The sequence below is a fragment of the Streptomyces sp. NPDC043996 genome, from assembly GCF_056435225.1.
The window spans coordinates 345,372-460,714 of record NZ_JBWKEY010000002.1 but is presented as its reverse complement, the minus strand read 5'-3'; the positions used below and the strand labels follow the sequence as shown (position 1 = coordinate 460,714).

At 74.1% G+C, this 115,343-nt stretch carries 42 protein-coding genes (2 of these 42 cut by a window edge); 26 read left to right on the top strand and 16 right to left on the bottom strand.

Translation table 11 applies throughout. The features are described from left to right. The 6 genes from AC07A4_RS06140 to AC07A4_RS06115 all read left to right on the top strand — a co-directional run. Window positions 1-5,231: the end of a type I polyketide synthase gene (locus AC07A4_RS06140; RefSeq protein WP_478593645.1), read on the top strand. The gene continues 7,915 nt to the left of window position 1, outside the view; only the last 5,231 of its 13,146 coding nucleotides appear in the window; its start codon lies beyond the left edge, outside the window; it ends in the stop codon at window positions 5,229-5,231. 137 nt (window positions 5,232-5,368) lie between these two features. Continuing rightward, window positions 5,369-24,454 carry a type I polyketide synthase gene (locus AC07A4_RS06135; protein ID WP_478593642.1) on the top strand — a complete coding sequence of 6,362 codons (19,086 nt, stop codon included), beginning with the start codon at window positions 5,369-5,371 and terminating at the stop codon, window positions 24,452-24,454. A 269-nt stretch (window positions 24,455-24,723) separates the two neighbouring features. Then, window positions 24,724-49,497, top strand: coding sequence for a type I polyketide synthase (locus AC07A4_RS06130; protein ID WP_478593639.1), 24,774 nt, complete (start codon window positions 24,724-24,726; stop codon window positions 49,495-49,497). 164 nt (window positions 49,498-49,661) lie between these two features. Next, window positions 49,662-69,797, top strand: a complete 20,136-nt coding sequence (locus AC07A4_RS06125; protein WP_478593636.1) for a type I polyketide synthase — start codon at window positions 49,662-49,664, stop codon at window positions 69,795-69,797. Between the two features lie 49 nt (window positions 69,798-69,846). Next, complete coding sequence (locus tag AC07A4_RS06120; RefSeq protein ID WP_478593633.1) at window positions 69,847-81,339, top strand: type I polyketide synthase; 11,493 nt, start codon at window positions 69,847-69,849, stop codon at window positions 81,337-81,339. An 80-nt stretch (window positions 81,340-81,419) separates the two neighbouring features. Next, the gene (locus AC07A4_RS06115; protein ID WP_478593630.1) at window positions 81,420-82,178 is read left to right on the top strand and encodes a thioesterase II family protein; all 759 of its coding nucleotides are present in this window, start codon (window positions 81,420-81,422) and stop codon (window positions 82,176-82,178) included. A gap of 56 nt (window positions 82,179-82,234) precedes the next feature. Here AC07A4_RS06115 and AC07A4_RS06110 read toward each other — a convergent pair whose 3' ends face one another. Beyond that, window positions 82,235-83,482, bottom strand: a complete 1,248-nt coding sequence (locus tag AC07A4_RS06110; protein WP_478593627.1) for a globin domain-containing protein — start codon at window positions 83,480-83,482, stop codon at window positions 82,235-82,237. A 318-nt stretch (window positions 83,483-83,800) separates the two neighbouring features. Between AC07A4_RS06110 and AC07A4_RS06105 the strand changes: the two genes are divergently transcribed. Beyond that, window positions 83,801-85,483, top strand: a complete 1,683-nt coding sequence (locus AC07A4_RS06105; RefSeq protein WP_478593625.1) for a sensor histidine kinase — start codon at window positions 83,801-83,803, stop codon at window positions 85,481-85,483. Window positions 85,484-85,490: 7 nt separating this feature from the next. On the opposite strand, the gene AC07A4_RS06100 is transcribed toward AC07A4_RS06105, so the two are convergent. The 4 genes from AC07A4_RS06100 to AC07A4_RS06085 all read right to left on the bottom strand — a co-directional run bounded on the left by AC07A4_RS06100 (window position 85,491) and on the right by AC07A4_RS06085 (window position 89,214). Continuing rightward, entirely contained in the window at window positions 85,491-86,213 is a 723-nt protein-coding gene (locus tag AC07A4_RS06100; protein ID WP_478593623.1) for a response regulator, read from the bottom strand. Window positions 86,214-86,273: 60 nt separating this feature from the next. Beyond that, window positions 86,274-87,470 carry a serine hydrolase domain-containing protein gene (locus AC07A4_RS06095; protein ID WP_478593621.1) on the bottom strand — a complete coding sequence of 399 codons (1,197 nt, stop codon included), beginning with the start codon at window positions 87,468-87,470 and terminating at the stop codon, window positions 86,274-86,276. Window positions 87,471-87,663: 193 nt separating this feature from the next. Continuing rightward, window positions 87,664-88,317, bottom strand: coding sequence for a helix-turn-helix transcriptional regulator (locus AC07A4_RS06090; protein ID WP_478593618.1), 654 nt, complete (start codon window positions 88,315-88,317; stop codon window positions 87,664-87,666). A gap of 267 nt (window positions 88,318-88,584) precedes the next feature. Further along, the gene (locus tag AC07A4_RS06085) at window positions 88,585-89,214 is read right to left on the bottom strand and encodes an NAD(P)-dependent oxidoreductase (protein ID WP_478593617.1); all 630 of its coding nucleotides are present in this window, start codon (window positions 89,212-89,214) and stop codon (window positions 88,585-88,587) included. Between the two features lie 102 nt (window positions 89,215-89,316). Here AC07A4_RS06085 and AC07A4_RS06080 point away from each other — a divergent pair, with 102 nt between their 5' ends. After that, a complete protein-coding gene (locus tag AC07A4_RS06080; RefSeq protein ID WP_478593614.1) occupies window positions 89,317-89,703 on the top strand; it encodes a winged helix-turn-helix transcriptional regulator in 387 nt (128 codons plus the stop codon). 10 nt (window positions 89,704-89,713) lie between these two features. On the opposite strand, the gene AC07A4_RS06075 is transcribed toward AC07A4_RS06080, so the two are convergent. Continuing rightward, on the bottom strand, window positions 89,714-90,958 hold the full coding sequence (locus tag AC07A4_RS06075; RefSeq protein ID WP_478593611.1) for a styrene monooxygenase/indole monooxygenase family protein: 1,245 nt from the start codon (window positions 90,956-90,958) through the stop codon (window positions 89,714-89,716). A 273-nt stretch (window positions 90,959-91,231) separates the two neighbouring features. Between AC07A4_RS06075 and AC07A4_RS06070 the strand changes: the two genes are divergently transcribed. After that, the gene (locus tag AC07A4_RS06070) at window positions 91,232-92,368 is read left to right on the top strand and encodes a hypothetical protein (protein WP_478593609.1); all 1,137 of its coding nucleotides are present in this window, start codon (window positions 91,232-91,234) and stop codon (window positions 92,366-92,368) included. A 60-nt stretch (window positions 92,369-92,428) separates the two neighbouring features. Here AC07A4_RS06070 and AC07A4_RS06065 read toward each other — a convergent pair whose 3' ends face one another. Then, complete coding sequence (locus tag AC07A4_RS06065; RefSeq protein ID WP_478593606.1) at window positions 92,429-92,800, bottom strand: MerR family transcriptional regulator; 372 nt, start codon at window positions 92,798-92,800, stop codon at window positions 92,429-92,431. Between the two features lie 144 nt (window positions 92,801-92,944). Between AC07A4_RS06065 and AC07A4_RS06060 the strand changes: the two genes are divergently transcribed. Continuing rightward, complete coding sequence (locus AC07A4_RS06060; protein WP_478593603.1) at window positions 92,945-94,021, top strand: oxidoreductase; 1,077 nt, start codon at window positions 92,945-92,947, stop codon at window positions 94,019-94,021. Between the two features lie 26 nt (window positions 94,022-94,047). On the opposite strand, the gene AC07A4_RS06055 is transcribed toward AC07A4_RS06060, so the two are convergent. Beyond that, window positions 94,048-94,842: an NAD(P)H-dependent oxidoreductase gene (locus AC07A4_RS06055; protein WP_478593601.1), complete on the bottom strand. Its 795-nt coding sequence runs from the start codon at window positions 94,840-94,842 to the stop codon at window positions 94,048-94,050. A gap of 98 nt (window positions 94,843-94,940) precedes the next feature. Between AC07A4_RS06055 and AC07A4_RS06050 the strand changes: the two genes are divergently transcribed. The 3 genes from AC07A4_RS06050 to AC07A4_RS06040 all read left to right on the top strand — a co-directional run bounded on the left by AC07A4_RS06050 (window position 94,941) and on the right by AC07A4_RS06040 (window position 97,512). Further along, the gene (locus AC07A4_RS06050; RefSeq protein ID WP_478593598.1) at window positions 94,941-95,894 is read left to right on the top strand and encodes a helix-turn-helix domain-containing protein; all 954 of its coding nucleotides are present in this window, start codon (window positions 94,941-94,943) and stop codon (window positions 95,892-95,894) included. Window positions 95,895-96,172: 278 nt separating this feature from the next. Further along, on the top strand, window positions 96,173-96,826 hold the full coding sequence (locus tag AC07A4_RS06045; RefSeq protein ID WP_478593595.1) for a hypothetical protein: 654 nt from the start codon (window positions 96,173-96,175) through the stop codon (window positions 96,824-96,826). A gap of 263 nt (window positions 96,827-97,089) precedes the next feature. Beyond that, complete coding sequence (locus AC07A4_RS06040) at window positions 97,090-97,512, top strand: DUF6299 family protein (RefSeq protein WP_478593593.1); 423 nt, start codon at window positions 97,090-97,092, stop codon at window positions 97,510-97,512. 185 nt (window positions 97,513-97,697) lie between these two features. Here the strand turns inward: AC07A4_RS06040 and AC07A4_RS06035 are convergent, their stop codons facing one another. Both AC07A4_RS06035 and AC07A4_RS06030 read right to left on the bottom strand, forming a co-directional pair. Beyond that, a complete protein-coding gene (locus tag AC07A4_RS06035; protein ID WP_478593590.1) occupies window positions 97,698-98,177 on the bottom strand; it encodes a GNAT family N-acetyltransferase in 480 nt (159 codons plus the stop codon). Between the two features lie 67 nt (window positions 98,178-98,244). Then, a complete protein-coding gene (locus AC07A4_RS06030; protein WP_478593587.1) occupies window positions 98,245-99,084 on the bottom strand; it encodes an alpha/beta fold hydrolase in 840 nt (279 codons plus the stop codon). Between the two features lie 217 nt (window positions 99,085-99,301). Here AC07A4_RS06030 and AC07A4_RS06025 point away from each other — a divergent pair, with 217 nt between their 5' ends. The 3 genes from AC07A4_RS06025 to AC07A4_RS06015 all read left to right on the top strand — a co-directional run bounded on the left by AC07A4_RS06025 (window position 99,302) and on the right by AC07A4_RS06015 (window position 101,910). Further along, window positions 99,302-100,021 (top strand): NADPH-dependent F420 reductase, encoded by a 720-nt coding sequence (locus AC07A4_RS06025; protein WP_478593584.1) that lies wholly within the window; start codon window positions 99,302-99,304, stop codon window positions 100,019-100,021. Window positions 100,022-100,046: 25 nt separating this feature from the next. Continuing rightward, on the top strand, window positions 100,047-101,252 hold the full coding sequence (locus AC07A4_RS06020; protein ID WP_478593581.1) for a winged helix DNA-binding domain-containing protein: 1,206 nt from the start codon (window positions 100,047-100,049) through the stop codon (window positions 101,250-101,252). A gap of 109 nt (window positions 101,253-101,361) precedes the next feature. Continuing rightward, window positions 101,362-101,910 (top strand): TetR/AcrR family transcriptional regulator, encoded by a 549-nt coding sequence (locus AC07A4_RS06015; protein WP_478593578.1) that lies wholly within the window; start codon window positions 101,362-101,364, stop codon window positions 101,908-101,910. 36 nt (window positions 101,911-101,946) lie between these two features. Here the strand turns inward: AC07A4_RS06015 and AC07A4_RS06010 are convergent, their stop codons facing one another. Further along, window positions 101,947-102,543, bottom strand: coding sequence for a DUF2867 domain-containing protein (locus AC07A4_RS06010; protein WP_478593576.1), 597 nt, complete (start codon window positions 102,541-102,543; stop codon window positions 101,947-101,949). 144 nt (window positions 102,544-102,687) lie between these two features. Between AC07A4_RS06010 and AC07A4_RS06005 the strand changes: the two genes are divergently transcribed. The 3 genes from AC07A4_RS06005 (at window position 102,688) to AC07A4_RS05995 (ending at window position 104,133) form a co-directional block, all read left to right on the top strand. After that, entirely contained in the window at window positions 102,688-103,395 is a 708-nt protein-coding gene (locus tag AC07A4_RS06005; RefSeq protein WP_478593573.1) for a GNAT family N-acetyltransferase, read from the top strand. Between the two features lie 159 nt (window positions 103,396-103,554). After that, a complete protein-coding gene (locus AC07A4_RS06000; protein WP_478593571.1) occupies window positions 103,555-103,737 on the top strand; it encodes a hypothetical protein in 183 nt (60 codons plus the stop codon). A gap of 132 nt (window positions 103,738-103,869) precedes the next feature. Continuing rightward, window positions 103,870-104,133, top strand: a complete 264-nt coding sequence (locus tag AC07A4_RS05995; RefSeq protein WP_478593568.1) for a hypothetical protein — start codon at window positions 103,870-103,872, stop codon at window positions 104,131-104,133. Between the two features lie 72 nt (window positions 104,134-104,205). Here AC07A4_RS05995 and AC07A4_RS05990 read toward each other — a convergent pair whose 3' ends face one another. Then, window positions 104,206-105,498 (bottom strand): serine hydrolase domain-containing protein, encoded by a 1,293-nt coding sequence (locus tag AC07A4_RS05990; RefSeq protein WP_478593566.1) that lies wholly within the window; start codon window positions 105,496-105,498, stop codon window positions 104,206-104,208. Window positions 105,499-105,918: 420 nt separating this feature from the next. Between AC07A4_RS05990 and AC07A4_RS05985 the strand changes: the two genes are divergently transcribed. Both AC07A4_RS05985 and AC07A4_RS05980 read left to right on the top strand, forming a co-directional pair. Next, window positions 105,919-106,137: a hypothetical protein gene (locus AC07A4_RS05985; RefSeq protein WP_478593563.1), complete on the top strand. Its 219-nt coding sequence runs from the start codon at window positions 105,919-105,921 to the stop codon at window positions 106,135-106,137. Between the two features lie 33 nt (window positions 106,138-106,170). Further along, the gene (locus AC07A4_RS05980; protein ID WP_478593560.1) at window positions 106,171-106,905 is read left to right on the top strand and encodes a helix-turn-helix domain-containing protein; all 735 of its coding nucleotides are present in this window, start codon (window positions 106,171-106,173) and stop codon (window positions 106,903-106,905) included. 197 nt (window positions 106,906-107,102) lie between these two features. Here the strand turns inward: AC07A4_RS05980 and AC07A4_RS05975 are convergent, their stop codons facing one another. Next, window positions 107,103-108,053 (bottom strand): aminoglycoside phosphotransferase family protein, encoded by a 951-nt coding sequence (locus AC07A4_RS05975; protein WP_478593558.1) that lies wholly within the window; start codon window positions 108,051-108,053, stop codon window positions 107,103-107,105. A 157-nt stretch (window positions 108,054-108,210) separates the two neighbouring features. On the opposite strand from AC07A4_RS05975, the gene AC07A4_RS05970 reads away from it, so the two are divergent. Next, window positions 108,211-109,704: an alpha/beta hydrolase gene (locus tag AC07A4_RS05970; protein WP_478593555.1), complete on the top strand. Its 1,494-nt coding sequence runs from the start codon at window positions 108,211-108,213 to the stop codon at window positions 109,702-109,704. A gap of 69 nt (window positions 109,705-109,773) precedes the next feature. Here AC07A4_RS05970 and AC07A4_RS05965 read toward each other — a convergent pair whose 3' ends face one another. After that, window positions 109,774-111,024, bottom strand: coding sequence for a hypothetical protein (locus tag AC07A4_RS05965; RefSeq protein WP_478593552.1), 1,251 nt, complete (start codon window positions 111,022-111,024; stop codon window positions 109,774-109,776). 184 nt (window positions 111,025-111,208) lie between these two features. Between AC07A4_RS05965 and AC07A4_RS05960 the strand changes: the two genes are divergently transcribed. Next, complete coding sequence (locus AC07A4_RS05960) at window positions 111,209-112,084, top strand: helix-turn-helix domain-containing protein (RefSeq protein ID WP_478593549.1); 876 nt, start codon at window positions 111,209-111,211, stop codon at window positions 112,082-112,084. A 21-nt stretch (window positions 112,085-112,105) separates the two neighbouring features. Here AC07A4_RS05960 and AC07A4_RS05955 read toward each other — a convergent pair whose 3' ends face one another. Further along, window positions 112,106-113,104, bottom strand: coding sequence for a zinc-dependent alcohol dehydrogenase family protein (locus tag AC07A4_RS05955; RefSeq protein WP_478594365.1), 999 nt, complete (start codon window positions 113,102-113,104; stop codon window positions 112,106-112,108). A gap of 197 nt (window positions 113,105-113,301) precedes the next feature. On the opposite strand from AC07A4_RS05955, the gene AC07A4_RS05950 reads away from it, so the two are divergent. The 3 genes from AC07A4_RS05950 to AC07A4_RS05940 all read left to right on the top strand — a co-directional run bounded on the left by AC07A4_RS05950 (window position 113,302) and on the right by AC07A4_RS05940 (window position 115,253). Beyond that, window positions 113,302-113,643: a helix-turn-helix domain-containing protein gene (locus AC07A4_RS05950; protein WP_478593546.1), complete on the top strand. Its 342-nt coding sequence runs from the start codon at window positions 113,302-113,304 to the stop codon at window positions 113,641-113,643. Window positions 113,644-113,762: 119 nt separating this feature from the next. After that, the gene (locus AC07A4_RS05945) at window positions 113,763-114,236 is read left to right on the top strand and encodes a hypothetical protein (RefSeq protein WP_478593544.1); all 474 of its coding nucleotides are present in this window, start codon (window positions 113,763-113,765) and stop codon (window positions 114,234-114,236) included. A gap of 126 nt (window positions 114,237-114,362) precedes the next feature. Further along, a complete protein-coding gene (locus tag AC07A4_RS05940) occupies window positions 114,363-115,253 on the top strand; it encodes a class I SAM-dependent methyltransferase (protein WP_478593541.1) in 891 nt (296 codons plus the stop codon). 19 nt (window positions 115,254-115,272) lie between these two features. On the opposite strand, the gene AC07A4_RS05935 is transcribed toward AC07A4_RS05940, so the two are convergent. Further along, on the bottom strand, window positions 115,273-115,343 hold the end of the coding sequence (locus tag AC07A4_RS05935; RefSeq protein WP_478593539.1) for a TetR/AcrR family transcriptional regulator. It continues 514 nt past the right edge of the window; the window shows 71 of its 585 coding nt (coding positions 515-585); its start codon lies beyond the right edge, outside the window — the gene reads right to left on this strand; its stop codon occupies window positions 115,273-115,275.

Sequence of the window (115,343 nt, the reverse complement as noted above, 5' to 3'; positions counted from 1 at the left end):
GCACCCTCCACCTCGACCAGCCCTCCCAGCACGTCGACTGGACGACCGGCGCCGTGGAACTGCTGCCCGAGCAGCGGCCGTGGCCCGAGGCCGGCAGGCCGCGCCGGGCCGCCGTCTCCGCGTTCGGCGTCAGCGGCACCAACGGCCACGTCATCCTCGAACAGGCCGAACCCGCCGCCGCCCCGGCCCCGACCGCCGAGCCGGACGCGTCGGCCGAGCCCGACGGCAGGACCCTGGCGTGGGCGCTGTCCGCCCGCGACACCACCGCCCTGCGCGCCCAGGCCGCCCGCCTCGCGACCACCCTCGACGAACGGCCAGGACTCGCGCCGGTGGACGTCGCCGCGACGCTCGCCACCGCACGGGCCGCGCTCGACCACCGCGCGGTCGTCCTCGGCACCACCGCGCCCGAACTGCGCGCCGCACTCGACGCCCTTGCCGAAGGCACCGACACCCCCGCCGTCGTGCGGGGAACCCCCGACGGCGGCGGCCTCGCCGTGCTGTTCGCGGGCCAGGGCTCCCAGCGCATCGGCATGGGCCGGGGCCTGTACGAGACGCACCCCGTGTTCGCCGACGCCCTCGACGAGGCGTTCGCCCACCTCGACACCCACCTCGAACTCCCGCTGCGCGACGTCGTCTTCGGCGACGACCAGACCGCCATCGACCGCACCGAGTACGCGCAGCCCGCGCTGTTCGCCGTCGAGGTCGCCCTGTACCGGCTGTGGGAGTCCTGGGGCCTTGAGCCCGACGCCCTCGCGGGCCACTCCATCGGCGAACTGTCCGCCGCGCACGTGGCGGGCGTGTTCTCCCTGCCCGACGCCTGCGCGATCGTCGCCGCGCGCGGCGCCCTCATGCAGGCGCTGCCCGCCGGGGGCGTCATGGTCGCGGTCCGGGCCAGCGAGGAGGAGATCGCCCCCGAGTGCTCCGAGCACGTCGGCATCGCCGCCATCAACGGCCCCAACTCCCTGGTCCTCTCCGGCCGGGACCGCGAGGTACTCGACCTCGCCGACCGCCTCACGGCACAGGGCCGCAAGGTGACCAGGCTGCGCGTCAGCCACGCCTTCCACTCGCCGCTGATGGAGCCCATGCTCGACGCGTTCCGCCGCGTCGTCGCGGGCGCCACCGCCCACCCGCCGACGCTGCCCATCGTGTCCACCCTGACCGGCGCGCCCGTCGGCACCGACGAACTCGCCTCGCCCGAGCACTGGGTACGCCACGTGCGCGAGGCCGTGCGGTTCGCCGACGGCGTCACCGCGCTCGTCGCCCAGGGCGTCACCACGATGGTCGAGGTCGGCCCCGGCAGCGCCCTCACCGCGATGGGCCAGGACTGCGCCCCCGACGCGGTGTTCGTACCGACCCTGCGCTCCGAGCGGCCCGAGCCCGACGCGTTGGCCCTCGCCGCCGCGCACCTGCACGTCCGGGGCGCCCGGCTCGACCTGGCCGCCGTCATCGGCGGCCGCCGCGGCCGCCGTGTCGATCTGCCCACGTACGCCTTCCAGCACGAGCGGTACTGGCTGACCGCCGCCGTCGCCCCTGCAGGCGACGGGGCGACGACGGCACTCGGCGTCGCCGCGGGCGAACACCCCCTGCTGCGCGCGGCCGTCGCGCTGCCCGACTCCGACGGCGTCGTCCTCACCGGCAGACTGTCCACCCGGACCCAGCCCTGGCTCGCCGACCACGGCGTCGGCGGCCGGGTCCTCTTCCCCGGCACCGGCTTCCTCGACCTCGCCCTGCACGCCGCGAGCCACTGCGGCCTGGACACCGTCGAAGAACTCGTGCTGCACGCCCCGCTGGTCCTGCCCGAACGCGGCGGCCTCGCCCTGCGCGTCACCGTGGGCCCCGAGACCGACGGCACGCGGAGCGTCCGCGTCCACTCGCGGGCCGAGGACGCAGAGCGGGACGAGCCGTGGACCGAGCACGCCACCGGCACCCTCACCACCGGCGACTCCCCGGCCACCGAGCTCGCCGCCTGGCCGCCGCCGGGCGCCACCCCCATGGACGTCGACGACGTCTACGACCGCCTCGACGAACTCGGCTACGGCTACGGGCCCGTCTTCCGCGCCCTGCGCGCCGCCTGGCGCCTCGGCGACGACGCGTACGTCGAGGTCGCGCTTCCGGAAGGGACCGGCGGCGACGGCTTCAGCGTGCACCCCGCCCTGCTCGACGCCGCGCTGCACGCGCCCGTGCTGCGCGCCCTCGACGAGACCGGCGGCGGCCCCCGGCTGCCGTTCAGCTTCACGGGGGTACGGCTGCACGCCGTCGGCGCCTCGACGCTGCGGGTGCGCTGGACGCCCAAGGGCCAGGACGACATGGCGCTGGCCATCGCCGACCCGTCGGGACGCCCCGTCGCGACCGTCGAATCGCTGGTCATGCGACCGGTGGAACTGCGCGGGCTCGCGTCCCCGGCCACCGAATCGCTGCTCGCCCTGGAGTGGACGCCCGCCGACGCGACCGTGGACGACGGCACCGACCAGTCACTCGGCCTCGCCGTGCTCGGCGACGACGACCTCGGCACCGACGCCCCCACCGTGTCCGGCTTCGAAGCCCTCGACGGCGTGACCGACCTGCTGGCCCCCTGCCCGCGGCCCTCGGGCGCCGCGGGGAAGACGGCACGCGAGGCGGTGACCTGGGCGCTGGCACTCGCCAAGGACTGGCTCGCCGACGAGCGGACCGCGCACGCCCGCCTGGTGTTCGTGACCCGCGGCGCCGCCGACCCCGCCACGCCCGACCCGGCCCAGGCCGCCGTATGGGGCCTGGTGCGGTCGGCGCAGACCGAGAACCCCGGCCGGTTCGCCCTGGTCGACCTCGACGGCGCCGAGGACTCCGCCCGCGCCCTGCCCGCCGCGCTCGCCACCGCCGAACCCCAACTGGCCCTTCGGGCCGGGAAGGTGACGGTGCCCCGGCTCACCCGCGCCGCCGCGGAAAGACCGCTCGCCGCGCCCGCCGAAGGACCCTGGCGCCTCGACGCCCGGCCGCGCGGCTCCCTCGCCGACCTCAGCCTGGTCCCGCACCCCGACGCCACCGCGCCCCTCGCCCCCGGCGAGGTCCGCGTCGCCGTCCGCGCCGCCGGACTCGACCCCAGGGACGTACACCGCGCCCTGGACGCCCACCTGGGCACCGCCGGACTCGGCAGCGAGATCGCGGGCGTGGTCACCGAGGTCGGCGCGGACGTCACCGACCTGGCGGCGGGCGACCGCGTGCTCGGCCTGACCGACTCGGGCTTCGGCCCGCTCGCCGTCACCGACCGCAGGCTCCTCGCCCCGATGCCCGCCGGATGGTCCTTCGCCCGCGCGGCGTCCGTGCCCCTGACGTTCCTCACGGCCCAGCACGCCGTGCGCGACCTGGCACTCCTGCGCCAGGGCGAGTCCGTACTGATCCACGGAGCGGCGAGCGGCGCGGGCCTCGCGGCCGTACGGCTCGCGCTCCACCGGGGCGCGGAGGTGTACGCGACGGCGAGCCCCGCCGACTGGGACGCGGTACGGGCCGCGGGCGTACCCGCGACGCGCCTGGCGTCCTCGGACGACACCGGCTTCGTGGCCCGGTTCACCGCCGAGACCGGCGGCCGCGGCGTCGACGCCGTCCTGAACGCGCTGGCACGGGAATGCACCGACGGCGCCCTGGAACTGCTCGCCGACGGCGGCCGGTTCGTCGAACTCGGCGCGGCGGACAGCGGCGACACCGCCGCGCTGCCGCCCGGCGGCACGAACGCCACCGTCGACCTGACCCGACCGGGCCCCGACCGCGTCCAGGAACTCCTCGCCGACGTCCTCGCCCTGTGCGACGAAGGCGTCCTCAGCCCCCCGCCGGTGCGCGCCTGGGACGTCCGCCGCGCACCCGAGGCGTTCCGCCACCTCCACCAGAGCGGGCCCACCGGCAAGGCCGTCCTGACCGTGCCCGCGCCCCTCGACCCGGACCGCCCGGTCCTGGTGACCGGCGGCCTCGGCACCCTCGGCGCCCTCGTGGCCCGCCACCTGGTCACAGACCGGGGCGTACGCCACCTCGTCCTGGCCGGCCGCAAGGGCCTCGCCACCGACGGCGCCGAGGAACTGCGCGCCGAACTGGCCGCCCTTGGCGCCCAGGTGACCGTGGCGGCCTGCGACATCGCAGACCGCCCGGCCGTGGCGGCGCTGCTCGCCTCGCTGGAGCGGCCGCTCGGCGCGGTCGTGCACACGGCGGGCGTCGTCGACGACGGCGTCCTCGGGTCCCTGACCCCCGAACGCGTCGACCGCGTCTTCGCCCCGAAGGTCGACGGGCTGCTCCACCTGGACGAACTCACCCGGGACGCCGACCTGTCCGCGTTCGTCGTGTTCTCCTCCGCCGCGGGCCTCCTCGGCAGCGCGGGCCAGGCCGCCTACGCCGCCGCGAACGCCGCGCTCGACGCGCTCGTGCGCCGCCGCCACGCCCTCGGACTGCCCGGCGTCTCCCTGGCGTGGGGCATGTGGGCCGCCGCCAGCGGCATGACGGCGGGGCTCGACGCGGGCGACCGGGCCCGGCTCGGCCGCTCCGGCGTCCGCGAACTGCCCACCGGGGACGCGCTCGCGCTCTTCGACGCCGCGGCAGGCGACGACCGCCCCGTGCTCGCGCCGCTGCCGCTGGACACCGCCACGCTGCGCGCACAGGCCGCGAACGGCACCCTGCCGCCGATCCTGCGGGGCCTGGTCCGCGCCCCCGTCCGCCGGGCCGCGACGGCGACCCCCGCCGCCAGCGCGTCGTTCGCCGACGCCTTCGCCGCCCAGTCGCCCGCCGACCGCGAACAGACGGTGCTCGACCTCGTGTGCGCCCAGGTCGCGGCCGTCCTCGGCCACACCACGGGCACCGAGGTCGACCCCGGGCGCGGCCTGCGGGACCTCGGGTTCGACTCGCTGACGTCGGTGGAGCTGCGCAACCGGCTCACCGCGGCCACCGGCCTGCGGCTGCCGTCGACCCTCGTGTTCGACCACCCGACGCCCGCCGCGATCGCCCGGCACGTCCTCACCCGGCTCGCACCCGCCGGGCCCGAGCCCCACACCGACGTGCTCGACCAGCTCGACCAGCTGGAGAACGTGCTGCTCGCCCTCACCGACGACGGCACCGTCACCAAGGCCGACCTGCGGCTGCGCGCCCTCCTCGCCCGCTGGGGCGAGGCCCGCTCCGGCGACGCGGCCGACGCGGACGAAGCCGAGGGGTCCGACCTCACCTCGGCCTCCGACGACGAGCTCTTCGGCTACCTCGACAACGAACTCGAGACCTCGTGACCGCCACGACCCGCGTCGCTCCCTTCCGCCCCGCCGTCCGCCCCGCCGTCCGCACTGCTGTCCCTCCCGCTGGCAGTCCCGCTGCCCGCCCCGCCGTCTGCACCGCTGCCCGCACCGCTGTAAGGAGCGCACGCTAAATGGAGAACGAGAACAAGCTCCGCGACTACCTCAAGCGGGCGACCACCGACCTGCGCAACGCCCGCCGGCGCCTGCGCGAGGTCGAGGAGCGGGAGCACGAGCCCATCGCGATCATCGGGATGAGCTGCCGCTACCCCGGCGGCGTCGCGTCGCCGGAGGACCTGTGGCGCCTGGTCGCCGACGGCGGGGACGCCGTGGTGGAGTTCCCCGCCGACCGCGGCTGGGACGCCGACGCCCTCTACGACCCCGACCCGGAGCACGCGGGCACGTCCATCACCCGCCACGGCGGCTTCCTCCAGGGCGCCACGGACTTCGACCCGGCGTTCTTCGGGGTCAGCCCGCGCGAGGCCCTCGCGATGGACCCGCAGCAGCGCCTCCTCCTGGAGACCTCCTGGGAGGCGTTCGAGCGCGCGGGCATCGACCCGGCGCGGGCCAGGGACTCCAAGACCGGCGTGTTCGCGGGCGTGATGTACAACGACTACGCCACGCGCCTGCCGCAGGCGCCCGACGGGTTCGAGGGCTACCTCGCCAACGGCAGCGCGGGCAGCATCGCCTCCGGCCGCGTCGCCTACACCCTCGGCCTGGTCGGGCCCGCCGTGACGGTGGACACCGCCTGCTCGTCGTCGCTGGTGGCCCTGCACCTCGCGATGGTGGCGCTCCGCCGCGACGAGTGCTCCCTCGCACTCGCGGGCGGCGCCACGTTCATGTCGACCCCGCGCACCTTCGTCGAGTACAGCAGGCAGCGCGCCCTGTCCGTGGACGGCCGCTGCAAGGCGTTCTCCGACAGCGCCGACGGCACCGGCTGGGGCGAGGGCGTCGGCATGCTCCTGGTGGAGCGGCTCTCCGACGCCCGCCGCAACGGCCACCCCGTCCTCGCGATCGTCCGCGGCTCCGCGGTGAACCAGGACGGCGCGTCCCACGGCCTGACCGCGCCGAACGGCCCGTCCCAGCAGGCGGTCATCACCCAGGCCCTCGCGAGCGCCCGCCTCACCCCGTCCGACGTGGACGCCGTCGAGGCGCACGGCACCGGCACCACCCTCGGCGACCCCATCGAGGCCCAGGCCCTCATCGCCACCTACGGTCAGGACCGCGACGCCGAACGGCCCCTGTGGCTGGGGTCGTTGAAGTCGAACATCGGCCACGCCCAGGCCGCCGCCGGGGTCGGCGGCATCATCAAGATGGTCATGGCGATGCGGCACGGCGTACTGCCAAGGACCCTGCACGTCGACGAGCCGAGCAGCCACGTCGACTGGTCGGCGGGCGCCGTGTCCCTCCTGACCGAGGACCGGGCGTGGCCGGAGACCGGCGCGCCGCGCCGCGCGGGCGTGTCGTCGTTCGGCGTCAGCGGCACGAACGCCCACGTCATCCTGGAACAGGGACCCGACACGGCCCCGGTCGCGGCCGAGGCCACCGCCCCGGCACCCGCCGTCGTACCGTGGGCGCTGTCCGCCCTGACCCCCGACGCGCTGCGCGCGCAGGCCGACCGCCTCCTGTCGGCCGTGCGGGACGCCGACGGCTTCGACGCGGCGGGTGTCGGCTTCTCCCTGGCCACGACCCGCTCCGTGTTCGAACACCGGGCCGTCGTGCTGGCCGAGGACAAGGACACCACCCTCGAACGCCTCACCGCCCTCGCCGAGGGCCGCGGCGGCCCCGGCGTCGTGGTGGGCGAGGCGGCCACCCGCCGCGTGGGCTACCTGTTCTCGGGCCAGGGCTCGCAGCGCCTCGGCATGGGGCGTGAACTGGCGGACCGTTTCCCGGTGTTCGCCGAAAAGCTGGATGAGGTACTAGACCTGCTGGCGCCCGAGGTCCGTGAGGTGCTGTTCGGCGAGGACGCCGACGCCCTCAACGAGACCGGGGTGACGCAGCCCGCGCTGTTCGCCGTCGAGGTGGCGCTGTTCCGCCTGCTCGACTCGTGGGGCGTGCGTCCCGAGGCGCTCGCGGGCCACTCGATCGGCGAGCTGGCCGCCGCGCACGTGGCGGGCGTGTGGTCCCTCGCGGACGCCGTGAAGGTCGTGTCGGCGCGCGGCGCGCTGATGCAGGCGCTGCCTTCGGGCGGCGCGATGGCCGCGATCCAGGCGTCCGAGGCCGAGGCCGTGCCCGACCTGCCGGACGACGTGGGCATCGCCGCCGTGAACGGTCCTGACTCGGTGGTCGTCTCGGGCCCGGCCGCCGCTGTGGAGGCCGTCGCGGAGCGGTGGCGCGCGGCGGGCCGCAAGGTGACGCGGCTGCGCGTCAGCCACGCGTTCCACTCCCCGCTGATGGACCCGATGCTCGACGACTTCCGCCGCGTCCTGGAGGGCGTGTCGTACGACGCGCCCGCGATCCCGATCGTGTCGACGCTGATCGGCCGCCTGGCCACGGCCGAAGAGCTGGCGTCGCCGGAGTACTGGGTGCGCCACGTACGCCAGTCGGTGCGGTTCCACGACGCGGTCGCGGCGCTCCGCGAGCACGGCGTCGACGTCTTCGTGGAGATCGGCCCCGGCGGCGTCCTGTCCGGCCTCGGACAGCTCAACGCCCCGGAGGCCGCCTTCATCCCCGCCCTGCGCGGCGACCGCCCCGAACTCGCCGCGCTGACCGCCGCCGTCGGCGGGCTCCACGTGCGCGGCGTCCCGGTGGACCTGGCCGCCTGCTTCGACGGCGACGACGCCCGCCGCGTGGACCTGCCGACGTACGCCTTCCAGCGGGAGCGCTACTGGCTGGACGCCCCGGCCGTCGGCGAGGCCGCCGCGTACATGTCTCCGGTGGAGGCGCGGTTCTGGGAGACCGTGGAAGAGGGCGAACTCGGCGACCTCGCCCGCACGTTGGGCGTGTCGTCCGACGACCCGCTGAGCGCGGTGCTGCCCCGCCTCTCCGCCTGGCGCAGGAAGCAGCGCGACCGGTCCACCGCTGACGCCTTGCGGTACGGCGTCGAGTGGCGGCCGGTGACGGCCGGGTCCCACCGCCTTGACGGCGCCTGGCTGGTCGTGGCGCCGGTCGGCGAGGACCGGGTCGAGTGGGTGCGCGAGGCGCTGGCTCGCAACGGTGCCGAGGCACGGGTCCTGCACGTCGACCCGCAGGCCGCCGACTGGGCGGAGCAGCTGAGCGAACTGCCCGTTCTCAGCGGTGTGGTCTCGCTCCTCGCGCTCGCCGACGGGGACGGTCCGGGCGTACCCGTGGGCCTGCGGGCCACCATCGCCGTGTCACGCGCGCTGGACGAAGCGGGCGTCTCGGCTCCGCTGTGGTGCCTGACGTCGGGCGCGGTGGCGACGGGCCCGGACGACGCCGTGACCAGGCTTGAGCAGTCGATGGTGTGGGGCCTCGGCCGGGTGGCCGCGCTGGAACAGCCCGGCCGCTGGGGCGGTCTGGTCGATCTGCCGGACGCGCACGACGACACGACCGGTGATCTGCTGGCCTCGGTGCTTGCCGGGTCGAGTGGCGAGGACCAGGTCGCTGTACGCGGCGGCGAGGTCCTCGGCCGCAGGCTGGCACCCGCACCCTTGGGCGACGCCCCCGTCGAGGGCTGGACGCCGCGCGGCACGGTGCTCGTCACCGGCGGCCTCGGCGCGCTGGGCGGTCATGTGGCGCGCTGGGTGGCGGCGCGCGGGGCCGAGCACGTGGTCCTCGCCAGCCGCCGCGGCCAGGCCGCCGAAGGCGCCACGGAACTGGAGGCCGAACTCGTCGAGCTGGGCGTACGGGTGACGCTCGCGGCCTGTGACGTGGCGGACCGGGAGTCCGTCGCGGCGCTGCTGCACAGCCTCCCGGAGCTGACCGCGGTCGTCCACACGGCGGGCGTCGAGCGTCCGGCAGCCCTCGCCGACCTCGACCCGACCGACCTGGGCGCGTTCGCCGACGTACTGGCGGCGAAGGCCGACGGCGCCCGCCACCTGCACGAGCTGCTCGCCGACACACCGCTGGACGCGTTCGTGCTGTTCTCGTCGATCGCCGGTGTGTGGGGCAGCGGCGGGCAGGCCGCCTACGGCGCGGCGAACGCCTACCTGGACGCCCTGGCCGAGCACCGCAGGGCTGCGGGCCTGCCCGCCACGGCCGTGGCGTGGGGCCCGTGGGGCGGCGGCGGCATGGTCGCGGACTCCGGGCAGGCCGCGCACCTGCGGCGCAGGGGCCTGAACACGATGTCCCCCGAAGCGGCGCTCGCCGGTCTCGGCGCGGCCGTCGACAACGGCGACGCGACGGTCACCCTCGCCGACGTCGACTGGGACCGGTTCGCGGGCACGTTCATGGCGCGGCGCCCGAGCGCGCTGCTCAGCGAACTCCCCGCCGTACGCGCCGCGTTCGACGCCACGGCACCGGAGCGGGGTTCCTCGGCGCTGGCACAGCGGCTCGCCGGGCTCGACGAGGCCGAGCAGGAGCGGCAGCTGACCGACCTCGTCCGTTACGAGGCGGCGGCGGTCCTCGGCCATGTGTCCGGCGACGCGTTCTCCGCGAACCGCGCCTTCCGGGAGCTGGGCTTCGACTCGCTGACGGCGGTCGAGCTGCGCTCCCGCCTGAGCGAGGCCACGGGCGTCGCCCTGCCCTCGACGCTCGTCTTCGACTACCCGACCGCCGCCGAACTCGCCGCGTACCTGCGCACCGAACTGTCCGGCGCGAGCGTGAACTTCGACCCCGCCGCGCCCACGGCCGTGGCGGGCCCGGCCGACGAGCCGATCGCGATCGTGTCGATGGCCTGCCGTTTCCCGGGCGGCGTGGCGAGCCCTGAGGACCTGTGGCGGGTGCTCCTGACCGGCGGCGACGCGGTCGCGGACTTCCCGAACGACCGTGGCTGGGACCTGGAGGCGCTGTACGACCCCACTGCCGAGCGCACGGGCACCTCGTACAGCCGCAAGGGCGCCTTCCTCGACCAGGTCGCGGACTTCGACCCGGCGTTCTTCGGCATCTCGCCCCGCGAGGCCCTTGCCATGGACCCGCAGCAGCGACTCCTCCTGGAAACCTCCTGGGAGGCCTTCGAGCGGGCGGGCATCGACCCCGACTCGCTGCGGGGCAGCCGCTCCGGCGTGTTCGTCGGCACCAACGGCCAGGACTACACGACGCTGATGATGTCCGCGCCGGACAGCGTCGAGGGCTACTTCGGCACCGGCAGCGCGGCGAGCGTCATCTCCGGCCGCCTCTCCTACACCTTCGGCCTCGAAGGCCCGGCCGTGACCGTGGACACGGCGTGCTCGTCGTCGCTCGTGGCGCTGCACCTGGCGGTACAGGCGCTGCGGTCGGGCGAGTGCGAGCTGGCGCTCGCGGGCGGCGTGACGGTGATGTCGACGCCCGCCGCGTTCGTGGAGTTCAGCAAGCAGCGCGGCCTTTCCGTGGACGGCCGCTGCAAGGCGTTCGGCGCGGACGCGGACGGCACCGGCTGGGGTGAGGGCATCGGCATGCTCGTCGTCGAGCGGCTCTCCGACGCCCAGCGCAACGGCCACCAGGTCCTCGCGGTGGTCCGTGGCTCGGCGGTCAACCAGGATGGCGCGTCCAACGGCCTGACGGCCCCGAACGGTCCGTCCCAGCAGCGGGTGATCCGCCAGGCCCTGGCCAGCGCGGGCCTCGCCCCCGCCGACGTGGACGCGGTCGAGGCCCACGGCACCGGAACGCGCCTCGGTGACCCGATCGAAGCGCAGGCCCTGCTCGCCACGTACGGCCAGGACCGTGACGCCGAACGGCCGCTGTGGCTCGGCTCGGTCAAGTCCAACATCGGCCACACACAGGCCGCCGCCGGTGTGGCGGGCGTCATCAAGATGGTCATGGCGATGCGCCACGGCATCCTGCCCCGCACGCTCCATGTCGACGAGCCGTCGCCGCACGTCGACTGGTCGGCGGGTGCGGTGGAGCTGCTCGCCGACGAGCGCGAGTGGCCCGCTGCGGACCGGCCGTGGCGGGCGGGTGTGTCGTCGTTCGGCTTCAGCGGTACGAACGCCCACGTCGTCATCGAGCAGGCCCCCGTGGCCGCCGAGCCCGAGCACGCCCCGGAGCCGCTGCCCGCCGGTGCCGTCGTCCCGTGGCCGCTGTCGGCCAAGACCCCCGAGGCGCTGCGCGAGCAGGCAGCGCGGCTCAAGTCCCTCGTGGACGAGTCGCCGGAGCTGCCGGTGGCGGACGTCGGCCGCGCCCTGGCCTTCTCGCGCGCGGTGCTGGAACACCGCGCGGTGGTCGTCGCCGCCGAACCCGCCGAGTTCCAGTCGGCGCTGGCCGCCCTCGCCGAGGGGCGGACCGGCCCGGGCGTGGCACTCGGCGAGGCGGACCCGCACCAGGTGGGTTTCCTGTTCTCGGGCCAGGGCTCGCAGCGCCTTGGCATGGGGCGTGAACTGGCGGTCCGTTTCCCGGTGTTCGCCGAAGCCCTGGAGGAGGTGCTTGATCTCCTGGCACCTGAGGTCCGTGAGGTGCTGTTCGGTGAGGACGCTGAGGCGCTGAATGAGACGGGGGTGACGCAGCCCGCGTTGTTCGCGGTGGAGGTGGCGTTGTTCCGTCTCCTTGAGTCGTGGGGTGTACGGCCGGATGTGCTGGCCGGGCATTCGATTGGTGAGCTGGCTGCCGCGCATGTGGCGGGCGTGTGGTCTCTCGCGGATGCCGTGAAGGTGGTGTCGGCCCGTGCTGGGCTGATGCAGGCGCTGCCTGAGGGTGGCGCGATGGTGGCGATCCAGGCGACGGAGGATGAGGTCGCGGCGGAGCTGCCGGAGACCGTAGGGATCGCGGCGGTCAACGGCCCGTCGTCGATCGTCGTCTCGGGTGTCGCCGCTGATGTGGAGGCTGTTGGGGAGAGGTGGCGCGAGGCGGGCCGCAAGGTCACCAAGCTCCGTGTCAGCCACGCTTTCCACTCGCCGCTGATGGACCCGATGCTCGACGACTTCCGCGCGGTGCTTGATGGCGTGTCGTACGAGGCGCCCGCGATACCCATCGTGTCGACGCTGACGGGCCGTTCGGCTTCGGCGGAGGAGCTGGCGTCGGCGGAGTACTGGGTGCGGCACGTGCGTGAGGCGGTGCGGTTCGCCGATGCCGTGAGCACCCTGGCCGCTGACGGTGTCGGCACGTTCGTGGAGGTCGGGCCGGGTGGCGTGCTGTCCGCGCTTGGCCGGGAGTCCGCGCCGGACGCGGTCTTCGTACCCGTACTGCGTGGTGATCGCCCGGAGGCGACGGCCGTCACGACGGCTGCGGGACAGCTGCATGTGCGCGGTGTCCGCGTGGACTGGGAGGCGTTCCTCGTCGAACGAGGTTCGCGGTGGGTGGACCTGCCGACGTACGCGTTCCAGCGGGAGCGCTACTGGCTGGACGCCGCTGCCGCCGACGCGGGTGCCGAGCGGTTGTCTCCGGCGGAGGCGCGGTTCTGGGAGGTCGTCGAGGAGGGCGATGTCGCCGACTTCGCCCGCACCCTGGATGTGTCGTCGGACGACCCGCTGAGCGCGGTGCTGCCTCGGTTGTCCGAGTGGCGCAAGGAGCAGCGGGACCGGTCCACGGCCGATGGCTGGCGGTACGGGGTCGAGTGGCAGCCGGTGGCGGCTGGAGCCGGTCAGCTCGATGGCACGTGGCTGGTCGTGGCGCTGGTGGGTGAGGAGCGGGCCGAGTGGGTGCGCGACGAGCTGACCCGCAACGGCGCAGAGGCGCGGGTCCTGCGCGTGGACGCGGATGCCGCCGATTGGGCGGAACAGCTGCGTGAACTGCCCGTTCTCAGCGGTGTGGTCTCGCTGCTCGGGCTTGCGGACGCCGGTGCCGTTCTCACGACCGGGCTGCTGCGGGCGCTGACGGACGCGGGTGTGTCGGCTCCGTTGTGGTGCCTGACGTCGGGTGCGGTGGCTGCGGGTCCGGATGACGTTGTGGCTGGGTTTGAGCAGTCGATGGTGTGGGGTCTGGGCCGGGTGGCCGCGCTGGAGCGGCCGGGCCGCTGGGGCGGTCTGGTCGATCTGCCGGAGGCGCACGACGACGAGTCGACTGGTGACTTGTTGGTCTCGGTGCTTGCCGGGGTGAGTGGTGAGGATCAGGTCGCTGTACGCGGTGGCCGGGTGCTCGGTCGCAGGCTGGTGCCGGCGCCATTGGGTGAGGTGTCGGGGGCTGGTTGGTCGCCGCGTGGGACGGTGCTTGTCACCGGTGGTCTTGGTGCTCTGGGTGGTCATGTGGCGCGGTGGCTTGCGGGGCAGGGGGCTGAGCATCTGGTGCTGGCCAGCCGTCGTGGCGGCGAGGCCGAGGGTGCTTCGGAACTGGCGGCTGAGCTGGGCGAGTTGGGCGTACGGGTGACGTTCGCGGCCTGTGACATGGCGGACCGGGAGTCCGTCGCGGCGCTGCTGGACAGCCTTCCGGAACTCGACGCTGTGGTGCACGCGGCGGGCATCGAGCGGTCGGCCACCCTCGCCGACCTCGACCCGGACGACCTCGCTGACGTACTGGCGGCGAAGGCCGACGGTGCCCGCAACCTGCACGAGTTGCTCGCCGACACGTCGTTGGACGCGTTCGTGCTGTTCTCGTCGATCGCTGGTGTGTGGGGGAGCAGTGGGCAGGGCGCGTACGCGGCTGCCAACGCCTACCTGGACGCGCTGGCCGAGCACCGCAGGGCTTCAGGCCTTCCCGCCACGGCCGTGGCGTGGGGCCCGTGGGGCGGCGGCGGCATGGTCGCCACCGCCGAACAGGCCGCGCTGCTGCACCGCTGGGGCCTGTCGACGATGACTCCCGCCGTGGCGATCGCGGGCCTGGCCACGGCGGTGGAGCGTGGTGACGGGAACGTCGTGGTCGCCGATGTGGACTGGGAGCGGTTCGCGGGTACGTTCATGGCGCAGCGCCCGAGCGCGCTGCTGAGTGAACTCCCGGCCGTACGCGCCGCGTTCGAGGCCACGACGGTGGATCAGGGTTCGTCGGAACTGGCGCGGCGGCTCGCTGGGCTTGACGAGGCGGAGCAGGAGCGGCAGCTGACCGACCTGGTCCGGTACGAGGCTGCGGCGGTCCTCGGCCATGTGTCGGCCGACGCTTTCTCCGCGACACGAGCCTTCAAGGACCTGGGCTTCGACTCGCTGACGGCGGTCGAGCTGCGCTCCCGCCTGAGCGAGGCCACAGGCGTCGCCCTGCCCGCGACCCTGGTCTTCGACTACCCGACCGCCGCCGAACTCGCCGCGTACCTGCGCACCGAACTGTCCGGCGCGGGCGTGGACTTCGACCCCACCGCGCCCACGGCCGTGGCGGGCCCGGCCGACGAGCCGATCGCGATCGTGTCGATGTCGTGCCGGTTCCCCGGCGGCGTGGCGAGCCCGGAAGACCTGTGGCGGGTGCTCCTCGCGGGCGGCGACGCGGTGGTGGACTTCCCGGCCGACCGTGGCTGGGACGTGGAGGCGCTGTACGACCCCGACCCGGACTCCGTGGGCACCACGTATCTGCGGTCGGGCGCCTTCCTGGCGGACGTGAGCGGATTCGACGCGGGCTTCTTCGGCATCTCACCGCGCGAGGCCCTCGCCATGGACCCGCAGCAGCGCCTCCTCCTGGAAACCTCCTGGGAACTCCTGGAACGGGCGGGCATCGACCCGGCTTCGCTGCGCGGCGAGCGCGTCGGCGTGTTCGTCGGCTCCAACGCCCAGGACTACGGGCTCGTCCTGGGCGAGGCCGCCGAGGACGTCGGCGGCTACATGGCGACCGGCAACGCGGCCAGCGTGGCCTCCGGCCGCCTCTCCTACACCTTCGGCTTCGAGGGCCCGGCCGTCACCGTCGACACGGCGTGCTCGTCGTCGCTGGTGGCGCTGCACCTGGCGGTGCAGGCGCTGCGGTCGGGGGAGTGCTCGCTGGCCCTGGCGGGCGGTGTGACGGTGATGTCGACGCCGGGTGCGTTCATCGAGTTCAGCCGCCAGCGCGGCCTTTCGCTGGACGGCCGCTGCAAGGCGTTCGCCGCCGCCGCCGACGGCACGAGCTGGGGCGAGGGCGTGGGCATGCTGTTCGTGGAGCGCCTGTCGGACGCGCAGCGTAACGGCCACCAGGTGCTCGCGGTGGTCCGTGGCTCGGCGGTCAACCAGGACGGCGCGTCCAACGGCCTGACGGCCCCGAACGGCCCGTCCCAGCAGCGGGTGATCCGCCAGGCCCTGGCCAGCGCGGGCCTCACTCCCGCCGACGTGGACGCGGTCGAGGCACATGGTACGGGCACCAAGCTCGGCGACCCGATCGAGGCGCAGGCGCTGCTCGCCACGTACGGCCAGGACCGGCCCGAAGGCCAGCCGCTGTGGCTGGGTTCGGTGAAGTCGAACATCGGTCACACGCAGGCGGCTGCCGGTGTGGCGGGTGTGATCAAGATGGTCATGGCGATGCGTCACGGCGTCCTGCCTCGCACGCTCCACGTGGACGAGCCGTCGCCGCACGTCGACTGGTCGGCGGGCGCGGTGGAACTGCTGACGCAGGACCGCGCGTGGCCGGAGACAGGCCGGCCGTGGCGGGCGGGTGTGTCGTCGTTCGGGTTCAGCGGTACGAACGCGCACGCCGTCATCGAGCAAGCCCCTGCCGTCGAGCCGGAGAAGGCCCCCGAGCAGACGTACGACGGCCTGGTGCCGTGGGTGCTTTCGGCGGGCGACGAGAACGCGCTGCGCGGCCAGGCGGAGCGCCTGCTCGCCCTCGCGGACACGCACGCACCCGTCGACATCGCCTACTCCCTCGCGACATCACGGACGGCCCTCGACCACCGCGCGGTGGTCGTCGCCGCCGAGCCCGCCGCGTTCCTGTCGGCGCTCGCCGCGCTCGCCGAGGGACGTGAAGAACCGGGCGTCGTGGTGGGCGCGGCAGCCGCCCACCGGGTGGGCTTCCTGTTCTCGGGCCAGGGCTCGCAGCGTCTTGGCATGGGCCGTGAACTGGCGGACCGGTTCCCGGTGTTCGCCGAAAAGTTGGATGAGGTGCTGGATCTCCTGGCGCCTGAGGTCCGTGAGGTGCTGTTCGGTGAGGACGCTGAGGCGCTGAATGAGACCGGGGTGACGCAGCCCGCGCTCTTCGCGGTCGAGGTGGCGCTGTTCCGTCTGCTCGAGTCGTGGGGTGTGCGTCCTGACGTACTCGCCGGGCATTCGATCGGCGAGCTCGCGGCCGCGCATGTGTCTGGTGTGTGGTCCCTCGCTGACGCCGTGAAGGTGGTGTCGGCCCGTGCCGGGCTGATGCAGGCGCTGCCTGAGGGCGGTGCGATGGTCGCCATCCAGGCGACCGAGGATGAGGTGGCGGCGGAGCTGCCGGAGACCGTTGGTGTCGCGGCGGTGAATGGGCCGTCGTCCATCGTCGTCTCTGGTGTCGCCGCTGATGTGGACGCTGTTGGCGAGCGGTGGCGTGCGGCGGGCCGCAAGGTCACCAAGCTGCGGGTGAGCCACGCGTTCCACTCTCCGTTGATGGACCCGATGCTCGACGACTTCCGCGCGGTACTTGAGAGCGTGTCGTACGACGCGCCCTCCATCCCCATCGTGTCCACGCTGACCGGCGCCCGGGCCACCGCTGAAGAGCTGTGCTCGCCGGAGTACTGGGTGCGGCACGTGCGCGAGGCGGTGCGGTTCGCCGACGCCGTGAGCGCGTCGCGGGACGAGGGTGTGACCGCGTTCGTGGAGATCGGGCCCGGCGGGACGCTGACCGCGCTCGGTCTGGGCAGCGCGCCCGACGCGGTGTTCCTGCCCGCGCTGCGCGCGGACAGGGCCGAGGAGGCCGCCCTGCTCACCACGGTCGCCGCGCTGCACGCGCGCGGCGTGGCCGTCGACTGGAGCGCCTGGTTCGCGGGCAGCGGAGCCCGGCGCGTCGACCTGCCCACCTACGCCTTCCAGCACCAGCGGTACTGGATGGACACCAAGCCCGGCGGGAACGAGGCCGCGCCCGACGCGGCCGAGGCGGAGTTCTGGGCCGCCGTCGACAGCGAGGAGGCGACCGCGCTCGCGTCGTCCCTCGGCGTCAGCGACGACGAGACCACCGACTCGCTCCGCGCCGTCCTTCCGCTCCTCGCGTCGTGGCGGCGCCAGAGCCGCGAGAAGTCCACGGTCGACAAGTGGCGTTACACCGTCGACTGGAAGGCCGTCGGCCACCAGGCCGTCACGCCTCCCGCGGGCACCTGGCTCGCCGTGACGCCCGCGGGCGACGAGCGCGCCGCCGCGCTTGCCGAGTCGCTGACCGGCCAGGGCCTCACGCTCCTCGCGCTGCCCGTGGCCGGGGCCGACCGCGAGGGCCTGGCCGACGCGCTGCGCGCGGCCGTCGCGGGCGCCGAGATCAGCGGCGTCCTCTCGCTCCTCGCGTTCGACGAGTCGCCGCACCCCGACCACCCCGCCGTGCCGAACGGCGTCGCGGCCACCCTCGCGCTGCTCCAGGCGCTCGGCGACACGGACGTACGAGCACCGCTGTGGTGCGTGACGTCGGGCGCGGTGTCGGCGGGCGCGGAGGACGCGGTCGCGGGATACGCGCAGTCCATGGTGTGGGGCCTTGGCCGGGCCGCCGCGCTGGAACACCCCGACCGCTGGGGCGGCCTTGTCGACCTGCCGCAGACGGTGGACGAGCCCGTGGCCGCACGGCTGTGCGGCCTCCTTGGCGGAGCGGAGGACCAGGTCGCCGTCCGCGCGTCCGGCGTCCTCGCCCGGCGGCTGCGCCGCGCCGCGCCGACCGCCGCGGGCCTCGCCTGGACGCCCCGCGGCACGGCCCTGGTGACCGGCGGTCTCGGCGCCCTCGGAGCGCGGGCCGCCCGCTGGCTCGCCGCGCACGGAGCCGAGCACATCGTCCTGGTCAGCAGGCGCGGCCCCGACGCCGCAGGCGCGGCGGAACTGGACGCCGAACTCGCTGACCTCGGCGCCCGCGTCACGGTCGCCGCCGTCGACATCGCCGACAGGGACGGCCTCGCCGCGCTCCTCGACGACCTGGCCGCCGCCGGTGACCCGGTCCGCGCCGTCGTCCACACCGCCGGGCTCAACGACAGCGTCCCCGCCGACGAGACGGACCTCGCGCGCTTCGCGGACGTGGTCACCGCCAAGGTGGCGGGCGCCGCCCACCTGCACGAACTCCTCGCCGACACGCCCCTCGACGCGTTCCTCTCCTACTCCTCGATCGCCGGGATCTGGGGCAGCGGCGGCCAGCTCGCCTACAGCGCCGCCAACGCCTACCTCGACGCGCTCACCGAACACCGCGCCTCGCTCGGCCTGCCCGGTACCACCGTGGCCTGGGGCCCCTGGGGCGGCGGCGGCATGGCCGACGACGAGGCGCGACGGCAGCTGTCCCGGCGCGGGCTCCCGGCCCTGCCGCCCGAACCCGCGGTGAGCGCCCTCGCCGACGCCGTCGGCGGCGGGACGCCGACCACCGTCGTCGCGGACGTCGACTGGGAGCGGTTCGCCCCCGCGTTCACCATCGGCAGGCCCAGCCCGCTGCTCGCCGACCTGGCCGAGGCGCGCGACGCGATCGCCGCCCAGGCCGACCGGCCGGGCGCGCCCCATGGATCCGGTGCCGCCGACGAGGACGGCGCCGCGCTGCGCCGCCTCCTCACCGGCCTCGACCCCGAGCGGCAGCGGGACGCGGTGCGCGGCCTCGTCGTCACGGAGGCCGCCGCCGTCCTGGGGCACACCTCGACCGGCGCCGTGGACCCCGACCGGGCCTTCCGCGACCTGGGCTTCGACTCGCTGACCGCCGTGGAACTGCGCAACCGCCTCACCACCGCGTCCGGCCTGACCCTGCCCGCCACCGTCGTCTTCGACTACCCCAGCCCCGCCGCGCTCGCCGCCCACCTGCTGTCGGAGGTCCAGGAACCGCTCGGCGGGCCCCTCCCCACGCCCGGCACCACCGCTCCCGGCACCACCGACGAACCCATCGCGATCGTGGCGATGGCCTGCCGCTACCCCGGCGGCGTGACGAGCCCCGAAGAGCTGTGGCAGGTGCTCCTGGCGGGCGGCGACGCGGTGTCGCGGTTCCCGGACGACCGCGGCTGGGACCTGGAGGCGCTGTACGACCCGGACCCCGAAGGGGTGGGCACGTCCTACAGCCGCAGCGGCGCCTTCCTCGACCGCGTGGCCGACTTCGACGCGGGCTTCTTCGGCATCTCGCCGCGCGAGGCCCTCGCCATGGACCCGCAGCAGCGCCTCCTCCTCGAAACCTCCTGGGAGACCTTCGAGCGCGCCGGACTCGACCCGAACGCGCTGCGCGGCGAGCGGATCGGCGTGTTCGTCGGCTCGAACGTGCAGGACTACGGACTCGTCCTCGAAGGGGCCGCCGAGGACGTGGGCGGGCACGTGGCGACGGGCAGCGCGGCCAGCGTCATGTCCGGCCGCCTCTCCTACACCTACGGCCTCGAAGGACCCGCCGTCACCGTCGACACGGCCTGCTCGTCGTCGCTTGTCGCCCTGCACCTCGCCGTGCAGGCGCTGCACCAGGGCGAGTGTGAACTGGCCCTGGCGGGCGGTGTCACGGTGATGTCGACGCCGGGCGCGTTCATCGAGTTCAGCCGCCAGCGCGGCCTGTCCGTCGACGGCCGCTGCAAGGCCTTCGCCGACGCCGCCGACGGCACCGGCTGGGGCGAGGGCATCGGCATGCTCCTCGTCGAACGCCTCTCCGACGCCGAGCGCAACGGCCACCAGGTCCTCGCCGTCGTACGGGGCTCGGCCGTCAACCAGGACGGCGCCTCCAACGGCCTCACCGCCCCCAACGGGCCCGCGCAGCAGCGCGTCATCCGCCAGGCCCTCGCCAGCGCGGGCCTCACCTCGGCGGATGTGGACGCGGTGGAGGCGCACGGTACGGGTACGAAGCTGGGCGACCCGATCGAGGCGCAGGCCCTGCTCGCCACGTACGGCCAGGACCGGCCCGACGACCAGCCGCTGTGGCTCGGCTCGATCAAGTCCAACCTCGGCCACACCCAGGCCGCCGCCGGAGTCGCCGGTGTGATCAAGATGGTCCTCGCGATGCGCCACGGCGTGCTGCCCCGCACCCTCCACGTCGACGCCCCGTCCTCGCACGTCGACTGGTCCGCGGGCGCGGTGCGCCTGCTCACCGACCAGCGCGACTGGCCCGCCGTGGACCGGCCGTGGCGCGCGGGCGTGTCCTCGTTCGGATTCAGCGGTACGAACGCGCACACCGTCATCGAGCAGGCCCCCCGGACGACACCGGACGAGACCGGACCCGCACCGGCGGGCGTCGTCCCGTGGGTGCTGACCGCGCGCTCCGGCGATGCCCTGCGGGAACAGGCGGCCCGGCTCCGGGAGGAGTGCGCCCGCCAGCCGGGCCTGCCCGTCGCCGACGTCGCCCACGCGCTGCGCTCCCGCGCCACGTTCGACCACCGGGCCGTCGTGGTGGGCCAGGACCAGGAGGAGTTCCTCTCCGGTCTCACCGCCCTCGCCGACGGCCGCGAGGCCCCGAACGTCGTCACCGGCGTGGCCGACCAGCGCGGCACCGGCCCGGTGTTCGTGTTCCCCGGCCACGGCTCGCAGTGGCTCGGCATGGCGGGCGACCTGCTGGAATCCTCGCCGGAGTTCCGGACCCGCATGGAGGAGTGCGCCGCCGCGCTCGAGGAGTTCGTCGACTGGTCGCTCCTCGACGCGATCCACGACCCCGCCCTCATGGAACGCCTCGACGTCGTCCAGCCCGCCCTGTTCGCGGTGATGGTGTCGCTGGCCGCGACCTGGCGGTCGTGGGGCGTCGAGCCCAGCGCCGTCCTCGGCCACTCCCAGGGCGAGATCGCCGCGGCCTGCGTCGCGGGCGCCCTGACCCTGCAGGACGCCGCCCGGCTCGTCGTCCTGCGCAGCGGAGCCCTCGCGGCGCTGTCCGGGCAGGGCGGCATGGTGTCGGTCGCGCTGCCCGTGGCCGACGTACGGGAGCTGATCGCCCGCTGGGAAGGACAGCTCGCCGTCGGCGTCGTCAACGGACCCGCCTCCGTCGTCGTCTCCGGAGACCTCGACGCGCTCGACGAACTCCTTCAGGACTGCGCCGGGAACGGCGTGTGGGCACGGCGCGTCCTCGCCGACTACGCCCCCCACTCCCACCACGTCGAACGGATCGAGGGGCGCCTCCTGGAAGGCCTCGCGGACGTGTCGCCGCGCCCCGCCGACGTGCCGTACTACTCCCCGCTGACCGGCGGCTGGCTGGACACCCGCGAGCTGGACGCCGCCTACTGGTACCGGAGCCTGCGGCAGACCGTCGAGTTCGCCGACGCCGTCTCCACCCTGGCGGCGGACGGGTTCACGGCGTTCGTCGAAGTGAGCCCGCACCCCGTCCTCGTGGCGGGCCTGGGCGAACTCACCGGCCCCGAAGGCATCGTCGTCGGCTCCCTGCGACGCGGGGACGGCGGCCTGACCCGGCTCCTGTCCGCCGCGGCCGGCCTGTTCGCCCGCGGCGGCCAGGTGGAGTGGCGGACGTCCGGCACGCGCCGCGTCGACCTGCCGACCTACCCGTTCCAGCGCACCCGCTTCTGGCCCACGACGACGCACACCGCCTCCGGCGACGTCACCTCCGCGGGACTCGGCCGCGTCGACCACCCCGTGCTCGCCGCCGTCACCGAACTCGCCGACTCCCAGAGCCTCGTGTTCAGCGGCAGGCTGTCCCCGCGCACCCACCCCTGGCTCTCCGACTACCGCGTCCTCGGCTCCGCGGTGCTCCCCGGCGCCGCCTACGTCGACCTTGCGCTGCGCGCCGGTGACCACGTCGGCTGCGCCTCCCTGGACGACCTGGTCCTGGAGACACCCCTGGTCCTTCCCGAACGGGACGGCGTCCAGGTGCGGCTCAGCCTCGCCGGACCGGACGCCACCGACAGGCGCGCCTTCACCGTGGACTCCCGGGGCGACGACGGCGGCGACTGGACCCGCCACGCCACCGGCGCCCTGACCGAGCGGGCACAACCCGTCACCGACACCCTCGTCGCCTGGCCGCCGAGCGAAGCCGAACCGGTCGACCTCGACGGGCACTACGCCACCGTCGCCGCCTCCGGCCTCGACCACGGCCCCGCCTTCCAGGGCCTGCGCGCCGCCTGGCGCAAGGGCGACGAGGTGTTCGCGGAAGCGGCCCTGCCCGAAGGACTCGCGGACGACGGCTTCGGCCTGCACCCCGCGCTCCTGGACACGGCCCTGCACGCCGTCGGCCTCGGCGTCAGCTCCGCGGGACTCCCGTTCTCGTGGGCCGGGGTACGGCTCCTCGCGACCGGCGCGAGGGCGCTGCGCGTCCGGCTCACGCCCGTCGGCGTGGACGCCGTGGCCGTGCTCGTCACCGACGGCACCGGCGAACCCGTCGCCGCCGTCGACGAGCTCACCCTGCGGCCCCTGTCGGCCGACCAGCTCGCCCTCGCCCGCTCCGCGCACCGCGACTCCCTGTTCACGGTGGCCTGGGCCCCGGCCCAGGACGCCGCCCCCGACAGCGGCACCTGGGCGCTGCTCGGCGGCGACACCGACGGCCTCGCCCACGCGCTCACCGCCGCGGGCCAACAGGCCGACGCACACGCCGACCTGGCCGCGCTCCTGGCCGCCCTCGACCAGGGCGCACCCGCGCCCCGGTACGTGGCCGTGACGCCCGGCGCGAGCGCGACGACCCCCCGAGCGGCCACGCACCACACCCTCGGCCTGCTCCAGCGGTGGCTCGCCGCCGACCAGCTCGCCGACTCCCAGCTCGTGCTGCTCACCAGCGGCGCCATCGCCGCCGGCCCTGACGAGGACGTACCGGACCTGGTGCGCGCCCCCGTGTGGGGCCTGGTGCGCTCGGCGCAGTCGGAGCACCCGACCCGGTTCGTCCTGGTCGACACGGACGGCGACGAGCGGTCGCTGCGCGGCCTTCCCGCCGCCGTGGCGAGCGGAGAGCCGCAGCTCGCGATCAGGGGCGGAGCCACCACGGCGCCACGGCTCGCCCGGCTCGCCGTCCCGGCGAACGCCCCCGCCCCGGAGGCCTTCGCCCCCGACGGCACGGTACTGATCACCGGCGGGCTCGGCGTGCTCGGCGGCCTGACCGCCCGGCACCTCGTCTCCCACCACGGCGTACGCGACCTCGTCCTGACCGGAAGGCGCGGCACGGCCACGCCGGGCGCGGCGGAACTGCGCCAAGAACTGGAGGCACTCGGCGCGCGCGTCGCGGTCGCCGCCTGCGACGTCAGCGACCGCGACGCGGTCGCCGCGCTCCTCGCGGAGCACCCCGTGACCGCCGTCGTGCACACCGCGGGCGTCCTGGACGACGGCGTCATCGAGTCCCTCACCCCGGAGCACATCGACGCCGTGCTCCGCCCGAAGGCCGACGCCGCACAGCACCTGCACGAGCTGACCCAGGGCCGCGACCTCACCGCGTTCGTCCTGTTCTCCGCGGCCGCCGGTGTGTTCGGCGGCCCAGGGCAGGGCAACTACGCGGCCGCCAACGCCTACCTCGACGCGCTCGCCCACCACCGCCGCGCCGCGGGGCTGCCCGCGACGTCACTGGCCTGGGGCCTGTGGGCCGAGGCCAGCGGCATCACCGGCCACCTCGACGACGCCGACGTGCAGCGCATGGCGCGCGGTGGCATGGTCCCGCTGGCCAACGAGGACGGCATGGCGCTGTTCGACGCGGCCCGCGCCACCGGCGCCGCGACGGCGGTGCCCGCCGCGATCGACCTGGCGGCGCTGCGCGCCCACCCGGAGCGGGTGCGGCCGCTGCTGCGCGGCCTGGTTCCCACCCCCGCCCGCAGGACCGCGCGGTCCGGCGAGGACTCCGGCGCGGTCCCGCTTGCCCAGCGCCTCGCGGGCCTCACCGAGGCGGAGCAGGACCGGGCGCTCGTCCACCTCGTCCGCACGCACACCGCGGCCGTCCTCGGCTTCGCGGGACCGGAGGCCGTCGAGGCGGACCGGGCGTTCAAGGCGCTCGGCTTCGACTCGCTGACCGCGGTGGAGCTCCGCAACCGCCTCGACGCGGAAGTCGACGCCCGCCTGCCCGCCACCCTGGTGTTCGACCACCCCAACCCCGCGGCGCTCGCGGCGCACCTGCGCACGACGGTCCTCGCCGACCACGGCTCGCCCGCCGCCGCCGTACTCAGCGAACTCAACAGACTGTCGATCACCATGGCCAAGCTCGACCCGGACGACGCGCTGGCCGGGGACATCCGGCTGCGGCTCCGCTCGCTCCTGAACACATGGGACGAGCCGGAGCCCGAGGCTGAGACGGCCGACCTGACCTCGGCGACGCTCGACGACGTCTTCGACATCATCGACGAGGAACTCGGAAAGTCCTGATCAGCCAGCACGGCCTGGCACCCACCCCAGCCGCGGTGGTGGCTGGCACCCACCTCAGCCACCACCGCTGGTATCCACCTCAGCCACTACCGCTGGCACCCACCTCAGCCACCACGGCTGGTATCCACCCCAGGCCACCACCGCTGGCATCCACCTCAGCCGTCACGGCTGGCATCCATCCCAGCCGTCCCGGGCTGTCCCCGGACAACACCGCACGGACTCCCATCCACACGGGTACGGACTCACACCCACAAAGGGGTAGCACGCACATGTCGAACGACGACAAGGTCCTCGACTACTTGAAGCGCCTGACCGCCGACCTGCGGCAGACCAAGCAACGGCTGCGCGAGGTCGAGGAGAAGGCCAGCGAGCCGATCGCGATCGTCGGCATGAGCTGCCGCTTCCCCGGCGGGGCGAACTCGCCCGACCGCCTGTGGAGTCTTGTCGAGTCCGGCGCGGACGCCGTATCCGGGTTCCCCGCCGAGCGGGGCTGGGACGTGGAGTCGCTGTACGACGCGGACCCCGGCCACTCGGGCACCACCTACGCCCGCGAAGGCGGATTCCTGCACGACGCGATGGAGTTCGACGCGGACTTCTTCGGCATCTCGCCCCGCGAGGCCCTCGCCATGGACCCGCAGCAGCGCCTCCTCCTGGAAACCTCCTGGGAGGTGTTCGAACGCGCTGGCATCGACCCCGACTCGCTGCGGGGCAGCCGCTCCGGCGTGTTCGTCGGCACCAACGGCCAGGACTACGCCCAGCTGCTGGTGGCCGCGCAGGAGACGGTCGAGGGCTACGCGGGCACGGGCATCTCCGCGAGCGTCATCTCCGGCCGCCTCTCCTACACCTTCGGCCTCGAAGGCCCGGCCGTGACCGTCGACACGGCGTGCTCGTCGTCGCTGGTGGCGCTGCACCTGGCGGTGCAGTCGCTGCACAAGGGCGAGTGTGAACTGGCGCTCGTCGGCGGTGTGACGGTGATGTCGACGCCGGGTTCGTTCATCGAGTTCAGCCGCCAGCGCGGCCTCGCCCCGGACGGCCGCTGCAAGGCCTTCGCCGACGGCGCCGACGGCACCGGCTGGGGCGAGGGCGTCGGCATGCTCCTCGTCGAGCGGCTCTCCGACGCCCAGCGTAACGGCCACCAGGTGCTCGCGGTGGTCCGTGGCTCGGCGGTCAACCAGGACGGCGCGTCCAACGGCCTGACGGCCCCGAACGGCCCGTCCCAGCAGCGCGTCGTCCGCCAGGCCCTGGCCAGCGCGGGCCTCGCCCCCGCCGACGTGGACGCGGTCGAGGCGCACGGCACCGGAACGCGGCTCGGCGACCCGATCGAGGCCCAGGCCCTGCTCGCCACGTACGGCCAGGACCGCGACGCCGACCGGCCGCTGTGGCTCGGCTCGGTCAAGTCCAACATCGGTCACACGCAGGCCGCCGCCGGCGTGGCGGGCATCATCAAGATGGTCATGGCGATGCGCCACGGCGTCCTGCCCCGCACGCTCCACGTGGACGAGCCGTCGTCGCACGTGGACTGGTCGGCGGGTGCGGTGGAGCTCCTTACGGAGTCCCGGCCGTGGCCGGAGACCGGCCGCGCGCGGCGGGCGGGCGTGTCGTCGTTCGGCGTGAGCGGCACCAACGCGCACACCGTCATCGAACAGGCCCCGGAGCCCGCCCCGGAACCCGACCAGGAGCCCGACCAGCCGACTCCCGCCGTGGCGTCCGCGCCGGGCGGACTCGTGCCGTGGGTCCTTTCGGCCCGGACCACGGAAGCGCTCAGGGAGCAGGCCGAGCGGCTGCGCTCGGAAGCCGCTGCCTTGGACCCCGTGGATGTGGGCTTCTCGCTCGCGACGACGCGGGCGTCGCTGGAGCAGCGCGCGGTCGTCGTAGCGGAGGGCGCTGAGGACCGGCTGACTGCCCTGGCCGCGCTGGCTGAGGGCAGGCAGGCGGCGGGCGTGGTGACGGGCTCCGCCACCACCGGGCTGCTCGGCTTCCTGTTCTCGGGCCAGGGCTCGCAGCGCCTAGGCATGGGGCGTGAACTGGCGGACCGTTTCCCGGTGTTCGCCGAAGCCCTGGAGGAGGTACTGGTCCTCCTGGCGCCCGAGGTGCGTGAAGTGCTGTTCGGTGAGGACGCCGACGCGCTGAACGAGACCGGGGTGACGCAGCCCGCGTTGTTCGCGGTCGAGGTGGCGTTGTTCCGTCTGCTTGAGTCGTGGGGTGTACGGCCGGACATGCTGGCCGGTCACTCGATCGGCGAGCTGGCGGCCGCGCATGTGGCGGGCGTCTGGTCCCTGGCTGATGCGGTGAGGGTGGTGTCGGCCCGTGCTGGGCTGATGCAGGCGCTGCCTGAGGGCGGTGCGATGGTGGCGATCCAGGCGACGGAGGATGAGGTCGCCCCGGAGCTGCCGGAGACGGTAGGGATCGCGGCGGTGAACGGCCCGAACTCGGTGGTCGTCTCTGGTGTGGCCGCTGATGTGGAGGCGGTGGGCGAGCGCTGGCGCGACGCGGGCCGTAAGGTCACCAAGCTGCGCGTCAGCCATGCGTTCCACTCGCCGCTGATGGACCCGATGCTCGACGACTTCCGCCAGGTGCTTGAGGGTGTGTCGTACGAGGCGCCCGCGATCCCCATCGTGTCGACGCTGACGGGCCGTTCGGCTTCGGCGGAGGAGCTGGCGTCGGCGGAGTACTGGGTGCGGCATGTGCGCGAGGCGGTGCGGTTCGCCGACGCCGTCAGCACGCTGCGGGCCGAGGGCGTGACCGCGTTCGTCGAGGTCGGCCCGGGCGGCACGCTGTCCGCTCTCGGCCTGGGCAGCGCGCCCGACGCGGTGTTCCTGCCCGCGCTGCGCGCGGACAGGGCCGAGGAGGCCGCCCTGCTCACCACGGTCGCCGCGCTGCACACGCGCGGCGTGGCCGTCGACTGGACCGCCTACTTCGCGGGCAGCGGAGCCCGACGTGTCGACCTGCCGACGTACGCCTTCCAGCGGGAGCGCTACTGGCTGGACGCCCCGGCCGTCGGCGAGACCGCCGAGCACATGTCTCCGGTGGAGGCGCGGTTCTGGGAGACCGTGGAAGAGGGCGAACTCGGCGACCTCGCCCGCACGTTGGGCGTGTCGTCCGACGACCCGTTCAGCGCGGTGCTGCCCCGCCTCTCCGCCTGGCGCAAGGAGCAGCAGGGGCTGTCCGCCGTGGAGGGCTGGCGGTACCGGGTCGAGTGGCGGCCGGTGGCGGCCGGGTCCCACCGCCTTGACGGCGCCTGGCTGGTCGTGGCGCCGGTGGGCGAGGAGCGGGCCGAGTGGGTGCGCGACGCGCTGACCCGCAACGGCGCGGAGGCACGGGTCCTGCACGTCGACCCGCAGGCCGCCGACTGGGCGGAGCGGCTGTGCGAGCTGCCCGCTCTGAGCGGTGTGGTCTCGCTCCTCGGGCTCGCGGACGCGGGCGCTGCGGCCGTCCCCGCGGGGGTCGTGGCCACGATCGGGCTGCTGCGCGCGTTGGACGAAGCGGGCGTGTCGGCTCCGCTGTGGTGCCTGACGTCGGGCGCGGTGGCGGCAGGCCCGGACGACGCGGTGACCGGGTTCGAGCAGTCGATGGTGTGGGGCCTGGGCCGGGTGGCCGCGCTGGAACAGCCCGGCCGCTGGGGCGGCCTGGTCGATCTGCCGGACGCGCAGGACGACGAGACGACGGGTGATCTGCTGGCCTCGGTGCTTGCCGGGTCGAATGGCGAGGACCAGGTCGCTGTACGCGGCGGCGAGGTCCTCGGCCGCAGGCTGGCACCCGCGCCCTTGGGTGACGCCCCCGCCGAGGGCTGGACGCCGCGCGGCACGGTGCTCGTCACCGGCGGTACCGGTGCGCTCGGCGGACACGTCGCCCGGTGGCTGGCCGCCAAGGGCGCCGAGCACCTGCTCCTGACCAGCAGGCGAGGCCTCGACGCCAAGGGCGCGCGGGAACTGCTGACGGAGCTGACCGAACTGGGCGCCCGCGTCACCATCGCGGCCTGCGACACCACCGACCGGGACGCGCTCGCCGACGTACTCGCCTCGGTGCCCGCCGAGCTCCCGCTCACCGCTGTGGTGCACGCGGCGGGCGTCGAGCGTTCGGCCGCCCTCGCCGACGTAGACCCGTCCGACCTGGGTGAGTTCGCTGACGTACTGGCGGCGAAGGCCGACGGCGCCCGGAACCTGCACGAGCTGCTCGCCGACACGTCGTTGGACGCGTTCGTGCTGTTCTCGTCGATCGCTGGTGTGTGGGGGAGCAGTGGACAGGGCGCGTACGCGGCTGCCAACGCCTACCTGGACGCGCTGGCCGAGCACCGCAGGGCTTCGGGCCTTCCCGCCACGGCCGTGGCGTGGGGCCCGTGGGCCGATGGCGGCATGGTCGCGAACGCCGGGCAGGGCGCTGCGGCGCAGCTGAAGCGTCTTGGCCTGCCGTCGATGGCTCCGGCTGTGGCGATCGCGGGTCTGGCCACGGCGGTGGAGCGTGGTGACGGGAACGTCGTGGTCGCTGATGTGGACTGGGAGCGGTTCGCGGGTACGTTCATGGCGCAGCGCCCGAGCGCGCTGCTGAGTGAACTCCCCGCCGTACGCGCCGCGTTCGAGGCCACGGCGGCGGAGCAGGGTTCGTCGGAACTGGCGCGGCGGCTCGCTGGGCTTGACGAGGCGGAGCAGGAGCGGCAGCTGACCGAGCTGGTCCGTTACGAGGCTGCGGCGGTCCTCGGCCATGTGTCGGCCGACGCGTTCTCCGCCACGCGTGCCTTCAAGGACCTGGGCTTCGACTCGCTGACGGCGGTCGAGCTGCGCTCCCGCCTCAGCGAAGCCACAGGCGTCGCCCTGCCCGCGACCCTGGTCTTCGACTACCCGACCGCCGCCGAACTCGCCGCGTACCTGCGCACCGAACTGTCCGGCGTGGTCGCCGCCACCCCCGCTGCCCCCGTGGCCGCGTCCGGTGCGGTGGACGAGCCGATCGCGATCGTGGCCATGTCCTGCCGCTACCCGGGCGGTGTGGCGAGCCCGGAGGACCTGTGGCAGGTGCTGATGTCGGGCGGCGACGCGGTCGCGGACTTCCCGACCGACCGTGGCTGGGACCTGGAGGCGCTGTACGACCCCGACCCGGATTCGGTGGGGACTTCCTACTCCCGGTCGGGCGCGTTCCTCTCCGGCGTGAGCGGGTTCGACGCGGGCTTCTTCGGCATCTCCCCGCGCGAGGCCCTGGCGATGGACCCGCAGCAGCGCCTCCTCCTGGAAACCTCCTGGGAGGTGCTCGAGCGGGCGGGCATCGACCCGGACTCCCTGCGCGGTGAGCGCGTCGGTGTGTTCGTCGGCTCGAACATGCAGGACTACGGGCGCGTACTGGGCGGGGCCGCCGAGGACGTCGGCGGCTACGCGGCGACCGGCAACGCGGCCAGCGTGGCCTCCGGCCGCCTCTCCTACACCTTCGGCTTCGAGGGCCCGGCCGTGACGGTGGACACGGCGTGCTCGTCTTCCCTGGTCGCCCTGCATCTCGCCGTGCAGGCGCTGCGGTCGGGCGAGTGCTCGCTGGCGCTCGCGGGCGGCGTGACGGTGATGTCGACACCGGGCTCGTTCATCGAGTTCAGCCGCCAGCGCGGTCTGGCCGTGGACGGCCGGTGCAAGGCGTTCGCCGCCGCTGCCGATGGCACCGGCTGGGGCGAGGGCGTCGGCATGCTGTTCGTGGAGCGCCTGTCGGACGCGCAGCGCAACGGCCACCAGGTCCTCGCTGTCGTACGGGGTTCCGCCGTGAACCAGGACGGCGCGTCCAACGGCCTCACCGCGCCGAATGGCCCCTCGCAGCAGCGGGTGATCCGGCAGGCGCTGGCGAGTGCAGGTCTGACTCCGTCCGATGTGGACGCGGTGGAGGCGCACGGTACGGGCACCAAGCTGGGCGACCCGATCGAGGCGCAGGCCCTGCTCGCCACGTACGGCCAGGACCGGGACGCCGACCGGCCGCTGTGGCTCGGCTCGATCAAGTCGAACATCGGTCACACGCAGGCGGCTGCCGGTGTGGCGGGCGTGATCAAGATGGTCATGGCGATGCGCCACGGAGTACTGCCCCGCACGCTGCACGTGGACGAGCCGTCGCCGCACGTCGACTGGTCGGCGGGCGCGGTGGAGCTGCTCGCCGATGAACGCGCGTGGCCTGCGGCGGACCGCCCGTGGCGGGCGGGTGTGTCGTCGTTCGGCTTCAGCGGTACGAACGCGCACGTGATCGTGGAGCAGGCTCCGGTGACGGAGTCGGTGGAGCCGGCGGAGGTCGTGGAGCCGACGGCGGGTGCTGGCGGTCTGGTGCCGTGGGTGCTTTCGGCGGGCGACGAGAACGCGCTGCGCGGCCAGGCGGAGCGCCTGCTCGCCCTCGTGGACGTGCACACCCCTGTCGACATCGCCTACTCCCTCGCGACATCACGGGCCGCGCTGGAGCACCGTGCGGTGGTCGTCGCCGCCGAGCGATCCGAATTCCTGGCCGCGCTGACGGCGCTGGCCGAGGGGCAGACGTCCGGTGCCGTGGTCACGGGCGTGGCCGATGAGCCTGGCCGGGTGGGTTTCCTGTTCTCCGGTCAGGGTTCGCAGCGCCTGGGCATGGGGCGTGAACTGGCGGACCGTTTCCCGGTGTTCGCCGCCGCGCTGGACGAGGTACTGGACCTGCTGGCCCCGCAGGTGCGTGAGGTGCTGTTCGGCGAGGACGCCGACGCGCTGAACGAGACGGGCGTGACGCAGCCCGCGCTCTTCGCGGTCGAGGTGGCGTTGTTCCGTCTGCTTGAGTCGTGGGGTGTACGGCCGGATGTGCTGGCCGGGCATTCGATCGGCGAGCTGGCGGCCGCGCATGTGGCGGGTGTGTGGTCCCTGGCGGACGCCGTGAAGGTGGTGTCGGCCCGTGCTGGGCTGATGCAGGCGCTGCCCACGGGCGGTGCGATGGTCGCGATCCAGGCGACGGAGGATGAGGTCGCCTCGGAGCTGCCGGAGACCGTAGGGATCGCGGCGGTCAACGGCCAGTCTTCGGTGGTCATTTCAGGTGTCGCCGCTGATGCGGAGGCGGTGGGTGAGCGCTGGCGCGAGGCGGGCCGGAAGGTGACGCGGCTGCGTGTCAGCCACGCCTTCCACTCGCCGCTGATGGACCCGATGCTCGCCGACTTCCGCCAGGTCCTGGAAGGCGTGTCGTACGAGGCCCCCGCGCTCCCCATCGTGTCCACGCTGACCGGCGCCCGGGCCACCGCCGAAGAGCTGTGCTCGCCGGAGTACTGGGTGCGGCACGTGCGCGAGGCGGTGCGGTTCGCCGACGCCGTGAGCACCCTCGCCGCTGACGGTGTCCGGACGTTCCTGGAGGTCGGCCCGGGCGGCACGCTGTCCGCCCTTGGCCAGCAGTCCGCGCCGGACGCGGCCTTCGTACCCGTACTGAGGACGGACCGCCCTGAAGAGTCCGCACTCGTCGCCGCGGTGGCCCAGCTGAGCACGTGGGGCCTGCGCGTGGACTGGGAAGCGTTCTTCGCCGGTCGTGGTGCGCGGCGGGTGGACCTGCCGACGTACGCGTTCCAGCGTGAGCGGTTCTGGCCGGAGACGCTGCCGCTGGCCGGTGACGTCTCGGCGGCCGGGCTCGGCGCGCTGGGACATCCGCTGCTGGGCGCGACCGTCGCGGTGGGAGACACGGACGGTGTGCTGCTGACCGGTCGTCTGTCGGTGCGGTCGCATCCGTGGCTGGCTGACTTCGTGGTGCGGGGTTCGGTGGTGCTGCCTGGCGCGGCGTTCGTCGAGCTGGCGGTGCGCGCGGGCGACCAGGTCGGGTGTGACCTGGTGGAGGAACTGACGCTGGAGGTGCCGCTCGTCCTTCCCGAGGGCGGTGCGGTGCCGGTGCAGGTGTGGGTCGGCGCGGCCGACGAGTCCGGCAGGCGCGAACTGACCGTCTACTCCGGTACGGGCGACATCGACGACGGCCGCTCGCTGACTCGGCACGCCACCGGTGTGCTGGCTGTGGGCGGGCGTTCTGGGGCTTCTCTGGTGGAGTGGCCGCCCGCCAAGGCCGAGGCGGTGGACCTGGAGGGGTTCTACGACGGTCTTGCGGATGCCGGGCTTGGTCATGGGCCGGTGTTCCAGGGGCTTGAGGCCGTGTGGCTTGACGGTGGTGAGGCGTTCGCTGAGGCCGTGCTGCCGGAGGGGGTGAAGGCGGACGGGTTTGGTCTGCATCCGGCGCTGTTGGAGGCGGCGCTGCACGCTGCCGGGTTCGTGGGTGAGGCCGCGGTGGACGGGGCGCTGCCGTTCTCGTGGTCGGGTGTGCGGCTGCACGCGTCGGGTGCGACGGTGCTGCGGGTTCGGGTTTCGCCCGCGGGTTCGGACGCGGTCGCGGTGGCGATCGCGGACGGGGCCGGTGCGCCGGTGGCCACGATCGACTCGCTGCGGGTGCGGCCGCTGGCGCTCGAGCGGGTGGCCGACGGCACACACGATGACGCCCTGTTCGGCGTCGACTGGACGCCGGTGTCCCCGTCGGACGGCGGCGACACGCGGCCGATGCGGTGGGCCGACCTGGAGGAACTGGCTCAGCCGTCGGCGGCGGAACCGTCCGACTTCGTGCTGCTGTCGTGCCCGGTCACGGCGTCGGATGACCCGGCCGCCGGTGCGCATGAGGCGGCACGTTGGGCCCTTGCCGTGGTCCAGACGTGGCTTGGCGCCGGACAGGACGACGCGTCGCGTCTGGTGATCCTGACCAGGGGAGCGGTCGCCACCACCGACGCGGAGGACGTGCGGAACCTCGCGCACGCCGCCGTGTGGGGCCTGGTGCGGTCCGCCCAGTCGGAGAACCCGGGCCGGATCGTCCTCGTCGACCTGGACGAGGAGGCCGCCTCGGTCGACGCGCTGCCTGCCGTACTGGCCGCGGATGAGCCGCAGTTGGCGGTGCGCGCGGGTGCTGCCAGCGCTCCGCGTCTGGCTCGGGCCGAGCGGTCCGTCGTGGATGACCCCGGCTTCGGTGCGGGTGCGGTGCTGGTCACCGGTGCGACCGGCACCCTGGGTGGCCTGGTCGCCCGGCATCTGGTCGCCGAGCGAGGCGTGCGGAGCCTGCTCCTGGTCAGTCGGCGTGGCGCTGAGGCCGAGGGCGCGGCTGAGTTGCGGGAGGAGCTGGTCGCGCAGGGCGCCGATGTGGTGCTGGCGGCGTGTGATGTGGCCGACCGGGATGCGCTGGCCGTGCTGCTGGCCGAGCATGAGGTGTCGGCTGTGGTGCACACCGCCGGTGTGCTGGACGACGGTGTGATCGGTTCACTGACCGCCGAGCGGATCGACTCCGTGTTCCGTCCGAAGGTGGATGCGGCCTGGCATCTGCACGAGCTGACCCAGGACTTGGACCTGTCGGCGTTCGTGATGTTCTCGTCCACCGCCGGTTTGTTCGGTGGCGCGGGTCAGGGCAACTACGCGGCCGCGAACGCGTTCCTGGACGCGCTCGCGCAGCACCGCCGGGCATCCGGTCTCGCCGCGACCTCGCTGGCGTGGGGTCTGTGGGAGACGGCCGGTGGCATGGCGGGCAGCCTCGATGACGGGGATGTACGCCGGATCACCAGCGGTGGTGCGATTCCGCTGGCCCCTGCCCAGGGCCTGGCCCTGTTCGACGCGGCGGGCTCGACCGGGCGCGCGCTGCTGGCACCCGTACCGCTGGACTTCACCGTGCTGCGACGGCACGCACGTACTCAGCCGGTCCCGTATCTGCTGCGGGGCCTGGTGCGGAGCACGGCACGCAGGACTGCCGCGTCCGGGGCTGTCGCCGGGTCGGCGCTGGCGCGGTCGCTGGCGGGGCTGACCGCCGCGGAGCGGGAGAAGACCCTGCTCGACCTCGTGCTCGGCCATGTCGCGGTGGTCCTGGGCCACAGCTCGGCGAACGCCGTCGCGCCTGACCGTGCGTTCAAGGAGCTCGGCTTCGACTCGCTCAGCTCCGTCGAACTGCGCAACCACCTGAACGCGGCCACCGAGTTGGCCCTGCCCGCCACGCTGGTCTTCGACTACCCGACGCCCGCCGCACTCGCGGCCCATCTCGGCGCCGAAATGCTGGGCGGGGTGGTCGACGCCGTGAACAGCGGTCCTGCGGTGGCCGTGTCCGACGAGCCGATCGCGATCGTGGGCATGAGCTGCCGGTTCCCCGGCGGGGTCGCATCGCCCGAGGACCTGTGGCGACTGCTGGCCGAGGGCCGCGACGCGGTGTCGGAGTTCCCGAACGACCGTGGCTGGGACCTGGAGTCGCTCTACAACCCGGATGCCGACGGCGTGGGCACGTCGTCCACGCGCATGGGTGCGTTCCTGTCGGGTGTGAGCGGGTTCGACGCGGGCTTCTTCGGGATCTCGCCCCGCGAGGCCCTCGCCATGGACCCGCAGCAGCGCCTCCTCCTGGAAACGTCCTGGGAGGCCTTCGAGCGGGCGGGCATCGACCCGGACTCGCTGCGGGGCAGCCGTTCCGGCGTGTTCGTCGGCACCAACGGCCAGGACTACGCGGCGCTGTTGATGGCCGCGCGGGAGAGCGTCGAGGGCTACGCGGGGACCGGCATCTCGGCGAGCGTCATCTCCGGCCGTCTTTCCTACACCTTCGGCCTTGAGGGCCCGGCCGTGACCGTGGACACCGCGTGCTCGTCGTCGCTGGTGGCCCTGCACCTGGCGGTGCAGGCGCTGCACCAGGGCGAGTGTGAGCTGGCGTTGGTCGGCGGTGTGACGGTGATGTCGACGCCGGGAGCGTTCATCGAGTTCAGCCGCCAGCGCGGGCTTGCTTCGGACGGCCGTGTCAAGGCGTTCGCTGACGGTGCCGACGGCACCGGCTGGGGCGAGGGCGTGGGCATGCTGCTCGTGGAGCGGCTCTCGGACGCCCGCCGCAACGGCCACCAGGTCCTCGCTGTCGTACGGGGCTCGGCCGTGAATCAGGACGGCGCGTCCAACGGCCTCACCGCGCCCAACGGTCCCTCCCAGCAGCGCGTCATTCGTCAGGCGCTGGCCAGCGCGGGCCTCGCTCCGGCGGACGTGGACGCGATGGAGGCGCACGGTACCGGTACGAAGCTCGGCGATCCGATTGAGGCGCAGGCGCTGCTCGCTACGTACGGCCAGGACCGGCGCGAAGGCCAGCCGCTGTGGCTGGGTTCGGTGAAGTCGAACATCGGTCACACGCAGGCGGCTGCTGGTGTGGCGGGCGTGATCAAGATGGTGATGGCGATGCGGCACGGTGTGCTGCCCCAGACGCTGCATGTCGACGAGCCGTCGTCGCACGTGGACTGGTCGGCGGGTGCGGTGGAGCTGCTTACGGAGTCCCGGCCGTGGCCGGAGACTGGTCGTGCGCGGCGGGCGGGTGTGTCGGCGTTCGGCGTGAGCGGTACGAACGCGCACGCCGTCATCGAGCAGGCCCCCGTGACCGAGCAGGAAGCGGCTCCGGAGCCGGTCCATGGCGGCGGGCTGGTGCCGTGGGTCCTTTCGGCCCGGAGCGTGGAAGCGCTGCGGGGGCAGGCCGAACGGCTGCGCTCCGGCACGGTGGATGCGCACCCCGTGGACGTGGGGTTCTCGCTCGCTACGACGCGGGCGTCGCTGGAGCAGCGCGCGGTCGTCGTGGCGGAGGGTACGGAGGACCGGCTGACTGCCCTGGCCGCGCTGGCTGAGGGCAGGCAGGCGGCGGGCGTGGTGACGGGCTCTGTCGTCACCGGGCTGCTCGGCTTCCTGTTCTCGGGTCAGGGCTCGCAGCGCCTCGGTATGGGGCGTGAACTGGCGGGCCGTTTCCCGGTGTTCGCCGAGGCACTGGATGAGGTGCTGGGGCTCTTGGCGCCCGAGGTGCGTGAGGTGCTGTTCGGTGAGGACGCTGAGGCGCTGAATGAGACGGGGGTGACGCAGCCCGCGCTGTTCGCGGTCGAGGTGGCGCTGTTCCGTCTGCTCGAGTCGTGGGGCATACGGCCGGATGTGCTGGCCGGACACTCGATTGGCGAGCTGGCCGCCGCGCATGTCTCCGGTGTGTGGTCCCTGGCGGACGCGGTGAAGGTGGTGTCGGCTCGGGGTGCGCTGATGCAGGCGCTGCCCGCAGGCGGTGCGATGGTCGCGATCCAGGCGACGGAGGCTGAGGTCGCGGCGGAGCTGCCGGAGACCGTCGGGGTCGCGGCGGTGAACGGGCCGTCGTCGATCGTCATCTCTGGTGTCGCCGCTGATGTGGAGGTGGTGGGCGAGCGCTGGCGTGAGGCCGGGCGGAAGGTGACGCGACTCCGCGTCAGTCACGCCTTCCACTCGCCGCTGATGGACCCCATGCTCGACGACTTCCGCGCGGTACTTGAGAGCGTGTCGTACGAGGCGCCCGCGATTCCGATCGTGTCGACGCTGACGGGGCGGTTGGTCACGGCCGAAGAGCTGGCTTCGGTGGAGTACTGGGTGCGCCATGTGCGCGAGGCGGTGCGGTTCGCCGACGCCGTGAGCACCCTGGTCGCGGAGGGAGTCGGCACGTTCGTCGAGGTCGGGCCGGGCGGAACGCTGTCGGCACTGGGCCAGGAGTCCGCGCCCGACGCCGGGTTCATTCCGGCGCTGCGGGCCGACCGCCCGGAGGAGTCCGCGCTGACCTCCGCCATCGCGGAGGCGTACCTGCGGGGCACCCAGGTGGACTGGGCCGCCTACTTCGCGGGCAGCGGGGCCCGGCGGGTCGACCTGCCGACGTACGCCTTCCAGCACGAGCGCTTCTGGCTCGACGCGTCGCCGCTGGCCGGTGATGTCGCGGCGGCCGGGCTCGGCGCGGCGGAGCATCCGCTGTTGGGCGCGACGGTTACTCTCGGCGGTTCGGACGGTGTGCTGCTGACTGGTCGTCTGTCGGTTCAGACGCATCCCTGGCTGGCTGAATCCGTGGTTCAGGGTGCGGTGTTGCTGCCGGGTGCGGCGTTCGTGGACCTTGCGGTGCGTGCGGGTGACCAGGTCGGGTGTGACCTGGTGGAGGAGCTGACGCTGGAGGCGCCGCTCGTGCTGCCGGAGAGTGGTGCGGTACGGGTGCAGGTGTGGGTCGGTGCCGAGGACGCCGCTGGCAGGCGTGAGCTGACCTTCCACTCCAGCACGGGCGATGACCAGACGTGGACCCGGCACGCCACCGGTGTGCTGGGTGTGGGTGGACGTACTGGGGATTCCCTCGACCAGTGGCCGCCCGCCCAGGCCGAGGTGGTGGACCTGGAGGGGTTCTACGACGGGCTTGCGGACGGGGGGCTCGGCTATGGGCCGGTGTTCCAGGGGCTGCGGGCCGCGTGGCGCAGTGGTGATGAGGTGTTCGCCGAGGTCGCGCTGCCGGAGGGCGTGAAGGCCGACGGGTTCGGCCTGCACCCGGCGCTGTTGGAGTCCGCGCTGCATGCCGCCGTGCTTTTGGGTGGGGCTGAGGCGGTGGACGGGAACGTGCCGTTCTCCTGGTCGGGTGTGCGGCTGCACGCGTCGGGTGCGATGGTGCTGCGGGTGCGGGTTTCGTCTACGGGCTCGGACGCGGTGGCCCTGACCGTCGCGGACGGGGCTGGTGCCCCCGTGGCCACAGTCGACTCACTGCTGCTGCGGCCCGCGTCGGCGACGCCGTCGCGGCAGGACGGGGAGGCGCTGTTCGGCGTCGACTGGGTGCCGGTGCCGGTGCCGGTGCCTGTGTCCGATGGTGATGTGCCGGTGGTCGTGTGGACCACGGATCTGGGCGAGCTGGCGGAGTCGGCGGCGGAACCGTCTGACTTCGTGGCCCTGTCGTGCCCGGTCACGGCCCGCGACGACCAGGCCACCAGCGCGCACCAGGCGGCGCACTGGGCGCTGAACGCGGTCCAGACGTGGCTTGGCGATGGGCGGTTTGACGGGACGCGGCTGGTCATCGTGACCAGGGGAGCGGTTGCCGCCACGGACGGCGAGGCTGTGCGTGACCTGGCGCAGGCGGCGGTGTGGGGTCTGGTGCGCTCGGCGCAGTCGGAGAACCCCGACCGGATCGTCCTCGTCGACCTGGACGAGAACGCGGCATCGGTCGATGCGATGCCTTCTGTACTGACGTCTGGTGAGCCGCAGTTGGCAGTGCGCGCGGGTGCTGCCAGCGCGCCGCGTCTGGCCCGGGCCAAGCGGTCCGTCGTGGATGACCCGGGCTTCGGTGAGGGTGCGGTGCTGGTCACCGGTGCGACGGGCACCCTGGGCGGTCTGGTCGCCCGGCATCTGGTCGCCGAGCGAGGTGTGCGCAGCCTGCTCCTGGTGAGCAGGCGTGGCGCTGAGGCCGAGGGCGCGGCCGAGTTGCGGGAGGACCTGGTCGCGCAGGGCGCCGATGTCGTGCTGGCGGCGTGTGATGTGGCCGACCGCGATGCCCTGGCCGCACTGCTGGGTGAGCATGAGGTGTCGGCCGTGGTGCACACCGCCGGTGTGCTGGACGACGGAGTGATCGGTTCGCTGACCCCGGAGCGGATCGACTCCGTCTTCCGCCCGAAGGCGGACGCGGCCTGGCATCTGCACGAGCTGACGCAGGACTTGGACCTGTCCGCCTTCGTGATGTTCTCCTCCGCCGCCGGTGTCTTCGGCGGCCCGGGCCAGGGCAACTACGCGGCTGCGAACGCGTTCCTGGACGCGCTCGCGCAGCACCGCCGGGCATCCGGCCTCGCCGCGACCTCGCTGGCCTGGGGCCTGTGGGCCACGGGCGGCGGCATGGCGGGCAGCCTCGACGACGCCGACGCGCGGCGGATGGCCAGGGGCGGTGTGCTCCCGCTGGGCGCGGCCGAGGGCCTGGCGCTGTTCGACGCGGCGGGCTCGACCGGGCGTGCGCTCCTGGCACCCGTACCGCTCGATCTGCCCGCGCTACGCCGCCACGCACGTACGCAGCCGGTCCCGCATCTGCTGCGGGGCCTGGTGCGGAGCACGGCACGTAGGACTGCCGCGTCCGGGGCTGTCGCCGGGTCGGCGCTGGCGCGGTCGCTGGCGGGGCTGACCGCCGCGGAGCGGGAGAAGACGCTGCTCGACCTCGTGCTCGGCCATGTCGCCGTGGTCCTGGGGCACAGCTCGGCGAACGCCGTCGCGCCTGACCGTGCGTTCAAGGAGCTCGGCTTCGACTCGCTCAGCTCCGTCGAACTGCGCAACCGGCTCAACGCGGCCACCGAGTTGGCCCTGCCCGCCACGCTGGTCTTCGACTACCCGACGCCCGCCGCACTCGTGGCGTACCTCGGCGCCGAGCTGGCAGGCGAACCCGCCGCCACGTCCTCGACCCACACGGCCATGGCCGTGTCCGACGAACCGCTCGCGATCGTGGGCATGAGCTGCCGGTTCCCCGGCGGGGTCGCATCGCCCGAGGACCTGTGGCGACTGCTGGCCGAGGGCCGCGACGCGGTGTCGGAGTTCCCGAACGACCGGGGCTGGGACCTGGACTCGCTGTACGACCCGGACTCTGATCAGTCGGGCACCACGTACAGCCGTATGGGTGCCTTCCTTGAGCGTGTGGCGGACTTCGACCCGGCGTTCTTCGGGATCTCGCCGCGCGAGGCCCTCGCCATGGACCCGCAGCAGCGGCTCCTCCTGGAAACCTCCTGGGAGGCCTTCGAGCGGGCGGGCATCGACCCGAATTCACTGCGGGGCAGCCGTTCCGGCGTGTTCGTCGGTACCAACGGCCAGGACTACGCGGCGCTGCTGATGGCCGCCCAAGAGAGCGTCGAAGGCTACGCGGGCACCGGCAACGCGGCGAGCGTCATCTCCGGCCGTCTGTCGTACACGTTCGGCCTTGAGGGCCCGGCCGTGACGGTGGACACCGCGTGCTCGTCGTCCCTGGTCGCGCTGCACTGGGCGAGCCAGGCGCTGCACAACGGGGAGTGCGAACTGGCGCTCGTCGGTGGTGTGACGGTGATGTCGACGCCGGGTGCGTTCATCGAGTTCAGCCGCCAGCGCGGCCTCGCGGCGGACGGCCGTGTCAAGGCGTTCGCCGACGGTGCCGACGGCACCGGCTGGGGCGAAGGCGTCGGCATGCTCCTCGTGGAGCGCCTGTCGGACGCGCAGCGCAACGGCCACCAGGTCCTCGCCGTGATCCGTGGCTCGGCCGTCAACCAGGACGGCGCGTCCAACGGCCTCACCGCCCCGAACGGCCCCGCGCAGCAGCGCGTCATCCGTCAGGCGCTCGCCAGCGCGGGCCTCGCCCCGGCGGACGTGGACGCGATGGAGGCGCACGGTACGGGCACCAAGCTGGGCGATCCGATCGAGGCACAGGCGCTGCTCGCTACGTACGGCCAGGACCGGCCCGAAGGCCAGCCGCTGTGGCTGGGGTCGCTGAAGTCGAACATCGGTCACACGCAGGCCGCCGCTGGTGTGGCGGGCGTGATCAAGATGGTGATGGCGATGCGGCATGGTGTGCTGCCGCAGACGCTGCATGTCGACGAGCCGTCGTCGCACGTGGACTGGTCGGCGGGTGCGGTGGAGCTCCTCACGGAGTCCCGGCCGTGGCCGGAGACCGGTCGTGCGCGGCGGGCGGGTGTGTCGGCGTTCGGCGTGAGCGGTACGAACGCTCACGCCGTCATCGAGCAGGCCCCCGTGACCCAGCGTGAGGAGACGCCGGAGCCGTTGCCCGTCGGGACGGTCCTCCCGTGGCCGCTGTCGGCCAAGAGCCCCGAGGCACTGCGCGAGCAGGCAGCGCGGCTGAAGTCCTTCCTGGACGAGGCGCCGGATCTGTCCGTGTCGGACGTGAGCCATGCGCTGGTGTCTTCGCGCGCGGCCCTGGAGCACCGCGCGGTGGTCGTCGCCGCCGAGCCCGCCGCGTTCCTGTCGGCGCTGACCGCGCTCGCCGAGGGACGCGAGGAACCGGGCGTCGTGAAGGGTGAGGCCGCCTCGCACCGGGTGGGTTTCCTGTTCTCGGGTCAGGGTTCGCAGCGCCTCGGCATGGGGCGTGAACTGGCCAACCGTTTCCCGGTGTTCGCGGAAAAGCTGGACGAGGTGCTGGACTTCCTGGCACCTGAGGTCCGGGAAGTGCTGTTCGGCGACGACGCCGACGCGCTGAATGAGACGGGGGTGACGCAGCCCGCGCTGTTCGCGGTCGAGGTGGCGCTGTTCCGGCTCCTTGAGTCCTGGGGTGTACGTGCCGACGTACTCGCCGGGCACTCCATCGGCGAGCTGGCCGCCGCCCATGTCTCCGGTGTGTGGTCCCTCGCGGACGCCGCCAAGGTCGTGTCGGCGCGCGGCGCGCTGATGCAGGCACTGCCCACGGGCGGCGCGATGGTGGCGATCCAGGCGACGGAGGATGAGGTCGCGGCGGAGCTTCCGGAGACCGTCGGGATCGCGGCGGTGAATGGGCCGTCGTCGGTGGTCGTCTCTGGTGTGGCCGCTGATGTGGAGGCTGTTGGCGAGCGCTGGCGCGAGGCGGGCCGGAAGGTGACGCGACTCCGCGTCAGCCACGCCTTCCACTCGCCGCTGATGGACCCGATGTTCGACGACTTCCGCCGCGTGCTGGAAGAGGTGTCGTACGAAACGCCCGCGCTCCCCATCGTGTCCACGCTGACCGGAGCCCGGGCCACCGCCGAGGAACTCGCCTCGCCGGAGTACTGGGTGCGCCACGTGCGCGAGTCGGTGCGGTTCGCCGACGCCGTCGGCACCCTCGCGAACGACGGCGTGACCGCGTTCGTCGAGGTCGGCCCGGGCGGCACGCTGTCCGCGCTTGGCCGGGAGTCCGCGCCGGACGCGGTCTTCGTACCCGTACTGCGTGGTGACCGGCCGGAGACGGTGGCCGTCACGGCGGCGGCGGGGCAGCTGCACGCGCACGGGGTGCGGGTGGACTGGGAAGCGTTCCTCGGGGGTCGTGGCGCGCGGCGGGTCGACCTGCCGACGTACGCGTTCCAGCGTGAGCGGTTCTGGCCTGAGGTGCTGCCGTTGGCCGGTGATGTCTCGGCGGCGGGGCTCGGTGCGGCGGAGCACCCGCTGCTCGGCGCGTCCGTTGTCATCGGCGGCACGGACGGCGTACTCCTGACCGGTCGTCTGTCGGTCCAGACGCACCCGTGGCTGGCTGAGTCCGTGGTTCAGGGTTCGGTGTTGCTGCCGGGTGCGGCGTTCGTGGACCTTGCGGTGCGTGCGGGTGACCAGGTCGGGTGTGACCTGGTGGAGGAGCTGACGCTGGAGGCGCCGCTCGTGCTGCCGGAGAGTGGTGCGGTACGGGTGCAGGTGTGGGTCGGTGCCGAGGACGCCGCTGGTAGGCGTGAGCTGACCTTCCACTCCAGCACGGGCGACGACCAGCCGTGGACCCGGCACGCCACCGGCGTCCTGGGCACGGGAGGCCGCTCCGCTGGGACGTCCCTGGACCAGTGGCCGCCCGCCCAGGCCGAGGCCGTGGACCTGGACGGCCTCTACGGCCACATGTCCGACGGCGGCTTCGCCTACGGGCCCGTGTTCCAAGGGCTGCGGGCCGCGTGGCGCAAGAGCGGTGAGGTGTTCGCCGAGGTCGCGCTGCCCGAGGGCGTGAAGGCCGACGGGTTCGGTCTGCACCCGGCGCTGTTGGAGGCCGCACTGCATGCCACCGGGCTCACGAGTGAGGCCGACGCTCCCGGCAAGCTGCCGTTCTCCTGGTCGGGGGTACGTCTGCACGCGTCCGGCGCGACCATGCTGCGGGTGCGGCTCGCGCCCACGGGACCGGACGCGGTGGCCCTGACGGTCGCCGACGGTTCCGGTGCCCCGGTGGCCACGATCGACTCGCTGGTACTGCGCGCTGCCTCGGCGACACGCTCGCGGCAGGACCGGGAGGCGCTGTACGGCGTCGACTGGGTGCCGGTGTCCCCGTCGGAGGGCGACGTCCCGACGACGCGGTGGATCACGGTCCTGGAGGAACTGGCCCAGTCGCCATCGGCGGAACTGCCCGACTTCGTCGTGCTGTCGTGCCCGGCCACGGACCTCGACGACCCGGCCACCAACGCGCACGAGGCGGCTCACTGGGCGCTGAACGCGGTCCAGACGTGGCTTGGCGATGGGCGGTTTGACGGGACGCGGCTGGTCATCGTGACCAGGGGAGCGGTCCCCGCCACGGACGGCGAGGCTGTGCGCGACCTCGCGCAGGCGGCGGTGTGGGGTCTGGTGCGCTCGGCGCAGTCGGAGAACCCCGACCGGATCGTCCTCGTCGACCTCGACGCAGACGAAGGCGAAGGCGAAGGCGACGGCGAAGGCGAAGGGGACGGCGAAGAGGCCGTCTCGGTCAATGCGTTGCCTTCTGTACTGGCCTCTGGTGAGCCGCAGTTGGCGGTGCGTTCCGGGGCCGTGAGTGCTCCGCGTCTGGCTCGGGCCGAGCGGTCCGTCGTCGATGACCCGGGCTTCGGTGCGGGTGCGGTGCTGGTCACCGGTGCGACGGGCACCCTGGGCGGTCTCGTCGCCCGGCATCTGGTCGCCGAACGAGGCGTGCGCAGCCTGCTCCTGCTCAGCACGAGCGGCCCCGAGGCCGAAGGCGCCGAGGAACTGCGGGAGGACCTGGCCGCGCAGGGCGCCGACGTGGTCCTGGCGGCGTGTGATGTGGCCGACCGGGACGCGCTGGCCGCTCTGCTGGCCGAGCACCCCATCACCGCCGTCGTGCACACCGCCGGTGTGCTGGACGACGGAGTGATCGGTTCACTGACCCCCGACCGGATCGACTCCGCCTTCCGTCCGAAGGCGGACGCGGCCTGGCATCTGCACGAGCTGACCCAGGACTCGAACCTCTCCGCCTTCGTGATGTTCTCGTCCGCCGCCGGTGTGTTCGGCGGCCCGGGTCAGGGCAACTACGCGGCCGCGAACGCGTTCCTGGACGCGCTCGCGCAGCACCGTCAGGCATCCGGCCTCGCCGCGACCTCGCTGGCCTGGGGCCCGTGGGAGACAGGCGGTGCGGTGACCGGTGCCGACGTGCGGCCGACCGGTGACGGCACGCTCCCGCTGAGCCCGGCCGAAGGTCTGGCGCTGTTCGACGCGGCGGGCTCGACCGGGCGCGCGCTGCTGGCGCCCGTACCGCTCGATCTGCCCGCGCTGCGGCGGCAGGCGCGCACCCAGCCGGTGCCGCATCTGCTGCGGGGCCTGGTGCGGAGCACCGTGCGCAGGACCGCCGCGTCCGGGGCTGTCGCCGGGTCGGCCCTTACGCGGTCGCTGGCGGGGCTGACCGCCGTGGAGCGGGAGAAGACGCTGCTCGACCTCGTCCTCGGGCATGTCGCCGTGGTGCTCGGTCACAGCTCGGCGAACGCCGTCGCGCCTGACCGTGCGTTCAAGGAGCTCGGCTTCGACTCGCTGACCGCCGTCGAGTTCCGCGACCGGCTCAACACGGCCACCGAGCTGCGTCTGCCCGCGACGCTGGTCTTCGACTACCCGACGCCCGCCGCGCTCGTCGCGTACCTCGGTGCCGAGCTGGCGGGCGAGCCCGCCGCCATGGCATCGGCGCACACGGTCATGACCGTGGCCGTGGCCGACGACCCGATCGCGATCGTCGGCATGAGCTGCCGCTACCCCGGCGGCGTCCGCTCCCCGGAGGACCTGTGGCGGCTCGTGCGCGACGAGGTCGACGCCATCAGCGAGTTCCCCGCGAACCGAGGCTGGGACCTGGACGCCCTGTACCACCCGGACCCCGCGCACGTGGGCACCTCCTACACCCGTGAGGGCGGCTTCCTGTACGACGCCGACCTCTTCGACCCGGCGTTCTTCGGGATCTCGCCGCGCGAGGCCCTCGCCATGGACCCGCAGCAGCGGCTCCTCCTGGAAACCTCCTGGGAGGCCTTCGAACGTGCCGGTGTCGACCCGGACTCGGTGCGGGGCCGCGACATCGGAGTCTTCGCCGGTACCAGCCTCCAGGACTACGTCAGCTTGCTGGCGGGCAGCCAGGAGAGCGTCGAGGGATACGTCGGCACGGGCAACGCGGCGAGCGTCATGGCCGGTCGTCTCTCGTACACGTTCGGCCTTGAGGGCCCGGCCGTGACCGTGGACACCGCGTGCTCGTCGTCGCTGGTGGCGATGCACCTCGCCGCGCAGGCGCTGCGGTCGGGCGAGTGCTCGCTGGCCCTGGCGGGCGGCGTGACGGTGATGTCGACGCCGGGCGCGTTCCTGGACTTCAGCCGCCAGCGCGGCCTGTCCGCCGACGGCCGGTGCAAGTCCTTCTCGTCGGACGCGGACGGCACCGGCTGGGGCGAGGGCGTCGGCATGCTCGTACTGGAACGGCTCTCGGACGCCCGGCGCAACGGACACCACGTCCTCGCGGTCCTCCGCGGCTCGGCCGTCAACCAGGACGGCGCGTCCAACGGCCTCACCGCCCCCAACGGGCCCGCGCAGCAGCGCGTCATCCGCCAGGCGCTCGCCAGCGCCGGTCTCGCGTCGGCCGACGTCGACGCGATGGAGGCGCACGGTACGGGCACCAGGCTCGGCGACCCGATCGAGGCGCAGGCCCTGCTCGCCACGTACGGGCAGGACCGCGACGAGGACCGGCCGCTGTGGCTGGGGTCGCTGAAGTCCAACATCGGTCACACGCAGGCCGCCGCCGGTGTGGCGGGCGTCATCAAGATGGTGATGGCGATGCGCAACGGCGTACTGCCCCGGACCCTGAACGTCGAGGGGCCGACCCCGCAGGTCGACTGGTCGGCCGGCGACATCGAACTCCTCACCGAGGCCCGGCCCTGGCCGGAGACGGACCGGCCGCGCAGGTTCGCCGTGTCGTCCTTCGGGTTCAGCGGCACCAACGCGCACGCCATCATCGAGCAGGCCCCGGCCACCGGGGCCGCCGCGCCGAAGGCCGTCCCGGACACGTCCGTGCCGCCGCTCCTGGTGTCGGGCCGGGGCGACGACGCGCTGCGGGCGCAGGCCGAACGGCTGCACGCCCACCTCGTGGCGCACCCGGAGCTGCACCCGCTCGACATCGCCACCACGCTCGCGGCGGCACGAGCCGCCCTCGGCCACCGGGCGGTCGTCGTCGGCCAGGACCGCGAAGCGCAGCTCACGGCCCTCAAGGCGCTCGCCGACGGGCGGACCGCGAGCGGCCTCGTCTCCGGCGCCGCCACCGGGCACCGCCTGGCCTTCCTGTTCTCCGGACAGGGCGCCCAGCGCCTCGGCATGGGACGCGAACTGTACGGCCGCTTCCCGGTGTTCGCCGACGCGATGGACGCGGTCCTCGCGGAGGTCGACCCGCGCGTGCGTGAGGTGCTGTTCGGTGAGCACGAGGAGGAGAATGCCGAGGCCCTGAACGAGACGGGGGTGACGCAGCCCGCGCTGTTCGCCGTCGAGGTCGCGCTGTTCCGGCTCCTGGAGTCCTGGGGTGTGCGTCCCGACGTACTCGCCGGGCATTCGATCGGTGAGTTGGCCGCCGCCCACGTCGCGGGCGTGTGGTCCCTCGCGGATGCGGTGAAGGTCGTGTCGGCGCGCGGCGCGCTGATGCAGGCGCTGCCCGCGGGCGGCGCGATGGCCGCGATCCAGGCCACCGAGGCCGAGATCCTGCCGGAGCTGACCGACACCGTCGGCATCGCCGCGGTGAACGGACCGACCTCGGTGGTCGTCTCGGGCGTCGCCGCCGAAGTGGAGGCCCTCGCCGAACGCTGGCGCGCCGCGGGCAGGAAGGTGTCGCGGCTCCGCGTCAGCCACGCCTTCCACTCGCCGCTCATGGAGCCCATGCTCGACGACTTCCGCCGCGTGCTGGAAGGCGTGTCGTACGACGCGCCCGCCATCCCGATCGTGTCTACCCTGACCGGCGCACCGGCGACCCCGCAGGAACTGGGCTCCCCGGAGTACTGGGTGCGGCACGTGCGGGAAGCCGTGCGGTTCGCCGACGCCATCGGCACGCTGCGCGAACAGGGCGCTGACGTGTTCCTGGAGATCGGTCCCGGTGGCACGCTCTCGGCACTGGGCCAGGAGACCGCGCCCGACGCCGCGTTCGTGCCCGCGCTGCGGAACGACCGCCCCGAAGCGCTCGAACTGGCCACGGCCGCGGGCCGACTGCACGTGCTCGGCGTCACCGTCGACTGGACCGACCTGACCACCGGTGGCGAGCACCTCGACCTGCCCACCTACGCCTTCCAGCGCGAGAGGTTCTGGCCGACGCTGGCCGAGGCCCCATCGGGCGACGTCTCCGGGGCCGTCGACGCGCGGTTCTGGGCGGCCGTCGCGGACGGCGACCTCGGTGAACTCGCGGACGAGCTGGCCGTGTCCCCCGACGACCCGATCGGCGCGGTGCTGCCCCGCCTCACGTCGTGGCGGCGCGAACAGGCGGCGAACTCCGCCGCCGACAGCTGGCGCTACGGCGTGGCCTGGCAGCCGGTGAGCGAACCCACCCCGGCGCTCACGGGTACCTGGCTCGTGGTCAGCAGGGACGGCGCCGGTGAGGAAGCCGTCGCCGCCGCCCTGGGCAAGTACGGCGCGCGCGTGCTGCCGGTCAGGACCGGCGACGCCGTGGACCGCGCGGCGTTGACCGGCCGCATGGCGACCGACGAGCCCGTCACGGGCGTACTGTCGCTGTTCGCGCTCGACTCCGCGCTGCCGTCCGGCGGCCTGGCGGCGACCCTCGCCCTCGTCCAGGCCCTCGGCGACACTGGACTCGCCGCACCGCTGTGGTGCGCGACCCGCAACGCCGTCACGACCGGTGGCTCCGACACGTCCACAAGCCCCGACCAGGCGATGGTGTGGGGACTCGGCCGGGTCGTCGGCCTCGAACACCCCGAACGCTGGGGCGGCCTCGTCGACCTGCCCGACACCCTGCCCGACACCATGGACGAGCGCACCGGCGCCCGCCTCGCCGGTGTCCTGTCCGGCACGACGGGGGAGGACCAAGTGGCGCTGCGTGCCAGCGGAGTGCTCGCCCGCAGGCTCGTACCGGCGTCCTCGGGCCGCGTCGGAGACTGGAACCCCAGCGGCACGGTCCTCGTCACCGGCGGCACCGGCGCGCTCGGCGGACACGTCGCCCGGTGGCTGATCGCCAAGGGCGCCGAGCATCTGCTGCTGACCAGCAGGCGCGGCCCCGCCGCCGACGGCGCCGACGAGCTGCGCGCGGAGCTGACCGCGCTCGGCGCCCGCGTCACCATCGCCGCCTGCGACGTCACCGACCGGGACGCCCTTGCGGAGCTGCTGGCCTCGGTGCCCGCCGAGTTCCCGCTCACCGCGGTCGTGCACGCGGCGGGAGTCCTCGACGACGGCGTGCTCTCCGCGCTCACCCCGGACCGGCTCCACGCCGTACTGCGGCCGAAGGTCGACGCCGCGATCAACCTGGACGAGCTGACCCGCGACCTGGAGCTGTCCGCGTTCGTGATGTTCTCCTCCCTGTCGGGCACGATGGGCGGGTCAGGCCAGGGCAACTACGCGGCCGCCAACACCTACCTCGAAGCGCTCGCGGAACGGCGCGCGGCGGCGGGCCTGCCCGCCACCGCCGTCGCCTGGGGGCCGTGGGACGGCGGCGGCATGGCCGAAGGGCCGCTCGGCGACGCCCTGCGCCGCCGGGGCCTGTCCCCGATGGCACCGGAGCGGGCCGTCGCCGCCCTCGACCGGGCCATCCGCCACGGCGCGCCGATGGCACTGGTGGCGGACATCGACTGGGACCTCTTCGGCGCCGCCTTCACCGCGGTGCGGCCGAGCCCGCTCCTGCGGGAGCTGCGCGGCACCCACGGCGCCCAGAAGGCCACCGACGCGGCGGCGCCCGCCGACCTGAAGGACCAGCTCACCGCGCTGTCCGGGGCGGAGCGCGAACGCGCCGTCCTCGACCTGGTCCGGGAGCACGCGGCGGCCGTACTCGGCCACGACGGCACCAAACTGGTGGAGCCGGGCCGGGCGTTCCAGGAACTCGGCTTCGACTCGCTCACCTCCGTCGAGTTCCGCAACCTCCTGAACGTGGCCACCGGCCTCAGCCTGTCCGCCACGCTCGTCTTCGACCACCCCACACCGGCCGCGCTCGCCGCGCACGTACTCGAAGCGCTGCCGGGAGGCGGCGCGCCGACCATCGACGCGGAGCTGGACCGCCTTGAGTCCGCACTGTCCCTCCTGACGCCCGACGGCGAGCAGAGCGCCGCCGTCAGCACCCGACTCCGTGCGCTGCTGTCCAGCTGGGACGAAGCGCACACCCGCACGGAGCCCGCCGAGTCCACCACGGACGCGCGCACGGCGACGGCGGACGAGCTGCTCGCGCTGCTCGACGAACAACTCGGCAACTCCTGAGCACCAGCCGCTCGCGCCGCTCGACGAAGAACCTCACGTCGTTCGACGAAGAACCTCGCGCCGCTCGACGAAGAACCTCCGTCGCTCGACGAAGAACCTCGCGCCGCTCGATGAAGAACTCGGTAGGTCCTGAGCTCATGAACACATCTGAAGGGTCCGAACACATGTCCAACGAGGCGAAGTACCTCGACTACCTCCGGCGGGCCTCCGTAGACCTCCAGGAGGCGCGCGGCAAGCTGCGCGAGGCCGAGGAGCGCGAGGCCGAGCCGATCGCGATCGTCGGCATGAGCTGCCGGTTCCCCGGCGGCGTGCGCTCGCCGGAGGACCTGTGGCGCCTCCTCATCGACGGCCAGGACGCCGTGTCCGCGTTCCCCACCGACCGCGGCTGGGACCTGGACGCGCTGTTCGACGACGACCCCGACCGGCAGGGCACCTGCTACACCCGCGAGGGCGCCTTCGTCCACGACGTCCCCGACTTCGACCCCGCCTTCTTCGGGATCTCCCCGCGCGAGGCCGCGGCGATGGACCCGCAGCAGCGGCTCCTCCTCGAAACGTCCTGGGAGGCGTTCGAGCGGGCCGGCATCGACCCGCAGGCCATGCGGGGCAGCCGCGCCGGCGTGTTCGTCGGCACCAACGGCCAGGACTACCTGGCCCGCCTGATCGCCGGCGCCCCCGACGGCTACGAGGGCTACCTCGGCACCGGCAACGCGGCCAGCGTCATCTCGGGCCGCGTCGCCTACTCGTTCGGCTTCGAGGGCCCCGCGCTGACCATCGACACCGCCTGCTCGTCGTCCCTGGTGGCCCTGCACCTCGCCGTGCACGCGCTGCGCCACGGCGAGTGCCCGCTGGCCCTCGCGGGCGGCGTGACGGTGATGTCGACGCCGGGCGTGTTCATCGACTTCAGCCGCCAGCGCGGCCTCGCCGCGGACGGCCGCGTCAAGGCGTTCGCCGACGCCGCCGACGGCACCGGCTGGGGCGAGGGCGCGGGACTGCTCCTCCTCGAGCGCCTCTCCGACGCCCAGCGCAACGGCCACCCCGTCCTCGCCGTGATCCGCGGCTCGGCCGTGAACCAGGACGGCGCGTCCAACGGCCTCACCGCCCCCAACGGCCCCTCCCAGCAGCGCGTCATCCGCCAGGCCCTGGCGAGCGCGCGCCTCTCCGCGGCCCAGGTCGACGCCGTCGAGGCCCACGGCACGGGCACCAAGCTCGGCGACCCCATCGAGGCCCAGGCCCTCCTCGTCACCTACGGCCAGGGCCGCCCCGCCGACCGGCCCCTGTGGCTCGGCTCGGTCAAGTCCAACATCGGCCACACGCAGGCCGCCGCCGGCGTGGCGGGCATCATCAAGATGGTCATGGCGATGCGCAACGGCGTACTGCCCAAGACCCTCAACGTCGACGCGCCGTCGTCGCACGTCGACTGGTCGGCAGGCGCCGTGGAACTCCTCACGGAGTCCCGCCCCTGGCCGGAGACCGGCCAGCCGTGGCGCGCGGGCGTGTCGTCGTTCGGCGTGAGCGGTACGAACGCGCACGTGATCGTGGAGCAGGCTCCGGTGACGGAGCCCATGGAGTCACCGGAGTCGACCGACGACGCGGAGCCGACGGCGGGTGCTGGTGGTCTGGTGCCGTGGGTGCTTTCGGCGCGGAGCGTGGAGGCGTTGCGGGAGCAAGCGGCGCGGCTGAAGTCGTTCGTCGAGTCGTCGGCTGACCTGACGGTGGCGGATGTGGGTCGTGCGTTGGTGTCTTCGCGCGCCATGCTGGAGCACCGTGCGGTGGTGGTCGGTAGCGAGCGCTCGGAGCTGCTGGCCGCGTTGACGGCTGTGGCTGAGGGGCAGGCGTCCGGTGGTGCGGTCACGGGCGTGGCCGATGAGCCCGGCCGGGTGGGGTTCCTGTTCTCCGGGCAGGGCTCGCAGCGCCTCGGCATGGGGCGCGAACTGGCGGACCGTTTCCCGGTGTTCGCCGAATCCCTGGAGGAGGTTCTGATCCTCCTGGCGCCTGAGGTGCGTGAAGTGTTGTTCGGTGAGGACGCCGACGCGCTGAACGAGACCGGGGTGACGCAGCCCGCGCTGTTCGCGGTCGAGGTGGCGCTGTTCCGTCTCCTTGAGTCGTGGGGTGTACGTCCTGACGTACTGGCCGGGCATTCGATTGGTGAGCTCGCGGCTGCCCACGTCGCGGGCGTGTGGTCCCTGGCTGATGCCGTGAAGGTGGTGTCGGCTCGTGCTGGGCTGATGCAGGCGCTGCCCACGGGCGGTGCGATGGTTGCGATCCAGGCGACCGAGGCTGAGGTTGCCTCGGAGCTGCCGGAGACCGTCGGTGTCGCTGCCGTGAACGGTCCGTCGTCGGTCGTCGTCTCTGGTGTGGCCGCTGATGCGGAGGCGGTGGGTGAGCGCTGGCGCGAGGCCGGGCGGAAGGTGACACGACTCCGCGTCAGCCACGCCTTCCATTCGCCGTTGATGGACCCGATGCTCGACGACTTCCGCCAGGTCCTGGAAGGCGTGTCGTACGAGGCCCCCGCGATACCCATCGTGTCGACGCTGACCGGCGGCTTGGCCACGGCCGAGGAACTGGGCTCGCCGGAGTACTGGGTGCGGCACGTACGGGAGTCCGTGCGGTTCGCGGACGCCGTGAGCGCGCTCGTGGGCGACGGCGTTGGCACGTTCGTCGAGGTCGGGCCGGGTGGCGTGCTGTCCGCGCTTGGCCGGGAGTCCGCGCCGGACGCGGTCTTCGTACCCGTACTGCGTGGTGATCGCCCGGAGGCGACGGCCGTCACGACGGCCGCGGGACAGCTCCATGTGCGCGGCGTAGCGGTGGACTGGGAGGTCTTCTTCACCGGTCAGGGCACACGGCGCGTCGACCTGCCCACGTACGCCTTCCAGCGGGAGCGCTACTGGCTGGACGCCGCTCCCGTCGATCTGGCTGTTGAGCGGCTGTCTCCGGTGGAGGCGCGGTTCTGGGGTGTCGTCGAGGACGGCGACATCGCCGATCTCGCCCGCACCCTGGACGTGTCGTCCGACGCCCCGCTCAGTGCCGTGCTGCCCCGCCTGTCCGCGTGGCGCAGGGAGCAGCAGGGGCGGACCGCCGTGGAGGGCTGGCGGTACCGGGTCGAGTGGCGGCCGGTGGCCGCCGGGTCCCGGCGCCTGAACGGCACGTGGCTGGTCGTGGCGCCGGTGGGCGAGGAGCGGGCCGAGTGGGTGCGCGAAGCGCTGACCCGCAACGGCACCGAGGCGCAGATCCTGCACGTCGACACCGAGGCCGTCGACTGGGCGGGGCAGCTGAGTGAACTGCCCGTTCTCAGCGGTGTGGTCTCGCTGCTCGGATTCGCGGACATGGGCGAATCGGTGGTGCCCGCAGGGATCGCGGCCACGGTTGGCCTGCTGCGGGCGCTGGGTGCTGCGGGTGTGTCGGCTCCGTTGTGGTGCCTGACGTCGGGTGCGGTGGCTGCGGGTCCGGATGACGCTGTGGCTGGGTTTGAGCAGTCGATGGTGTGGGGTCTGGGCCGGGTGGCCGCGCTGGAGCAGTCCGGTCGTTGGGGTGGTCTGGTTGATCTGCCGGACGCGCACGATGACGAGTCGACTGGTGATCTGTTGGTCTCGGTGCTTGCCGGGGTGAGTGGTGAGGATCAGGTCGCTGTACGCGGTGGCCGGGTGCTTGGCCGCAGGCTGGTGCCCGCGCCTTTGGGTGAGGTGTCGGGGGCTGGTTGGTCGCCGCGTGGGACGGTGCTTGTCACCGGTGGTCTTGGTGCTCTGGGTGGTCATGTGGCGCGTTGGCTTGCGGGGCAGGGGGCTGAGCATCTGGTGCTGGCCAGCCGTCGCGGCGGTGAGGCCGAGGGTGCTTCGGAACTGGCGGCTGAGCTGGGCGAGTTGGGTGTACGGGTGACGTTCGGCGCGTGTGACGTGGCGGACCGGGAGTCCGTCGCGGCGCTGCTGGACAGCCTTCCGGAACTCGACGCGGTGGTGCACGCGGCGGGCATCGAGCGTTCGGTCGCCCTCGCCGACATAGACCCGTCCGACTTGGGCGAGTTCGCTGACGTACTGGCGGCGAAGGCCGTTGGCGCCCGCAACCTGCACGAGCTTCTTGGTGACAGGCCGTTGGACGCGTTCGTCGTGTTCTCGTCGATCGCCGGTGTGTGGGGCAGTGGCGGACAGGGCGCGTACGCGGCCGCCAACGCCTACCTCGATGCGCTGGCCGAGCACCGCAGGGCGGCCGGTCTGACCGCCACGGCTGTGGCGTGGGGTCCGTGGGCCGATGGTGGCATGGTCGCGAACGCCGGAGAGGGCGCGGCGGCGCACCTGCGGCGTCGGGGCCTGCCGTCGATGGCTCCGGCTGTCGCGATCGTCGGCCTGGCCACCGCGCTGGAGTGCGGTGACGGGAACGTCGCCATCGCTGACGTGGACTGGGAGCGGTTCGCGGGTACGTTCATGGCGCAGCGCCCGAGCGCGCTGCTGAGAGAACTCCCCGCCGTGCGCGCCGCGTTCGAGGCCACGACGGCGGAGCAGGGTTCGTCGGAACTGGCGCGACGGCTCGCCGGGCTTGACGAGGCGGAGCAGGAGCGGCAGCTGACCGACCTGGTCCGCTATGAGGCGGCGGCGGTCCTCGGCCACGCCTCCGGTGACGCGCTCCCGGCGACACGCGCCTTCAGGGACCTGGGCTTCGACTCGCTGACGGCGGTCGAGCTGCGCTCCCGCCTGAGCGAGGCCACGGGCGTCGCCCTGCCCACGACCCTCGTCTTCGACTACCCGAACGCGGCGGCGCTGGCCGTCTATCTGCGCACGGAGCTCTGCGGCGCGATCCCGGCCGCTGCCGCCTCGGTCACCACGTCTGACGTGTCTGACGAGCCGATCGCGATCGTGGGCATGGCGTGCCGTTTCCCGGGCGGTGTGGTGAGCCCGGAGGACCTGTGGCAGGTGCTGATGTCGGGCGGCGACGCCGTCGCGGACTTCCCGACCGACCGTGGCTGGGACCTGGAGGCGCTGTACGACCCCGACCCGGATTCGGTGGGGACCTCGTACTCCCGGTCGGGCGCGTTCCTCTCCGGTGTGAGCGGTTTCGACGCGGGCTTCTTCGGCATCTCCCCGCGCGAGGCCCTGGCGATGGACCCGCAGCAGCGCCTCCTCCTCGAAACGTCCTGGGAGGCGTTCGAGCGGGCCGGAATCGACCCGGACTCCCTGCGCGGTGAGCGCGTCGGCGTGTTCGTCGGCTCCAACATGCAGGACTACGGGTGGATACTCAACGCCGCCGCCGAGGACGCGGGTGGCTACGCGGCCACCGGCAACGCTGCCAGTGTGGCCTCCGGCCGCCTCTCCTACACCTTCGGCCTTGAAGGCCCCGCCGTCACCGTCGACACGGCGTGCTCGTCGTCGCTCGTCGCCCTGCACCTGGCGGTGCAGGCGCTGCACAAGGGCGAGTGCGAACTGGCCCTGGCCGGTGGCGTGACGGTGATGTCGACGCCGAGCTCGTTCATCGAGTTCAGCCGCCAGCGCGGCCTTTCGGTGGACGGCCGCTGCAAGGCGTTCGGCGCGGGCGCGGACGGCACCGGCTGGGGTGAGGGCGTGGGCATGCTGTTCGTGGAGCGTCTGTCGGACGCGCAGCGCAACGGCCACCAGGTGCTCGCTGTCGTACGGGGTTCCGCCGTGAACCAGGACGGTGCGTCCAACGGCCTCACCGCGCCGAATGGCCCCGCGCAGCAGCGGGTGATCCGACAGGCGCTGGCGAGTGCAGGTCTGACTCCGTCCGATGTGGACGCGGTGGAGGCGCACGGTACGGGCACCAAGCTGGGCGACCCGATTGAGGCGCAGGCGCTGCTCGCTACGTACGGCCAGGACCGGCCCGAAGGCCAGCCGCTGTGGCTGGGTTCGGTGAAGTCGAACATCGGTCACACGCAGGCCGCCGCCGGTGTGGCGGGCGTCATCAAGATGGTGATGGCGATGCGCCACGGCGTCCTGCCTCGCACCCTGCACGCGGACGAGCCGTCGCCGCACGTGGACTGGTCGGCGGGCGCGGTGGAACTGCTCACCGACGAGCGGGCGTGGCCTGCCGGGGATCGGCCGTGGCGGGCGGGTGTGTCGTCGTTCGGCTTCAGCGGTACGAACGCGCACGTGATCGTGGAGCAGGCTCCGGTGACGGAGTCGGTGGAGTCGCCGGAGTCGGCGGAGGTCGTAGAGCCGACGGCGGGTGCTGGTGCTCTGGTGCCGTGGGTGCTGTCGGCGCGGAGTGTGGAGGCGTTGCGGGAGCAGGCGGCGCGGCTGAAGTCGTTCGTCGAGTCGTCGGCTGACCTGACGGTGACGGATGTGGGTCGTGCGTTGGTGTCTTCGCGGGCCATGCTGGAGCACCGTGCGGTGGTGGTGGGTGCGGAGCGCTCGGAGCTGCTGGCCGCGTTGACGGCTGTGGCTGAGGGGCGGGCGTCCGGTGGTGTGGTCACGGGTGTGGCCGATGAGCCTGGCCGGGTGGGGTTCCTGTTCTCGGGTCAGGGGTCGCAGCGTCTTGGTATGGGGCGTGAACTGGCCGACTGCTTCCCGGTGTTCGCGGAAAAGCTGGACGAGGTACTGGACCTCCTGGCACCTGAGGTCCGGGAAGTGCTGTTCGGTGAGGACGCCGACGCGCTGAACGAGACCGGGGTGACGCAGCCCGCGCTGTTCGCGGTCGAGGTGGCGTTGTTCCGTCTCCTTGAGTCGTGGGGTGTACGTCCTGACGTACTGGCCGGGCACTCCATTGGTGAGCTGGCCGCCGCCCATGTCGCGGGTGTGTGGTCGCTCGCAGACGCGGCCAAGGTCGTGTCGGCGCGTGGCGCGCTGATGCAGGCGCTGCCCGCAGGCGGTGCGATGGTGGCGATCCAGGCGACGGAGGATGAGGTCGCCTCGGAGCTTCCGGAGACCGTCGGGATCGCGGCGGTCAACGGCCCGTCATCGATCGTCATCTCCGGTGTGGCCGCTGATGTGGAGGCGGTGGGCGAGCGCTGGCGCGAGGCCGGACGCAAGGTCACCAAGCTCCGCGTCAGCCACGCCTTCCACTCGCCGCTGATGGACCCGATGCTCGACGACTTCCGCGCGGTACTTGAGAGCGTGTCGTACGAGGCCCCCGCGCTCCCCATCGTGTCCACGCTGACCGGTGCGCGGGCCACCGCCGAAGAGCTGTGCTCGCCGGAGTACTGGGTGCGGCACGTGCGCGAGGCGGTCCGGTTCGCCGACGCCGTGAACACCCTCGCCGCTGACGGAGTCGGCACGTTCGTCGAGGTCGGCCCGGGCGGCACGCTGTCCGCCCTCGGCCAGCAGTCCACGCCCGACGCGGCCTTCGTACCCGTACTGCGTGGTGACCGGCCGGAGACGGTGGCCGTCACGACGGCGGCCGGACAGCTGCACATCCACGGTGTCCGGGTGGACTGGGAGGCCTTCTTCACCGGCCAGGCGACGCGGCGGGTCGACCTGCCGACGTACGCCTTCCAGCGCGATCAGTACTGGCCTGACGTACAGCCGCTGATCGGCGATGTCGCGGCGGCCGGGCTCGGCCCGGCCGAGCACCCGCTGCTGGGGGCGACCGTCGTCCTCGGCGGCACGGACGGCGTACTCCTGACCGGTCGTCTCTCGGTCCAGACGCACCCCTGGCTGGCCGATCACGCGGTCATGGACTCGGTGCTGCTGCCCGGGACGGCGTTCCTCGACCTGGCGATCCGCGCGGGTGACCAGGTCGGATGCGACCTGGTGGAGGAGCTGACGCTGGAGGCGCCGCTCGTGCTGCCCGAGAGCGGTGCGGTACGGGTGCAGGCGTGGGTCGGCGCCGAGGACGCGTCCGGCAGGCGCGAGGTGACCTTCCACTCCAGCACGGGCGACATGGAGGACGGTCGCGAGTGGACCCGGCACGCCACCGGTGTCCTGGGCACGGGAGGCCGCTCCGCCGGGACGCCCCTGAACCAGTGGCCGCCCGCCCAGGCGGAAGTCGTGGACCTGAACGGGTTCTACGAGGGCATGGCCGACGGCGGCTTCGGCTACGGACCGGTGTTCCAGGGGCTGCGGGCCGCTTGGCGCGCCGGTGAGGAGGTGTTCGCCGAGGTCGCGCTGCCCGAGGGCGTGAAGGCCGACGGCTTCGGTCTGCACCCGGCGCTCCTGGACGCGGCGCTGCACGCCACCGGCCTCACGGGCGAGGCGGACGCTCCCGGCAAGCTTCCGTTCTCCTGGTCGGGGGTACGTCTGCACGCGTCCGGCGCGACGATGCTGCGGGTGCGGCTCGCGCCCACGGGCTCGGACGGGGTGTCCCTGACCGTCGCGGACGGCTCCGGAGCCCCCGTGGCCACGATCGAATCGCTGGTACTGCGTCCGGCGGCTCCCAGCCGGGCCACCGCTGACGCACGCGATGACGAACTGTTCGGCGTCGACTGGGCGTCGGTGCCGGTGCCTGTGTCCGATGGTGATGTGCCGGTGGTCGTGTGGACCACGGACCTGGGCGAGCTGACGGAGTCGGCGGCTGAACTGTCTGACTTCGTGGCCCTGTCGTGCCCGGTCACGGCCCGCGACGACCAGGCCGCCAGCGCGCACCAGGCCGCTCACTGGGCGCTGAACGCGGTCCAGACGTGGCTTGGCGAGGAGCGGTTCGACACCGCGCGTCTGGCCATCGTGACCATGCGCGCGGTCGCCACCGCCAATGACGAGGACGTGCTCAATCTGGAGCACGCGGCGGTGTGGGGGCTGGTGCGCTCGGCGCAGTCGGAGAACCCCGACCGGATCGTCCTCGTCGACCTGGACGAGGAGGCCGCCTCGGTCGACGCGATGCCTTCTGTACTGACGTCTGGTGAGCCGCAGTTGGCGGTGCGCGCGGGTGTTGCCAGCGCTCCGCGTCTGGCCCGGGCCGAGCGGTCCGTCGTGGATGACCCCGGCTTCGGTGAGGGTGCGGTGCTGGTCACCGGTGCCACGGGCACCCTGGGCGGCCTGGTCGCCCGGCACCTGGTCGCCGAGCGAGGCGTGCGGAGCCTGCTCCTGGTGAGCAGGCGTGGCGCTGAGGCCGCGGGCGCGGCCGAGTTGCGGAAGGAACTGGCCGCGCAGGGCGCCGACGTGGTCCTGGCGGCGTGTGATGTGGCCGACCGCGACGCGCTGGCCGCGCTGCTGGCCGAGCACCCCATCAACGCCGTCGTGCACACCGCCGGTGTGCTGGACGACGGCGTGATCGGTTCACTGACCCCCGAGCGGATCGACTCCGTCCTCCGTCCGAAGGTCGACGCGGCCTGGCATCTGCACGAGCTGACCCAGGACTTGAACCTCTCCGCCTTCGTGATGTTCTCCTCCGCCGCCGGTGTCTTCGGCGGCCCGGGTCAGGGCAACTACGCGGCGGCCAACGCGTTCCTGGACGCGCTCGCGCAGCACCGCCGGGCATCCGGTCTCGCCGCGACCTCGCTGGCCTGGGGTCTGTGGGAGACGGCCGGTGGCATGGCGGGCAGCCTCGATGACGGGGATGTACGCCGGATCACCAGCGGCGGTGCGATTCCGCTGGCCCCTGCCCAGGGCCTGGCCCTGTTCGACGCGGCGGGTTCCACCGGGCGCGCGCTGCTGGCACCCGTACCGCTGGACTTCACCGTGCTGCGACGGCACGCGCGCACGCACCCCGTAGCGCATCTGCTGCGAGGCCTCGTGCGAGGCACGGCGCGCAGGACCGCCGACACCGCCGCCCGGTCCGCGCTCGCGCAGTCGCTGGCGGGCCTGACCGAGGGCGAGCGCGACAAGGCCCTGCTCGACCTCGTCCGCACGCACGCCGCGGCGGTGCTCGGCCACAGCTCGGCGCACGCCGTCGAACCCGACCGCGCCTTCAGGGAACTGGGCTTCGACTCGCTCAGCTCCGTCGAACTGCGCAACCACCTCAACGCGGCCACCGAGCTGCGCCTGCCCGCGACCCTCGTCTTCGACCACCCGAACCCCGCCGCGCTCGCCGCGTTCATCAGCGCCGAACTCGCGGGCTCGCCCGCCGTCGCCGCGCCCACGCACACGGCCGTGGCCGTGTCCGACGAGCCCATCGCGATCGTCGGCATGAGCTGCCGCTACCCCGGCGGCGTGAACACGCCCGAGGACCTGTGGCGGCTCGTCCTCGGCGGTGTCGACGCCATCAGCGAGTTCCCCGCCAACCGAGGCTGGGACGTCGAATCCCTCTACCACCCCGACCCCGAGCACACGGGCACCTCCTACACCCGCGAGGGCGGCTTCCTCTACGACGCCGACCTGTTCGACCCGGCGTTCTTCGGCATCTCGCCGCGCGAGGCGCTCGCCATGGACCCGCAGCAGCGGCTCCTCCTGGAAACCTCCTGGGAGGCCTTCGAGCGGGCCGGAATCGACCCGAACTCGGCGCGGGGCAAGGCCGTCGGCGTGTTCGCGGGAGTGATGTACCACGACTACGTGGCGCGGCTGCGCTCCGTCTCCGAGGACGTCGAGGGCTACCTCGGCACCGGCGGGTCCGGCAGCGTCGCCTCCGGCCGCGTCGCCTACGCGCTCGGCCTGGAAGGGCCCGCCGTCACCGTCGACACCGCGTGCTCCTCGTCCCTTGTCGCCCTGCACTGGGCGATCCAGGCACTGCGCCAGGGCGAGTGCACGATGGCCCTCGCCGGTGGCGTCGCCGTGATGGCGACCCCCAGCACCTTCGTCGACTTCAGCCGCCAGGGCGGCCTCTCGGCCGACGGCCGGTGCAAGTCGTTCTCCGACAGCGCCGACGGCACCGGCTGGGGCGAAGGCGTCGGCATGCTGCTCGTGGAGCGGCTCTCGGACGCCCGCCGCAACGGACACCCGGTCCTCGCCGTGATCCGTGGCTCGGCGGTCAACCAGGACGGCGCGTCCAACGGCCTGACCGCGCCCAACGGCCCCTCCCAGCAGCGCGTCATCCGCCAGGCCCTGGCGAGCGCCGGTCTGGCCCCGTCCGACGTGGACGCGGTCGAGGCCCACGGCACCGGCACCACCCTCGGCGACCCGATCGAGGCCCAGGCCCTGCTCGCCACGTACGGCCAGGACAGGCCCGACGACCAGCCGCTGTGGCTCGGCTCGATCAAGTCCAACATCGGTCACACGCAGGCCGCCGCCGGTGTGGCGGGCGTCATCAAGATGGTCATGGCGCTGCGGCACGGCGTCCTGCCGCCGACCCTGCACGTCGGCGAGCCCTCGTCGAACGTGGACTGGTCGGCGGGCGCGGTGGAGCTCCTCACGGAGTCCCGGCCGTGGCCGGAGACCGGCCGCCTGCGCCGGGCCGGCGTGTCATCGTTCGGCGTGAGCGGCACCAACGCGCACACCGTCATCGAGTACGTACCGGAAGACAAGCACGTCCCGGCTCCGGCCGACGGCGGTGTCGTGCCGTGGGTGCTGTCCGCCCGGAGCGCGGAAGCGCTGCGCGAGCAGGCGGTACGGCTGCGGGACCACGTCGCGGACGGACCCGAGCGCGCCGAACTCGCCGCGCACGGCGCGCGGGACGTCGGCTACGCGCTGGCGACGACCCGGTCGGCCTTCGACCACAGGGCTGTCGTCGTGGGCACCGAACAGGCGTCCCTCCTGGACGGGCTCACCGCGCTCGCCGAGGGGCGGCCGCACACCGGCCTGGTCACGGGCTCCGTCGCCCGTGGCGGACTCGGCTTCCTGTTCTCGGGCCAGGGCTCGCAGCGCCTCGGTATGGGGCGTGAACTGGCGGGCCGTTTCCCGGTGTTCGCCGAGGCACTGGATGAGGTGCTCGGGCTCTTGGCGCCTGAGGTGCGTGAGGTGCTGTTCGGTGAGGACGCTGAGGCGCTGAATGAGACGGGGGTGACGCAGCCCGCGTTGTTCGCGGTCGAGGTGGCGTTGTTCCGTCTGCTCGAGTCGTGGGGTGTACGTGCCGACGTGCTGGCCGGGCATTCGATCGGCGAGCTGGCGGCCGCGCATGTGGCGGGCGTGTGGTCCCTCGCGGATGCCGTGAAGGTCGTGTCGGCGCGCGGTGCGCTGATGCAGGCGCTGCCCGCAGGCGGTGCGATGGTCGCCATCCAGGCGACGGAGGCTGAGGTCGCGGCGGAGCTGCCGGAGACCGTTGGTGTCGCTGCGGTGAACGGCCCGTCGTCGGTCGTCGTCTCGGGTGTGGCCGCTGATGTGGAGGCGGTGGGCGAGCGGTGGCGTGAGGCCGGGCGGAAGGTGACGCGGCTGCGTGTCAGCCACGCCTTCCACTCGCCGCTGATGGACCCGATGCTGGATGACTTCCGCGCGGTCCTGGAGGGCGTGTCGTACGAAACGCCCGCGCTCCCCATCGTGTCCACGCTGACCGGAGCCCGGGCCACCGCCGAGGAACTCGCCTCGCCGGAGTACTGGGTGCGCCACGTACGGGAATCGGTGCGGTTCGCCGACGCCGTGAGGGCGCTGGACGCCGAGGGCATCGCCACGTTCGTGGAGGTCGGGCCCGGCGGCACGCTGTCCGCGCTCGGCCAGGAATCCGCGCCCGACGCCGGATTCGTACCGGTGCTGCGAGCCGATCAGGCGGAGGAGTCCGCGCTGGTGTCGGCGGTGGCGCGGCTGTGCGTGCGCGGCGTGCGCCTGGACTGGGAGGCGTTCTTCGCCGGTCGTGGCGCGCGGCGCGTGGACCTGCCGACGTACGCGTTCCAGCACCAGCGGTACTGGCTGGACGCCGGGGTCGGCGCGGGTGACCTGAACGCCGCCGGGCTCGGCTCGGCGGACCACCCGCTGCTCGGCGCCATCGTCGACACGGCCGACTCGGACGGGCGGCTCTTCACCGGCCGTCTGTCGGTGGAGACCCACCCGTGGCTGGCCGACCACGTCATCCAGGGCTCGATCCTGCTGCCCGGCACGGCGTTCCTCGAACTGGCCATCCGCGCGGGCGACCAGGTCGGGTGCGACCTGGTCGAAGAGCTGACGCTGGAGGCACCCCTCGTGGTGCCCGAACGCGGCGGCGTGCGCGTGCAGGTGCAGGTGGGCGTGGAGGACGAGTCCGGCCGGCGCCCGGTGACGGTGCACGCGCGGGACGACGACGGTGACGTGTGGGTGCGGCACGCGAGCGGTGTGCTCGTGAGCGGCGCCGACGCGCCGTCGACGGACCTCGCCGCCTGGCCGCCCGCCGGGGCCGACGCCGTGGACCTGGACGGCCTCTACGACCGCATGTCCGACGGCGGCTTCGGCTACGGGCCGGTGTTCCAGGGGCTGCGGGCCGCGTGGCGCAAGGGCGGTGAGGTGTTCGCCGAGGTCGCGCTGCCGGACGACGTGGACGCGGGCCGGTTCGGGCTGCATCCGGCGCTGCTCGACGCGGCGCTGCACGGCATCGGTCTGATGGGTGACGTGGACGGTCCGGGGAAGCTGCCGTTCTCGTGGACGGGTGTGCGGCTGCACGCTTCCGGGGCGACGGTGCTGCGGGTGCGGCTCGCGCCCGCCGGAGGGGACGGAGTGGCGCTCACCGTCGCCGACGGCACCGGCGCTCCCGTCGCCGCCATCGAATCGCTGGTGCTGCGCCCCGTGACGGCGACGCTGGCCCGGCAGGGCTGGGAGTCGCTGTTCCACCTGGACTGGGTGCCCGCACCGGCCACCGCCGGGAACGCGGGTCCCGTCGCGGAGTTCGCCGACCGGGCCGCGCTGTGGTCGGCCCTCGACGCGGGGGAGACGCTGCCGGAGAACACCGTGGTGCGGTGCGCCGAGTCCCACGACACGGACGACGCGCGCGCAGCGGCGCTCAGCGCCCTGGAGCTGGTGCGGGGCTGGCTGGCCGACGACCGCTGCGCGGCCTCGCGCCTGGTCCTCGTCACCCATGGCGCGGTGGCGGCAGGCCCGGGCGACGACGTGCCCGACCTCGCGGCCGCCGCCGTCTGGGGCCTCGTACGGACGGCACAGGTGGAGAACCCCGACCGGTTCGTCCTGGTCGACGTCGACATCGACGACGAGGACGGCTGGAGGCCCGCCGTGGCGGCCGGGGAACCCCAGGTCGCCGTCCGGGACGGGCGGATGTTCGTGGCCCGCCTGGCGCGCGTGCGGCCCGATGCCACCACCGCGGAGCCGGCGTTCGGGCCGGACAGCGCGGTGCTCGTGACGGGCGCGTCCGGCGCCCTGGGCGGCCTCGTCGCCCGGCACCTCGCCGAGCGGCACGGAGTGCGGCACCTCGTCCTGGCCAGCAGGCGCGGCCCGGCGGCCGAAGGCGCCGCGGAACTGCGCGACGCGCTGGCCGCGCACGGCACCGACGTCACCGTCGCCGCCTGCGACGTGGCCGACCGTGACGCCCTGGCCGCGCTGCTCGCCGAGCACCCCGTGACCGCCGTCGTGCACACCGCCGGTGTCCTTGACGACGGCACGATCGGCTCGCTGACCCCGGACCAGATCGACACCGTGTTCCGGCCCAAGGTCGACGCCGCCCGGCACCTGCACGAGCTGACCCGCGGCCTGGACCTGACCGCGTTCGTCCTGTTCTCCTCGGTCGCGGGCACGCTCGGCGCGCCCGGCCAGGGCAACTACGCGGCGGCCAACGCGTTCCTCGACGGCCTGGCCCGGCGCAGGCGCGCCGAGGGCCTGCCCGCGACCTCGCTGGCGTGGGGCCTGTGGGCCGACGGCATGGGCGCCCGGGTCGCGGACTCCGCCACCGCGGGCCTCTCCGCCGACGAGGGCGTCACGCTGTTCGACGCCGCGGTCGCCGGGGCCGAACCCGTCGTCGTACCGATGCGGCTCGACCTGCGCGCCGTACGCGAACTCCCCGCGATCCCGCCGGTGTTCAGCGGCCTGGTGCGCACCACGAGCCGCCGGGCCGCCGGCAGCGGCGCCGACCCGGCGGGAGCGCTGCGCGAGCGCCTCGCGCCGCTGACCGAGGACGAGCGCGAGCGGCTGCTCCTCGACCTCGTCCGCACCCAGGTCGCCATGGTCCTCGGCCACGCGGGGCCGGAGGCCGTCGCGTCCGGGAACGCGTTCACGGAGCTGGGCTTCGACTCGCTGACCGCCGTCGACCTGCGCAACCGGCTCAACACGGCCACCGGGCTCCGCCTGCCCGCCACGCTGGTCTTCGACTACCCGACCCCGACGGCGCTCGCCGCGTTCGTCGGCGCCGAACTCGCGGGCGCGCCCGCCGTCACCGCGCGCACGCAGACGGCCGTGGCCGTGCCCGTGGCCGACGAGCCGATCGCGATCGTGGGCATGAGCTGCCGCTACCCCGGCGGCGTCCGCTCGCCGGAGGACCTGTGGCGGCTGATCGCCGACGGAGCCGAAGGCATCACGCCGTTCCCGACCGAGCGCGGCTGGGACGTGGAGGCCCTCTACGACCCGTCCGGTGAACGCGCGGGCAGCTCCTACACCCAAGAGGGCGGCTTCCTCCACGACGCCGACCTCTTCGACCCGGCGTTCTTCGGGATCTCCCCGCGCGAGGCCCTCGCCATGGACCCGCAGCAGCGGCTCCTCCTCGAAACCGCCTGGGAGGCCTTCGAACGCGCGGGCATCGACCCCAAGTCGGTGCGGGGCAGCGCGACCGGCGTGTTCGCGGGAGTGATGTACCACGACTACGCCACCCAGCTGCACGGCGCGCCCAAGAGCGTCGAGGGCTACCTCGGCACGGGCAACGCGGGCAGCGTCGCCTCCGGCCGCCTGTCGTACACCTTCGGCCTCGAAGGCCCCGCGATGACCGTGGACACCGCGTGCTCCTCGTCGCTCGTCGCGATGCACCTGGCGGCGCGGGCGCTGCGCTCGGGCGAGTGCTCGCTGGCGCTCGCGGGCGGCGCCACCGTCATGGCGACGCCCGGCGCGTTCATCGACTTCAGCCGCCAGCAGGGCCTTTCGCCCGACGGCCGGTGCCGCTCCTTCTCCGCCGACGCCGATGGCACTGGCTGGGGCGAGGGCGTGGGCATGCTCGTCCTGGAGCGGCTTTCGGACGCGCGGCGCAACGGCCATCCGGTCCTCGCGGTCGTACGCGGTACGGCGGTCAACCAGGACGGCGCGTCCAATGGTCTGACGGCTCCCAATGGGCCTTCGCAGCAGCGCGTCATCCGGCAGGCCCTCGCCAACGCGGGGCTGACGCCGGCCGATGTGGACGCCGTGGAGGCGCACGGCACCGGCACCACCCTCGGTGACCCCATCGAGGCTCAGGCCCTGCTCGCCACCTACGGCCAGGACCGCGCGGGCGAGCCCCTGTGGCTCGGCTCGCTGAAGTCCAACATCGGCCACACCCAGGCCGCGGCCGGTGTCGGCGGCGTCATCAAGATGGTGATGGCGATGCGCCACGGCGTACTGCCGCGGACGCTGCACGCCGAGGAGCCCTCGCCGAACGTCGACTGGTCGGCGGGCGCCGTGGAACTCCTCACCGAGGCACGGGTGTGGCCCGGGGCCGAGCGGCCCCGGCGGGCGGGCGTGTCGTCGTTCGGGTTCAGCGGCACCAACGCGCACGTCATCGTCGAGGCCGCGGCGGACGCCGACGCGCCGGACGCCCCCGAGGCGCCGCTCGGACCGTGGCTGCTGTCCGGCCGCACCGAGAACGCCCTGCGCGACCAGGCTGCGCGGCTGCGCGACCACCTGGCCGGGCGGCCCGACCTCGACCCGGCGGACGTGGCCCGCGCGCTCGCGACCTCGCGGGCCGGGTTCGAGCACCGGCTCGCCGTCATCGGCCGGGACCTGCCCGACCTGCTGTCCGGGCTGACCGACGCCGCCGAAGGACGCCCGGGCGCCGCAGCCGAGCGCGGGGTCACCGACGAGCACCGGGTCGGCTTCCTGTTCGCCGGGCAGGGCTCGCAGCGCCTCGGCATGGGGCGTGAACTGGCCGACCGGTTCCCGGTGTTCGCGGAAAGGCTGGATGAGGTGTTGGATCTCCTGGCCCCGCAGGTGCGTGAGGTGCTGTTCGGTGAGGATGCCGACGCGCTGAATGAGACGGGGGTGACGCAGCCCGCGTTGTTCGCGGTCGAGGTGGCGCTGTTCCGTCTGCTTGAGGCGTGGGGTGTGCGTCCTGACGTACTCGCCGGTCACTCGATCGGCGAGCTCGCGGCCGCGCATGTCGCGGGCGTGTGGTCCCTCGCGGATGCGGTGAAGGTCGTGTCGGCTCGGGGTGCGCTGATGCAGGCGCTGCCCACGGGCGGTGCGATGGTCGCCCTTCAGGCGACGGAGGCCGAGGTCGCGGCGGACCTGCCGGAGACCGTCGGGATCGCTGCGGTGAACGGTCCGTCGTCGATCGTCATCTCTGGTGTGGCCGCTGATGTGGAGGCTGTTGGCGAGCGCTGGCGTGAGGCCGGGCGGAAGGTGACGCGACTCCGCGTCAGCCACGCCTTCCACTCGCCGTTGATGGATCCGATGCTCGACGACTTCCGCGCGGTGCTTCAGGGCGTGTCGTACGAGGCGCCCGCGTTCCCCATCGTGTCCACGCTGACCGGCGCCCGGGCCACCGCTGAAGAGCTGTGCTCGCCGGAGTACTGGGTGCGGCATGTGCGCGAGTCGGTGCGGTTCGCCGACGCCGTGGTCGCCCTCGGCGCGGACGTCGTCGTCGAGATCGGCCCCGGCGGCACGCTGTCCGCGCTCGGCCAGGAGTCCCTGCCGGACGCGGCGTTCGTCCCCGCGCTGCGCGGCGACCGGCCGGAAGCCGACGCCGTCATGACCGCCCTCGCCGCACTCCACGTGCGCGGCGTTCCCGTCGACTGGACCACCTACTACGCGGGCACCGGCCACGCCGTCGAACTGCCGACGTACGCCTTCCAGTACCAGCGGTTCTGGCCCGACACGAGCACGCGGCCCGCCACCGACGCGACCGGACTCGGGCTCGGCTCCACCGACCACCCGCTGCTTGGCGCCGCCGTCACCCTCGCGGACGAGGACACCGCCCTGTTCACGGGCAGGCTGTCGCTGCGCACGCACCCGTGGCTGGCCGGGCACGAGATCATGGGCTCGGTGCTGCTGCCCGGCACGGCGTTCGTCGAGCTCGCGGTGCGGGCCGGTGACCACGTCGGCTGCTCCGCGGTGGAGGAACTGACGCTGGAGACCCCCCTGGTGCTGCCCGCGCACGGCGGCGTACAGGTCCAGGTGCGGGTCAGCGCGCCCGACGCGGCGGGCCGCCGCCCGATGACGGTCCACGCGCGCACCGAGGACGGCGACCCGGCCTGGGTGCGGCACGCCAGCGGCGTCCTGACGGACGCCGACGCCGCTCCCGCCGACCTCGGCGCGTGGCCGCCCGCCGGAGCCGAGCCCATCGACCTGGACGGGCTCTACGACCAGATGGCCGACGGCGGCTTCGCCTACGGGCCCGTGTTCCAGAACCTGCGGGCCGCGTGGCGCGCCGGTGATGAGGTGTTCGCCGAGGTCGCGCTGCCGGACGACGTGGACGCGGGCCGGTTCGGGCTGCATCCGGCGCTGCTCGACGCTGCGCTGCACGGCATCGGACTAATGGGTGACGTGGACGGTCCGGGGAAGCTGCCGTTCTCCTGGACGGGTGTGCGGCTGCACGCCTCGGGCGCCACGGCGCTGCGGGTGCGGCTCGCGCCCGCCGGAGGGGACGGCGTGGCGCTCACCGTCGCCGACGGCACCGGCGCTCCCGTCGCCACCGTCGACTCCCTGGTGGTGCGCGCGGTGTCCCCGGGCTCGCTCGGCGCGGCCCGCGGCCACGACGCGCTGTACCGGCTCGACTGGGTGCCCGCCGCGGTGTCCACCGCGAGTACGGGCTCGGTGGCGGAGTTCGCCGACTGGGCCGCGCTGCGGTCGGCCCTGGACGCGGGGGAGACGCTGCCGGAGAACACCGTGGTGCGCTGCGCCCGCCCCGGTGACGTGGACCCGGCCGCGGTGCGCCGACAGGCGCACACCGCCCTGGAGCTGGTGCGGGGCTGGCTGGCCGACGACCGCTGCGCGGCCTCGCGCCTGGTCCTCGTCACCCATGGCGCGGTGGCGGTCGACTCCGGTGACGACGTGCCCGACCTCGCGGCCGCCGCCGTCTGGGGCCTCGTACGGACCGCGCGGTCCGAGAACCCCGACCGGTTCGTCCTGGTCGACGTCGACGACGAGCACGGCTGGAAGTCGGCCATCGGCAGCCCCGAACCCGAACTGGCCGTGCGCTCCGGCGAGCCCTTCGCACCCCGCCTGGTGCGAGCCCGCCCGGCGGAGGCCGAGGCGCCGCGCTTCGGCATCGGCGCGGTCCTGGTGACCGGCGCGAGCGGAAAGCTTGGCGGTCTCGTGGCGCGCCATCTCGTCGAGCGGCACGGCGTACGGGACCTGGTCCTGGCCAGCAGGCGCGGTCAAGTGGGTGTCCTGCGTGAGGAGTTGGCCGCTCTGGGGGCGGAGGTCGCCGAGGTGGCGTGTGACGTGGCGGATCGTGACGCGGTGGCGGCGATGCTCGCCGAGCACCCGGTGACGGCCGTCGTGCACGCGGCGGGTGTCCTGGACGACGGTGTGATCGGGTCGTTGACGCCGGAGCGGATCGACGCGGTGTTCCGGCCGAAGGTCGACGCGGCGTGGAACCTGCATGAGCTGACCCGTGAGCTGGATCTGTCGGCGTTCGTGCTGTTCTCGTCGGCGGCCGGTGTGTTCGGCAACGCGGGGCAGGGCAACTACGCGGCGGCCAACGCGTTCCTGGACGCGCTCGCCCAGCACCGCCACGCCCAGGGCCTGCCCGCGACCTCCCTGGCCTGGGGCCTGTGGGACGGAGACGACGGCCTGGGCGCCAAGCTGGCCGAGACCGGCGCCGAGGGGCTCACTCCCGAGGAAGGCCTGGAGCTGTTCGACGCCGTGGCCTTCGGGACGGACCCGGTCATCGCGCCCATGCGGCTCGACCTGCGGGCCCTGCGCGCCGCGGCCACCGTGCCGCCGCTGCTCAGCGCCCTGGTGCGGACGAAGGACCGCAGGGCGGTGGAGACCGGGGGCGACCCCGCCGCCGCGCTGCGGGACCGCCTCGCCGCGCTGCCGACGAGCGAACGGCCCTCCGCCCTGGTGGACCTGGTGTGCGCGCACGTCGCCGCCGTCCTCGCGCTGCCCGGCGCCGAAGCGGTCGACGAGCGGCGCGCGTTCACCGAGCTCGGCTTCGACTCGCTCACCGCGGTCGAACTGCGCAACCGACTCGGCGCCGCCACCGGCCTGCGCCTGCCCGCGACGCTCATCTTCGACCACCCGACGCCGCTCGACCTGGTAGGGCACCTCGTGGACGCGCTCGTCGTCGACGAGCCCGACGGGGTGGCGCCGCTGCTCGCCGAACTCGGCCGCATCGAGGCCAGCCTCATCGCGGTCAAGCCCGGCGACGACGCGGACGACCTGGTCGGCGCCCGCCTGACGGCCCTGCTCACCGCGTGGCGCGACAGCCGCGCCGACGCCGCCCCGCAGGCGGCCGACGACCTCGACACCGCGACGGACGACGAGATGTTCGACCTGCTCGGCAAAGAGTTCGGCATCTCCTGACCCGCCCGGCCACCCACTCGCACAACGTTCAACCTGGAGTAAAGAAGGCATGGAAAACGAGGACAAGCTCCGGTACTTCCTCAAGCGGGTCACCGCCGACCTGCGCGAGACACGTCAGCGGTTGCGCGAGGTCGAGGAAGGCGAGCAGGAGCCGGTCGCGATCATCGGCATGAGCTGCCGCTATCCCGGCGGCGTCCGCTCCCCGGAAGACCTGTGGGAGCTCGTCGCCCACGGCCGCGACGGCGTGACACCCTTCCCCGCCGACCGGGGCTGGGGCGACGTCGAACTGACCGACCCCGAGGACCCCGACCGCGCCTTCCGCACCGAGGGCGGATTCCTGCACGACGCCGCCGAGTTCGACCCCGGCGTGTTCGGGATATCGCCCCGCGAGGCCCTCGCCATGGACCCGCAGCAGCGGCTACTCCTCGAAACCTCCTGGGAGGCGTTCGAGCGGGCCGGGATCGACGCGTCGACACTGCGCGGCAGCAGGACCGGCGTGTTCGCGGGCGTCATGTACCACGACTACACCTCGCGGCCGATGTCCGTGCCGGAGGGCGTCGAGGGCTTCCTCGGCACCGGCGGCTTCGGCAGCGTCGCCTCCGGCCGCGTGTCGTACACCTTCGCCCTGGAGGGCCCCGCCGTCACCGTCGACACCGCCTGCTCGTCGTCCCTGGTGACGCTGCACCTGGCGGCCCAGGCGCTGCGGTCGGGCGAGTGCGGGCTCGCCCTCGCGGGCGGCGTCACCGTGATGGCGACCCCGGACACGTTCATCGGCTTCAGCAAACAGCGCGGGCTCGCCGCCGACGGCCGGTGCAAGTCGTTCGCCGACAGCGCCGACGGCACCGGCTGGGGCGAGGGCGCCGGGATGCTGCTCCTGGAGCGCCTCTCCGACGCCCGCCGCAACGGCCACCCCGTCCTCGCGGTCCTGCGCGGCTCGGCCGTGAACCAGGACGGCGCGTCCAACGGGCTCACCGCCCCCAACGGGCCCTCGCAGCAGCGCGTCATCCGCCAGGCCCTGGACAGCGCGGGACTGACCGCGGCCCAGATCGACCTCGTCGAGGCGCACGGCACCGGCACCACCCTCGGCGACCCCATCGAGGCGCAGGCGCTGCTCGCCACCTACGGCCAGGACAGGGCCGGGGACCGGCCGCTGTGGCTGGGCTCGGTGAAGTCCAACATCGGCCACACCCAGGCGGCGGCCGGAGCCGCGGGCGTCATCAAGATGGTCATGGCGATGCGCCACGGCGTACTGCCGCGGACCCTGCACGCCGAGGAGCGCTCCCGGCACGTCGACTGGTCGGCGGGCGCCGTGGAACTCCTGACCGAGGCGCGGCCGTGGCCACAGACGGGACAGCCGCGCAGGACGGCGGTGTCGTCGTTCGGCATCAGCGGCACCAACGCCCACGTCGTCCTCGAACAGGCCCCGGCCGAGGGCGCTGAGCACGCCAACACCGCCGGGAACGGCGACAGCGGCGAGGACATCGAGTTCACCGGCGGCGATCAGGGTGAGCCTGTCGAGCCCGTCGAGCCCGTCCTGGCCGACGCCGTCCCCTGGGTGCTCTCCGGCAACGACCGCGCCGCGCTGCGCGAGCGCGCCGCCGACCTCCTGGCCCACGTGGGCGGCCAAGCCGACGGCGACGGCCCCTCGGCCGTGGACATCGGCTACTCGCTCGCCCTGACCAGGACCGCCCTGGAGCACCGGGCCGCCGTCGTCGGCACGGACCGCGCGGAACTGCTGCGCGGCCTTGAGGCCCTGGCCACCGGCGGCGAGGCACCGAACCTGGTGCGCGGCACGGTGGGCAGCCGCGGCAAGCTCGCCTTCCTGTTCAGCGGACAGGGCAGCCAGCGCGTCGGCATGGGGCGCGAACTGCACGGCGAGTTCCCGGTGTTCGCGCGGGCCCTGGACGAGGTGTGCGCCCACCTGGACCCGCACCTGGACCGGCCGCTGCGGGACGTGCTCTTCGCCGAGCCCGGCCCTGAGCCCGGCCCTGAGACCGACCCTGAGACCGGTCCCGAGCCCGGCCCCGAGCCCGACACGGCCGCCGCCCTGCTCGACCTGACCACCTACACGCAGCCCGCGCTCTTCGCGATCGAGGTGGCGCTGTACCGCCTCGTCACGTCCTGGGGCCTCACGCCGCAGTTCCTCGCGGGCCACTCCATCGGCGAGCTGGCGGCCGCCCACGTCGCGGGCGTGTTCTCCCTCGCCGACGCCTGCGCCCTCGTCGCCGCCCGCGGCCGGCTCATGGGGGCGCTGCCCGAGGGCGGGGCGATGCTGTCGCTGCGCGCGGACGAGGACACCGTCCGCCGTCTGATCGCCGACCACGGCGGCACGGTGGACGTCGCGGCCGTCAACGGCCCCGAGTCGACCGTGGTCGCGGGCGACGCGGACGCGGTCGCCGCCCTCGACGCCGCCTGGCGGGGACAGGGCGGCAAGACCCGCTATCTGACGGTCAGTCACGCCTTCCACTCGGCGCACGTGGACGCCGTCCTGGCCGACTTCCGCGCCGTCGCCCGCACCCTCACGTACGGCACGCCGACGATCCCTGTGGTGTCCACGCTGACCGGCGCCGTGCTCACCCCGGAGCAGGCGCGGGACCCCGAGCACTGGGTGCGCCACGTCCGCGGGACGGTGCGGTTCCTCGACGGCGTGCGCTGCCTGCGCGACCAGGGCGTCAGCCACTTCCTGGAGCTCGGCCCCGACGCCGTCCTTGCCGCGGCCGGACGCGACTGCGTCGACGAGGGCGCGTTCCTGGTGGCCGCCGCCCGCGCGGGCAGGCCCGAGGGCACCACGCTCACCGCCGCCGTCGCGGCCCTGCACACGCGGGGCGTCCCCCTCGACTGGCGGTCCGTGTTCGCGGGCCGCGCCGCCCGCCGCGTCGACCTGCCCACGTACCCGTTCCAGCGCGACCGGTTCTGGCTGGACGCGGGCGCGTACGCCGGGGACGTGGCCTCGGTCGGCCTGCGGCCCGCGGAGCACCCGCTCCTCGGCGCCGCCGTCACCCTCGCCGACGAGGAGGGCGCCCTGCTCACCGGCAGGCTCTCCCTGGCCACCCACCCGTGGCTGGCCGACCACACCGTCGGCGGCGTGGTCCTCGTGCCCGGCGCCGCCTTCGTGGAACTCGCCATCAGGGCGGGCGACCAGGTCGGGCTCGACCACGTCGAGGAGCTGACCCTGGCGGCGCCCCTGGTGCTGCCCGAGGACGGCGCGGTGCGGCTCCAGGTGTCCGTCGGGGCGCCGGACGTCTCCGGGCGCCGGACGCTGACCTGCCACGCGCGCGCCGACGACGCGCCCGACGACGAGCCGTGGACGCGGCACGCCTTCGGCACGCTCACCGCGGGCGAGGACGCCCCGGCCGCCGACGGCGAGGCCTGGCCGCCCGCGGGCGCCGAGCGGATCGACGTCGACGGCAGGTACGACGACCTCGCCGCGGCGGGACTCGGCTACGGGCCCGCCTTCCGCGGCCTGCGCGCGGCCTGGCGACGCGGCGACGAGGTGTTCGTCGAGGTGGAACTCCCCGACGACAACACCACGGCCACCACGGCCACCGCCGCCTCGTTCGCGCTGCACCCCGCGCTCCTCGACTCCGTCCTGCACGCCATCGGGCTCGGCGGCTTCGTCGCCGACACCGAGCGGCTGCACCTGCCGTACTCGTGGCGCGGAGTGCGCCTGCGCACCGGCGGCGCGACCGCGCTGCGCGGCCGCCTCTCCCCGGCGGGCGCCGCGGGCGTCGCGCTCGCCCTGAGCGACGGCACGGGCGCCCCCGTCGCCACCATCGAGGCCCTGTCCCTGCGGCCCCTGGCGCCGGACGCCCTGACCGGCGACCGCCTGGACTCGCTGTTCCGGGTCGACTGGGCACGCGTGCGGCCCGCCGCCTCCGGCCCGGCCCGCTGGGCGGTCCTCGGCGACGGCCTCGACGGCGCGGACGCCTCCGGCCCGGTGCGCGCGTACGCGGACCTGGACGCGCTGGCCGACGACCAGGTCCCCGACCTGGTGTTCGCGCCCGTCCCCGTGGCCGAGACCCCGGCGCTGGCCACACACCGAGCGCTGGATCTCGTACGGCGCTGGCTCGCCGACGAGCGGTTCGGCGCGGCGCGGCTGGTGTTCGTCACCAGCGGCGCCGTGGCCGCGGGCCCCGACGAGGACGTCCCCGGCCTGGCCGCCGCACCGGTGTGGGGCCTGGTCCGCGCGGCCCAGTCCGAGCACCCCGGCCGGTTCGTCCTCGTCGACGCCGACCGGCCCGCGGCCGCGCTCCACGCGCTGCCCGCGGCCGTCGAGACCGGCGAGCCCCAACTGGCCCTGCGCGACGGCGAACTCCGCGCCCCCCGCCTCGTCCGGGCCCGCCCCGCGGAGACCGAGGCACCGGGCTTCGGCGACGGCGCCGTCCTGGTGACCGGCGCGAGCGGCACACTCGGCGCCCTGGTCGCCCGCCACCTCGTCGAGCGACACGGCGTACGGGACCTCGTCCTGGCCAGCAGGCGCGGCCAAGTCGGCGTACTGCGCGAGGAGCTGTCCGCCCTGGGGGCGGAGGTCGCCGAGGTGGCGTGTGACGTGGCGGATCGTGACGCGGTGGCGGCCATGCTCGCCGAACACCCGGTGACGGCCGTCGTGCACGCGGCGGGTGTCCTGGACGACGGCGTGATCGAATCGCTGACGCCCGAGCGGATCGACACGGTGTTCCGGCCGAAGGTCGACGCGGCGTGGAACCTGCACGAGCTGACCCGCGACCTGGACCTCTCCGCGTTCGTCCTGTTCTCCTCCGCCGCCGGTGTGTTCGGCAACGCGGGGCAGGGCAACTACGCGGCCGCCAACGCCTTCCTGGACGCGCTCGCCCAGCACCGCCACGCCCAGGGCCTGCCCGCGACCTCCCTGGCCTGGGGCCTGTGGGCGGACGCCAGCGGCATGACCGGCGAACTGGCCGAGACCGACCGGGGCCGCCTCGACCGCGCCGGAGTCACCGCCCTTTCCGCGGCGGAGGGCCTGCGCCTCTTCGACGCCGCTCGCGCGCTCCCGTCCGCCGCGGCCGTGCCCATGCGGCTCGACCTGGCGCCGCTGCGGGCCCGCCCCGAGGCCGTCCCCGCGCTGCTGCGCGCTCTGGTGCGCACGGCACGCCCCGATGCCGCCAAGGCCGAAGGCGGCCTGGCGGCACGGATCTCCGCCCTGCCCGCGGAGGAGCGCCTGCCCGCGCTGCTCGACGTCGTCCGCGCCGCCGTCGCCGCCGTGCTCGGCCACGCCTCCGCCGCCGAGGTCGAACCGGAGCGAGCCTTCGGCGAACTCGGCTTCGACTCGCTCACCGCGGTCGAACTCCGCAACCGGCTCGACGCGGCCACAGGCCTTCGCCTGCCCGCGACCCTGACCTTCGACTACCCGACGCCCGCGGTGCTCGCGGACCACCTGCACACCGAGCTCATCGGCGGCGAAGAGGCCAAGGCGGCGACCCTGCGCACCGCCGCGGCCGACGACGAGCCGATCGCCATCGTCGGCATGAGCTGCCGCTACCCCGGCGGCGTGAGCTCCCCGGACGACCTGTGGCGCCTGGTCGCCGAGGGCCACGACGCGGTGTCCGACTTTCCCGACAACCGGGGCTGGGACGTGGCGGCGCTCTACGACCCCGACCCGGAGAACACCGGCACCAGCAGCGTCCGCAGCGGCGGATTCCTCTACGACGCCGCCGAGTTCGACCCGGTCTTCTTCGGCATGTCACCACGGGAGGCGCTGGCGGTCGACCCGCAGCAGCGGCTGCTCCTCGAAACCTCGTGGGAGGCCATCGAGCGGGCCGGACTCGACCCGAAGTCCCTGCGCGGCAGCGCGACCGGCGTGTTCGCGGGCGTGATGTACAACGACTACGCGTCCCGGCTCCGGCGCGCCCCGGAGGGCTTCGAGGGCCAGCTCGGCGTCGGCAGCTCCGGCAGCGTCGCCTCCGGCCGCGTGTCGTACGTGTTCGGCCTCGAAGGCCCGGCGATGACCGTGGACACCGCGTGCTCCTCGTCGCTCGTGGCCCTGCACCTCGCCGCGCAGGCCCTGCGCTCCGGCGAGTGCACGCTGGCGCTCGCGGGCGGGGTCACGGTGATGGCCAGCCCGGCGACGTTCGTGGAGTTCAGCAGGCAGCGCGGCCTGGCCCCGGACGGCCGCTGCAAGGCCTTCTCCGCCGATGCCGATGGCACCGGCTGGGGCGAGGGCGTGGGCATGCTCGTCCTGGAGCGGCTGTCGGACGCGCGCCGCAACGGCCATCCGGTCCTCGCGGTGGTGCGCGGTACGGCGGTCAACCAGGACGGTGCGTCGAATGGTCTGACGGCTCCGAACGGGCCTTCGCAGCAGCGCGTCATCCGGCAGGCGCTCGCCAACGCGGGGCTGACCCCGGCCGATGTGGACGCCGTGGAGGCGCATGGCACCGGCACCACCCTCGGTGACCCCATCGAGGCCCAGGCCCTGCTCGCCACCTACGGCCAGGACCGCGCGGGCGAGCCCCTGTGGCTCGGCTCCCTGAAGTCCAACATCGGCCACACCCAGGCCGCCGCCGGTGTCGGCGGCGTCATCAAGATGGTGATGGCGATGAGGCACGGAACGCTCCCGCGCTCCCTGCACATCTCCGAGCCATCGCCGCACGTCGACTGGTCCGCGGGCGCCGTGAGCCTGCTCGCCGAGGCACGGGCCTGGCCGGAGGTCGCACGCCTGCGGCGGTCCGCCGTGTCCTCGTTCGGCGTGAGCGGCACCAACGCGCACGTCGTCCTGGAGCAGGCGTCCGACGACACTCCGGCCGACGACTCCCCGGCCGACGACACCCTGGCCGACGAGCCGTCGGCGTCCCGTCCGGCCCCGCTGGTGTTCTCCGCGCGCACGGAAGGCGCGCTGCGCGGCCACGCCGCCCAACTGGCCACCGCCACCCAAGGCATGGCGTCACCGGATGTGGCGGGTGTGTTGTTGTCGCGGTCGGTGTTCGAGCATCGGGCTGTGGTGGTGGCTGGTGGTGCGGACGCGCTGGCGGCGGTGGCGCAGGGGGTGGAGTCCGCGCGGGTGGCGGTGGGTGTGGCCCGTTCGGCTGGGAAGGTGGCGTTCGTCTTTCCTGGTCAGGGTTCGCAGTGGCTGGGGATGGGGGCCGCGCTGGCGCAGTCCTCTCCCGTCTTCCATGCGTCCATGGAGGCGTGCGCTGAGGCGCTTGCTCCGTATGTGGAGTGGTCGTTGTGGGATGTGCTGGCTGATGGTGGCGCGTTGGAGCGCGTGGATGTGGTGCAGCCCGCGTTGTTCGCGGTGATGGTGTCGTTGGCGGCGTTGTGGCGTTCGTTTGGTGTCGAGCCGGACGCGGTGGTGGGTCATAGTCAGGGTGAGATCGCGGCCGCGTTTGTGGCGGGTGCGTTGTCGTTGGAGGACGCCGCGAGGGTGGTGGCGTTGCGGAGTCAGGCGATCTTGGCGTTGTCGGGTCAGGGTGGCATGGTGTCGCTGGCCTTGACGGTGGAGGAGGCGCGGGAGCGGATCGCGCGCTGGGATGGGCGGATCTCGGTCGCCGCTGTCAACGGCCCCCGTTCAGTGGTTGTGGCGGGTGACGCGGACGCGCTGGACGCGCTCATGGAGTCCTGCGCCGCTGATGAGGTACGGGCCCGGCGCGTCCCCGTCGACTACGCCTCGCACTCCCCGCATGTCGAGCGCATTGAGGGGGTGTTGTCTGTCGCCTTGGCCGGAGTTGAGGCCAGGGCTGCTCAGGTGCCGATGCTGTCCACGGTGACGGGGGAGTGGCTGACCGGAACTGAAGTGGGTGCCGAGTACTGGTATCAGAACCTGCGGCACACCGTGCGCTTCGAAGACGCCACGCGCGGTCTCCTCGACCGGGGCGTCGGCACCTTCGTCGAGTGCAGCCCGCACCCCGTCCTCACCTTCGGCGTACGCGAAACGCTCGACGCGACCGACGGCGAGGCGATCGTGGTGGGCACGCTGCGCCGGGACGAGGGGGACCTGGACCGGTTCCTGCTCTCGGCGGCCGAGGCGTATGTGGAGGGTCTGCCCTTCGACTGGCGGGCCGTGGTGCCGTCCACCGGGCGGCATGTGGACCTGCCGACGTACCCCTTCCAGCGCAAGCGCTACTGGCTCGACGCTCCCCGTGACCTGAGCTTCGGCGAAGCGGCCGGTGGGCTCGGCCTGGCGGGCGCCGGCCACCCGCTGCTCGGCGCCGCCGTGGACCTCCCCGACGGGCAGGGCCTCGTGTGCACCGGCAGGCTCGGCACCGACACCCACCCCTGGCTCGCCGACCACGCCGTCGGGCAAGTGACCCTGCTGCCCGGCACGGCCTTCGCGGAGATCGCGCTCGCCGCTGGCGGCAGGCTCGGCCTGGACGAAGTGGAGGAACTGACGCTGGCCGCACCGCTGGTGCTGCCCGAACGCGGCGGTGCGCGTCTGCGGGTCACCGTCGGCGCCGACGAAGGCTCCGGCCGCCGGGCGCTCACCATCGACTCCCGCCCGGACGACCCGGCCGCCGACACCGACTGGACCCGGCACGCCACCGGCGTCCTCACCACCGCGGCCACCGCGGCCACCGAGGCCCCCGCTGCACCGGCCGCGCCCACCCCGTGGCCGCCCGCCGGAGCGGAACCCATCGCCCTCGACGGCCTCTACGAGGGCCTGGAGGAGGCCGGGTTCGGGTACGGGCCCGCCTTCCAGGGCCTGCGGGCGGCATGGCGCGGCGAAGACGCCGTCTACGCCGAGGTCGAACTCGGCGAGGACCAGCTCCGGGACGCCGCGTCGTTCGGGACGCACCCGGCGCTCCTCGACGCCGCCCTGCACACCTGCATGCTCGGCGGCCTCGTCGAGGACGCGGGCCGCCCCCGCCTCCCGTTCTCCTGGAGCGGCATCCGCTGGCACGCGACCGGCGCCACCACGGCGCGGGTCCGCGTCGCCCCGGCCGGACCCGACGCCGTCACCCTGGAACTGGCCGACGCCCAGGGGCAGCCCCTGGCGACGGTCGCGTCCCTCGTGCTGCGGCCCATCGCCGCGGACCAGTGGGGCGCGCGCCACCGCGACGCGCTGTTCCGCGTCGCGTGGGTGGCCGCGCCGCGCCGCACGGGCGCCGCCGCTCCGGCTCCCGCCCGCGAGTACGCGGTCGTCGGACCGGACGACCTGAAGGCCGCGGCGGGCCTCGCCGCGGCCGGAGTCACCGCCGGGGAACACCGAGACCTCGCCGCCCTCGCCGCGGCCGGAGTGCCGGACGTGGTCGTCGCCCCGTGCGCCGGGGAAGGACCGGAGCCGGTCGCCGCCGCCCGCGCCGCCGCCCTGCGCGCGCTTCGCCTGGCCCAGGAGTGGCTGGCCGACGACCGGTTCCTCGCCTCGCGGCTGGTCTTCGTGACCCGCGGCGCCGTCGCGACCGGCCCCGACGACGACGTCACCGACCTCGCCGCCGCCGCGGTGTGGGGCCTGATCCGGTCCGCGCAGTCCGAGAACCCCGACCGGTTCGCGCTGGTCGACGTGGACGCCGACGACGCGTCCTGGGCGGCGCTGCCCGCCGCGCTCACCGGCGGCGAGCCCCAGCTCGCCGTGCGCGCCGGTGACCCGCTGGTGCCGCGCGTGGCCCGGACCCAGGCGTCCGAGCCGCAGTCCCCGGTCGCGTTCACGCCCGGTGGCACCGTGCTCGTGACCGGCGCCACCGGCATGATCGGCGGCCTCGTCACCCGGCACCTCGTGACCGAGCACGGCGTCCGGCACCTCCTCCTCGCCAGCCGCAGCGGCCCCACCGCGCCCGGAGCGGACGAGCTCCGCGCGGGACTCACCGCCCTCGGCGCCGACGTCACCCTCGCCGCCTGCGACGTCACCGACCCCGGCGCCCTCGCGGAACTGCTCGCCGCCGTGCCCAAGGACCACCCGCTGACCGGAGTGATCCACTCCGCGGGCGTCCTCGACGACGGCGTGATCGGCTCCCTCACACCGGAGCGCGTCGACACCGTGTTCCGCCCGAAGGTCGACGCGGCCTGGCACCTGCACGAGCTCACCCGCGACCTCGGCCTGTCCGCGTTCGTCCTGTTCTCCTCCGCGGCCGGCATCCTCGGCGGCCCAGGGCAGGGCAACTACGCGGCCGCCAACGCCTTCCTCGACGCGCTCGCCCACCGCCGCCGGGCCGCCGGACTCCCCGCCACCGCACTGGCGTGGGGCCTGTGGGAGACGGCCAGCGCCATGACCGGCGACATGGCGGAGTCCGACGTGGCCCGCCTGTCCCGCTCCGGCGTCGCGGGCCTCACCCAGGAACAGGGCCTCGCCCTGTTCGACCTCGGATGCGCGACGGGCGACGCGGTCGTGGTGCCGATGCGCCTCGACGCCGCCGCCCTGCGCGGCGGGCCCGACGAGGCGCCCCCGCTGCTGCGCGGCCTCGTGCGGCCCCGGGCCACCAGGGCGGCGGCGGCCGACACCGGCGAGGAGCGCCTGGCGGCCCGTCTGGCCGGGCTCACCCAGGAGGAACAGGAGCGGGAACTGCTCCGGCTCGTCCGGGACCGCACGGCCGCCGTCCTCGGCTACGCCCCCGACGAGATCGACGTGTCCGGCGCGCTGACCCAGCTCGGCCTCGACTCCCTGACCGCCCTGCAGCTGCGCAACCAGCTCGCGGGCGCGACCGGCCTGCGCCTGCCCACCACCGTCGTGTTCGACCAGCCGACAGGACCAGCCCTCGCCGCGTACCTGCGCCGTGAACTCGCCGCGAAGGACGAAACGGACGGCACCGCGCCCGCCGCGCCCGCGACCCTCGCGGTCGAGGACACCCTCAACGGCCTGTACCGGCAGGCCATCGACCTCGGCCTGTACGACGAGGGCTGGCAGCTGGTGACGGCGGCCGCCCGGGTGCGGCCCGTGTTCGAGGCGCCCGACGAGGCGCCCGCGCTGCCGTCGGTGACCCTGGCGACGGGTCCGGGAACCCCGCTGCTGTGCTTCCCGCCGATGATGGCGCCCTCCGGCCCGCACTACTTCAGCCGGTTCGCGTCCGTGTTCGCGGGCGAGCGGGACGTGAGCGTGCTGCCCCACCCCGGCTTCGCGCCGGGCGAGGCGCTGCCCGCGACCAGGGCGACGATCGTCCGCTACCAGGCCGACGCCGTCCAACGGCAGGCGGGTGACCGGCCGTTCGTGCTGCTCGGCTACTCTTCCGGCGGATGGATGGCCAACGCGGTCGCCACGCTGCTCGAGGAGCGGGGCAACGCACCGGCGGCGGTGGTGCTCGTGGACACCTACACCGCGACGAACTCCTTCGAGGAACGGCTGGAGGCGGCACTGAGGGAACGGGGGTCCACCAGCGAGGCGTTCGAGCTGCTCACCGGCGCGCAGCTCACCGGACAGGGCGGCTACGTGCGCGTCTTCGACGACTGGAAGCCCGAACCGACCGGCACGCGGACGCTCTACGTACACGCCACCTTCCCGCCGGGGGAGACGGCGGCCCTTCAGACCGAGGACCGCTGGCAGCCCGAGTGGCCGCACCCGCACGAGGACGCCGACGTCCCCGGAGACCACTTCACGATCATGGAGGACCACTCCGAGTCGACGGCGCACGCCGTCCGCGACTGGCTGGGCGCGAGCCCCCAGTGACCGCGCCCAGTGGCCCGCCCAGTGACCCGCGGAGTGACTCCTCCGCGTACGACTACCGACAGCAGAACGGACGATCAGACATGACAGTTGCCGACGGCAGTGACCTCTGGCTCCGCCGGTTCCACCCCGCGCCGGACGCCCCGGTCCGGCTGGTGTGCTTCCCGCACGCGGGCGGATCCGCCAGCTTCTACTTCCCCGTCTCGGCCGCGCTCCACAACGACAGCGAGGTGGCGGTCCTGCAGTACCCCGGCCGCCAGGACCGGCGCAACGAGCCGCACGTGGACGACATCGGCGAGCTCGCCGACCGCATCGCGCCGCTGGTGGCGCCGCTCTTCGACCGGCCCGTCGTGTTCTTCGGACACAGCATGGGCGCGATCGTCGCGTACGAGGTCGCGCGGCGCCTGAAGGAGCAGGGGCACACGCCCGCCGCCCTGTTCGTCTCCGGCAGGCGCGCCCCGTCGACGCACCGCGAGGAGAAGGTCCACCTGCGGGACGACGACGGGCTCATGGACGACGTGAAGGCCCTCAGCGGCACCGACACGCAGGTCCTCGGCGACGAGGAGATCCTGCGCATGGTGCTGCCCGCCATCCGCAGCGACTACCGGGCCATCGAGACGTACGGCCCCGAGAACGGCACCGTCGACTGCCCCATCACCGCGCTGATCGGCGACGACGACCCGAAGGCGACGGTCGAGGAGACCGACGTGTGGCGGGCCCACACGACGGCCGCGTTCGACCTCCAGGTGTTCGCCGGGGGCCACTTCTTCATCAGCTCCCGCGCGGCGGAAGTGATCGCGGTGCTCCGTGCGGGGCTGCGCGGCGCCGTGGCCGTCGGCTGAGCGGACGGCGGGGGCAGGCCGAAAGACAGCGTCAGCGTCGCCGTCCGGCCCCCGCCTCAGAAGTCGTGGCGCACCCGGTCCGCGCCCAGGCCCCGAGCGACAAGCCCGCGCACGGTGGCGGCCAGGACGGGCGGGCCGCTGACGAAGACCGGCCCGCCCGAGCGGCGCGCGCGCCCGGCCACCGCGTCGGCGAGGGCCTCGCCCCCGGCGGCCTCGCCGAGCACGGGAACGGTGCGCAGCCACGGGCAGCGGCGCTCCAACGCGGCCACGGCCGCCAGGTCGTACAGCTCGTCCCGGGTGCGCGCGCCGAGGAACAGGTGCGCGCCGCGCCCCGGCCGGGAGCGCCGGGCCAGGTCCTGGAGCAGGGCCTTGGCCCCGGCCCAGCCGGTGCCGGTCGCCGCGATCACCACGTCGTGCGGCGGGTCGCCCTCCTGGAACGTCATCGTCCCCTGCGCGGGCCCGACGCGGAGCGCGTCCCCGACGCGGGTGCGGCCCACCAGGGCGTCGCTGACCCCGCCCGGACGGGCCCGGCGCACGTGGAACTCCAGCTCCCCGTCCGCACGGGGAGCGCACGCGAGGCGGAACGGCCGCCAGGCACGCGTCAGCAGGGGCGACTCCAGCAGCGCGTACTGACCGGCACGGTACGGATACGGCTCGGCGGGCGCGACCCTGAGCACCGCCAGATCCGGTCCGCGCCGCTCATGACGCGTCACGGTGACGTCCCAGAAGGGCCGTTCGGCCACCGCCTCCTCCGCGCCCCGCACCATCGCGGCCACCGCCCGCCGCAGCATGCGCCGCCAGGCCTCCTCCGCACCCTCGCCCCACACGGCGCCCCCACGCCGCCGCAGCGCCTCCACCAGCGCCGTCTCGAACACCTCGTAGTGCACCGGGCGCACCCCCAGCTTGCGGTGGTCGCGGCCGAGACGGGCGCAGAAGACGGCCACCTCGTCCGGGCGGTCCAGATGGTCGACCAGAAAGCGGAAGGCCCGCTCCAGATGGGCCCGCTGGAAGGCCATCGACTCGGGGAAGAGCCCCCGCAGATAGGGATGCCGCTCGAACAGGGCCGCGTACAGGTCCGAGATCAGCCGGTCGAAGGGCGTGACGAACGGCAGGGTCTCCACGATCAGCCGGTGGTCGTCCGCCTCCTCGCGCGGGAGGCGCGGGAGGCGCGGGAGGGGAGCGCCGGGCGGCGCGGTCGCGGCCGGGTGCTCGGGCCCCAGCAGGCTGCGCCGCAGCCGCTTCGCCTCCTGCCGGGAGAGCAGCGCGCGGTACTCCTCGTACTGGTCAGCGGGATCGGTCTGCACTGCGGGGCCTCCTGGCGGCGAGGGACGAACACGCCCTCTCCGCAGGGCAGGTGCCGACGCCGAGGGCGAGGACGGCGTCCGGGAAGCGGAGCGCGTACGGGGGAGGAACGCGGCGCTTCCCGGCCGCCGTCACATGATCGCCGGTGGGGCACCGGGTCGGGATAGGGCCGAACAGCCCCCGCGCGGGCCCGTCGATAGGGTCCAACGGCCCTCTTCGTACGCCGTTGACCAGCAAGGACGCGGGGCGGACTCGGGGCCGTACGCTACGGAGCACCGACCGACTCACGCCGATCCAGGCCTGCTCAGGAGTTCCCCCCCATGCCCGACGCACCGCCCCAGGCGCCCGCGCGCCCGCGGCTCGACGTACCGGACCGCGTGCACCGCCTGCTCGACGCCGTCATGAACCTGGGGCACGGCCTCGAACTCCCGCAGGTCCTGCGGGACATCGTGGAAGCGGCGGTCACGCTCGCCGACGCCGAGTACGGGGCCCTCGGCGTGATCGGCGACGGCCGCCGCCTCTCGCGGTTCCTGCCGGTGGGCATGGCCGACGACCTGGCCGCCCGCATCGGCCGGGCGCCCTGCGGACGCGGCATCCTGGGCGAACTGATCAGCAATCCGGCCCCGTTGCGCCTGACGGACCTCGGCCGCCACCCGGCCAGTTTCGGCTTCCCCGCGCACCATCCGCCGATGCGCACCTTCCTCGGGGTGCCCATCCGGGTGCGGGACGAGGTGTTCGGCAACCTCTACCTGACCGAGAAGCGCGGCGGCGCGGGGTTCGACGCCGACGACGAGGCCGTCCTGACGACGCTCGCCCACGCGGCCGGAGTGGCCATCGACAACGCCCGCCTGTACCACGAGAGCCGCCGCCGGGAGCGCTGGCTCGAAGCGCTCAGCGAGATCACCGCCAGCCTGTTCGCCGGGACCGCGTCCCGCGAGGTGCTGCGCCTCATCGCGCGCCGGGCGAGCGAGGTCGCCGACGCCGACCTGGCCGCCGTCCTGCTCCCGGCCCCGGCGGGCGGCGACCTGCTCACCGTGGCGGCGGCGCACGGCCCCGGCGCCGAGCGCATGGAGGGAACGACCCTGCCCGCGCGCGATTCCCTCGCCGGGCTCGCCGCCCGCGAGCGCGAGGCCGTCGCCACCGCCGACGCCGAAAGGGACCCCCGCGCGTATCCGCTCGGCGCCCCGGCGGCGCACGGACCGACCATCGTGGTCCCGCTGCCCCAGGGCGCCTCGGCCCCCGGCGCCCTGCGCCTGAGCCGGCGCAAGGGCCGCCCCGCCTTCGACGCCACGGAGGTGCCGCTGGTCTCCCGCTTCGCCGACCAGGCCGCGATCGCCCTCGAACTGGCCCGGCACCGCACCGAGTCGGAGGAGCTCGCCGTCCTCAAGGAGCGCGACCGCATCGCCCGCGACCTGCACGACCTGGCGATCCAGCGGATCTTCGCCACCGGCATGACCCTGCGCGGCGCGACGCGCGTGGTGGAGCACCCGGATGCCGCCGAGCGCTTGGCGCGGGCGGTGCGGGACCTGGACACCACCATCCAGATCATCCGGTCGACCATCTTCGAACTGCGCTCCGCGGGCGATGACCGGGGCGGCGCCGGACTGCGCCGCCGCCTGCCCGAGACCGCCAGGATCGCCGCCCAGTCCCTGGGATTCAGCCCGTCGCTGCGGATCGACGGGCCCGTCGACTCCACCGTCCCCGCCGCCGTGGCCGAGCAGGTGCTCGCCGTGGCCGCCGAAGCCCTCAGCAACATCGCCCGCCACGCCCGGGCCCGCCGCGCGGACGTGGTGCTCGCCGTGCCCGCCGCCGGGGACTGCCTCACGCTCACGGTGACCGACGACGGGGTGGGCCTCGCCGCGGCGGGCGCCCCCACGGGGCGCGACGGCGGTCTGGCCAACCTGCGCTCCCGGGCCGAGCAGCACGACGGGAGCCTGACCGTCGAGCGCCCGGCCGAGGGCGGCACCCGGCTCGTCTGGCGGGTGCCGCTGTCCGCCGACTGAACGGCCCCTACCGGTGGGCGTCCCGCTGCTCTCGCAGCCGTTCGGCGAGCACCGCGGCCTGGACGCGGCGGCCGACGCCGAGCTTGGCCAGGATCGATGAGACGCGGTTCTTGACCGTCTTCTCCGCGAGGAAGAGCCGGTCGGCGATCTGCCGGTTCGTCAGCCCCTCACCGATGAGCGCCAGGATCTCCGTCTCGCGCGGGGACAGCAGCTCCAGCTCCGGGGAGAGCGCGGGTTCGGGCTCCGGGCGTGGGCCGCGCAGCCGCGCCATGACGCGGGCGGTCGCGCGGGGATCCAGCGTCGACGCCCCGCCCGCCACCGTGCGCACGGCGTCCACCAGGTCCGATCCTTCGATCCGCTTGAGGACGTATCCGGCGGCCCCCGCCATGATCGCGTCGAACAGCGCCTCGTCGTCGTCGAACGACGTCAGCATCAGACAGGCGAGGTCCGGCATCCGGGCCCGCAGTTCCCTGCACACCTCCACGCCCGCGTGGTCGCCGCTGCCGCCCTCGCCGAGCCGCACGTCGAGGACCGCGACGTGCGGCCGCGCGGCGGGAACACGGGTGAGCGCCTCGCGGGCGTCGGCGGCCTCCCCGACCACCACGAGGTCGGGTTCGGCCTCCAACAGGTCCCGGACGCCCCGCCGGACCACCTCGTGGTCGTCGAGGACGAAGACCCGCAGCGGCGGGGCGGGAGGGGGAAGGGGGCCGGTATGTATACGTACGTCCACGGGCGACCAGCCTACGGGCCGGTAACCCTGCCCCAGCCCCCAGCCCTCACGTCACAGCCCTCAGCGCGAGCGGGACGGCGCGCCGCAGTACTCGGCGTTCATGACGTCGATGAGGGAATCCCCGTTCCAGTCGCCGTTGAAGTTGAACGCGAACTGGTGGCGGCCGTCCTCGGTGGTCGTGGCCAGGGACAGCCACCCCACCATGCCGCCGCCGTGGCCCCAGACGCCGGTGCCGCAGCTCGTCTTGAACCGCTGGAGGCCGAGTCCGTAGGCGGTGTTGGGCGATTCGGGGTTGCTGACGGTGGTCTTCATGGCCTTGAGCTGCTGCGGCGGCAGCAGCTTCCCGGTCAGCAGGGCGCGGTAGAAGCGGGTGAGGTCACCGGCGCTCGCGACGATGTCGCCGTCGGCCCAGCCCTGCGAGCCGTTCATCTCCGTGATGTCGTCGATCCGGTCCGGCCGCGCAGGGAAGAGCTTGGAGTAGCCGCGGCTGCTCGGCCGGGGCAGGTGGACGCCGTTGCCGGGGTTGGTCGTCTCCTTCAGCCCCAGCGGCTTGATGATGCGCTCGCGCACCTCCTTCTCGTACGTCCTGCCGCCGGTCCTCTCGATGATCAGCCCGGCCAGGACGTAGTTGGTGTTGGAGTACTCGTGCCGGGCGCCGGGCTTGAACACCGGCCGGTGTGAGAGGGCCACCTTCACGTGCTTGAGGGGCGGCAGGGTGTCGTAGCGGTGCTTGAGATAGCCGTCGCCCTGGAGGTACGTCGCGTTGTACTCGGGGTCGGCGAGGTAGTCGAACACGCCGCTGGTGTGGTTGAGGAGTTGCCGTACGGTGATCGCGCGGCCGTCGTTGCCGTTGCCCCGGATCAGACCGGGCAGATGGCGCTCCACGGTGTCGTCGAGGTCGAGCCTGCCCTCGGCCTCCATCTGGAGCAGGACCGTCGCCACGAACGACTTGGTGATGCTGCCGACGCGGAACTTGTCGTCCTTGCCGCGCGGCGCCAGCGTCTTCCGGTCGCCCACGCCCGACGCCGCCTTCCAGACGCCGTTCGCGTCGCGCGCCTGTGCCGTGACGCCGGGGACACCCGCCTGCACGGCCGCGTCCATGGCGTGCTGGGTCGCTCTGTGGCCGCCCCCGGGAGCCGTGTCCCGCGCCTCGGCGGGCCCCGTGAAGGCGGTGGCCGCGAGGGCGGCCGCCATGAGCCCCACCACGCCGGCCCTCGTGCTCTTCCGTCGCTCGCGTAACGTCGTCACCGTAGTCATGCCGCACTCCCTGGAAGCCGTCTGCCGTCGACCGGACGCCGTACCGGTGCGGGCCGTCGCACGCCAGGGCCGGTGCCGCGCGCGTGACGGACGGGCCGCCCGAGTACCAAGACCGCCGCTGGGGCCGGACTGGTTGAGCGGCGCGTCCCGCGAACCGGTGGGGACGGTGTCCGCCGCGGCCCGCGCGCGGGCCTCAGATGTAGCCCGCGCGCACGGCGTAGGCCACCGCGTGGGTCCGGTTGCGCAGGTTGAGACGGGAGGTCAGGTTGTGCAGGACCTTCTTCACCGTCCGCTCGGAGTAGGCGAGTTTGGCGGCGATCTCCCCGGTGTCCAGGCCGTCCGCCACCAGGCGCAGGATGTCGACCTCGCGCGGCGCGAGACCCACGGGACCGGCGCCGGGCGGTCCTGGAGCGCGGTTCTGGAGCTGTCCCATCTGGGTGATGAGCGTGCCGAGCAGGTCGGCGGGAAGGTCGGCGTCACCCCGCCGGGCGGCGAGGACGGCCCGCAGCAGGCGCGCCGCGGTGGCCTCGTGCCGCCAGACGATCGAGGTGACGCCGCACCCGGCGAGATCCAGAAGGTCGGCCTCCCGGATCCGGTCCACTACCAGGGCCACCCGGACGCCCTCGTCGTGGACGAGCCGGCGCAGGCGCGCGCGGACCGCGTCGTCGACGGCGCAGATGAGGAGCAGGGCCACCTCGTCGGGGCCCTGGCGGGTGCCGTCCGACAGTGCTAACTCCGGGAACTGGCGGAGCAGGCTCAGCGCTCCCGCCTGGGAGATCGGGTCCGAGGCGTGCACGGTCACCCGCACCCGCGGAGTTGCCGTCGCGTTCTCGACGCTCTGCTGCACGGCTCAAGCCCCTTCTGCCTCCACGCCGTCGCCTGGCATGGCGGCAGGTCACGGCCGGTTCACCGAGGGCGCGCCCCGACCGGCTGCCGCGTCCCGCACAGCGCGGTGTCGTCTGTTGCCGTACTCAAGGATGAACGCTGACGCTGACGTTCCGCTGACGTTCCGCTGATGTCCGGTTCCTTTCGGTCACGAACGCCGCGGAACGATCAGATCCGGCCTGCTTCGGGGGGTGCGGGTTTCGTACGGGCGCGGGTGTCCGCGCGGTGTTCACGCCGCCCGGGCGCTGAGGGTCGCCCGGTGGTGGCGGGGCGCGTCGACCTCGTCGAGGAGCGCGAGCGCGAAGTCCGCGTAGGTGATGCGCTCGGCCGGGTCGGTGTGGTCGGCGACACGGTACCGGCCTGTGGGCGTGGAGTCGTGGTCGAAGTCGCCCGCGGGGGCGACGTAGGCCCAGTCGAGGCCGCTGGCGCGCAGTTCGTCGAGGCCCGCCGCGTGGCCGAGGTAGAACGAGCGGTACTCGTTGGGGTAGCCGGGCTCGTCCATCAGCGGAACGCCGGACGCCCCGGGCAGGATCGACGCCAGGCCGACCACCACCAGGCGCCGCACGCCCGCCTTCGCCAGGCCGGTGGACAGGGCGCGGGACGAGGCGGTGAAGAAGCCGTCCGGCGCCACCGACAGGTCCACGGCGGCGCTGAGGGCGGCGTCGTGGCCCGCGGCCGCCCGCTCCACGGCGTCCGCGTCGGTGACGTCGCCCGCCACGAGGCGCACACCGGCCAGGTCGCCGTGCCCGTGGCGCGCGGGGTCGCGCACCACGGCGGTGACCTCGTGGCCGCGCCGCCGCGCCTCGGCCACGGCCCCGCGCCCGGCGCGACCGCCCGCTCCGAAGATCACGATGTTCATGACGAACCGCCTCTCACCAGGGCCGGAGCCTCGTGCCCGACCGCTGCGCCGACGTTAACGAGGGCCGTGGTTACCTCCTGGATACCGGCTATCGTGAGCGTCATGAAGCAACCCCTGCCCGCCGACATGTTCGACGAGCTCTGCCCGTCCACGCTCAACCCGATCCGGTTCGGCGACAAATGGGCGGCGCTCGTGATCCGCTGCCTGGAGCAGGGGCCGCGCCGGTTCTCCGAACTGCGCGTCCCGCTGGGCCGCGTCACCCCCAAGGTCCTCACCCAGTCGCTGCGCTCCCTGGAGCGCGACGGTCTGGTCAAGCGCACCGTCCGCGCCGGGGCCGCCCCGCACGTCGAGTACGAGCTGACCGCGCTCGGCCAGAGCATGCTCGCGCCGATGGCGGTCGCCTGCGCCTGGGCCGAGAAGCACTGGGACGAACTGCTGGACGCCCGGGAGGCGTACGACAGCGCCACCCGCCTCGACCAGGTCGGATGACGCCGCGTCGCTACCCGGGGAACCGGTCGAGGTAGGCGTCGGCGCCCGCCGGGTCGAGCAGCCAGTCCCGGTACGTGAGCGGGTCGGCGTAGCCGTTGGCGAAGCGGTGGGCGACCTCCGGGTGCGCGAGGGCGGCCCGGATGATCCGCCCCACGTGCTCGGGCTGCGGCTGACGCAGCATCAAGTCCGTGAAGGCGTGCGTGTGCCGGGCGGTGTCCCAGTACGCGGCGAACGTCTCGCGCATCCACGCCTCGTCGAAGGGCCGCTCGCCGCGTTCGACGATGGCGGTGAGGTAACTGGCCGCCACCCGCGCGGCGTTGTTGGAGCCCTGCCCGGTGATGGGGTCGTTGACGGCGACCGCGTCCGCCATGCCGAGCAGGGCGGCGCCGTCGCCCACGCGCGCCACGGGATGGCGGACCACCGGGGTGATCGCGCCGTAGAGGGCGGCGCCCGGATCGGTCGGCTCGGCCGCGCGGAAGCGCTCGTACTCCCACGGCGCGTACGTCCGCAGGAGCTCCAGGCCGCGCCGCAGCCCGTCCGCCGGTGCGGGCCGGTCGCCCCAGCAGTCGTACGGGCCCTCCCACTTGCCCTCGAACAGCAGGATGTCGCAGGGCCCGCCCACCGTGAGCGCCCGCAGCACGATCACGTCACCGGCCGGGGGCACCCCCGTGGTCCGGACGTACGAGGCGGCCGGGTCGGACTCCTCGTGGGCGCCGCCGTTGACGTAGAAGCAGGCGAGGCTGCGCTGCGGCCGGTCGTAGACGGACTGGGCGGCGTCGCGGCCGAAGAGCGCGGAAAGATCGCCGCGCCCGGTGGCGAGCACGGTCAGGTCGTGCCGGGCGGCGAGCGCGGCCACCTCGGCGGGCCCGACCGAGCGGTACTCCACGCGCCCGCCCCGCTCCTCGAACAGCTCCAGCCAGGCGGCCAGCTTCACGCGCTGGTCCACCGAGCGCACCTCGGCGTCGAAGGGCGCGGCGAACCGCGCGACCGGAACGTCCGGTTTCCCCTCGGGGTCCCAGTGGCTGAGCTCGAAGCCCGGCATCACCGGCGTGACGTCGTCCCAGAGCGCGAGCCCCGCGTCCCGCTCGATCCGCAGCGTCGGCCCGAACATGAGCTGCGTCGAGGTGACCCGGCCGCCCCGCACCTCCTCGGGCCGCCGCTCGGCGACGAGCGTGACCCCGTAACCGGCCGCCAGGAGCCCGAGCCCCAGCTGGAGCCCCGCCTGTCCCGCACCCACGATCGCGATCCCGCGCATGTGTCCGTCCTCCCGCTCCCGCACCGGCCCGACAGGTCTAGTGGTACCTGCGGCAGCCGAGCCCCGCAGGTGAACGGGGCCCCTTCACCCGGATGCCCTGGCGGTGGCTTCGCATTGGAGCGCGGGGGCACGAGGGCTGTCAACGGGGCGCGTCGCGCGCCGGGCCGTACCGGCCGCAGGGCGCTGGCCGGGAGGGCAGGGGTGGGGCACCGGTGCCGTCGGCGGCCCGGCGAGCCATACTGGTCGGGCCCCGATCGCCTACAGAACGGCTCCATGACCAAGAACAGCAGCTCCTCGGACACCGCCCCCGACACCGTCTGGCTGGCGCGCGGGCGCCACCTCGGGCCCGAGCCCGACCTGGACGTGCGGCGCAACCTGATCGCCCTCAAGGCGGCCGGGGTGCTCGACGACTTCCTGGAGCTCGACCCCGCCGAGGCGGCCCGCTCCACCGTCCTGCACCCGCGCGACGAGACCGCGGACCCCGGCCCTTCGGCCCGCCGCGTCTTCGAGGCACGCTGGCACGCGGCCGACGACGTCGTGGTGCGCGCGCAGCTGACCCTCTACGACCCCGAGGGCCGCCGCAAGGAGGGCGAGGGCGTCACCTGGATCCTGGTCGCCGAGGCGGAGCGGGCGTGGGACGTGGAGTGGGCCTCGCCCGCCACCATGCTCTGGCCCGACAGCGACCTGGTCGAATGGGACCACGACACGGCGGCGGACGTGCGCTTGCGCGCGACGAACCACCTGCCGAAGGACGACGGCGAGCTGCGCCGCCGCCTGCGGGACTGCGCCCGGCAGAGCTGGTTCGTCCACGTCGTCGTGCACGAGGCGATGACGCCGGACGAGGCCGGGCGGCAGCCGCTTTCGGCGTTCCTGCCGCCGGGCCTTCGCCACCGGGTGGTCGAGCACCGGGGCACCCCCGAGCAGGCGCAGATCGCCGACTTCGCGATGAAGCGGGAGCTGAACGTCCGGATGCCGCGCGGCGGCGCGGTCGTCCTGCCGTCGACGCCCGGGGCCGAGGGCTACGACGCGGAGCGCTTCACCGTGCGCAGCGTCTTCCTGGACGGCTCGGAGCCGACCGAACTCATCGACAGGATCGAGGAGTTCGCCGCGCTGCCCCGGCCGCTGCCCGCCGGGGCCGGGGCGGCCCTGACGCGGCTGCGCCAGGGCTGGCACCTGCTCACCCCGCAGGAGGAGCTCGCGCACGCCCAGGACATGGTCACCAAGTACGCCGAGGCCCTTGAAGCCATGACGAACTCCCGTGACCTGTACCGGGAGGCGGCCGAGGCGGCCCGGGAGGCGCTGGCCGAGGCGGGCGGCGGCGACGGCGCGGCCGGGGCGGCGAAGGCGGAGGGATCCCGGCTGAGCGCCTTCACGAAGGCGTTCGGGCGGTTCCGGGACTCCGGCAAGTAGCGCGAGCCGACCGGCCACGGCGACGCGCGGGCGCGCGGTCACGCGGGCGGCGCGGGGCGGTCACGAGACCGCGCAGGGCCGTCCCGTGCGCCACGCCGTGGTGGCGGTCGCGATCACGCCGTCCAGGCGGTCGCGGGTGTCCTTGAGGTCGTCGATCCGCCCGTCGATGCGGTCCCGCTCGGCGGACAGCCACGCGATGAGCTCCGGCGTGGCCTCTCCGGTGACGACGCAGGGCAGCAGCTCGCGGATCGACTTGCTCGGCAGCCCCGCGCCGTACAGCCGCTGGATGAGCCGGACGCGGTCCACGGCGTGGGGGTCGTACCGCCGTTGGCCGCTCGGGCTGCGCTCCGCGCGGAGCAGTCCCTGCTCCTCGTAGTACCGCAGCGAGCGCACGCTGACGCCGGTGCGGGTGGCGAGTTCACCGATGCGCATGCCGTCTCCAGGGGTCGTGCACCACCGCGAGGTGACCGCTGTGGCGCGCATCACCTTGCCTCTGACGTCAATGTCAGGTTTTAGCGTAGCCGACGAACGGGCCAGGAGCCCCCTGGCCCGCGCCGGTGAGAGGAAGTCGCAGCCGTGACCAGCCTGTTCGAGGGATTCCACCTGGGCGGACTCGCCCTGCCGAACCGCGTCGTGATGGCGCCCATGACCCGGGCGCGCGTGGCCGCGGACGGGCTGCCGACCGCGGCCACGGCCGCCTACTACGCGCAGCGCGCCACCGCCGGACTGATCGTCAGCGAAGGGGTGCAGCCGAACGCGGTCGGCCAGTCCAACCCCTTCACCCCCGGCCTGCACACCGCCGAACAGGTCGCCGCCTGGCGGCCTGTGACCTCCGCCGTGCACGCCAACGGCGGACGCCTGTTCGCCCAGCTCATGCACGCGGGGCGGGTGGGGCACCGCGAGGTCGCGGGCCACCACCCCGTGGGCCCGTCGGCGGTCGCGCTGCGGGACGAGGTGTTCACGGGACCCAAGGGCCGGCTGCCCGCGCCCGTGCCGCGCGCCCTGTCGCTCCGGGAGGTCGCGGGCGAGGTCACGGTGTTCGCGGACGCGGCACGCCGCGCCGTGGCCGCCGGGTTCGACGGCGTCGAACTGCACGGCGCCAACGGCTACTTGATCCAGCAGTTCCTCTCCTCGAACGCCAACCTCCGCACCGACGCGTACGGCGGCTCGATCTCCGGCCGCGTCCGCTTCGCCGTCGAGGCCGCGGAGGCCGCGGCCGACGCGATCGGCGCCGAGCGCGTCGGCATCCGCCTCTCACCCGGCGGGCAGGTCTGGGACATCGTCGAGGAGGACGTCCCCGAGCTGTACGCCGCCCTGTTCGACGCGCTGGCACCGCTCGGCCTGGCCTATGTCCACGTCCTGGTCACCGCCCCCGAGGACGTCCTGATCACCCTGCGCAAGAGCTGGCCCACCGCGTTCATCGTCAACCCTGGCGGGCAGATCTCCCCTCAGGAGGGCACCCGGGCCCAGGGCGAGCACTGGCTCGCCCAGGGCGCCGACCTGGTCAGCTACGGCCGCGCCTACCTGGCCAACCCGGACCTCGTCGAACGCTTCCGCGCGGACCTGCCGCTGCGCGCCACGCACCGGGAGACGTGGTTCGAGGGCGGCGACACCGGCTACCTCGACTACCCGTCGTACCAGTACGAGCGGTAGCGGCGGCCGTGCGGCCGCGCGGTCGTTCAGACGCGCGGCCGCACATGCAGGCCGAGCCCGCTCGTCCCCGGTGCCTCGACGCCCGGGAGCAGCCGCATGTCGTGGTCGTAGTCGCCGCCGGTGAGCGGGCGGAAGGGCACGGGCTCGTCGGTGAACAGCGCGTCCAGACGGCGGCCGTACGCCAGCTTGGCCGCCTCGAACCGCTCCTCGGACAGCTCGTTGGAGTCGTACATCGCGAACGGTTCGAGCGGGGCCATGCCGGTGAACCAGAACAGGCCGTGCTGCACGGGGTACAGGACGTCCTCAAGGGGCCCGTGGATGCCCCGGTCCGAGAACGACGACGCGCGGGCGCCCGCCGTCACGGACAGCAGCGCGCGCCGCCCCGGCAGGGCGCCCTCGCTGTAGGGCGGCGGCACCTTCGGGCCGTAGCCGAACCCGGCGGTGAACACCCGCTCGATCCAGCCCTTGAGGATCGCGGGGACGCCGAACCACCACAGCGGGAACTGCAGGATCACCGCGTCCGACCAGCGCACCTTCTCCTGCTCCGCCGCGATGTCCGGGGCCAGGCGGTTCGCCAGGGTGGCCCGCTCGGAGGCGGCCATGACGTGCAGCCGCTCCTGAGGGTCGTGCCCGGGGAAGTCGTCGGCGTCGACCGTCGCCTTCCACTTCATCGCGTACAGGTCGGACACCCGCACCTCGTGGCCCGCCGCGCGCAGGTGCTCCACCGCGAAGGAGGTGAGGGAGGAGTTCAGGGAGCCGGACTCCGGGTGGGCGCTGACGATGAGGATCTTGCGGGGCTGCTGTGCAGTGGTCGCGTTCATGGCACCACGCTCTCCCGGGCGGTCCGGGGCAGCCAGCACCCTGTTCAACCAGTGGATCGGTGATCCTGGTACTGGCAGGGCCACGCATACTGGAGTCCATGAACGGGGTGGACACCAGCGAGCGCACGGCGGGCGGCACGGACAGCACCGACGGCACGGACAGCACGGACAGCGACGGGCAGGGCGGGCGGATCGGGGGTGCCGCGGCGCCCGGTGACCACCATCGGGCGCTCGGCGGTTTCCTGCGCGCCCGCCGTGCGCGCGTCGCGCCGGAGCACGTGGGGATCGCGGGCGGGCGACGGCGTCGGGTGCGCGGACTGCGCCGTGAGGAGCTGGCCCAGCTCGCGGGGATCAGCGTGGACTACTACGTACGTCTCGAACAGGGCCGTGCCACGCAGCCGTCCCCCGAGGTGCTCGACGCGCTCGCCCGCGCCCTCGGCCTCGACGCCGCCGAGCGCGTCCACCTCACCACGCTGGCCGACGCCCGGCGCGGCCCCGCGCCCCGGGCGCAGGCCAGCCCGCTGCTGCGGCGGCTCCTTGACTCCCTCACGGGCTTCCCCGCCTTCGCGACCAACCCCCGCCTGGACGTGGTCGCCTGGAACGAGCTGGGCGGGGAACTCCTCGGCGGCCTCGGCGAGGCGGGCCGCAGGGACCCGAACAACGCGAGGTTCCTGTTCCTCGACCCCGCCTCCCGCGACGTCTTCCCCGAGTGGGAGCCGCGGGCCGCGGAGGCCGTGGGCCAGCTGAGGGTGGCGGCGGGGCGGTACCCCGACGACACGGAGCTGGCCGCGCTCATCGCCGAACTGGCCGCCCGCAGCGCCGACTTCCAGCGGATCTGGGACAGCGGCGAGGTCGTGATGTGCGTGGCGGGCCGCAAGCGCCTGCGCCACCCCGAGGCCGGGCTGCTCGAGCTGGACTTCGAGCCGCTGAACGTGCCGTCGGGGCCCGGCGAGACGGGCCTGGTGGTGCATGTGTTCAGCGCGGCGGAGGGCACCGGCGACGCGGCCGCGCTGGCCCGGCTCGCCGCCGCCGGGTCCCGGGCGTCCGGCTGAGCGGCGGCCCCGCGCGCCACGGCCGCGAAAACCCGCCTCGTACGGCCGAATCCTGACCTTCCGCACCGGCCGCCCGAGGGTGCAGGGTGGTCCCCGGCAGTCGCCATCACCAAATGCCCGCGCTTTGGTCACATCTGCTTCACATCGTGCCATGGTCCGGAAACCGAGCCACGCCCCTGGCCCGGCGACCGGCGACCGGCGCGGGCACCGAGTCATCCCGTTTCCTCTACCCGCTCCCTGAGCGAGAGACGAGATCGCCGATGTCCCGTACGAGGTTGATGCCCGGCACAAGACTCAAGGCGCTGGCATGCGCCCTGGGAGCCGCCACCCTGCTGGCGGCAGGCACAGTCAGCGCCTCGGCGGGCGACCGCCAGACGCCGCCCGAGATGGGCATCCAGTTCCACCCCGACGGCGACGCCGGACAGTGCGCGGGTCCGCAGGCGCAGTGGACGCCCGCGCCGGACTGGACGTCGCCGATCCGCTTCGACACCGACAGCCGCCCGGGCGGCTGTCAGCTGTCCTTCGGCGTCCACGACCCGTCCAACGCCCTCGCGGGCCTGTCCGCGAGCTACTCCTGGCAGGCGGCCCCCGGCGCCGACGCGGGCCAGTGCGGCAACCAGGGCACGTACGCCCTGCCCATCACCCAGTTCCGTGCCACGGGCCCGAACGTGCGGGTCGACACCGACGGCCGCGCCGGCTGGTGCAACCTCACCTTCAACCTGTCCGGGCGCACGGACATCGCCCTCGACGTGCAGTACTGGGCCGACGGCGACGGCGGTCAGTGCCCGGGCCACCTGCCGCGCGGCCAGTACCGCTCGGCCACCGCGGGCAACCCCGTGACCGTCAGCATCGACGCCGACAACCGCCCCGGCGGCTGCCAGCTCGAACTGCGCGTGCGCAAGATCGGCTGGAAGGCCCCGAGCCCCCGCTGAGTCCTGAGGGCGCGCTGAAGCCCTCGCGTGTGCGCTGACTTCCCCGCGTGCGCGCCAGTGCCACGCGAGCGGCCATGAAGGACGCGTCCGGCGCCTGGGCCGGACGCGTCCCGGGGCGCGCCCGCGCACGTCAGCCGGGCGGCGTGCTCCGCCTCCCGGCCTCCAACTCGTCCCCGATCGGGTGAGGTTACGCACCGCGACCGCCGCGCTGCGATATCCCTTGCGGCGGCAATACCGCCCCCCACCTCCCCGAAAGGCCCTCCATGCGCGTCCGTCTCGCCCTCGGTGCCGCCGCGAACACCCTGCTTCTCGCCGGGCTCGCCGCCGCCACCCCCGCCCACGCGGGCCCGGCCGACGACCTGACCGTGGACAGCACCGGCACGGTCGCCGCCGACGGCACCCTCACCCTCACCGGCACCTACCGCTGTCTGCCCGACGGCAGCCCCGGCCCGGTGTTCGTCAGCAGCACCCTCGTGCAGGGCGACGAGTCCACCGGCATCGGCGGCACCGTCGCGCGCTGCGACGGCATGACGCACGAGTGGACCAACACCAGCAGCGGCACCGGCTCCCACCACAAGCCGGGCCCGGCCACGGTGCGGGCCCACCTGATGAAGCTGTCGACGAAGTCGGGCCTGCCCATGCCGCAGCCGCTCGCCCACGAGGAGGCGGACGTCGAACTGCGCTGACGCCCGGCGGACGTCACACCTCCGGCCCCGGCCGCGTGCGCGCGCCGGGGCCGCGGCTCATCCCCGGCGCGGTGACCAGGGCCGGGCTGAAGGCGTCCACCGCCGTCGGGCCGTCGACCCACACGAACCCCCGCCCCTGAACGCGCGCGGCACGGCAGTCGCTCGGCTCGCCGTGCCGCGCGCGGTCAGGGGCGCCAGTACAGGGCCGGGTCGGGGTGGTCGGTGAAGCCGAGGGCGCGGTAGAGGGGTTCGCCGTCGGGGGAGGCGTGCAGGTCGACGCGGGCGACCTCGCGGGCGCGGAACCAGTCGAGCAGGCCGTGCATGACCGCGCGGCTGTGGCCGCGCCGCCGGTGCGCGGGGTCGGTGACCACGCCGATGACCAGGCCGACGCGGCCGTTGCTCAGGTGCGGTCCTGGCAGCCGCTGCTCGACGGTGCCGATGCCGCAGGCGGCCAGCGTGCCGTCGCCGTCGCCGCTGTCCACCACGAGGATCCGCACGGCGTCCGACGTCAGCTGCTCCTTGAGGACGGTGGCGAGCGCGTCCCGCCAGCCGCCGTCCCCCGACGAGGGGGTGAAGAACTCGCCGCCGAGCGTCTCGAACAGCAGCGCCCGCAGGCGCACGAGTTCCGCGACGTCGTCGGCCACCGCTGCTCTGATACGCGACATGTAATGACCCTAGATAGTCACCAACGCTTACGGCAAGGGGGGTTGGCGTGCTGGCGCGACCGCGCGTTCAGCCGAGGAACTCCGCCACGGCCGCGACGAACCGCTCGGGGTCGTCGAGCCAGGGGTGATGTCCGGCGCCGGGCTGCACCACGAGCTCCGCCTTCGGGAACAGCGCGGCCACCTCCACCATCGCGGGCGGAGGGGAGTTGAGGTCGACCTCCCCGGCGAGGATGAGCACCGGCGCGGCGAAGCGGTCGAGGGCCGCGCGGGTGCCCCTCGGGTCGAAGGCGCCCTCCGCGCCGAACGCGCGCACGACCTCCGGGTTCTTCTGCTCCGCGTCCGCCGCCTGCAGGGCCCGCGCCGCGGCGTCCCAGCGGCCGTGGAAGAACGGCGCCACGCGCTGCCACGCCTCGTCCGACATCCGGCCCGCCGTGATCGCCTCCAGGGCCGCGTACGCCTCCGGGAACCAGGGCTCGGCGGCGCGCAGCCGGGCCGTGCGCAGCCGCACCTCCTGGCTGACGTCGATGCCGAGGCCGAGCACGCTCGGCGTGATCAGCGCGAGCGCGGCGACGCGTTCCGGGTGGGCGCTCACGTACCGCGTCGCCACGTTCGATCCGGCGCAGTGCGCGAGCAGGTCGACGGTCTCCAGGCCCAGGTGGGCGCGCAAGGCCTCCACGTCGTCGACGAGCCGGTCGCAGCGGCAGGAGCCGAGGTCGTCGGGCACCGCGGACCGACCGCTGCCGCGCAGGTCAAGCATGATCAGCCGCCGGTGCGCGGACAGGCCGCCGAGTTCACCGAGGTAGGCGGAGGCGCGCATGGGCCCGCCGGGCAGACAGATCAGCGGGGGACCGTCACCGAACTCGTGGTACGCGATCTCGGTGCCGTAAGGGGCGGAGTACGTGGGCATGGCCGTGACCTTCTCAGGAGGACCTGGCCCGGGCAACTGGATTGAGCGGGGGCCGCCTGGCCACGGGGTGTGCCCTTCATGCCGCCGGTGACGCCCGCTCTTTCTAGTACGTACGTACAGATATACCCAGAGCGTGGAGGGTTATGCCCGTATTGCGCACCTAAAGTACGTGCGGTACGGTACAGATGTACAAGAAGCCCTCACTGAAAGGTCCGTCATGAAGATCGCCGTACTCGGTACCGGCGGCGGTGCCCGTGAGCACACCGCCAAGCTCGTCGCGCTCGGTCACGAGGTGTACGTCGGCACCCGCGACCCCGAGGCCACGCTGGCCCGCACCGAACCCGACGTGATGGGCAACGCTCCCTATAAGGAGTGGCTCGCCGACCACCCGGGTGTCACACTCCTGTCCTTCGGCGACGCCGCGGCCGCCGCCGACGACCTGGTCATCAACGGCATCGACGGGCACAACGCCGTCGCCGCCCTCACCGCCATCGCGGACCGGCTGCGCGGCAAGACCCTCGTCGACTACGCGGTGCCGTTCGTCTACCAGCACGAGACCGAGCACCCCTGGCCCACGCCGTGGGGCGTCATGCCCAAGCTCGACCCCTGCGACACCGACAGCCTCGGCGAGCGCATCCAGCGCGCCCTGCCCGACACGAAGGTCGTCAAGAGCTTCGTCACCCAGGAACAGGCCACCGTCGTCAACCCCAAGGCCATCGGCGGCGGCGACCACACCATGTTCGTCGCGTCCGACCACGACGACGCCAAGCGGGCCGTCACCGACCTGCTCACCGCCTACGGCTGGACCGACGTCCTCGACCTCGGCCCGCTCGTCTGCGCGCGCGGCATGGAGATGTACGCCCACATGCACTCCGCGATCAGCTTCGGCCTCGGCCAGGAGTTCGGCGGTCACTTCGGCGTCAAGGTCGTGCGCTGAGCGCGCCGCGCCCCGGGAGCCCGGCATGACCACCCTGCCCCACGTCACCGCTGCCGAGCGGCGCGCGCGCCTGGTCCGGCGGCACCTGCTCACCGCCGCCGCCCGTGCCGCGTCCGCCCAGAACGTCGCCGAGGCCCTGGTCGGCCTGCACGCTACGGACCCGGCGACGGTGTTCCTCTCGGCGGCGGCCCGCATGCGGGCGCCCACCGTCGCCGCCATCGACGCCGCGCTCTACGACACCGCACCCGGCGACGGCGCCCACCCGGACCTCGCGCGCGTGCGGTGTATGCGCCGCACCCTGTTCGTCGTCCCGGCCGCGCTGGCCCCGGCCGCCTGGGCCGCGACCGCCAAGGCCACCGACCCGCACCGCGCCGACGCCCTCGCGAAGCTGCGCGACACCCTCGGCTGGGACGAGCGGCGCCGCGCCGCCGTGGAGCGCGCGACGCTGGCCGCCCTGGCGGCGCGCGGCGAGGCCTCCGCCGCCGAACTGGCCGCCGACGTCCCCGACTTGCGCGAGCAGTTCGTCACCAACCCCGGCAAGCCGTACGCCGCGCGGCAGCGCGCCGCCTCTCCGGTGCTCGGCCTGCTCGCCGCCGAAGGGCGCGTCCGGCGCGGGCGGCCGACCGGCTCCTGGACCTCCGCGCAGTTCCGCTGGGCCCCGGCGCGGCCGCTGCCGCCGGTGCCCGTCGCCGAGGCGCGCGCCGAACTGGCCCGCCACTATCTGCGCGCCTTCGGCCCCGTCACCGTCGACGACCTGAAGTGGTGGACGGGCTGGACCGTCACCGCGACGCGCGCCGCCATCGCCGCGACCGGGGCCCAGGCCGTCGAGACGGACGAGGGGACCGGCCATGTGCTCCCCGACGACGTGGACACCCCCGCCGAGCCGGAGCCGGAAGCGGTCCTCCTGCCCGGCCTCGACCCGACCCCCATGGGCTGGCGCCACCGCGACTGGTACGTCGACCCCGGGCACACCCGCGAACTCTTCGACCGCAACGGCAACATCGGCCCCACCGTCTGGTGGCGGGGCCGCGTCATCGGCGCCTGGACCCAGCGGCCGGACGGCGCCGTCAGCCACCGGCTACTCGTCGACGCCGGGAGCGAGGCGCGCGCGGCCGTCGAGGCCGCCGTCGGCCGCGTCACCGCCTTCCTCGGCGACGCCCGCGTCACGCCCTGCTACCGCACCCCGCTCGAACGCCGCCTCCACAGCGGGAATGACGCGGGGAGCCGCTGACCGGGGCCCGGATCGAGCCCCCGTACCGCACCGGGCGCGCGGCATACAATGCGCGCCAGTGCGCGTTTGCCGCGGCGGACCGCGCGATCCGTACCGAACGTGGAGATCCATGGCAGCCGAGACCCGAACGCCCCGCACCCAATGGGTCCAGGCGGGCCTGCGGGCGCTGGCCGCGGGCGGCCCGGACGCCGTCCGCGTCGAAGCGCTCGCCAAGTCGCTCGGCGTCACCAAGGGCGGCTTCTACGGCTACTTCGCCGACCGCAAGGCCCTGGTGGCGGAGATGCTCGACACCTGGGAGCGCGAGTGCGTCGACGACCTGCTCGCCCGCGTGGAGCGCGAGGGCGGCGAGGCCGAGGCGCGGATGCGCAGGGCGGGCGCCCTCGCCTCCAGCGAGCGGCTGCTCTCCGTCGACCTCGCCGTTCGCGACTGGGCCCGCCGCGACCGGTCGGTCGCCGACCGGCTACGGCGCGTCGACAACCGGCGCATGGAGTACCTGCGTTCGCTGTTCCGCGAGCGGTACGACGACGAGCGCGAGATCGAGGCCCGCTGCATGCTGGCCTTCTCGCTCCTTGTCGGCAACCACTTCCTGGCCGCCGACCACGGCGGCCTCACCCGCGAAGAGGTGTACGAGCTCGCGGTCCAGCTGATCAGGACCTGACCCGGAGCCCGCCCTCGCGGCGGGCCCGGGCCGCGCTCAGCCCGCCGCGCGAGCCGTGCCCGGCTCCCGCCACCGCTTCGCGTACTCCCGCATCAGGACCGGATACACGAACAGGTGCCGGAACGGCGCGATGGCCATCATGTAGGCCCGGCCGAGCGGCCCGTTGGCCTTGACCAGGACGGCCATCTGCCCCCGGTAGCCGCCCTTCCCGTCCGGCACCCAGCCGAGGTGCATCACCGCGTGCACGGTCCGGTTGCCCATCTCGGCCGCGAACTCGTCCTCCAGCTGGTACAGCGGCGTGAACGGAGAGGCGTGGAGCTCCAAGGACGACGGCGACTCCCGCAGGTCCTTGGGCAGCCGGTCGAGCAGGCTGCCCGTGCGGGACCCGATCCCGGCGTCCGGCTTGTCCCAGCCGAGCAGGGCGCCGAGCTTCCAGCGGACGGCGAACAGGACCCGCGCGATGGGGGAGTCGAGGGTGGGCTGGCCGTCCGGCAGGGCGATGTCAAGGAGGCGGGGGAAGTCGTCCGCGCCGCCCGGTGTGGGCAGCGCCCACACGTCCTGCACACGGAAGTCGGGCGTCAGCTCATGAATCCGCCAACCGCGGGACGTGTGCGCGCTGTTCGGAACCTTCATCGTGGCGAACCCCCATCTATACGGGTGCGTATAGATGGAAGCTAGCACAGGGCAACCCACCGGGCTCCCCGGGGGGTACCGCCCTCGCGAGGCCGTCTCGCGCCCCGGAACACCCCTGCGGAGCGCGGCAGTTAGCCTCGCGACATGAAGTGGAACGACGAGCGGCTCCTCACCTGTGAGGTGGACGCCTGCTACGGCCTCGTCCCGGACTCCGGCCCCCCGCCCGCCGTGCGCGACCCGACCGTCCTGGCCGTCTGGGCCTGGTCACCGGCGGCACGGCTCCTCGCGTACGGCCCCGGCGCGCCGCGCCGGGAGCCTCACGACCTCGACAGGCAGCCGTATGAGCCGGGCCGCCGCCCCGAGGCGCTGACCCGGCTCGCCGCCTCGCTCGGCGACGGCACGGCGTCCGTGGAGGGCGGACCGTGCTGGGTCTTCCCGCCGGAGCCGACCGCGCCGGAACCGGCCGCCGGGCTTCCCCTCCTGGTGTCCGGCGCCGAGGGGCGGCGCGCGGCGCGGCACCTGCTCCGGCCCGCCAACTGGCAGCCCGGAGAGTGGGGCGAACTCATCGAAGGGCGCCTGGGGGAGTGGGCCATGGCGGTGCACGGCCGGGAACCCGTGTCGATCTGCCACACCCCGGCGGCGACCGGAACCGCCGCCGAAGCGGGCATCTGGACGCGCCCCGACTTCCGTGGGCGGGGCCTCGCGCCCGCCTGCGTGGCGGCGTGGTCCCGCTGCGAGGGCCAGCTCAAGGACGTGCTCTTCTACAGCACGACCGCCGACAACCACGCCTCCCGCGCGGTGGCCCGCCGCCTTGGGCTCAGGCCGCTGGGCTGGATCTGGACCGTGCGCTGAGCACGGCCCCCGGGGAGCGCCGTCCCGCGTGCGCGAGGTTGTCCGGTACTGGTCCGTCGTGGCGTCTTGCCCGTCTTGTGGGTGATGGACGCCGTGGGGCACCGGCAGGACAGTGAGGCGTTGTCCACAACGCGACATCTCGACCGAGAGGGGAGCAGCGTGAGCGGCAGTCAGACGAGCGAGCCCGCGCCCCGGGTGGCCGCGGCCGCCCAGGACGAAGCGGCGGGCCCGGGCGCGGCCCAGCTCGAAGCCCTGGCCGTCGGCGAGGACGAGGCCGCCGGGGCCGGTGCGCGCGGCGCGGCGCCCGCGGTGCTCGAAGCCGCGGACGACGAATCGGCGTGACCGCGACGGGCCGGACGGACCGGACGGGTCAGTGAGGCCGGTCGGGCCGGGCGGAGAGCGCGAGGGGCGGATCGAGGGAACGGCGCGCGGCAGGGCCAGAGGGAACGGGTCACAGCGACGAGCGGAGGATAGATGAGCACAGTGATCCGGCGCGTGTTCAACGGCAGGGGGCGCGGCAGCTTCGTGCAGCCCATCAACTCGCCTGTCGCCTTCAAAGGCAGCACCATCGTCGCGTCCATCACGGAGGTCGACGGCAACGGCGACGCGTTCGTCGGGGCCGCCCGCATGACCGTGCACAACGTGGCGCCGAGGGACGGCCAGTACGTCATCTGGGTCAACATCGAGTGGTCGGATCCGCTGAATTACCGGATCAACGTGCTGGTCAGCAACGACTGAACCAGCCGCGGCCCCGCCGCTCGGAATCCGAGGGGGCGGGGCCGCGGCGCGGGGGCCGGTACGGCGGTGGAGCTAGAGGCGGGTGTCCTCGACGACCGGGACCGCCGGTGCCGTCGAGCCGGTCCGGGCGCCGCCCGAGTCCGCCGAGCGCGGCGCGCGCGATGACGGCTTGGTGGCCGCCGCGGGCTTGGCACCGCAGAACGCGGGCTCAAGGGTGTTCATCAGGCCCTGCGTCACGGAGCTGTTGTTCGAGGCGTTGGCGAAGACCACGACCGAGCGCTTGCCGTCGCGGGTGACGAAGGACTGGGTCTGGTAGCCCTGGACGATGCCGCCGTGCCCGTAGACCTTGCCGCAGGACAGCTCGATCTCCCGCAGGCCGAGGCCGTAGCTGACCTTCGCGGTGGGCGTCGGCTGCACGCTCGTCATCTGGCGCAGCGACTCGTCGGAGACCAGCGGGCCGGAGCTGCCCGCGACCAGGGCGCTGAGGAAGCGGTCCATGTCGGCGGCGGAGGAGATGACAGCGCCCGCGCTCCACACCCAGGAGCCGTTCTGCCGGGTGGAGTCGAGGAGCGGCTTGGTGCGGTCGTCATTGGTCAGATAGCCCGTGACGTGCCTGCCCCTGATGGCCTTGTCCGGCACCACGAAGGACGTCTCGCGCAGCTTCAGCGGCTTGATGATCTGCTCGCGCAGCACCTGTGCGTACGGCCGGCCCGTCACGTGCTCGATGGCCATGCCAAGGAGCACGTAGTTGGTGTTCGAGTACGCGTACCGGGTGCCCGGGGTGCTCTGCTGGCCGTGCTTGACCGACAGCGCGACCAGGTCGGCGGGCGCGTAGACGGTGTCGCGGATGCGCTTCTCGAAGGCGCTTGTGGTCTCCTCGCCCGGCTGCTCGAGGAGGTCGTTGGTGTGGTCGAAGATGCCGGACCGGTGCTGCATCACCTGGCGCGTGGTCATGTTCCAGTCGGCGGGCAGGGTGCCCGCCGGGAGGTACTCGCGCACCGGCTTGTCCAGGTCGATGCTGCCCTTCTCGGCGAGGCGCAGCACCAGGGCGGCCGTGAACATCTTGGAGTTGCTGCCGACCCGGACGCGCCACCCGGCGTTCATCGGCCTGCCGTCGAGGTCGGCCTTGCCGACGGCGACGGTCCCGTCCTGGCCGGATCCGTCGTGGTTGCGGACCACCGCGTACGCGCCGGGCGCGCCCGCGCCGACCGTGCGCTCCAGAGCGGCACGGACCCCCGCGGTGTCCGGCACCGGAGCCCCTGACGGCGCGTCGGTCGTCGCGTGGGCCGTGCCCACCACCCCCGTACCAAGGACCACACTGCTCACGACCACCGCCGTCACCCGCGCGAACCCAGTTCTCACCATGTGTACTTCCCCCAGCCTGTCTGCGCCTCGAAGTGGTCGGGGCCCGGCGCGGGCCCCATATGAGCGAGATCGTATAGGGCGAACCGGAATGCTCCGGGGCGCCGGTGGAAACCGGGAGCGCGCGTCGGTGCCAGGCGGTCGGGTGCCGCTGCATCAACCCCGGCGAAGGCCGACGCAGTACCCCACTGGCGTTCGAACGCGCCCCAACCACGCAGGTCACACCGGGCTGCGCAGCGGGCTCCGCCGGGGCCGCGCGGGGCCGCCCCGCCGAGGCCGGGCCGGGACTGCATCAACGCCCGCGCGCGCTCGCCGCCGGTGCCACGATGCTGCCCGACAGGCGCCCACCGGAGCCTGGTTGACCGTGTTCCAAGGACGTGCCGCGGCGCGGAGGCCCGGCACCCCGAGACCCTGAGGAAGTTCATGCAAGAGTCGCGTCGACGTCTGCCCTGCGTGGTGCCGAGGCCCTTCGCCGGGCCCGGCGCCGAACAGACCGTCATCGTCATCGTGGTGCTGTTCCTCGGCTCCGCCCTGGCGCTCGCCGGGCTGCCCGCCGTCGTCATCGCCGAAGTCCTCACGGCGGCGGGCCTCATCGGCGCCCACCTGGCGCGGCGCGCGCCGCTCGCGCCGGACATCCGGTGACGGGGGACGGACGTGGGACGCCCGGAGCGACCGGTGAGCACCGCCAACCCGGGCCTGGAGAAGCTGGCGCGGTGGCTGCGCGCCCAGCGCCGGGCCGCGGGCCTGACCCACCGCGAGCTGGCCAGGCGCTCCGCCTACGCCTTCTCCGACACCACCTACTCCCGGGCCACCACCGGCACCCGCGTCCCGCGCCTGCCGGTGGTGGAGGCCTACGCCCGGGCCTGCGGCGCCTCCGAACGGTACGCGCGCGGACTGTGGCGGGCCGCGCGCTACGCCGAGCACCGGCAGCGCGATCCGCGCGCGGGCGTGCCGCGGCCCGACCGCGTGTACGACCGCGACGCCCTGATCCACGCCCTGCAGCAGCTCTACTACAAGGCCGGGGCGATGCCGATGGACGAGATGGAGCGGCGCGCCGGTGCCCACGGGGAACTCCCGCACAGCACGGTGCAGCGCATGCTGGCGGGCAAGTCCATGCTCGACCTGGACCAGCTCTTCGCCTTCCTGCGCGTGTGCGACGTGACCGGCGGCGAATGGGAACAGTGGCGGCTCGCCTGGCACCGCGCCTGGCGCCGCCGCGCGGTCGAACGCGAGGCCGCCCGCCTCGCGCGGGCCCTGCGCCGGTCCGCGCACCGCCGCCCCCACCCGCGCGAACGGGCCCGCCCTTCGCCCGGCGACGCCCGCCGCCTCCCTCCGGTCGCCCTGGCCATGCCCCTCTTCCGGCACCCGGCCGACGGCGGTGGGCGCCCGCGTGTGCCGTGGCGGCGGTGAGCCGCGGAATTCGTGTACGATCAGGGCGTAACTTCGGTGCACGGCACGGAAGTCACGCGTCTGTGGTCCAAGGAAAGACGCCCATCATCCGATGGGAAATGTAGGTGCAAGGCCTGCCGGGCGCTCCATTCACGAAGGCCCCCTCCACCCGAGGGGGCCTTCGTCGTCCCGCCGTTCCGTCATCCCGCCAGTCGTCGTCAGCGCCCTGGAGCGCCCGGGGCGCGCTCCGTCAGGAGCTGGGCCAGACCGTCCGCGAACGCGGTGATCCGGTCCAGGAACGGGCCGCCGCGCGCGGCCTGGAAGCCGTGCCTGCGGGCCCAGAACGCGGCCTGTACGGCGTGCAGCTGCGCCCAGCGCCGTACGCGCACGCGGTCAAGCTCCGCGGCTTCGGCGAAGACGTCCACCACGCGCTGCACCGCCTTGGGGAGGTCGTCGGCGTCCAGGAGCGTCAGCGCACGGGACTTGAGGAGGGTGCCGCCGTCGTAGGCGGGGTCTCCCGCGTAGCCCTTGGGGTCGACGGCGAGCCACGGCTCACGGTCCGCGCGCAGGACGTTCCCGGGGTGGAGGTCGCCGTGGATGAGGGTGTCCGGCTGGGTGGCGCCCAGCTCGCGGACCGTCGCGACGGCCGCGTCGAGCACGTACGAAGGCAGCGCGTGCCGCAGTTCCCGGGCGTCCGCGCGCAGTTCCTCCTCCCAGGCGCCGCTGCGCTCCCGCAGCCGGGGGAGTCCGGGCGGGGCGGGCACGGCCAGGCGGCGGCTGAGGCGCCCGGCGACCGCCACCACCTCGTCGCCGTCCTCGACCCGGTCCAGGGCCGTGGTCCGGGCCCGCTCCAGGAGCATCGCGAACCGGGCGTCGTCGCGCTCGTAAAGGCGGACCGCGCCGCGCCCGCCCCACGCCGCGAACGCGTCCGGCTCATGGACGTTGCCGGGGTGCGGGAACGACACCTTCAGGACGGCGGCGCCCCCGGCCCGCCGCCGCACCGGCACGACGACACCCACGTTGCCGTGCGTGACGGGCCCGTCGGGCACGCACCCCCAGCCGTCGAGGAGTTCGTCCACGATGCCCGGCAGCGCGGCGATCCAGGCCGCTCCGGGCTCTCCCTCGCGTTCGACGGTGCCCCGCGCGAACTCCTGTGGCATCGCGATCATCCCGGCACCCTACGCGCCGCCCCGCGCGCGTCACCAGGCGCACGCCCCAAGGACGAGGCGGGGAGCGGCGAGGGACGGGTGGGGCCGAAGCGAAACCTGATGCCTGATTCCTCCGTCCTCCCTGCTGAGAGCCATCGAGTTGACGGGAAGACAGCACATGAGACCGAAGCGCATCGTCGGCGGCACGGCCGCCGTCGCCGGGGCCCTGAGCCTGCTCGCCGTGGGGATGCCCGCGACGGCGCAGGCGGCGGCCAGCGGCAGCGCCACCGCGGCCCCGGCGGCCGGACCGCGCTGGGGCGAGTGCCCCGCGGGGACGGAGGCGCCGCGCGGCACCTACTGCTCCACCCTCAAGGTGCCGCTTGACTACAAGAAGCCGGACGGCCGCCAGATCAAGCTGACGCTGTCCATCGCGGGCGCGGGCAACGCCCCGCGCACCCTCGTGGTCAACCCGGGCGGCCCCGGCGAATCCGGCATCGGCGTCGCCAAGATGGTGTGGAGTGCGCTGCCCGAGAAGGTCACGCGGAAGTACAACGTCGTCAGCTTCGACCCGCGCGGCGTCGGCGCGAGCACCCCGGTCTCCTGCGGCGACACCGGCAAGCTCACCCAGCACCCCGCCCTGCCGTACAGGCCCAAGAACGCGTCCCAGGAGAAGAAGCGGCTGACCGTCGCCCGCAAGGTCGCCGAGCAGTGCCACAAGCACTCCCGCGACCTGCTGCCGCACATGACCACCGAGAACGCCGCCCGGGACATGGACCGCATCCGGGCCGCGCTCGGCAAGTCCAAGCTCGACTACCTCGGTTACTCCTACGGCACCCGCCTCGGCGCCACCTACGCGACCCTCTTCCCGAAGCGCACCGGCCGGATGGTCCTGGACAGCGTGATGGACCCGACGGCGAGCTCCTACACGGCCCAGTTCCAGCAGAACACCGCGCTGCAGCACCGGGCCGAGCAGTTCTTCTCCTGGACCGCCAAGCACGACCGCACCTACCGCCTCGGCACCAGCCGCAAGAAGGTCGCCGCCGCCTGGGAGGCGACCCGAAAGAAGCTGACCGCCCGCCCGGCCGGCGGCCGGGCCGGGAGCGCCGAACTTGACGACCTGCTGGCCTCCGCCATGTACACCGACCTGATGTGGGGCGAGCTCGCGCGGGCGGTGTCCGACTACCGGCGCGGAGACTCCGGCGCGCTGCTCTCGGCCACCGACCAGCTCGCCTTCGGCGGTGTCAACCCGGCCATGCTCGCCTACTCGTGCGTGGACGACCCCTGGCCCCGGGACTGGAAGACCTGGCGCGCGGACACACGCGCCTCGGCCCGCAAGGCGCCGCTGTTCGCCTGGCCGAACACCTGGTACAGCGCCCCGTGCGCGTCCTGGAAGGCCAAGCCCACCACCCCGGTGAAGATCGGCTCCGTGGACGTGCCGCCCCCGCTGCTGCTCCAGGCCAAGGACGACGCGGCGACGCCGCTGGCGGGCGCGCGCCGGATGCACGCGGCCCTGAAGGGCTCGCGCCTGGTCGTCGCGGGCGGCGGCAACCACGGCCAGTTCCTGTTCGACGCCAACTCCTGCGTCGACAAGCACGGCGTCCGCTATCTCCTGACCGGCGAGCTGCCGACGCGCGACACCACGTGCCCGGCGACGCCCGCCCCGACGCCCTGACCCCACGGTCCACGCGACCACGACCGGAGGCGGCCCCCGTGGGCCGCCTCCGGTCCGTCGCCCCGGCGCTCAGCTCTTGCCGATCGCCCGCAGCGAAGGCCCGAGGTGCCGCAGCCTCGGCACGAGCAGCGCGGCCGCGAGCGCCAGATAGACGTACGTCAGGACGATCCGCGCGCTCTCGGCGGGCAGCAGGAACTGGGCCACGAACAGGGCGAAGAGACCGGCCGCCTCCCACCGCCTGAAGCGCAGGTCAAGGAGGATGACGACGGCGAGCACGGTCTGCGCCGCGGTCAGCGCCACCTCGTCCACCTGCCGCTCGACGAGCGGCATCCCGAAGCCGCCGCCCCCGGCGAGATACGCGACGGGCAGCAGGCCCACGAGCAGCGTCCACTGGTTGACCTTGCTGGACAGCAGCGCCCCGAGGCCGTCATCGGCCCGCAGCCGCCAGGCGAAGACGACGGCGACGATCAGCTCGGGCGCCTCGGTGGCGAGCGGGGCGACCCACTGCACGAGCACGAACCGGTCGACGCCGAGCGCACCGCCCGCGGAGATCAGCGAGGTGGCGAACGGCTCGGCCGCCGCGAAGATGACCGCGGCCGCGCCCGCGAAGAGCGCCACCGTCGTCCACCGGCGCCGCCGCCGGGGCAGCCCGGCCAGGCGCGCGGGCACGCCCGTGAACTCCTCGTCCTCGTCGGGGCCCGACCGCGCGACCCGCCACAGGTAGAAGCCGTACCAGGGGATGATCAGGAGCGGCACGTACCAGGCGATCTGCCGCGTCAGCGGGATCACGAAGGCGAACACCGCGGCCACGGCCAGGAATCCGATGTCGACGCGGCGGTGCGCGGCGAGCGTGACGTCCGGGGCGGGCGGCTGTGCCGTACGGGTCCGGGCCCGGCGGGCGGCCAGATAGCCCGCGAGGGCGACGAGCGGCCAGCCCACGCCGATCAGGAGCCGGTTGGCGCCGGTCATGTTCGCCGACGCGTACGCCGCGTTCGCCGGGTCGGAGCCGCCGGTGTAGGCGAAGTACAGGTCCACGGCGTACTCCGGCAGGACCGCGATGAACGCCAGCAGCGCCAGGGCGAGCGTCCCCGCGATGTCGGCGCGCGCGGTCTCCGCGGCCCACATCAGGAGCACGGCGGCGGCCAGCACGCCGAGGCCGTAGACCAGCATGCCGGGGACCGCCCCGACCTCGGCGCCGCTCAGGCGCAGGGCGACGGCGGGGGCCGCCGCGAGCGCCGCGAGCAGGACGCGGCCGCGCACGGCCGACGAGGTGGGGGCCGTCGGGGGCGGCGCGGGCGAGGGGGCGAAGGACGTGGTCATGGTGGACTCCGTGGACGCGGCGAGGGGAGCGGCAGGGCCGGGTCGTACGACGGTGTACGCGGCGCGTGGGGGACCGGGGGACCCGCGTTCCCGCCAGGGGTTTCACCCGCCGCGGCCCGGTCCCGCCACCCCTCCACACTCCCCGGGCGCAGGCCCGGAGCACGAGGTATGTTCGGGCTCAGCCATGGTCAGAAACGGACATTCCGCGGCGGCGCCGATCAGTGACATCGGCTACCGCAATCCGCACTGCCCCGCCCTCGGCGTCGACGTGCGGACGCATCCGGACGTCCGCGCGGAGCAGCCGGGGTCCGGCGGCGGGCCGCAGCGCCTCGACTTCCATCTGCTGGTCCTGGTCACGCACGGCCACGGCACCCACATGATCGACTTCATCGGTCATGACTGCCGCCCCGGGACGCTGCTGTGGATCCGCCCCGGCCAGGTGCACGCCTACGCCCGTGAGCCGGAGCTGCGGGCCCGGCTCGTCCTGTTCACGCCCGACTTCCCGCCGCCGCTGCGCGTCCAGGCGCTGCTCGACGACCCCTTCGCCCCCGCGCACTGGCGGACCGAGGGACCGGACCTGGCGCACCTGGACCGGCTCACCGGCCTTCTCGCCGCGGCCCACGACGTCCACGAGCGGGACCCGGGGGCCCTCGCCACCGACCTGCTGCGCCACACCCTGGCCGCGCTGCTGCTGCGGATCGCGCTGCTCCCCGAGCCGGAGGGAGAGGCCGCGCCGACCGGCCCCGGCGAGCTGTTCACCCGCTTCCGCGCCGCCCTGGAACGCGACTTCGCCACCGAGCGCTCCGTGGCCGCCTACGCCGCCCGGCTCGCCACCACCCCCAAGACCCTCACCCGGGCCTGTCTGGCCGCGACCGGGCGGCCCGCGAAGGCCGTCGTCGACGCCCGGGTGGTCCTGGAGGCCAGGCGGCTCCTGGTCCACACCGACCTGAGCGCCGCCGCCGTCGGCCGCCGCCTCGGCTTCAGCGAGGCGGCGAACTTCGGGAAGTTCTTCCTGCGGCGGACGGGGCGCACACCGGGGGAGTTCCGCGAGGCGCTGTGATCCGGGCGGCCGTTGGCCGCCTCAGTGGTCGACGGTGACGACTATCTTGCCGACCTGCGTGCCCGCCTCCAGGTAGCGGTGCGCCTCGGCGATCTCGTCGAGGCGGAACGTGCGGTCCACCGTCGGCACGAAGGCGCCGGTGCGCAGGCCGGAGGCGACGAACGCCTCGCCGCGGCGCAGGCCCTGGGGGTCCCGCGTCAGCTCGTGGAGCGTGTAGGTGCGCAGGTTCAGGGCGGGCATGCCGAGGTCGAAGCCGGGGTAGGGGGTCACCTCGCCGCTCAGCGCCCCGTACAGGAAGAGCGTGCCGCCGGGGGCGACGACCCGGGCGAGGTCCACCACGCCGGGTCCTGCGACGGCGTCGAAGACGAACTCCGCGCCCCGGCCGCCGGTCAGGGCGCGGACCCGCGCCACGACGTCCTCCTCGTCCGTGACGATGACGGCGGCCGCCCCCGCCGCGAGCAGCGCCTCCTTCTTCGCGGGGCCGCGCGTGGTGGCGATGGGCACCGCCCCGACGCGGCGGGCCAGCTGGATCGCGGCGAGGCCCACGCTGCTGGAGGCGGCGGTCAGGACGACGGTGTCACCGGCGCGCAGGCCGCCGACCTCCACCAGCGCTCCGTACGCCGTCAGATACGGCATCCACACCGCGGCCCCGCCGACCGCGTCGAGCCCGGCGGGGCGGCGCACGACCGCCGCCGCGGGGACGAGCGCGCGCTCGGCGTAGACGCCGTAGTCGTTCATCGAGAAGGCGGGCACCACGCTGACCGCGTCCCCCGCCCCGAACCCCGTCACTCCGGCGCCGAGCGCCTCGACCACGCCCGCGGCCTCCGTGCCGAGGCGCGCCGGGAACTCCTTGACCGCCTCGATGTAGTGACCGCCGCGGAACAGCGCCTCCGCGCGGTTGAGGCCGATCGCGTCCACCCGGATCAGGAGTTCGCCCGGGCCGGGCTCGGCGAGCGGGGCGTCCTCCAGGCGCAGCACGTCCGGACCTCCGAGCTCATGGAACCGCACCGTCTTGACCATCACGCAACGCCCTTTCCGCTTCCGCCCGTTCGCTGGGTGGCGGCGCCGTCGCCGGGGCGCCGCCGTGGCTCACTGAAGCCTAAAGTACGACCGGTGTCAAACTTTGATGGGTGTCGTAGTTTGATGGGCGTAGTATTTGATCGCGGCCGCGCTGCGGCGCGATGGAGTGGGTGGAACCGGCGGAAGGACGGCGGACGATGGCCGCACGAGGGACGGCGCGCAAGAGCGAGCGCGAGCGGGTGCCGCCGCACCCCGATCCGCGGACCATCAGCCTCCAGCAGGTCCTGGACGCGCTCGTCGACCCCGTGCGCCGACGCGTCGTGCGTGAGCTGTACGTCGCCGCCGACGCCCTCGCGTGCGGCGCGATCGACCTGCCGGTCAGCAAGTCCACGGCCACGCACCACTTCCACGTGCTGCGCGAGGCCGGGCTCATCCGCCAGTACTACGTCGGCACCTCCCGCATGAACGCGCTGCGCCGCGACGAGTGCGAGGAGGCCTTCCCCGGCCTGCTGGCCGCCGTGGTCGGCCGGGACGAGTGAGCCCGCGCGCCTCGTCCTGACCCCCCGAACGTCCGGTCCGCTCCCGGGAAGCGGAGGCGTTAGGACCGTACGCGCAGCGGGAATCGACACCACGGCGCACGGGCTGGGAGGGCGGAGCCGTGGAGGATCCTGCTGAGGCCGTCATCGCCCTGGCACGGCAGCGAGGCCTCGGCGGGCTCGCCGTGACGCACCGGGTGCGGGTGTACGACGGCGGGCTGTACGTCGTCGCCGCGCTGCTCGGCGTGGTCGGCGTGGGGTTCCTCGCCGGTCACATCGCCGCGGCCGGGGTGGTCGTCCTGCTGGTGGCCGCCGCCGTGGCCGCGCTCGGAGTGCGGTGCCACCGCCGCGCCCGGCGCGCATTCCCCGTCCTGTACGGCTTCGAGCACGGTGTCATCCTGCGCGCGGGCGACGGACCACCGCACGCCTACCGGTGGTCGGAGATCGACCTGGAGATCCGCAAGACGGCGCGGGACCTTCCTCCTTGGGGCATGGCCGAGCCCGATCTGCTCCTGCGGGGCCCGGACGGCAGGCTGCTGGCCTCGGTGCGCGACCCGGCCAAGCGGAAGCGTCTTGCCGACCTCGCCGCGGGCTGAGCGGACGGCCGCGCGGGCCGGGTGCGCGAGCCCCGCTCAGTGCCCCGCCGCGTACGCGCGCGGCCGCGACCGGCAGCGCAATTCTGAGGAAGCGCCCCGCCCGGCCCGCTCCCTAGCGTGAGCGGCATGAGAGACGATCTTGCGACGAGCGCGGACGACGCGCCCGGCACACGACCCGCCGCGCCGGACGGCACGGCCCTGCGGGTGGCCCTGTGGCGCGCCCTCCACGTGCGGGCCGACCCGCCGCCCCACGTACTGGAGGACGAGGTCGGCCTGCGCCTCGCGGCACCGGACGACGGCTGGCGCGGCCGCCCGGACATGGACGAGCGGGCCACGCGCCGGATGCGGGCGTCCATCGTGGCGCGGGCCCGCTTCGTCGAGGACCTGGTGACCCAGCGGGCCGGTGAAGGCGTCACGCAGTACGTCGTCCTCGGCGCGGGCCTCGACACCTTCGCCCAGCGCAGGCCCGAGATCGCGGCGCGGCTGCGGGTGTTCGAGGTCGACGAGCCCGCCACACAGGCGTGGAAGCGGCGGCGCCTGGCCGAGCTCGGCCAGGGCGTGCCCGAGTGGCTGCGGTTCGTGCCGGTCGACTTCGAGGCGGGCGCGTCCTGGTGGGACCACCTGGTGACGGCCGGGTTCGACCCGGCCAGGCCCGCCGTCGTGGCCTCCACCGGCGTCTGTCCGTACCTCACCCGCGACGCGACCGCGGCCACCCTGCGCCAGGTCGCGCGGCTCGCCCCCGGCTCCACCCTGGTCACCTCGTTCATGGTGCCGCTCGACCTCGTCGCGCCGGAGGAGCGGCCGCTGCTCCAGGCGGCCGAGCGGGCCGCGCGTGCGGCCGGTACGCCCTTCGTCAGCTTCTTCGCTCCCGGGGAACTCCTGGCGCTCGCCGGGGAGTCCGGCTTCCGGGACGCCCGGCGCGTGTCGGCCGCGAGCCTCGCCCGGCGCTACTTCGAGGGCAGGGCGGACGGCCTGCGCCCCTCCAGCGCGGAGGAGCTGCTGGTGGCGGACACCTAGGAGGACCGCGCCCGGGCGGTCACCGGTCGGCGCCCGGCGCGAGGAGCCGCAGCAGCCCGGCGCGCAGGGCGGCGGTGGCCGCCGCGGCGG

Coding starts and splice junctions, on each gene's coding strand:
- AC07A4_RS06135 (WP_478593642.1), top strand. CDS start 5,369: ATGGAGAACGAGAACAAGCTCCGCGACTACCTCAAGCGGGCGACCACC.
- AC07A4_RS06130 (WP_478593639.1), top strand. CDS start 24,724: ATGTCGAACGACGACAAGGTCCTCGACTACTTGAAGCGCCTGACCGCC.
- AC07A4_RS06125 (WP_478593636.1), top strand. CDS start 49,662: ATGTCCAACGAGGCGAAGTACCTCGACTACCTCCGGCGGGCCTCCGTA.
- AC07A4_RS06120 (WP_478593633.1), top strand. CDS start 69,847: ATGGAAAACGAGGACAAGCTCCGGTACTTCCTCAAGCGGGTCACCGCC.
- AC07A4_RS06115 (WP_478593630.1), top strand. CDS start 81,420: ATGACAGTTGCCGACGGCAGTGACCTCTGGCTCCGCCGGTTCCACCCC.
- AC07A4_RS06105 (WP_478593625.1), top strand. CDS start 83,801: ATGCCCGACGCACCGCCCCAGGCGCCCGCGCGCCCGCGGCTCGACGTA.
- AC07A4_RS06095 (WP_478593621.1), bottom strand. CDS start 87,470: ATGACTACGGTGACGACGTTACGCGAGCGACGGAAGAGCACGAGGGCC.
- AC07A4_RS06085 (WP_478593617.1), bottom strand. CDS start 89,214: ATGAACATCGTGATCTTCGGAGCGGGCGGTCGCGCCGGGCGCGGGGCC.
- AC07A4_RS06080 (WP_478593614.1), top strand. CDS start 89,317: ATGAAGCAACCCCTGCCCGCCGACATGTTCGACGAGCTCTGCCCGTCC.
- AC07A4_RS06075 (WP_478593611.1), bottom strand. CDS start 90,958: ATGCGCGGGATCGCGATCGTGGGTGCGGGACAGGCGGGGCTCCAGCTG.
- AC07A4_RS06070 (WP_478593609.1), top strand. CDS start 91,232: ATGACCAAGAACAGCAGCTCCTCGGACACCGCCCCCGACACCGTCTGG.
- AC07A4_RS06065 (WP_478593606.1), bottom strand. CDS start 92,800: ATGCGCATCGGTGAACTCGCCACCCGCACCGGCGTCAGCGTGCGCTCG.
- AC07A4_RS06055 (WP_478593601.1), bottom strand. CDS start 94,842: ATGAACGCGACCACTGCACAGCAGCCCCGCAAGATCCTCATCGTCAGC.
- AC07A4_RS06050 (WP_478593598.1), top strand. CDS start 94,941: ATGAACGGGGTGGACACCAGCGAGCGCACGGCGGGCGGCACGGACAGC.
- AC07A4_RS06045 (WP_478593595.1), top strand. CDS start 96,173: ATGCCCGGCACAAGACTCAAGGCGCTGGCATGCGCCCTGGGAGCCGCC.
- AC07A4_RS06040 (WP_478593593.1), top strand. CDS start 97,090: ATGCGCGTCCGTCTCGCCCTCGGTGCCGCCGCGAACACCCTGCTTCTC.
- AC07A4_RS06035 (WP_478593590.1), bottom strand. CDS start 98,177: ATGTCGCGTATCAGAGCAGCGGTGGCCGACGACGTCGCGGAACTCGTG.
- AC07A4_RS06030 (WP_478593587.1), bottom strand. CDS start 99,084: ATGCCCACGTACTCCGCCCCTTACGGCACCGAGATCGCGTACCACGAG.
- AC07A4_RS06025 (WP_478593584.1), top strand. CDS start 99,302: ATGAAGATCGCCGTACTCGGTACCGGCGGCGGTGCCCGTGAGCACACC.
- AC07A4_RS06020 (WP_478593581.1), top strand. CDS start 100,047: ATGACCACCCTGCCCCACGTCACCGCTGCCGAGCGGCGCGCGCGCCTG.
- AC07A4_RS06015 (WP_478593578.1), top strand. CDS start 101,362: ATGGCAGCCGAGACCCGAACGCCCCGCACCCAATGGGTCCAGGCGGGC.
- AC07A4_RS06010 (WP_478593576.1), bottom strand. CDS start 102,543: ATGAAGGTTCCGAACAGCGCGCACACGTCCCGCGGTTGGCGGATTCAT.
- AC07A4_RS06005 (WP_478593573.1), top strand. CDS start 102,688: ATGAAGTGGAACGACGAGCGGCTCCTCACCTGTGAGGTGGACGCCTGC.
- AC07A4_RS05995 (WP_478593568.1), top strand. CDS start 103,870: ATGAGCACAGTGATCCGGCGCGTGTTCAACGGCAGGGGGCGCGGCAGC.
- AC07A4_RS05990 (WP_478593566.1), bottom strand. CDS start 105,498: ATGGTGAGAACTGGGTTCGCGCGGGTGACGGCGGTGGTCGTGAGCAGT.
- AC07A4_RS05985 (WP_478593563.1), top strand. CDS start 105,919: ATGCAAGAGTCGCGTCGACGTCTGCCCTGCGTGGTGCCGAGGCCCTTC.
- AC07A4_RS05975 (WP_478593558.1), bottom strand. CDS start 108,053: ATGATCGCGATGCCACAGGAGTTCGCGCGGGGCACCGTCGAACGCGAG.
- AC07A4_RS05970 (WP_478593555.1), top strand. CDS start 108,211: ATGAGACCGAAGCGCATCGTCGGCGGCACGGCCGCCGTCGCCGGGGCC.
- AC07A4_RS05965 (WP_478593552.1), bottom strand. CDS start 111,024: ATGACCACGTCCTTCGCCCCCTCGCCCGCGCCGCCCCCGACGGCCCCC.
- AC07A4_RS05960 (WP_478593549.1), top strand. CDS start 111,209: ATGGTCAGAAACGGACATTCCGCGGCGGCGCCGATCAGTGACATCGGC.
- AC07A4_RS05955 (WP_478594365.1), bottom strand. CDS start 113,104: ATGGTCAAGACGGTGCGGTTCCATGAGCTCGGAGGTCCGGACGTGCTG.
- AC07A4_RS05950 (WP_478593546.1), top strand. CDS start 113,302: ATGGCCGCACGAGGGACGGCGCGCAAGAGCGAGCGCGAGCGGGTGCCG.
- AC07A4_RS05940 (WP_478593541.1), top strand. CDS start 114,363: ATGAGAGACGATCTTGCGACGAGCGCGGACGACGCGCCCGGCACACGA.